The organism is Variovorax boronicumulans (assembly GCF_019352895.1).
Classification (GTDB): domain Bacteria; phylum Pseudomonadota; class Gammaproteobacteria; order Burkholderiales; family Burkholderiaceae_C; genus Variovorax; species Variovorax boronicumulans_A.
Map to the genome: position 1 here is coordinate 1,344,114 of NZ_JAAAFX010000004.1, position 105,162 is coordinate 1,449,275.

Sequence of the window (105,162 nt, forward strand, 5' to 3'; positions counted from 1 at the left end):
CCGGTCATGCGCAGCGTGACGCGCCCCAGCACCCAGGCCGAGCAGGCCGTGATGCCCCAGCCGGCCAGCAGGCCGACCCAGGGCGACCAGCCCCAGTGCGTGGTGAGCGCGGCGGTGGCATAGGCGCCGAGGCCGACGAAGGCGGCCTGGCCGAAGGACAGCATGCCGGCCATGCCGGTGAGCAGCACCACGCTGAGCGCCACCATCGCGTAGATGCCGATGTAGCTGAAGGTGGTGACCCAGGATTCGCGGATCGGCAGCACCGGGATCAGCACCGTCAGCACGACCAGCGGCAGCAGCGCGAGCGCCGTGTTCTTGAGATAGGAATGCTTCACGTCGCGCCTCAATGCGTGTCGTCGCCGTCGCCACCGTGCAGCGTGCGGAACAGCAGCACCGGAATGATCAGCGTGAAGACGATGACTTCCTTCCACGCACTCATCCAGAACGAGGAGAAGGACTCGAGCAGGCCGATCAGCAGCGCGCCCAGCGCGGCGATCGGGTAGCTCACGAAACCGCCGACCACGGCGGCGATGAAGCCCTTCATGCCGATCATCAGGCCCGACGAATAGTTGAGCGTGATGCGCGGCGCGATGAGCAGCCCGCAGATGGCGCCGATCAGCGCGGCCAAGGTGAAGGCCAGCTGGCCCGACCGGACCACGCTGATGCCCATGAGCTGCGCGCCCGTGCGGTTGACCGCGGTGGCGCGCAGCATCTTGCCGCGGATGGTGCGGTTGAAGAAGAAGAACAGCCCCACGGTCAGCAGCACCGCCGCGCCGAGGATGAACAGGCTCTGGCCCGGGATCACCAGGTCTCCGAGCGTGAGCTGGAAGTCGGTGTATGCCTCGGTGCGCGCGCCCTCGGGCCCGAACAGCACCAGGCCCATGCCGATCATCGAGACCTCGACCGCGATCGACAGCATGAAGAAGGTCAGCGGGTCGCTGTCGATCAAAGGCTGGAAGGCCAGGCGGTAGATCATCGGCCCGATCGGCACGATCAGCAGGCAGGCCGCCAGCATGCCCACGGGCACCGGCACGGTGGCGCGGCTCGCGGCCACGGCCAGCGCGCTCAGCACGGCCGGCGCGAGCAGGTACTGGCCGGCCGCGCGCAGCACGGCACGGCCACCCGCGCCGCTGCGCCAGGCGCCGGCCACCTCGAGCAGGAAGCACAGCACGCCCAGGGTCATGACCACGTAGGCGACCAGCGGCGTGCGCTGTTCCTGGATCGCGACCAGCGTCAGCGCGGTGAAGGTGACGAAGCCGCCCAGCGGCACGAAGGGCACGTGGGTGATGCTGAAGACCAGCACCAGTGCGGTCGCGAGCAGCGCATAGATCGCGCCGGTGACGATGCCGTCTTGGGTCAGGAGGATGGCGAGTGAGGTGTCCATGGGGCGTTCGGAAAGCACATTGAAAAGGTCCGGCTCCCCGCCTGCAATCAGGCGCGGCACCGGACCGGCATGGCGCTTACTTGGACAGCAGGACCCAGGCGTTGTTGCGGTACTCGAAGACGCCCGTGGCGCGCTCGTCGTAGCCCACGTGGTCGGTCGGCGACATGTTCACGTAGCCGGTCTGGGTGACCATGCCCTTGACGCGCTCGATCTGGTCGCGGATGGCCGCGCGGAACTCCGGCGTGCCGGGCTTCTGCGTCTTCAGGGCCTCGGGCACGGCGGCTTCGACCAGCTGCGAGGCCATCCAGAGGTTGCCCACGTAGGAGCTGAAGCTGCCCTTGCCGTAGAGCGCCTCGTACTTGTCGATCAGCAGCGCCGAGGCCTTGCGGATCGGGTTCGACGGGTCGAGCTGGTCGGGCTGGAAGCCGGCCGAGGTCACGGCGATGGTGCCTTCCATGTCCTTGCCGCCGAGCTTGTAGACCTCGGGCGCCAGCGCCGCGTAGGTCTGGTAGACGGTGCCCTTGAAGCCGCGCTCGCGCACCGTCTTGTGCGGCAGCGCGGCCGGCGTGCCCGAGGCCGCCACCAGGATCGCGTCGGGCTTGGCGGCCAGTACCTTGGCGGCCTGGGCCAGCACCGTGGTGTCGGCCGGCGCATAGCGCTCGACGGCCACGATCTCCAGCGGGTACTTCGACTTGAGGCGGTTGAGCTCGGCGGTCCAGGTGTCGCCGTAGGCGTCGGAGGTGGCCAGCACGCCCAGGCGCTTGGTGCCCGAGGCGCTGGCGCGCTTGAGCGTGGCGTCGATGGCCAGCGCTTCGTCGAAGGGCGTCTTGAAGGCCCAGCGGCGCTTGTCGTCCACCGGGGTCGTGATGCGCGAGCTGCCGGCCATGCTGACCAGCGGCACCTTCTGCTCGGCCACCACGTCGACCAGCGCGATCGAGGGCGCCGACATCGACGAGCCGATCAGCACGTCGACCTTCTCGTCGGAGATCAGCTTGCGCGCCGCCTTGACCGACTGGTTGGTGTCGGAGGCGTCGTCCATCACGATGTAGCTGACCTTCTGGCCACCCAGCTCGGTCGGCAGCATGGCCACGGCCTTTTTCTGCACCGAGCCCAGCGAGGCGCCGGCGCCGGTCGCCGACACGATCACGCCGACCTTGACCTGCGCCTGCACGGAGGCGGCGCACAACACGAGAAAGCTGCATGCGGCAGCGGAAACCAGACGAGGAATCAAGGGATGTCTCCAGGCGCACAAGCGCACTTTTTGGATGGGGCAAGAGCCTTCGGCGCGCTTGCGGGGCAGCAACCCGATGGCGGCGCCATCGAAATTACCTTAAATTTAATTTAATTAGAATTTGTGCAACTGTCAATCCGGACCCGCCGCGGGCCGTGCTTCGTCCCCCCGCCCGCAGACGAACGCCGACGCCTGGCGGCCCGCCAGGTCAGGCACAAGGATCTGCCCTGGACTCGCGCGGTTCAGGTCTTCGTCGGTGCGGCCCACTGGGGGAGCCAGCGCATCAGGTGTTCGGCGAAGCCTTCGGCCGCCGGTGAAAGGTGGCGGCCGTTGGGGCGGTAGAGGCAGACCGTGCGCACGGTCTCCGGGTCGACCACGCGCCGCATGACCAGGCCGAGCGGGGTCGCCATCACGCCGACATAGGCCGGCGCCAGCGTGGCCGCCAGCCCCTGCGCCGCGAGGCCCAGCGCCGTCGAGACGTTGTCCACGATCTCGACCGGCGTCACGCGTTCGCCTTCCGGCACGTTCACGTGCATCTGCGCCACGCTGCGCTCGTGGTCGCGCCCGGCGGCCACCAGCGGTGTGCCATGCAGGTCCGCCCAGCGCAGCACCTTGCGGCGCGCCAGCGGATGCGTGCGCGCGCACCAGAGCACCCAGAGGCTGTCGAACACGACGTCCCGGCTGGCGTCCGGGCCGACGGGGCGATCCGGCCCCACGGCGAGGTCGACGTCGCCGGCGACCACCGCATCGACCAGCGTGTCGACCGAGACGTCCTTGATGCGGATGATCACCCGCGGCCGCTCGGCCTGGTAGGCCCGGATCGCTGCGGGAATCGCCGCGCTGGCCAGGACCAGCGGCGCCCCCACCCGCACGATGCCGGCGGCCCGGTTGCGCAGGTCCGAGGCCGCGCTTTCGGCGCCCTGCACATGGCGCAGGATGCTCTGCGCCGAACTCAGGAAGTCCATGCCCGCGCTCGACAGGCTCACACGGCGCGTGGTGCGGTCGAACACGCGGAAGCCCAGCAAGGTCTCCAGCTCGGCCACCAGCTGGCTCACGGCCTGGGAGGTCATGCCCAGCAGCTGCGCGGCGCCCGCGAAGCTGTGCTGGTCGGCGACGGCCACGAAGGCCTCGATCTGGCGCAAGGTGAAGCGGGTCAGCGGCATGCATCGATTATCAAGTGGGCGTTGATGATCTGCGGGAAGCCGCGGACAGCGAAATCGATCGCCTCGCGTGCGAACCGACCGCAGGCCGCGCTGTCGCGCACATCCAGGCCGAAGGCGCATGCCGTGTCGTGCCGCGCGCGTGCGACACGGCATGCGCCGGCCCGGGCTCAGCGCCGCAGGTTGCGCTGCTCCGTCGCGGTCAGCTGGCCCAGTTGCGCCGCCGGCAGGTCCATCTGGCCCAGCACCTCGAGCGCCTGGCCAGGGGCGCCTGCGTTGCCGCCGCGCGCGGCCGGTGCCGGCGAACGGGGTGCGCCCTCGGGCGCCTCGCTGCCGAAGCCCAGCACCCGCACCGTGAACACCGAGGGCAGCGCCTGGCGCGCCGCCGCGCGTTCGCGCTGCAGCACCTCCTGCGCCGCGGCCGTGGCCTGCGCGGTCGCGGCGCTGGCGTTGGTCAGCGCGCCGATGTTCACCGCGGCGACCACCGGGATGCCCTTGCTCTCACCCTTGACCTGGATGTTGTCGGCGTTGAGCACCTGCAACGCCGCGATGTTGAGGTTGCCCGCCACCCGCAGGCCGGCATCGCCCGCGTTCACCGTGCCCAGCGGCGCCACCAGGTCGACGTCGCCGTCGCCCACGGTGCCGATGCCGCTGCCGCTCATGTCCGACTTCTCGCGCACCGTGGTGTTGCCGTCCAGGTCGGTCAGCACCTCGGGCGCCGAGGGCACGCGCACGGTCTTCGAGCCGCGGCCCGCGTCGATGTCGCCTACGGTGGACCAGATGATCTGGTCGCTGCCCTGCTGCGTGGCCTCGGGCACGAAGGACAGGATGCGCGAGCGGTTCACCGTCACGTCGTCGTGGGCGAAGATGTCGATGTGGCCCGAGGCCAGCGTGACCAGGCCGTAGCCCTCGGGCACGGTCGCGCCCAGCGCCGCCACCTGCAGCCCGCCGCCCGGCGTCAACACATTGATGTCGCCGCCGGCCATGGTGCGCAGCATCAGCTGGTTGGCCGCCACATCGCCCTTCCAGCCGGTGCCGGGGAACAGGGTCTTGATGGCCTCGTAGCCGCGGTTGTAGCCGCCGTTGCGCGGCAGGCCGCCGGTGCCCGGCTCGTTCTGGTCGCGCCCGGCCTCGCGCAGCTCGAGCAGGTAGACCTGGCGGATGAACTGCTGCTGCGCCGACGCGGGCAGCGTGTTGAAGCGTGCCCAGGCCTCGAGCGGCGCCAGCGTCTCGCCGGTCATGTCGTGCATGTACGAGACCAGGCCGCGCCGCACCGTCTTCTGCAGGCCGCCGGGACGGGTCTCGATGCGGTCGGTCAGGTAGCTGGGCAGCAGCGTGCCGTCGGCACCGCGGGTCGTGAGGTAGGCCGGCATGGCCGCGACCTTCGCGGGGTCGAGATAGGCCGAGGCGAAGGCGCCGTAGCCGGCCGCGGCGTTCATGCCGGCCATCACCGTGATCGACGCGCCGTTGTCGGGCAGGCCGTTGACCTGCGTCAGCGGCACCGGCCGGTTGTTGCTGTCGTAGCGCCGGTTGCCCAGCGTCTGGATCTGCAGGTCGTCGGCATACACGTCGCGGCCGGCCGACAGCACGAGGGCGCCCGCGCCTTCGACCGTGATCAGGCCCGCGCCTGCGCTGGCGTTGCGCACCGAGCGCATCGAGAGGATGTCGTTGCCGGCCTCGAGCAGCGTGCTGTCCTGCGCATGGACGTTGCGCGCGATCAGCCGGATGCCGCGGATGTCGGTGCCGGCCCGGGCCCAGGTCTGCTCGCTGGCCGTCATGTCCAGGCCCAGGATCGAGCCCTTCGCCGCATAGACGCGGCTGGGCTCCCGGTCGTCGGCCAGCGGCAGCAGATCGGGGTTGCGCAGGCCCTGGTAGTAGAGCTCCTGGGTCGCGCCGGTGTAGCTCAGCCCCATGTCGTTGCGCAGCAGCGCATCCAGGTTGACCTGGTGCAGCGCGCCGTTGCCACCCAGCGGCACGAAGGCCGAGGGCATCATGGCCGGCGTGGCGCGTGCCATCACGATCTCGGTGAACGGCTGCTCGGGCGTGCCGGCGTTGGGTCCGTTACGCAGCACCACGTCCTGCTGGGCCAGCAGGCGCAGGTCGCTGCGGGCCGCGGGCATCAGGTACATCGCACCCTCGAGGGCCAGCGAGCCGTTCATCGCGGTCGCCTGCACCATGGCCGGGTAGCGGTTGGCGCCCTTGCCGGCCAGGTTGTTGTCGGGCGTGGTGTTGCTGTAGAGGTCGACGTCTCGGAAGATGTACTCGCCCTGGTTCACCAGCGTCACGTCGCCGCCCGTGGACAGCAGGCGCAGTGCGGTGCGCGCGGTGTAGCCGCTCATGTAGGCGCCGTAGTCGAGCACCAGGCCCGTGGGTCGGTAACCCTCGCCGTAGCGCACCAGCAGCGGGTCGAGCACGGTCTGCACCTTCAGGTCGCCGGCGGTGCGCAGCGTGAGCGTCGCATCGCCGAGCGCCAGCACCGGTGCCAGCGCGTAGGTGGTGGTGACGGTCGGGGCGCCGCTGTCGTGGCGGCGCACGTCCACGCTGCGCCCGGTGGCGGTTTCGCCCGCGCTGATCTCGGCCGCGCCGCGCGCCACGTAGTACTGGCCGCCGCGCAGCGCGCCGGCGGCATCCACCGTCATGGCGCCGCCGTTTCGCATCTCCATCGTCATCGGCGCGCCCACCGACAGGCCGCCGCGCACGCGCGCGGTGGTGGTGAGCGAGACGCCCAGGTCCACCACGTCGCCGCCCGCGCGGACCCGGACGTTGCCACCGCCGAACACGCCCACGCCCTGGCGGAACGCGCCGTGGTCGACCCACCAGCTCGATTGCTCGGGTGCGTGCGGGATCGGCCCGTAGACGCCGTCGATCTCGCCGAAGGTGCCGTCGTTGTACTCGCCGAAGAAGAAGCCGGGGCTGAGGTTGCCCTGGCGGTTGAGCCATTGCGTGTAGCGCTGGTCGGAGGGCGCGGCCGTGATGTTGCCCTGTGCGCCCAGGTCCAGGTTGCCGCCCGCGGTGCCGTAGCGCGCATCGGCGCGCGCGGTCGTGAAGTCGGCCCAGCGGCTCAGGTCCTTGCGGCCCGCGGTGTAGATCACCGAGTCGCGGTGCGCCAGTGTCAGGTCGCGGCCGGCGCGCACTTCGATGTCGCCGGTGCCGGTGCGGATCAGCTTGCCGGCGCCGTTGTCCGGTTCGCCGGCCGCGGCGCTGTTGGCGGTGCCGATCGTGATCGAGCCCTGGCCCGCCGCCAGGCCGGCCAGCGGCCGCAGCGCTAGCCGGTCGGCCGATGCCAGGTCGGCGCCGGCCACCAGCCGCAGGTTCCACGACGCGGCATCCTGCAGCACGCCCGTGCGGTCGGCCGCGTCGAAGCCGTCGCTCAGGTGGCCATGGAGGATCAGGTTGCCCGCGGCGCGCAGGCTCAGCGTGCCCTCGTGCGCGCCGGCGAAGTCCTGGTGCAGGTTCCAGTCGCTGCCCAGCGTGAGGTCGCCCTGGCTCTGGATCTCGATGCCGGCCATCACCTGCATGCCGCTGCCCAGCCGCGCCTGGATCGCCGCGGCGCGGGCCGCGAAGGCGTTGGCCTCGGCGACCGCCACGGCCTTGACCGCCTCGACCGTGTCGGCCGTGTAGCTGGCCGTGCCCTCGAGCACGGCCGAGCGCGCGCCGACCACCTCGACCGCGAGCTGCGTCACCGCGATGTCGTCGTTGCCGGCATTGCGCAGCGCCCGCAGGCGCAGCACGCCGCCATCGGCGCCCGCCACGTCGATGCGCCCGCCGCGCAGCGCGAGCACGCCGCCCGTGGCCTCGAGCGTGACCCGGCCGCTGCCGAGTTCGCCGGTCGCGCCGGCCAGCAGCTGCGCGCCGGACTGCATCGTCAGGCCGTCGCCGCCGACGATGCGGATCGCGCCGCCGTAGGCGCTGCGCGCGTCGATGCGGCCGGTGATGTCGACCCGGCCCTGGTCGGCCACCAGCGCGAAGTCTTCCACCGTGGTGCTGCCGTCGAGCAGCACGTCGCCCTCGCGCACGCGGAACTGCCGCGAACGGTTGAAGCCCGAATCGTTGAGGCGCTGGCTGAAGGCCGCGAAGTCGGGCAGTGCCGCGATGTCGAGCGAGAAGGCGCCGGCCTTGCCGCCGTCGGCGCCGGCCTGCGCCGCGATCTCGCCGTCCAGCCGCACGGTGCCGCCGCCCGACGCTGCCAGGCTCAGCCGGCCCGCGTTGCCGCCGTCCGGGTGCGCGGCCAGGTTCAGGCGGCTGCCGCCTTGCAGCCGGATGTCGCCGCCGATGGCGCCGATCCGGATGCTGCCCGCGTCCGCGTATTCGGCCACGTCGAAGAACTGCTTGGCGAAGCCGCCGACGTCGAGCACCGCGCCCTCGGCCACCACCACGCTGCCGCCGTTGGCCGTGATGTCGATACTGCCGCCCAGCGCCTGCGCGCGGCTCGCGACCCGCACGTTGCGCCCGGCCAGCGAGAGGCTCGCGCCCAGGCTGGCCTGGGCATCGGCCGGGGCCGTGCCCGGTTGCGCAGGCGCCAGCACCTCAAGGTCGCCCTGCGTGCTCACCGTCTGCACCGCGCCGCCGCGGCCGGTCAACAGCGGCGTGCGCAGCGTGAGCGCGTTCGCGCCGCTGTCGATGCCGCCCCGGCCCTCGCCCACGATGCGCTCGCTGCCGCCCAGCGACACCGCGGCGAAGCCCGCGAAGGTCTTCTGGCCCTGGCCCAGCACCAGCTCGCGCGCATCGATGCGCAGGCTGCCGCTGCCGCCGGCGGGCATCGGTGCCGCCGTGCCGCCGCTGTTGGCCAGCGTCACGCGGTCGCCCTGGACCGTGATGTCGCCCGCGCCCGCCGCCACGAAGGCCGCGCCGTCGAAGGTCAGCGAGGCCAGGCCCGCGGCGCCCAGGTCCAGCGAGCGGTAGAAGTCGAAGCTCGAATAGCTGCGCAGCGTGAGCCGCGTCGAATCCGACAGCTGCGCCAGCGAGCCCGCGTCCAGCACCATGCCGCCGCTGCCGCCGCCGAAGCCGATGCGCCCGGCCGCCACCGACAGGTCGGTCGCGCGGATCTGCGCCGAGCCCGCCAGCTCGGTGCTGCGCGTGGCATCGATCAGCAGCGCCGCGCCGCCGTCGATGACCGCGCCCGCGCCGATGCGCACCAGGCCGCCCTCGCCGATGTCGACGTTCTGCCGCACCACGCGCGCCGCTTCGCCGCTCGACAGGCGCAGCAGCGCACCGTGGTCGCGCGCCGGCGTGGTGAGCACGTCGTCCTTGGCATCCCTGGCGTCGATCACGCCGTCGCCGTTGTCGTCGAGCTGACCGTCGGGGTCGGTGTAGACCGCCCGCGTGTGCGGCGTGACGATCAGGTCGCCGCCGCCGGACGTGGCCCGGCCCTTGACCGCCAGCCGGCTGCCCGCGTCGACGCGCACCTGCTCGCTCGCGGCCAGGATGATCTCGGGCCCGTAGAGCGCCGAGCCCGCGTCGTTGCGCACCACGATGTCGCTGGCCGTCACGTCCAGCCGCAGGCCCAGCGCATCGCCGCTGCGCTTGCCGCCCACCAGCAGGCTGCCCGCGCCGAAGCCCGAGAGGCTGGTCGCGTCGATCACCAGGTAGCCGTCGCGCCGCAGGTCGCCCGCGTCCTGGCCGGCGCCGACGATGGCGATCTTCTGGCCCGCGATGTCGACCAGGCCGCCGCGTCCGCCCGCATCGGGCTGCGAGCGCAGCGTGCCGTCGAGCAGCAGCGCCTGCGTGGCCTCGAACAGCACCGCGCCGCCGTCGCGCGCCAGCCGCGGCGTGACCACGTTCTGGCCGGTCAGCCGGTACTGCGTGAGCTTGAAGGCCTCGGACGAGAAGAAGTCGTTGGCGAAGGCTTCGTTGTATTCGGTGTACTTGCGCACCGTGGCACCGGGCAGCACGCGCCAGCCCGAGGCCTGCTCGTCCTGCGTGCCGCCCAGGCTGTCGCCGCGGCGGCCCTGGACCACGAAGCTGCCGTCGGGCAGGCGGGCCGCGCCGGTGGCCACGCCGCGCCAGTCGCGGCCGTTGCCCTGCACCGCGAAGGCGCCGGGCAGCAGCGCATAGCGTGCCGGCAGCAGCGTGTACCAGCCGGCCGCCAGCCCCGGGCCGCCCGCGAGCCAGACGCGCGCACCCGCAGGCACGCCGCTGACCGGTGCGGCGCTGTCGTAGCCGGGAACGATGGCGTACATGCCGGGCACGTTGAGCACGTCGTGCGAGCCGCCGGGGCCGGGCACGAACTCGGCCGCATGCAGGTCGCCGCCACCCGTGATGTCCAGCACCGCGCCCTTGGCGAGGTTCACCTCGGGCGCCTTGAGCGTGATGCGCTTCTCGGGCGGCGCGGTCATCGAGCCGCCCGCGGTGGTGCCGTCGGAGGCCTTGCGCGGGTCGTGCCAGTGCTCGTTGTTGACCAGGTAGCCGTAGGGCACGTCCAGGCCCGCGCCCGACACCGAGCTCAGGCTGCCCTCGCCCAGCGTGAGCTGGCGGCCCGCGACCAGTTCGATCTGGCCGAAGGGCGCGCGCAGCACGCCGTTCTGCGTGATCACCGGCGCCTCCAGGCGCAGCGTGCCGCCGGCCGACAGCGGCGCCGAGCCGGCGTCGCCCAGGCGCTCGACCGTGATCGCATCGCCGGCCTGCACCACGCCGGTCATGCCGGTCGAGGGATAGACCTGGCCCGCGCGCAGCACCAGCGCGCCGTCGACGGCCAGGCGGATGTCGAAGCGGCTGCCGTCCTGGACCTGCGTGGGCAGCTCGCCCGCGAAGCGGATCTCGTCGCCTTCGATCACGGTGCGCGCGAAGCCGCCGATGTGCATGCCCGCGTCGCCCCCCTGCGTGTCGCGGCGGATATCGACCAGCTGGCCCGCGAGCGTGAGCTGGCCGGCGGCCTCGGCACCGGCCGCCGCGGCCGCGGCCACGCCCTCGCTCAGCGCGCCGAACACCAGGTGCGGCGCGCGCAGCCGCGAGCTCGTGCCTTCGTGGCCGACGATCGGTCCGGTGATGGCGATCGAGCGGCCCAGCGAAAGATCGACCTGGTCCAGCCGCACGTTGCCGGTCATCGCGAGGTCGGCGAAGCCGCCGCGCGCGATGCTGCCGGGCCGCACCGTCAGGGCGTAGCGCTGGCCCGGCGTGGCCAGCGCCTCGCGCAGCAGGTCGGAATAGAACAGGTTGTCGCGGAACAGGTCCAGCACTTCGGGCGTGAGGCCGAAGGCGGTGCCGTCGAGCGCCGGCGTCCGGCCCGGCTGCGCGAGCCGGTCGGACAGCACGATCTCCTGCGTGTCCTGGAGGTGCGCGAGCAGCGCGGTCGGGATGACCATCGGCCGGTCGATGTCGTAGCCCCAGCTGCGCAGGCCGGGTGCCCAGTCGTAGTCGAGGCCGCCGGTCCAGTTGCCGCAGACGCCGTCGCCCGGCAGGCCGAAGCAGTCGGGGTCGACCAGGTTCTGCGCGAGCTGTTCGAGCGGCGATCCGCGCGCCGACGTGGGCGCCGCCAGCGTGAGCTGCAGCCGGCCGCCGCGCGCACCGGGGCCGCCGGCCTCGGCCTTGAGCGTGCTCGCGATCAGGCCGGTGCCAGAGATCAGGATGCTGCCGCCGTGGCTGTCGAGCGTCTGCATCGGCGCCGCGCTGCCGCCGAAACGGTTGCCGCTGCGCACACCGTCGATGCGCCCGGTGGCGCCCGACACGTCGACCAGCGCACCCTCTTCCAGCGTCAGCAGAGAAGGGCCCTTGCCGAGGGACACCGTGCCGCCGTCCAGCACCTGGCCAACCCGCGCGCCCGTGGTGTCGGCATGCAGCAGCGGCACGCCGCGCGCCAGCAGCTGCGCACCGGTGCTCAGTGCGACCTGCCGTCCTTCGAGCTCGATGCGACCGGCCGGCGCCTCCAGCGTGCCGTGCACCGTGGTCGCGCCGGCTTCGGTCTTGAGGCGGAGCGTGCCGCCCGCATCGGAACGCACGACCGCACCGCTGCCGACCGTGATGTCACCCGTCCCACCCAGCGCCAGCTGCACCGGACGCCGCGCGAAGCGCTGCTCGGGCGCCAGCACCGCGATGGGTGTCGCCTCGGCCAGGCGCGTGCCGCTGGCCAGGTGGCGGTAGTCGAAGCCGTCCAGCGCCAGGCTGTGCGGCAGCTGCGTGACCTGCGCACCGTCGGGCACGCGGATGTCGCCCAGGCTGTTCACCGACACCACGCCGAAGCCGCGCGCGCCGTACAGGTCGCCCGGCAGCCACAGCACATCGGGCGCGGCCGCGCTGCCGCCGAGCTGCACCGACGCAGCCGTGGTCAGCGCCAGCGTGCCGGCCGAGCCCGCGGCCAGCGCGCGCAGGTCGAGCGCGCCGAGGTCGGCGCCCGCGGCCAGGCCGGTCAGGCCGACCGTCCCCGCGTTGCCCACGCGCAGTGCCGGCAGGCCCTTCTTGCCGGCGTCGACGCGACCACCGCCCGAGACGTCGATCACGGCCTGGGTGGCGATGTCGAGCTTCTCGCCATCGAGCATGACCGTGCCGCCATGGATCGCCCATTGCCGCGGCTGCACGCCGTCGAGCCAGCTGTTGATCCACTGGCCGCCGGTGTCGAGCCGGCCCTGCTCGCCGAGCCGGAGCGTGCCTTTGGCCGCCGTGATGCGGATGTCGCCACCGGCCGCGCGGACGGTGCCGTCGATCGTGACCGTGTTGGTCGAGTTCTCGAACTCGTTGACCAGCAGCGAGGCGCCCGGCGCCAGGTCCAGCACCGCGCCGGCCTGCAGCGTGAAGTCGCGCCGCAGGTGGAACTCGATGGTGCCCATGCCCGAGGCGCTGAGCTCGTCGTCGCGGATGTAGCTGAGCTTGTCCACGCGTCCCGGCAGCGGCGCGGCCACGAAGTCCTCGCCCAGCGACGACCTGGCGCCGAAGTCCGCGGCCAGCCGGTGCGGGTCGTGGCCGATCACCAGCTCGCCCAGCGACCAGGGCCGCTCCTCGACGCTGCCATTGCCGAAGGCCAGCGTGCCACCGGCCTTCTTCGCCGCCTGCTTCTGCTGCCGCTCGCCGACCACCACGTCGCCCGCGTAGCCGCCCTCGAGCACCATGCCCGAGCCCGCGAAGATCTTCACCGTGCCGGCCGCGCGGCCTTCGGTGTAGCCCGACTCGAGCATGTGGCGGCCGATGACCGGGCTCTGCCAGGCGGTGGACACGCCCCAGCGCGAATGGCTCTCCACGTACTGGCCCGCGATGCCGGTGAAGGCCATGTCGGGCATGGCCTTGTCCGCGCCGTAGACCCGGCCGTCGGCGCCGATCAGCTTGGTCGCGGTGTTGAGCCCGTCGGCATAGCGCACCGAGCCGCCCGAGACGTCGAGCAGCGAGCCCTCGCGCGAGATGAAGGCGCCGCCCGCGCGCAGCGTGATGGTGCCGGCGTCGGTCGACAGCTCGGCCAGGTCGGTCTTGCCCACGCCGACCCAGCCCGCCACGTCGGCCAGCGGCGTGCCGACCCAGGCGCCGGGGATGTAGGCGCCGGCGGCGTTCTTCACCCACTCGACGCCGGCCATCGGCCCGTCGGTGAACACGCCGTTGGCGCGCCGGTCGACGATCAGCTTCTTGCCACGCAGCCAGGCGTCGAGCTGCAGCGGCGAATCGCGCAGCTCGTTGATGCGCAGCTCGGCCTCGATGAAGTTGCGCGCCATGTCGACCCGCGCGCCCTGCACGCCCGCCACGCTGACGTAGGCGTCACGGTCCAGGTAGATCCGGCTCGCGTCGCCCAGGTGGCTGGGGCGGAAGTAGCCGAGCTGGATGTTGAGCGGATTGACCGCCGACTCGACCTTGACCGTTCCCGCGGGCGCGATCACGCCCGCCTGGGGCCGGAAGTCGATCAGCTGGCCGTAGAGGCTGATCCAGCCCGGCTGGTAGCGCGTGGCCAGCGCGGTGGTCTCGATCTCGCTGGTGTCGCCGGCGTCGAAGCCCACGCGCGTCACGCTGCCCTCGCCCAGCGTGAGCGTGCCGGCGGCCCAGTTCAGCAGCACGTCGTTGGTGTCGCTGTTCTGCCAGGCATGCGTGCCCAGGCCCCAGGCGCGCAGCAGCACCGAGCCGTTGCGGTTGTTGAGCGCGGTGGTGGCCAGGGCGACGCCGTTCTGGTGCACGTCCATGGCCTGCATCGTGATGTTGCCGCGCTCGGCCTGCACGATGCCGCTGTTGGTGACGTCGTAGCCGACGCTGCTGGCGCGCTCCGCCATCTCCTTGAGCACCACCGCCTTGAGCGCTTCGGTGAAGGCCGGGTTGTAGGGACTGGTGCCGGTGGTGAGCGCGTTGTAGAGGTGCGTCCAGGCGAAGGCCCAGCCCTGCGAGGCCGACACCGCGACGTCGAGCCCGCGCAGCGGGTCGCGGTCGGTGGCGCGCGACGCGTTGAGGTAGACGTTCTCGCCCGCCGCCAGGATCACCTGCCCGTCGGGTGCCGAGATGCGCCCGGCGTTGCTGACCTTGGGCGCGAACAGCATCACCTTGCCGCCGCTGGCCGCCTCCAGCCGCGCGCCGGCCAACACCTGCACCGCGCCCGGCGTCGCACCGGGCACGAAGCGGTCCACGCCGCCCAGCTTGTCGGGCGCGCCGTTCCGGCCGGGCTCGAAGCCCAGGTTGATGTCGGGGCGCACGGCCGTGAAGTCGCCGAACTGCGGAATGCCGAAGGCGTCGCCCTGCCCCTCGTAGGCATCGGGGAAGGACTGCTGGTTGTTGATGCCCAGCTTGAACTGCTTGTCCGACAGCGACAGGCTCGAGGCCACCAGCGAGCGCGTGTTCACCTGGCTGCTGCCATGGAACACGATGCCGTTGCGGTTGACCAGATAGACCGAACCCTCGGCCTGGATCTGGCCCGCGATCTGGCTCGGCTTGCCGCCCGGGTCGTTGATGCGGTTGAGCGCGATCCAGCTGTTCGTGCCGTCCTTGGCGTTGCGGCCCTTGGACTGGTCGAACTTCACCGTGGTGTTCCGGCCCACGTTGAAGCTCTCCCAGTTGAGGATCGCCTTCTCGTCGGTCTGCTCGATGCCCACCACCGTGCGACCGTCCGCGACGCTCTGCACCGGCGCCTTGGCGTTGAGCCAGCCGGCCGTGAGGCTGTTCGTGTCGACCTTCAGGCCGCCGTCGACCAGGCCATCGGGCACCGTGCCCGTTCCGTTCAACGCCGCCAGCCGCGCCGCTTCCTGGGCCGCCTGCTGGGCCGCGATGCCGCGTGCGGCGAGGTTGAGGTTGTCGAGCGAGCGCTGCATCTGCGCGTTGTCGCGCTGCTGCGTGGGGTTCGTGAGGCTCGACACCGGCTGGCCGTTGGGCAGCCGGCCGGTGGCCTGCGCCGTGCCCTGGATCACGTTCTTCTGCGCCATCCAGGCCGCGCCCAGCGCACGCTGCGCATGCGCGCTGCCCACCATGCCGCCGGCGGCCAGTGCCAGCATCAGGGCCTGCACCAGCGGTGTGGGGCGCAAGGCGCTGCGCGCCTGGGAATGTGACGACGTGGCGGCCCCGGTCGGGTGGTGAATGCGCGTATCCATGGTGATGCCCTCGATCCTTCTTCTGTGAACCCGGTGCGCCGCGACGAAATGGCGGCACTCAGGGACTAGACCGGCGGGCCTGCCCGGATCGGCAAGCTTTTCTTTTGAAGATTTCGTGACAGCGCGGCGGCGCCGGCCGTCAACTCAACAACACCAGCCCGCCCGGCAACGAGCGCACGCCCAGACCCAACGAATGCTGGATCTGCGCGATGGCGCGGTCGAGCGCGGCGATCTGGAAGCGACCCGTCACCTGCCTGCCGGCCAGCTGCCGGTCGAGCAGCACCACCTGGCCCGCGCGGTAGCGGTTGATCTCGGCCACCACCTCGCCCAGCGGCGTGTCGACGAAGCGCAGGTAGCCCTCGCGCCAGGCCGAGAGCCGCGACAGCGCGCCGGCATCGACCGCGCGTGCGGGGCCCAGCACGCGCGCGTCGTAGACCAGCTGCTGGCCGTCCGCGAGCATGCGCACACCGGCCGCATGCGCGACCTCGACGCGGCCGGCCAGGCAGCTCACGCAGATGCCCTCGGGCCCGCGGCGCAGCGCGAAGCGTGCATCCGCGGCGCTCACCCGGCCCGGGCCGGCCTCGACCGTGATGCGGCTGCCCGGCCCCTGCAGGTCGACCGCGGCCTCGCCCGCGATCAGCGCGATGCCATCGGGGCGCAGCGCGATGCTGGTGCGGGTGTTGAGCTCCACGCGCACGCCCTCGCCCAGCGCCACGCTGCGGCGCTCGCCGATGCCGGTGCGGTGGTCGGCCTGCAGTTCGCCGATCGACGGCCAGAGCCCCAGCGGCGGGTGCACGATGGCCGCGGCCGCCGCCGCGGTGGCGAAGCCCAGGCCGCCGCCGATGAACCAGCGGCGCGACGGCGAGCGCACGGCCGCGCGCTGCGGCGCGCGCGCGGCCGACAGCGCACCGGCCGCGCCCAGCAGCGCCCAGCCGCGCCGCGCCTCGCTCAGCGCGGCCTGGTGCGCGGGGTCGGCGCGGCACCAACGGCGCAGCGCCTCGCCATCGGCCGGCGTCATCTCGCCGGCCGCGATGCGGTCTATCCACGCGCGGGCCCGGCGCGCGGTGGCGTCGCGCGGTGGCGTGGGGGGAAAGGAGTGAGACAGGGTCATGGTCGGAAGGCCGTCCTCACAAGACGGTTGGCGGGCACCGGATCGGCAAACAACAACTCAGACGTCCTTGTTCGGCCGGCGGGCCATGCAGTACTCGTGGGCGCGCTTGAGCTCGAGCCCGATCAGCCGCGCCGACACGCCGAAGCGCGCCGCCGCGGCCTGGTTCGAGAGCTCGTCCACGCGCACCGCGAGGAAGATCGCGCGGCGCCGCGGCGGCATGCTGTCGATCACGCGCGACAGCGCCTCGATCTCGTCGCGCGCGGCCGCGAGTTCGGCCGGGCCGGGCGCGGGGTCGACGATCTCGTCCATCAGCGCATCGATCTCGTCGGCGCCCATGTAGCGCTTGTCGCGCTCCATGCGGTCGAGCGCCACGTTGGTCGCCATGCGCATCAGGTAGGCGGCCGGGTTGGCGATCGGGCCCAGCGCCTCCTTGCGCTCGTCGAGCCGCACCCAGGTGTCGTGCAGCGCATCGCTGGCCAGGTCGACCGAGCCCAGGCGGAAGCTCAGGCGGCGCTTGAGCTCGTCGTAGCGCTGGGTCAACAGCTCGCGCAGGGCGGACAGGCTCGCTTGGCTCATGGAACGGGCTCAGGGTTGCGCGCAGACCGGCGGCGCGTCCGCGGGCTGTGCGCGCAGCAGCACGACAAAGGGCTGGCGCGGGTCGGCAGGCGCCTGCGCCAGCTCGGCCCGCGCGACGGCCGCGACGATGGCCGCATCGCGCCGCGCATCGCCGGTGGTGTCGAGCAGCCGCGCCTGCGCCACGCGCCCGGTGCCGTCGATGCGCACGCGCAGCGCGAGCCGGTAGCGGCCCAGCGCCAAGTCGTCGCGCGCGCACAGCGCCTGCAGCAGCGCGGCCTGCACGCGCGCGTTGTCCGAGGCCGCGCGGCCCGCGTTCGCCTTGGTCGCCGGGGACGCGGGTGGAGCGGCTTGCGCGGCCGGCATCAGCACGAAGGCATCGGGCGCCACCGCGCGCGCCTGCAGGCCGCTGCCTTCGAGCAACCGGTGCAGCGCCTCGGCCGGCGCGAGGCGGCCGCGCAGCGCAGTACTGCGCCGGCCCTCGACCAGCGCCGAGGCGAAGAAGACCGAGAGGTGGGTGAGCGCGTCGTAGCGTGCGAGCGCTTCGGCCAGCGGCAGCGCGGGCAGATCGAAGGCGGCCTCGGCCACCGGCTCGCCGGCCGTGGCCGCGCCGGCTGGCGGCGCGCCCGCGCCCAGGACCGCCATGCAGCCCGCCAGCAACCAGTTGCGGGCGCACAGCGCCATGCTTGCCATCGGGAGTCGCGCGTCCTGTCGTCCATGCCGATCGATGAATCGCACCGACGCAGAATCGCCCGGCACGCGTGCGCCGCGGATCGTAGGCAGGCGGCATGACCTTTCGGTGACAACGCGGCGGCCGACCGCCTCTCGGCACCGCCGCCTCAGCACTTGGCTTGACCCGCGCGCGCGCAGATCGGCACGAAGAGCCGGGTCGCGCCGCGCTGCACCAGCAGGGCCGCGGCGCCGTCCGCCAGCTCGAGTTCGTTGGCCAGCGTCTCGGCGCTGTCGATGGGCTGGCCGTTGAAGGCCAGGATCAGGTCGCCGGCCTGCACGCCGGCGCGCGAGGCGGCCGCGTTCACGCGCTGCACCAGCAGCCCGCCCTCGACGCGCAGCAACTGCTGCTCGTGTGGCGCCAGCGGCCGCACCGCGAAGCCCAGGCGGGCCGGGGCCGAGGGTGCCGAGGACGCAGCCGGCGCGGCCCGGGGCGCGTCGTAGCCCTCGACCTGCACCTCGATCACGCGCTCGGCACGCTCGCGCCAGACCACCAGCCGCAGCGTGCGGCCGGGCGGCTGTTCGGCGATCAGGCCCAGCGCATCGGCGGCCTGCACCACCTCGCGGCCCTGCACCTGGCGGATCACGTCGCCGGGCCGCAGCCCGCCGCGCTCGGCCGCGCCGCGCGGCGCCACGTCGTTGACCAGCGCACCGGCCGGCCGCGGCAGGCCGAAGGTGTCGGCCAGTGCCTGCCCGACCTCCTGCACCGACACGCCGATGCGCCCGCGCGTGACGCGGCCGGTGGCCAGCAGCTGGTCCTTGATGCGCATCGCGGTGTCGATCGGGATCGCGAAGGACAGGCCCTGGTAGCCGCCGCTGCGGCTGTAGATGCGCGAGTTGATGCCGATCACCTCGCCCTGCAGGTTGAACAGCGGGCCGCCCGAGTTGCCGGGGTTGATCGGCACGTCGGTCTGCAGGAACTGCATCGCGTCGGCGCCGGGCAGCAGCCGGCCCTTGGCGCTCACGATGCCCGCGGTGACCGAGTTGCCGAAGCCGTAGGGCGAGCCGATCGCGACCACGCCGTCGCCGGGCTCGGCGCGCGCCGGGTCGCCGATGCGCACCGTGGGCAGGCCCTGGGCCTCGATGCGCAGCAGCGCGATGTCGGAGGCCGCGTCGAGCCCCACCACCTGCGCCTTGAACTCGCGCCGGTCGGGCAGGGTCACGCGGATCTGCGTGCCGCGCGCGACCACGTGGGCGTTGGTGAGGATCAGCCCGTCGGCCTCGAGGATGAAGCCGGTGCCGAAGCTGCGCGTGTCGGCCGCGGGCTCTGCACCCTGCAACCCGCGGTCGCTGTAGCGCCGCGGCGGCGTGGCGTCGCGCTCGACGCCGATATGCACCACGGCCGGCCCCTGGGCCTTGACCAGCGCCGACAGGCCCGCGACCGGCCAGGGCGCGGCGGCCGGCGCGAGCGTGCACGCGACGCCCAGGCACGCCGCGACCAGCCCCCGGCGCCACCCTTGCATGCGCGCGGCCATGGCGCTCAGGTGGCGGCCGTGAAGCTCAGCGTGAGCTGCAGCACCATGGGCTGGCGCATGTCGCGCGGCGGCGGCTCGCTCAGCGGCTGCGCGGTGAGCAGCGCACGCAGGTCGGCGTCGGCCTGCGCGTCGCCCAGCGAGTCGAAGGCCACGCGCTCGACCCGGCCGTCGGCCGCGACCCAGACCCGCACCACCAGCGGCGGCGGTGGCGGCGCGCCTTCGCGCAGCAGCCGCGCCTGCATCCAGGCATGCAGCCGCTGGACGACGGCGTCGGCCGGATCGCTGAGCGTGGACTGCAGCTGGTTGCCGGCCAGGTTGGCGTAGCTGATCCAGTGCTGCGGCACGGGCGTCTGGGCCCGCACCGGCGCGCCCGTGGCGGCCAGGCCGAGGCCGACCAGCCCGCAGGCGCGCAGCAGGCGGCCCCAGCCGCGGCGCAGGGTCGAGAAAGAGGAGGTAGAGGCGGAGGAAGAGGTCATGGGGCAGTCGTGGAATCGATCGGTCGGGGTCCGCCGCACAGCACGCCGACGGAGAGCGTCGATGCACGTGCGGCCGGCGATTGGTAGGCGCTCAGCTGCGCGCTGGTGCTCTGCGAGAAGGCGATGCCGTGCGCCGCCAGGAAGGGCTTGATGGCCGCCGCCGACACCGCACGCACCTGCGTGGCGCCGGTGAGCGGCGCGGTCGAGGAGGTGCGGCTCAGCACCTGGCCCGACGCATGCGGTGCCGCGGCCACGCGCTCGACCACCACGCCCAGCAGCAGGCCGTCGGCGCCCAGCACCGCCGTGCCGCTGGCGCCGGGCCGCGCGCCCGACAGCAGCTGCAGGCCCTCGGCGCCGGGCACGGTCATCGCGTTGCTGCGCAGCAGCGCGCGGTCGGGCAGCCGCTGCAGCGTCTCGTAGGCTTCGGCGAACACGCCGATGCTGGTCGCGGGCAGCGCATCGGCCTGCGCCAGCGTGGCGCTCAGGTAGGGCTTGAGCGTGCTCTGCAGCACGGCCAGGTCGAGCCCGGCATCGAGCGCGCGCACGCGGGCCTCGGCCACCTGCGCGCCCTTCATCACGAACAGCGACTTGCAGTTGGCCACCGCATGCGCGGCCGTGAGCACCTCGCCCTCTTCGTTGAGGAACACGCCGCTGGCATTGGCCTCGGGCGCGGCCGCCCCGACCGCCGCGGGCATGGCGCAGGCGAGCAGCACCCCTGCCGCCCAGAGGCTGGCGCGCGGCATGGCGCGCGTGGATCGCGGCAGGAAGGAAGGCATGGTGGCGGTCGGTCGTCGGGTGGGTGGGGCGCGCACCGCCTCCTGGCGATGCGCGGCCCTGATCCAAGACGGAACAGCGCGCGCGCCACTGTCGTTTGTCACAAAAACTTCATGAAGAAAGAACGGCGCCACCGATCGATGGCGCCGTTCCTGGCGCCGTCGCTCAGCGCGGCAGCCGGCGCTGCTCCGCTTCGGTCAGCCGTGCGCGCTGCGCCGGGTCGAGCGCGCCCTGGCCCAGCAGCTGGAAGGCGCTGTCCGGGTCGTAGCGCACCGCGCGCTGCAGGCCGCCGGGGCCCGGGCGCGCACCGGTGTCGGCCGGCTCGGCCGGCAGCGCTTCGGTGCCGAAGCCCAGCACCCGCACCGTGAACACCGAAGGCAGCGCCTGGCGCGAGGCCATGCGCTCGCGCTGCAGCACCTCCTGCGCCGCGCCCGCGGCCTGCGAGGCGGCAGCGCTCGCATTGCTCAGCGCGCCCACGTTCACCGCCGCAACCGTCGGGATGCCCACCGACTGCCCCTTGACCTGGATGTTGGCCGCGTTCACCACCTGCAGCGCCGCCAGGTTGACGTTGCCCGACACGCGGATGCCCGCCTCGCCCGCGTCGATGGTGCCCAGCGGCGCGATCAGGTCGATGTCGCCCGCCGGCACTTCCGCGATCGGCGCCAGCGTCGCGATGCCCGCACCCGTGCTCGGCACATCGGAAGACAACGTGACGTTGCCCCAGCTGTCGTAGACCCGCTTGGGCGGCGTGTAGACCACCGTGGTCTTCGAGCCCCGGCCCGCGTTGATGTCGCCCTCGGCCGACCAACCCAGGATGCCGCCACCGAAGGTGGTCATGATCCGGCTCTGGCCCAGCAGGATGCTGCCCAGCGAGTAGATCGCGATGTCGCCCGCACCCTGCGTCAGCACGCCCGAGCTGGCCGGCGGCGCCTCGCCCTCGATGCCGAAGACCTGGCGTCCCCCCGGCGTGAGCAGCTGGATGTCGCCGCCGAACAGCGTGCGCACGTAGCCGCTGCGCACGATGGTCGTGCTGACGCCGTCGGCGATCGTGGTGCGCGTGCCCCGGAACATCGTGATGTCGCCGCGGTCGCCGGCCTCCGTGGCGGGGAACAGCGTGGCGATGGCGTTGCGTCCGCGCAGGTAGCTGCCGAAGCGCGTGCTGTCCGCATCGTTGTACTCGCGCCCGCCCGCCTGCAGTTCGGCGAAGTAGGCCTGGCGCGCGAAGATGCGCTGCTGCGCGGCCGGCAGCGCGTCGAAGAAGACGCGCGCCTCGGCCGCCGTGCCCTGGAAGCCGTAGCCGTTGTCCTTGTCGGCCAGCCATGCGAGCAGCTCGGCCTCGTAGGTCTTGACCACCTTGCCCGGCTGATCCGCCAGCGGCGTGCCGCGCTGCGCGCGGTTGGCCGCGTCGAGGTAGCGCGACAGGAAGCCGCTGTAGTCGGGGCCCTGGGCACCCACGCCGGCCAGCATCGCGATGCGCGCGCCGGGCCGGCTGTCGCCCGGCACCACCGGCCCCAGGCTGGCCACGCCCGCGCGGTCTTCCATCTGGATGTGGCGCCCGGCGCTGATCTCCAGCGTGCCGGGGCCGGCGACGCTGAAGTTGCCGTAGAGGATGTCGCGGCCCGCCGACACCACCGACACGTCGGTCGGATCGTCGTGCGCGAACAGGTTGCCCGAGGTCGTGTAGATGGCGCCGTAGCCATAGCCCGTGCTGATGCCCTGGCCGATGGGCGTGCCGCTGCCGACGATGTCGCGCCCAGCCATCATCCACACCGGCTGCCCGGCCTCGTACCAGGTCTGGCCGGCGCGCGTCAGGTCGTTGGGCGCAAAGACGTTGATCCGCCCCGTGGCCACGCCCACCAGGTCGCCGCTCGCCGCATAGAAGCGCACGGGTTCGCTGCCGTGTTCGCTGCCTGCCGAGACGGTGTTGGCCCCGAGCGCGAACAGCGGCCGGCCGATCTCGACGACGTTGGCGGCACGCGCGAGGTTGCTCACCGCCGTGCCGTCCGCCAGCGTGCCCTGGAAGGCCGGATGGAAGGGCGTGGCCATGGCGCTCTCGGCCGCGCCCGAGGGACTGACGGTGAAGCCGCCGCCGTAGATCGACTCGCTGGCGAGGAACTCCAGCAGGCTGTTGGACGAAGGCGCGAGCACCAGCGCGCCGCCCGCTGTCGTCGTGTTGGCCGTGGCCATGCTGCCGTAGTAGAGGCTGCCGCTGGCCGCGACCGCGCTCAGGATCGACGGGTAGACGTTGCCCATGTCGGTCGCGGGCACGCCGGCGTTGGCCAGCTGCGGCGTCAGGTCGCCACCGGCCGAGAACAGGCGGATGGCGGTGTGGGGCGTCCACAGCGTGAACCAGCCCTCGCCGCTGCCCGCGCCCGCGGCGCTGCTGAAGGGCGTGGGGTTCTGCAGCACGGCCCGGCCAGCGTCGTTGGCGCCCATCACGACCAGGTCGCCGCGGGTGTTGAGCTGGTAGGCCGCATCGCCCGGCACCAGCACGATGCCGCCCTGCGCCACCGCACGCCCGGCCGAGAAGGGATCGAGGGCGCGGCTGTCGCGCTCGGACAGCAGGGAGACGTATTGCGAATAGCGCAGCGACTGGGTGCCGATGGCGCCGGTCTGCAGTTGCACGTCGCCGCGCAGGTTGACGATGGTGCCGTTGAGCAGGCCGTTGGCCTGTATGTCGTTGATCGATTCGAGTGCGAAGGGGTTGAGCGCGCCGCCCACGCGCAGGTTCAGGTCGCCGCCGCCCGTGAGCGCCAAGCTGCCATCGGCCAGCACGCGGCCGGTGCTGCCCACGGCCAGCACCAGGCCGTCGCTGCGCCGGTTGTTGCCTTCGTTGCGGATCTCCGTGCCGCGCTTGGCCACGATGCCCGCGTCGCCGCCCACGTCCACGCGCAGGTCGCCGCCGCCCAGCGTGCCGAAGCCGGTGAAGCCGACCAGCGCGTCGGCGGCGCCGCGCGTCGCGTAGCTGCCGAAGTTGATCCACCAGGCCGTGGCCTGGTCGCTGCCCGCGCCGAGGGTCTGGCCACTGCCCTGGCGCCACAGCCAGTTGGCGGTGTCGGGGCTGGTCACGCCGCCGTCAAGCACGTTGGGGCGACCGAAGCCACCGACGGTGATCGCCTGCACCAGGTCGCCGGTCAGGTTGCCGCCGGCCTGCAGCGTCAGGTTGCCGCCGCCGGCCGGGTACCAGGCGCGCGCCAGGCTGTCGGCGCCGCCGTTGACCAGCTTCTCGTAGCCTTCGTTGCCATCGATCAGCACCGTGCCCTTGCTGCCCACGCCGCGGGGCAGGTTGTAGGGGTCGCCGGCCTGCGTGGCCTGCGACGAGGTGCCGGCCGTGTACACGCCGTACAGCGACTTCATCGCCAGGTCGCCCGCGGCGCGCAACTCGAGGTCGGCGGCGCCGGTGCGCAGCACGCTGAAGCGGGTGCTGCCGGGCAGGTGTTCGTATTCCGTCACCGCGCTGGAGGCGCAATGCGAGGGCGAAGCCGAGCAGTAGTTGGCCGCACTCTGCGTCGGGTCGCCGGTGGCATCGCGCAGCCACTGGTCGTCGATGGGCTGGCCCGCCACGATCTCCGGCAGCCCGATCTCGTCGACCGCGGCCTGCGTCCAGGTGTAGGCGGAGATGGGCGCGCAGTAGGACGGGTTGTCCGCGCACAGCGCCGCGGCGGTCTGGTAGGCGCCCTCGCTGAGTTGCTGGGCGATTTCGTCGGTGATCTTTGCACCTGCCTCGAGGCCCAGGTCATCGGCCGCCTGCTGCGTCCACGCGAACGAGCCCTTGAACGGCAGCGCCTTGGCGAACAGGCCGTAGTGGGTGTCGGCCAGGCGCAGGTCGCCCGCCAGCGGGTGCTGCTGCAGCGTGCGCGCATCGGCCGCGCCGAGGTCGGCGCCCGCCACCAGCTGTAGCGACCACGACTGCGAGCCTTCGGGCAGCATCGCGGCCGCGCCCCAGAGTCGACCCGCGCCGTCCGGGCGCAGGTCGACCGACGTGGCGTCGCCCGGCAGCTTGATGTTCGTCGCCGCGGGCAACAGCGCGCCCACCGGCAGCAGCGTGTTGCCATTCATCACATAGCGCGTGCCGACGCCCGGCAGCAGCACGCCCCTCGGCCAGACCATCGCGGCCAGCGTGGCGTTCGTCGGCAGGCGCATGCCTGCATCCAGGCGCGTGCCCTGGGGCAGCGTCACGGTTTCGCCGACGATGCTGCCGGCCATGTGGAGGACCTTGCCCGAGGCATCGCGCACGTTCGCCGCGAGCACCGTGCCCGCGGCCAGCACCATCGGCGCCGCCAGTTCGCTGGTCACGGGGATCACCATGCCCGCGCCGAAGGCGCGCGACTGGATCGGCAGGTCGAAGTTGAGCGCGGTGCCGCCCTCGAAGGCCGTGCCGTCGCCCAGCACGATGCCGGCGCGCGGTATCACCGTGTCGCCGCCGTAGAAGCTCACGCCCGGCAGCAGCAGCCAGCCCTTGTCGTCCGGCGTGGCGGGCGGCGGCGCGAAGCCGTCGTTGATGCTGCCGAAAATGTCGAGGTTGCCGGCCGCGCGGATGCGCAGCGTGCCGACCTCGCCCGAGCCATAGACGTCGGTCTGCTGCGTGTGCGGGTTCAGGCTCGCATAGCGGTAGCCCGAGAGGTCGAGGTCGCCCGAGACCACGAGGTCTCCGCCGGGGTTGGTCACCGCGTTGCTCACGATCTCGACGCCCGGGCGCAGGTGCAGGGCGTCGGCATAGGCCGCGCTGCGCAGGCCGGCCAGCTTGCCGTTCACCAGGCTGACGAGGCTGTCACGGGCCAGCGCGGCATCGATGAACTTCGTGTTCTCCGCGTGCCTGCCGTCGAGCCAGGCCTGGGTGATCTCCTGGTAGGGCCGGCCGCTGGCGGCCGGGGTGGCGATCAGCGGCGCGTCGTCGTAGCGCTGCATGCCGTTGACCGCGATGGAGCGCGCGCCGCGGATGTCGAGCGCGCCGCGCGCGTCGATCGCGATGTCGCCGTAGACGGCCGCGTCGGGGGTATCCGGCAGGCCGTTGGCGCCCAGGCGCGGGGCCGAGAGCTCCAGCGTGCCGCGTGCCCGGCCGTCGTTCTGGCCCGGCTGCGTGCCCACAGTCGCGGCCGTGCCGTGGCGCAGGTCGATGCGCGCGCCGTCGGCCAGCGTGAGCACGCCCTCGCGCGTGCTCAGGTCGACGATCGCGCGGTTGGGCGAATCGATGATCTTGCCGTAGCTGTCCACGCGCAGCAGCGTGCCGTGCGCATCGAGCACGGCCGTGCCCGCCAGCGTCAGCGCGTGCTTCGCCGCCAGGTGGATCTGGCCCACGCGCGCGCCGCTGGCGTCCACGGTGCCGGTGACCGTGAGGCTGCCGTTGTCGACCGACACGTTGATCTCGCCGGCCTTGAGGCCGTCGCCGATCGTGAGGTCGCCCTGCTTGAGCTGGAAGGTGCGGGCGCCGAACACGCCGCCGTCGTTGAGGCGCTGGTTGAGCGCGGCGAACTGGCTGTCGAGCGTGCCGGCATCGCCCAGGCGCTGGGCGCGGATCTCCACGGCGCCCGCGAGGTAGGGCACCCGCGTGCCGCCCGCGTCGTAGCGGCCGCTGCTGGCGCCGCGAAGCGTGCCCTGCAGATCGACCACGCCGGCCTGTTCGCCCAGTGCCACGACCTTGAGCGTGCCGGCGCGGTTGTTCTGCGCCGAGAGGTCGATCACCGAGCCCTCGGCCTGGCGCACGTTGCCGGCGAGGCTTTCCAGCGTGAGGTCGCCGCCCCAGCTGTACTTGCTGACGTCGTTGAAGTCGATCCTGCGGCCGGCCAGGTCGAGCTGCGCGCGCCCGGTCAAGGTGAGTTCGTTCTGGGCCGTGATCACCAGCTTGCCGGTGGGCAGCGCCAGCGTGCTGTCGATCTGCACATCGCGGCCCGCGAGGCGCAGTTCCGCGCCGAGTGCGGCGTCGGCGACCGGCGTGCGCGCGGGCACGGATGTCGTCACCCGCAGCTCGCCACCGGCGGTGATGCGCTGGATGGAACCGGCCTCGCCGGTCACCAGCGGCGCGTCGATCGTGAGGTTGCCGCCGCTGTAGGCGTAGCCCTTGGCCGCGTCGTAGGCGCCCTGCGACTGGTAGACCGAGAGGCTGCCCTTGTGGTTGGACGTGATGCGATCGCTGGCCTGGAGCCGCACCTCGGCGAAGCCCAGTGCCAGCCGCGCATCGTCGCTGGTGCCCGTGGGCTGCGTGCCGGGGCCGTAGCCGAACTCGATGCGCGCGGCCTCGATGGCCAGCGTGCCGCTGCCGGTGCCCGCGCCGCCCGTGACCGCGATCGCCGGCGCGTCGGGCGCGCCCTTCCAGATCAGGTGCTGGGTGCGGATGGTGGCCACGTCGTTCGCATCGCCCGCGCCGTAGATGGCGGGCGTGCCCAGCACCAGCCGCGCCAGCGAGGATTTGCCGGTGGCCGGGTTGATGGTGTCGAGCGAGGCGCTGCCGAAGAAGCGCATGCCGCCGCTCGCGTTGAGCTCCAGCGTCTCGAGCGCCGGCGCGCCGTATTGCGTGTCGCCGCGCAGCAGCCGGTTCAGCACGCCCTGGTTCAGCGCCAGGCCCGAGGGCAGCACCTGGCGCGCGGCCGCATCGGCCAGCGCCGCGCTGTCGCCGACGTTGATGCCCTGCACCGCCAGCGTGAGGTTGCGCGTGCCGTAGCGCACGGTGTCGTCGAGCACGAAGCGGTCGGGCGTGGACAGCGCGATGGTGCCTTCGGAATACAGCTCGGTCACGCCCACGCAAGGCGAGACGGTGCAGGCGCCGACCTGCAGGCTGCGGTTGCCGTAGGTGTCGACGCTGGCGGGCACCGGCAGCATGGTGAGCACGCCGTTGGACACGGCCACCAGGCTGCCGGCCGAGCCCGCGTAGACGAAGCCGTCCGCCGAGTCGTAGGCGGCACGGCCCTTGCCGAGCGTGTGGATGCCCGCGCCCTGCTCGATCACGAGGTGGCTGGGGATCAAGGCGTTGGCGGCATCGGCCAGCAGGAACACCTCGGGTGCCGACAACAGCGCGCCCTGACGCAACGTGAGCTCGCTGGCGCCGCTGTTGAACATCACGATGCGGCCACCCGGGCCGTAGGTCACGTACTGCAGGCCGCCGAGCATGAGCCTCGATGCGCCCATGCGGTTGAGCGCATCGGCGCTCAACGTCACGCCTGTGAAGCCCGGCGTGGCGGCCGCCCCGGCGCCCACGATCTCGATCCGGCCGCCGCCCGATCCCGCGATGGCGGCCACCGTGCCGCCGTAGCCGCCCTGGGCCGCGTCGAAGCGGCCGATGCCGTCGAACCGGAGCACGTCCTTGCCGGCGCCCGGCGTGAAGTTCAGCAGCAGCGTGCGCGCGTCCGCGGGCGCCATCGCGCGCGGCACGCCCTGGCGCGCGGCGTCGCTCAGGATGAACTGGTTGAACGTGGTCTCGTCGTACTGCGAGTAGCTGCGCAGCACGGCCGCCGGCGTCAGGATGGCCTGGCGGAACAGCGTGTCGCCGATGGCAGTGCGCGCCACGCTCAGCTGCGCGGCGGCCGACCAGGAGCCGTTGCGCATCGCGCTGCTGGCCATGGCCGAACCCTGGCGCGCGGCGCTGCCATTGAGCTCGACGCGGAACGCGCCGGGCAGCAAGGCATAGGTCGAGGGCATCAGCGTGTAGGTGCCCGCGGGCAGGCCCGGCACGCCGGCGCCCAGCGTGATCCGCTGGCCGACCAGCGGATCGACCGCACCGCGCTCGTTCGCGACCGGCGCTTGCGGCGCCTGCACGCCGGGCACGATCGCATAGACCGGGTTCGTCGCCAGGCCCGGCAGGCTGAAGCTGCCGTCGGCCGCGTTGCGCACCAGCGGGTTGTAGCGCGCATCGGTCGAGCCGCCGCGGCCACCGATGAAGCCGGTGCCCGTGAGTTCACCACCGCCCGACAGGTCCAGCACCGCGCCGGCCTGCACATTGGCACGCGCGCCGCCGAGCGTGAGGCCGGCCACCAGCGTCTGGCCGCGCGTGTCGGTGCCGCCCACACCGGTCAGTTCGACCTTCTTGCCGTCGTAGAGGTAGTTGAGGCCGTCGACCGTGCCGCCATAGGGCATCAGCAGGCCGTTGCCGCTGACCGAGCTCAGGCTGCCCGGCAGGAAATCGACGCGCGTCGTGTTCTGGTCGCCGATCAGCAGGTTGCCCAGCGGCACGCGCAGCACGCCGCCCTGCTCGATCACCGCGGAGCCCAGCACCAGCCGGCCGAACACCGCGTAGGGCACCGCCGGCGCGGCCTGGCCGTTGCCTTCGATGCGCAGCACCCGATCGGGCGCGTAGCTGCCGTTCTGCTGCCGGCCGGCATAGATCGAGGCCGAGACGCCGGTGGCCGGGTAGATCTGCGCGGCCCGCAATGTGAGGTCGCCCGGGGTCGAGAGGCCCGTGACCGGCGCGCCGTTCGCGGACGGCGGCTTGTCCGCGAGGAAGCGCAGGTCGCCCTCGCTGACCAGCGTGAGATGGTCGAAGCCCAGCCGCTCGATCAGGGGCCCGGTCGGCGGTGTCGGGTCGCCGGCTGCCGGACTCAGCGGGACGCGGCCGTGGATGCTGCTCATCGCATACTGCGAACGCACGTCGATCAGGCCGGCGCGCACCTCCAGCTGGGCCTTGGAGGGCAGCCAGCCGCCGGTGTCGACGACGCCGATGCGCCCGCGGGTCACGTCCTGAGAGCTGCTCTGCGTGATGCCGGCCAGTCGCACGTAAGGTGCTTCGAGCGTGATGCGCGCATCGCTGCGCGCGCCGGCGGCCAGCACCAGCGCGCCGTAGATCGACAGGCTCTGGCCCAGCCGCAGGCTGGCGTTCTCCTCGAGGCTGATGCTGCCGGCGGTGAACAGCGCCAGCGTGTCGAAGCCGCCCTGCGCAAGGGTGTCCACGCCCAGGCGGCCGTGGCCATAGACCAGTGCCGCATCGGCCGCGCCCGGCGCCAGCCCGGCCGGCAGGTCCGATGGGCCCTGCAGCCCGCCGATCACCAGGTCGCGATGGCCGCGCGCCCCGTTCTCGACCAGCGTGTAGCCCGGGGCGCCGGGGCTCGTGCGCACCTCGGGCGATTCCAGCGCGACCTGCAGCGTGCCGCCGGCCGCGCCCGCGCCGCCGGCATGGGCGCGCAGTTCGCCGTTCAGGTAGAGGCCGTTGTTCGTGGCCAGCGCGATGCGCCCGCCGCGGCTCGCGACCGCGACCGGGCCGGCATCGCCCAGGTCGAGCACGGCCGCGGTGCCCGAGGCATCGAGCAGCGCGCCTTCGCGCACGACGATGAAGCCGTTGGCGGCCGTGGCCGAGCCGTCGCTCTCCTTGATCTCGCCGCCGATCACGATGCTGCCGCCGTCGCGCACGATGCCGTAGCGCCGGCCCTGCGCGTCGAGCGCGGTGGCGGGCGTGGCCGACACGTCGACCACCGCCTGCTCGCCGATCCAGATCGAACGGCTGTGCGCCACGTCCACGGCGCGCTCCTGCTCGATCCGGGTGAGGTCGAGGTTCTTGAGCGCGATGCTGCCGCCATGGGCCTGCAGCGCGCCCTGCAGCGTGAGCTGGCCCACGCTCAGCACCTGTATCGATTGGCCCGCATCGACCGTGACCTGCGCGCCGTGGCCGATCACCGCCGACACCTTCGGCAGGTCGGCTGCCAGCGTCTGCGCCGTGCCCGCCTGCAGACTCAGGCTCGCGCCCGCGCGCTGCTTGAGCACGCCCTTGGCGGCGTCCTCGGTGTAGAGCGGCGGCGTCCAGGCCTGCAGTGCGGCGCCGGCATCGGCGCCGGTCGCGACCTTCTTCGCCTCGGGCGTGACGCGCAGCACCGGCATCGTCACCTCGACCTGCGTGCCCTCGGCCACCGTGAGGCCGCCGTCGCCGATGAGTTCGTAGCGGCCGAAGCCCTTGTCGAAGAAGCTGCCGCCCAGCACCAGCGTGCCGGGCGCTGCAACGCCTGCAGCCTCGCCACCGATGCGGATGCGGCCCGTCTCCAGGCTCAGCGTGCCGCCGCCCGTGGTACCGCTGCCGCGCAGCGCGCCCTCGATCGCCAGCACGCCGTCGGTGCTGCCGCCACCGGCATTGGCCTGCAGCCGGATGTCGCCGCCCTTGCCGCCCTGCTGCGCCTTGCCGTCGGCCAGCAGTGCCGCGCCCGAGGACACGTCGATCGCGCTGCCCTCGGCCAGCCGCACGTCGCCGCTGCTGCGGATCGAGACGCTGCCGCCGTCGCGCCAAGCCATGGCATGCGTGTCGGCCGCATCGCGCCACAGGTTGCTCCACAGGCCGCGCGTGTCCAGCGTCACGCCCTGGGCCACCGCCACGCCCGCGCGCGTGTCTGCGGGCGTCAGGATGCGGGTGGTGTCGTCGATGTAGTTGGTGCTGGCCTGCGTGAGCGTGTCGCCCAGGCGGATGCGGCCGCCGTGCGCCGTGAGGTCGGCGTTCACGTCGACCTTCGGGCCGTAGAGCGTGAGGTCGCCGCCATTGCCCAGCGTCAGTTCCCCCTCCACCGTGATCGAGCCCGTGGCCGCGATGCGCACCGCGCCCAGCGCGAAGCCGTTGAGCAGCGTGGTGTCGAGGTAGAGCGTGTCCCGGCGCGCGGCCGGCAGCGCCGCCGTGAGGTCGAGCCCGGCGGCGATGCGCTCTGCGGTGTCGCCCAGCACCACGTCCTTCGCGCCCGCGGTATCGAGCCGCCGGTGCATCAGGCCGGTGCTCTTGTCGTAGAGCGCCGCATAGCTGCCGACCACCAGCTGCGCGCCGCGCGCCACCGCCTTCTGCGACTGGTTGTAGCCGTCGAGCGCGGCGTTGGGCGCCTGCGTCTGGCGCGGGCCCTGGTAGGTGTCGCCGACGATGCCGCCTTCGAGCACCGCGCTGCGCGTGCCCACCACCAGCAGGCCGGCGTCGCGGCCCACGGTGTAGCCGTTCTCCAGGCGCTGGCGCGCCGCGATCAGCGGGCTGTGGAAGTACTCGGTGGCCTTGTCGCCCCAACGCTCGTGCGTGTCCTCGAAGCCCTTGTAGAGCCCGGTGTAGCGCAGGTCGCCCGGCGCCTTGTTCAATTCATACAGGCGGCCGTCGGCGCCCTTGAGCCAGCTCTGGTTGAGCTTGCCGGTCTGCACGTCCAGCGTGCCGCCGGAGAGGTTGATGGCCGAGCCCGCCTGCGTGACCACCTCGGCGCCGCCGAAGTTCACCACCCCGCCCTGCGCCATCCATTCGCCGACCGTGTGGCCCTGCGTGCCCAGGTAGCCGCCGACTTCCAGCAGGCCGCCGGCCGTGTACCAGCGGTCGTTCTCGTAGCCGTTGGTGCCCTTGGGCACGAAGACCAGGCTGCGGCGGTCGATCCAGACGTCGTTGCTGTTGAGCGCCTTGCCGTCGCGGTTGACCGGCGCATCGCGCTGCTCGTTGCCCTGCACGTTGATCTTGACGTTGTTGCTCTCCATCGTGAGCTGCACGCCCACCGCGCCCGCGACGTCGATCACCGCGCCGTCGCGCACCAGGCTGCGCTTTGCAGCGTTGACCACCACCTGGCCGCCCGTGGCCAGGGTGAGCGAGTCGCGCGCGAAGTCAACGGTGCCGCCGCTCGTGATCTCCACGCGCGAGAGGTCGCGCCGGTCGTTGCCGGCATCGATGATGTTGCCGCCGCCGCCCACCACCGGCGTCACCAGGCCCGCGCGCTGGCTGTCGAGTGCCGAGGCGCCGCTGGTGTCGAGCAGGATCGCCGTGGTGCTGCCCGCGCCCAGGGTCACGGCGCCGGCGGTCCCGATCGCGCCGAGGTGCACGGTGCCGCGCGTGTTGACCGTGGTGCTGGACACCACCACGCCGTCCTGGTGCACCTCGCGGCCGGTCAACGTCACATCGCCCGTGGTCGCCGCGATCAGCCCGGTGTTGACCACCTTGCCGGCCGTGCTGCCCGCGTTGAGCACCACCAGCGCTTCGTTGCCGCGCGTGGTCGAGGCCTGGTTGCCGTCGGTGCCCACGCCCTTGCGGATCGTGAAGCCGTCGCCCGCCGCCAGCAGCGCCTGGCCGCCGGGCGTGGAGATCGCCCCCGCGTTGCGCACCTCGCTGCCCATCAGCAGCACATAGCCGCCGCCCTGCGTGGCCGTCTTCGGCGCCGGGGTCGTGATGCGCGCGCCGGCCTGCACCTCGACCTGGCCCAACGCGTCCTTGAAGTTGGGCGTGTTGCCCGGCGCGTAGATGCCGTTGGCCTTGAAGCCCGCGTCGTCGAGGTGTGCGGCTGCCGCCACCAGGTTGCGCGTGTCGACCTGGCTCGTGCCGCTGAACACGATGCCGTTGCGATTGGCGATCAGCACGGTGCCGTCGCCCTTGATCCGGCCCTGGATCTGCGAAGGCCGCGCGTTCGGATCGTTGACGCGGTTGAGCACGGCCCAGTCGGCCTGCTGCTTGAAGTCGACCGTCGTGTTCTTGCCGACGTTGAAGCTCTCCCAGTTGAGGATCGCCTTGTCGGCGGTCTGCTGGATCGCCACGTTCGTCTTGCCGTCGGCCGTGGTCTGGACCGGCCCGTTGGCATTCAGCCAGCCGGCCGTGAGGCTGTTCGTGTCGACCTTCAGGCCGCCTTCGGCCAGGCCGTCGGGCACGCCGCCACCGGCCGCCAGCGCCGCCGCGCGTGCCGCGGCCTGCGCCGCCTGCTGCGCCGCGATGCCGCGGGCCGCAAGGTTCAGGTTATCGATCGAACGCGCGAGCTGCGCATTGGCCTGCTGCTGCTGCGCCAGCGGGTTGTTGAGCATCGACACCGGCTGCCCGTTGGGCAAACGCCCCGTCGCGGCCGCGCTGTTCTGCGTCACGTTCTTCTGCGCCATCCATGCCGGGCTGAAGGCGCGCTGCGCGTGGGCGCCGCCGGCGAGCAGCAGCACGACGACGGCCGCGGTCACGGGCTTCAGGCGCGGCGAGCGCATGGGCCGGCCGTGCGCGGCATCGCGATCGGGATGAAAGGAGGAGACGGGGCGTGCGGGGCTCTGGCGTGGCGACATGAGGGGACTCGTGAGGACGTCGGTTGGATTCGGGCTGTCCGGCGCTCGCATGCGGGCGCGGAGTGGACGACCTTCCCTAGACGTTGCAGCGCGAAAGACCCGCCAGCAATTCCGAACTTATTTGCGCCGCGCGCTCGCCCTACCCCAGCATCACCAGTCCGGCCGGCAGCCGTGTGACACGCGCGCCGAACAGCACCTCGATCTGCCCGATCGCCTCGTCCAGCGCATCGATGCGGAAATGCCCGCTGAGCCGATGGCGAGCCAGCGCGTTGCTGGTGAGCACCACGCGGCCCGCGCGGTAGCGGTTGATCTCTTCCACCGCCTCCGACAGCGGCGTGTTGCTGAATGCCACCACGCCGCGGCGCCAGGCCAGCGCCTGCGCCACGTCGACCGCCGACACCGCGCCCACGCCGCCGGCCCCCACGTCCACGCGCTCACCGGCCCGCAGCGCCAGGCGCCCCGCTTCGGACAGCACCACCGCCGCGCCTTCGGTGCAGGTGACCACACAGCGCTCGGCCATGCGCCGCACCGCCACGCTGCCCACGCCCGGCAGCACCTGCGCGCCCTCGATGTCCACCGTGAGCGGCAGCGCATCGGGTCCGCGACGCACCGCGATCTCGCCCGCGATCAGCTGGATGCGGCGGCCCTCCTCCGCGCCACCGGCCGGCCGCAGCGACAGGCTGGTGCGGGTGTTGAGCGTGACGTCGAGCGCGTCGGCCAAGGCCACCCGGCTCTGCTCTCCGATGCCGGTGCGGTAGTCGGCCGCGAACTCGCCCCACGAAGGCCACAGGCCCAGCGGCGGCCGCACCGCCGCCACCACCACCGCCGCGCCCACGGCCGACATGCCCGCGCCCAGCAGCCAGCGGCGCCGCGGATCGACGCCGGCCGTCACCGCCACTGCGGCGCCGCGCCGCCGGCGTTCGGGGAACAGCCGGTCGTGCGTGCGCGCGACCGCGGCGATGTCATGCCACTCCTGGCGCGCACGCGCGAAGGCCTCGCGGTGGGCGGCACTGCGCGCGCACCAGTCCGACAGCAGCCGCGCATCGCGGCCACGCGCCTGGCCCGATTGCAGCCGGTGCACCCAGGCGCGCGCCTCCTCGTCGAGGGAGGATGCCGGTTCGCCGGAGGAGTTGAAAGCCATGTTCACGTTCATCGATTGGATACTGGGCGCGCCGCCTTCGACGGAAGGCGCGGGCGATGTCTGCGCGACGCATCACACCCTGGACGAATGGCGCGGCCCGCAACCGCCAAGATTTCTATTTCCTGTTGATCTGCATCTGCTCGGCGCAGAAGGCGTGGGCCAGGTGGATCTCGCGCTCGACGCGCCGCAGCGAGATGTTGTAGCGCTGCGCCAGCTCCTTCTGCGGCGTGCCTTCGACCCGCGAGGCGAACAGCAGTTGGCGGCGCAGTGGCGGCAGGCGGTCCATGGCATGCGCCACGGCCTCGAGCTCGATGCGCGCCGCGGCCGCGTCGGCGGGGTTGGCACCCTTGTCGGGCAGCAGCAGCGCATCCACGTCCTCCATCGACAACAGCTGCCGATCGGCACGGATGCGATCGATCGCCAGGTTGACCGCGGTGCGCAGCAGGAAGCTCTGCGGGCTCTTCACCGGCGCGCCGAGCGCGCGGGTCGAGAGCTTGACGTAGGTGTCGTGCAGCACGTCCTCGGCCATCTCGGTCGAGCCCAGCCGATGCACCAGCTTGCGCTTGAGCATGTCGTAGCGGTCGACGAAGAAGCGCAGCAGCTCGGACGGCATCTCGCTCATGGGGCCTCCGCCGCGCAGTCGCCGGTCTGCGACGGCGGCCGCGGCAGCACCAGCAGCGCGACCGGCGAGGTACCCGGCGCCGGTGCCGCGTCGCCCAGGTCGAGGCCAGTCAGCCGGGACTCGATGCGTGCGTCGCGCGCCGCCTCCCCCGTGGGATGGATGCGCAGGCGCACGATGCGGCCGTCGGCACCGGTCCAGAGGTTCATCGCCAGCCGGTAGGTACCTGGCACAGTGCGCGGATCCGCGCACAGCGCCGACAGGATGCGCGCCTGCAGCCGGCCGCGGTAGCGCAGCAGGGCCGGGTCGGGGGCGGCCTGCGCGGCATCGGCCGGCGCCGCGGCGAGCGCGGGCAGGGGCGCGGCCGCCTCGAGCGACTCGCGCGCCAGCATGAAGCCGGTGGCGGACGTAGGCCGCGCCACCACCCCCGTGCCCTCGAGCAGCCGCTGCAGCGCGGCGGCCGGCGTCATCTGGCCCTGCACCGCGGCGGCGCTCAGGCCGCTGGCGGTGCTGGCTTCATAGAGCAGCGAGGCGCCGGTGAGCCGATGGAAGGCAGTGAGCGCCTCGGCCAGAGGCTGCGCGGCGATGTCGAAGCGCAAGGTGCCGATCGACGACGAAGCCACGGGTCCCACCGATGCGCCCTGCGCAATCGCGCACATGCTCGCCATGGCGGTCACGATGGCCAGCACGCGTCGCATGGCGGCTGGCATGGGGGGGCTTCACGGAAGAGGGTGAGGTGTTGCATGGCGAAGAGGCGCGCAGGCGCGCCCCAAGGCCGTCACTGCGCAGCCGGATGCTGAAGACCGCGGATGACACTGTCATGTCATCCGCGCATTCGACCCGCTGCCGGCCCTCTCAGCGCACCAGCCCGCGCCGCTCGCCCGGCGTGAGCGGCTGCTGCTGCGCCGCGGTCAGCGTGCCCGCGCCCAGCACCTGCACCACGCCGTCGGGGTTGTAGCCCACGCGTTCGGCCGCGCCGCCTTCACGGCCCTGCGGCGGCGCCGCGGGGGCCTCGTTGCCGAAGCCCAGCACCCGCACGGTGAACACCGAGGGCAGCGCCTGGCGCGCCGCTGCCCGTTCGCGCTGCATCACCTCCTGCGCCGCCACCGCGGCCTGGGCGGCGGCGGCGCTGGCGTTGCTCAGCGCGCCCACGTTCACCGACGCCACCACCGGCATGCCGATCGACTGCCCCTTGACCTGGATGTTCTCCGCGTTCACCACCTGCAGTGCCGCCAGGTTCACGTTGCCCGACACGCGGATGCCGGCCTCGCCCGCATCGATGGTGCCCAGCGGCGCGATCAGGTCGACGTCGCCCGGCGGGATCTCCGGGATCGGGTTCAGCGTGGCGATGCCGGCACCGGTGCTGGGCGTGGCCGGCGACAGCGTCACGTTGCCCACGCTGTCGTAGACGCGCCGCTGCGGCGTGGCCACCACCGTGGTCTTGGCGCCGCGCCCGGCGTTGATGTCGCCCTCGGCCGACCAGGCCAGGATGCTGCCGCCGAAGGTGGTGAAGATGCGGCTCTGCCCCATCAGGATGTCGCCCTTCGCGTAGATGTGGATGTCGCCCTCGCCCAGCGTCATCACGCCCGAGCCCGGGCCTGGCACGAAGCCGCCGTCGACACCCACCAGCGTGCGCCCGCCCGGCGTCATGATGCTGATATCGCCGCCGAAGTTGGTGTGGATGCCGGCGTCCAGCACGTCGTAGAAGGACACGCCGTAGCCCGGCCGGTTCAGCGCCACCCACTCCGCGTAGGTCAGGTAGTTCACCCCCGGGCGCGGGCGCGCCTGGCCGGTGCCGTTGTTCACATAGTCGGCGTTGTAGTAGAGCGCGCTGCTGAACATCGTCAGGTCGCCCGCATACGACAGCGCCTGGCCCTGTGCGTCGTGCGAAGGCAGCAGCGTGGCGATGGCTTCGCGCCCGCGCAGGTAGCTGCCGAAGCGCTTGCCGCCCTCGTCGTTGTACTCGCGCCCACCGGCCTTGATCTCGGCGTAATACACGTTGCGCAGGAAGGCGCTGCGTTGCTCGGCCGGCAGCGCGTCGAAGAAGGCGCGCGCATCCATGGTGGCGGCATCGAAGTGCAGGCCCGAACGGTTGGCGCCCGCCTTGCCGAAGCGTTCGTTCAGCCAGTTGACCAGGTGCAGCCGGCTCTCGACCTTGTACTCGCGCGCCAGCGCCCGGCTGGCGGCCGTGTCGCCACCGGCCAGGGCCTGCTCGCGCCGGTGGTCGAGCGTGCCCTGCTGCGCGGCCAGGAAAGCCTCGGCACCGGCCTCGTCGCCGGTGTAGCCGAACTCGCGCGCCAGCCATTGCGACAGCGTGAGCTGCCCGCCGTACACGGTCAGCGCGGTCCCGGGCTGGTCGGCAAAGGGCAGATCGGGATTGGCGAGGTGGGCCGGATCGAGGTAGCGCGCGGCGAACGCATCCCAGTGCGCGCCCGAGCCCAGGCCGGCGGCCACGGCGATGCTGGCGCCGCTGGCGCGGTCGGACGCCACCCCGTCGACGGCCGGGCCCAGGCTCTTGAACTCGCCCTTGTCGGCCAGGTAGATGTTGCGCCCGGCGCTCACGTCCAGCAGGCCGGGGCCGGTGACGTAGAAGCTGCTGTAGCGGATGTCGCGGCCGGCCTGCACCACCGAGACATCGTCGGCGAAGGCGTGCGCGATCAGGTTGCCGCGGCTGTTGCCGGTGGAGTCCTTGACACCCGTGACGGTGTCCGCGCGACCGAGCTGCGTGCCCGAGTCGGTGATGTCGCGCCCGGCGCGCACCGCCACCGGCATCGAGCCTTCATAGCGCGAGCCCTGGGCCCCCGCCGGAAAGCCCAGCAGCACTTCCTGGCCCACGCGCAGGCCGACGATGTCGCCCTCCACCGCGTAGTAGCGCGCCGGCGCCTGGCCCACGCTGGCGTAGGCGGCCGTGGCCGCGCTGCCGAAGGTGAAGAGCGGCGCCACGTTGGCGCGGCCACCCTCCGCGCTGATCCAGGTGTTGCGGCTCGCCACCTCGGCCGCGGTGTTGTGCACCCAGAGCGGGTCCCAACCGTAGGGTCCTCCGCCCGAGTCCGCCACCTGGCCGACGAAGCCGGGCCGGAACACGCTGGACATCGCGGCCGGATCGGCCGTCGAGGCGCTGAACACGAAGCCGCTGCCGAAGATCGAGTCGCGCGCCAGCAGCTGCAGTTCGCCGCGGCCGGTGGCGTTGGCGAACTGCGCATCGGTCGGCGACGGCGCCAGCACCACGCCGAAGGCCACGCGCAGGGGGGTCTGGCCGAAGTTGTTGACCAGCGAGGTGGTGCTCACGCCGTAGTAGAGGCTGCCGTTGGCCGCCGCCGCGCGCAGGATCGACGGGTAGAAATAGCCGTCGCTGTTGGCCGACTGGTTGCGCCCGTCGCCGTTCCAGCGCAGGTCTTCCTGTCCACCGCCTTCGGCCCAGGCCGTGGTGGGGGTGAGGTTCCCGCCCGCGCTCAGCAGGTCGATGGCCGTGGTCGGTGTCCACATCGAGAACCAGGTCCAGCCCAGGTCCGCATGCTGCGTGCCCTGGTAGGAGAACGAGGTCGATTCGAGCATCAGCGTGCGCCCGGGGTCGGCCACGCCGCCCAGCACCAGGTCGCCGCGCGTCTCGATGCGCACCGTGCTGTCGCCCAGCACCAGGATCGGGCCGCCGCCGGCCAGCGCCGCACCGGCCGCGTACGGGTCGCCGGTGCGCGTGTCCACCAGGTTCAGCGCGCCATAGCGCGGCTGCGTGCCGCCGATGGCGCCGGCGTCGATGTGCAGCGCGCCACGCAGGTTGACGAAGGTGCTGTTGAGGTCGTGCTCGTTGCGGCGCCAGGTGGCGTCGGGGTTGAGCGTGCCGCCCAGGCGCAGGTCCAGGTCGCCGCCGCCGGTCTGCACCAGCGTGCCGTCGGCCGTGATGCGGCCGGTGCTGGCCACGGCCAGGTGCAGGCCCTGGCTGCGCGGGTTGTGCGAGGACGCTTCGAGCTGTTGGCCGGACGGGTTGGGCCGCGTGCTGCCGCGCGGATCGATGATGCCGGCGTTGCCACCCGCTTCCACCCGCAGGTTGCCGCCACCCAGCGTGCCCACGCCGGTGAAGCCGACCAGGGACGGGTCGTTGCCGTACAGGTAGGTCCCGTACTCGTCGGGATTGCCGTCGGCGCCGCCGCCCACGTAGGTGCCGAAGTTGATCCACCAGGCCGTGGGCACGGCGCTGGCGCCGCTTTCCACCGAGCCGGTGCCCTGGCGCCAGAGCCAGTTGCCGACCGCTGTGCTGGCGTGCTGCTGGCGCGTGTTGCCGAAGGTGTAGGAGGGCTCGATGTAGGCGGCGTTGTTGCCGATCAGGTCACCCGTGAGATTGCCGCCGGCACGCAGCAGCACGTTGCCGCCGCGCTCGGGGTACCAGGCCGCATAGAGGCTGGCGGCGCCGCCGTCCACCAGGGGTTCGAAGGCCGCGCCTTCGGGCTGCAGGATGGTGCCATCGGCGGCGCGGGCGCGCGCGCGGTCGAAACCGGCGCCCGGCGCGGCCGAGGGCGTGCCGGCCGTGTACACGCCGTAGGGCGTGCGCAGGTCCAGGTCGCCGGCGGCGATCAGGTCCAGATCGCCGGTGCCGGTGCGCAGCACGCTGAACAGCTGCTGGCGCGCCGGCTTCATCACCACCTCGGCGCTCAGGAACTCGACCACCGTGCCGAAGCCGTAGTCGTTGAGTTCCTCGACCTTCTGCCAGATCACCCCATAGTCCTTCAGCACCTGGATGGTGTCGGACTTCAGCAGCGTGCCCGGCTGCCAGTCGAAGCCGTAGTACAGGCTCATCATCTCGAGGAAGCCGGGGTCGACGCCGAGGGGCAGCTGATAGGTCTGGTCGTAGGCGGTGCCCAGGCCGAAGTGGGTATCGGCCAACTGCAGCCGTGCCGTGCTGCCGGGCCGGGTCAGGCGCGAATCGGCAGCGCCCAGGTCGGCGCCGGCCACCAGGCGCAGGTCGCTCGACTGCGAGCCCGGCGCCAGCATGGGTGCCAGCGCCCAGGTGCGGCCCTGCCGGCCCTGCGCGTCGGCGGGACGCAGATCCACCACCGTCGCGCCGTCCGGCAGCACGACGTCGGTTTCCGAGGGCACGATCGCGCCCTTGGCCAGGGTCAGCGGCTGCGCCAGCGTCAGGTCCATCGGCAGCTTCCGGCCGGCCGGCCAGAAGCTGGCCGCCAGCGTCGTGGGCGCCGTGAGGCGGAAGCCCGCATCCAGCCGCAGGCCGGCCGCGAGCACCAACGGCTCGCGCAGCACGGTGCCGGCGGCGTGCAGCAGCGTGCCATCGGCATCGCGCACCGCCGCGGCCAGCACGGTGCCGGCGGGCAGGCTCAGGCTCTGGCCCAGCGGCATGGCCACGGGCAGCACGCTGCCGGCGGGCAGGCTCAGGCCTGCGACGGGCAGGTCGTAGTTGAGCGTGCGGCCGGCCTTGAACACCGTGCCCGCGTCCAGCGTGGCCACGCCCGCATGCGGAATCACCAGGTCGCCGCCGAAGGGCATGCGGCCGGCCGGCAGCACCCAGCCCCTGTCGTCGGGCGTCTCGCCCAATCGCGAGCCATCGAAGCCGTCGCTGATGCTGCCGAAGATCTGCAGGTTGCCGCCCGCGCGCAGCACCAGCGCGCCGGCTTCACCGGAGCCGTGGACGCCGGTCCGCTGCGAATGCGGGTTGACGCTGGCGTAGCGATGGCCCGACAGGTCGATGTCGCCATCCACATGCAGGTCGCCCGTGGTGGCCACTTCGACACCGGGACGCAGGCGGAACTGGTCGCTGTAGGCCCGCAGGCCGGCGAGCCGGCCGTTCATCAACGCGCCGTTGGCCAGCGCGTGGCCGATGAAGGTGGCGCTTTCGCCGTGGCGCGCGTCCAGCCAGGCCTGGTCGATGGCCTGGTAGGGGCGTCCGTCGACCGTGGTCTCGGTGCCCAGGGGCGCGTCTTCGTAGCGCTGGAAGGCGTTGAGCGCGATGGAACGCGCGCCGGTGATGGTCAGCGCGCCGGCGGCGTCGATGTCCACGTCGTGGCCGGTGGCGCCGCCCAGGCGCCGGGCATTGAGCGCCACCGTGCCGTAGCGGGCATCCGCGCCGGCCACGTCGAGCCGCATCGTGGCGCCCGGCGCGAGCAGCAGGCGGCCGTCGCCCGCATCGATCTCGATCACGGCGCGGTTGGGCGCCTCGATCGCCTGGCCGTAGCTGTCGCGGCGCAGCACGCTGGCGCGGGCATCGAGCACGCCCGTGCCGGCCACGGTCAGGCCGTGGTTCGCGGCCAGGCGGATGGTGCCGGCCTGCTCGCCGCTGGCATCGATGCGCCCGTTGACCGTGAGGTGGCCGTTGTCGACCGAGACGTTGATCTCGCGGGCCTTGAGCTCGTCGCCGATCGCCAGGTCGCCCTGGCCGAGGCGGAAGCTGCGGCCGCCGAACACGCCGCCGTCGCTCAGGCGCGCGTTGAGGCCTGCGAAGTCGTCGATGCGCAGGCCATGCACCTCCACCGTGCCGGCTGCGAAAGGCACCTGCGTGCCGCCGGCGTCGTAGCGGCCGCTGGTGCGGCCGTCGATGGCGCCGGCCAGGCCCACCGTGCCCTCGACGGCGATGGCCGTGAGCCGGCCGGCGCGATTCTGCTGGGCCGACAGGTCGATGCGCGACGCGGCGGCCTGCGTCACATTGCCGCTGCGGCTGTCGAGCTTCACTTCGCCGCCCCAGCTGTAGCTGCTGACGTCGAAGAAGTCGATCTTGCGGCCCGCCAGGTCCAGCTGCGCGCCGTCGTCCAGCCGCACATCGTCGCCGGCCGACAGGCCGAGCTTGCCGCTGGGCAGCAGCACGGCGGTGTCGAGCGTGAGCCCTCGGCCTGCATCGAGCGACAGCGTGGCGCCCAGCGCATCGGCCAGCGTGGCGTTGTCGGGCAGCGGCGAGGCGCTGCCGGCCGGCGCCTTGGCCGTGATGGCACCGCCGGCCTTGAGGGTGTTCACCGAGCCGGCGTGGCCGGTCAAAAGCGGTGTCAGCAGGTGCAGGTCGCCACCGCTGTAGTGGCAGGCCTGGGCCGCGTCGTCCCAGTCGCCCTGCGACCGGTACACGGCCAGCGAGCCCTTGTGGTTGGCGGTGATGCGCTCGCTGGCATTCAGGTGCACGCTGTCGAAGCCCAGCACCAGGCGGTCGTGGCTGTTCAGGGTGTCGGCCTGGCTGCGCGGGCCGTAGCCGAATTCGATCTGGCGCGCGTCCACCACGAAGCGGCCGCTGCCGCTGCCGGCGCCGCCGGCCACCACCGTGCCCGGAAGGCTCAGCGCACCGTTCCACACCAGCCTGTCGGTCTCGATGTGCGCCACGTCGCCGGCCGCACCCCAGCCGTAGATCGCGGGCGCACCCAGCACCAGGTTCTGCAGCGCGGAGCGGCCGGTGGCCGCGTCGACGGTGGAGAGCTTCACGCTGCCGAAGAAGTTGACCGCGTCGCGTGCGCTCAGCACCAGGTTTTCCAGTGCGGGTGCGCCGGTGCGGGTGTCGCCCTGCAGCAGCCGGTCCAGCACCTGCTGGTCGAGCGTGAGGCCCGCGGGCAGGATGCCGCCGTCATGGGCGGCCGCCAGCTGCGCCTGCGTGCCGACGTTGATGGCGCCCACGGCCAGCACCAGGTCGCGCGCGCCATAGCGCACCGAATCGTCCAGCAGGAAGGACTGGTCGGTCACCGCGGTGATGGTGCCCTCCGAATACAGGCGGGTCTCGCCGGTGCAGCTGGCACCGGCGGCGCAGGTGCCGATGTGGATGCGGCCCGCGCCAGCGCCCGGCGTGCCGGTGGTCGTGGGCGGCAGCACGTCGAGGCGGCCGTTGCTCAGCGCCAGCACGGAGGCCGGTCCCGGCGCGACGACGTAGCCGTCGGCCGCGCTCCAGGCGGCCGCGCCGCGGCGCAGGGTGTCGATGCCTGCGCCCTGCTCCAGCGTGATGCCGCCGTCCGTGCGGCCGGTCACCAGGAAGACCTGCGGGGCCGACAGCACGGCGCCCGCGCGCAGCACGATCTCGGCAGTGGTGCCGGAGGACGAGCCCAGGCCGACGCGCCAGGCGTCGGCGGTCGAGCCGTAGCCTGCCAGGACGGTGAAGGTGGAGGCCGGCAAGCCGCCGATGGCGATCACGCTGGCGCCGATGCCGTTGAGCAGGTCGGCCTGTACCGAGAGGCCTGCGTAGCCCGTGGTGGGCGCGGCGCCGCCGGCCAGCACCTCGACCTGGGGCGCGAGCAGCGACACCGTGCCGCCGCGCCCTCCCTCGGCTGCGGCGAACTGCACCGTGCCAGGGGCGATCTGCAGCTGCGCGCCCGGCAACAGCGAGAGCACGCGCGCGTCGCGCTCGAGCTGCGGGCGCGGCACGCTGTCGCGCAGGGCCCAGTCCAGGCCGAACTGCGCGTAGCTGGTCTCGTTGTATTGCGCATAGCTGCGCAGCGTGCCGCCCGGCGTCAGCACGGCCTGCGTGCTCAGCGCATCGACGATGCCGGTGTGGGCCACGCCCAGGCGCGCCGCCGTGCTGTACGAGCCATTGCGCATGGCGTGGGTGCCGCCGAAGGCGGCCTGGCTCGGGGCCAGGCCGTTGAGCTCGACGCGGAAGGCGCCGGGCATCAGCGCGTAGCTGGAAGGCAGCAGCGTGTAGGTGCCCGCGGGCAGCCCCGGCACGCCTTCGCCGATGGTGATCTGGCGGCCCACCCCCGGGTCGCCCGCGCCCTTCTCGGCCGCGACCGGCGCGGCCGCGGCTTGCACCCCCGGCACGATGGCGTAGACCGGGTTGGTGGCCAGGCCCGGCAGCACGAAGCGGCCGTTCGCCTGCACCTGCAGCAGCGGGTGCAGGCGCGCGTCGGTGGAACCGCCGCGGCCCGACAGGAAGCCGGCGCCCTGGAGCGCACCGCCGCCGCGCAGGTCGAGCGTGGCGCCGGCCTGCACATCGATGTCGCGCGCCGTCAGGCGCACGCTGCCCAGCAGGTCGCCCAGGCCGTAGTAAGGCACGTCGAGGCCGGCGTAGTTGTAGGTCAGCCCGTCGACCGTGCCGCCATAGGGCATCACCAGCCCGGCCGCGCTCACCGACGTGACGCTGCCCGGCAGCAGTTGCACGGTGGACGGCGGCGTGCCCTGGGCCGCGCCGATGCCCAGCGTGACCGTGCCCAGCGGCGCGCGCACCACGCCCCCCTGCGCCACGTTGGCCGACAGCAGCTGCAGCGAGCCGAACACCGCATAGGGCAGCGCCGCTTCGGGCCCGCCGCTGTGTTCGATGCGCAGGCTGCGCGCCGGGTCGTAGCCGATCTCGAAGCTGCCCCAGTTGGAGAGTGCGCCGCGCTGGCCGGCGATGACCTGCGCGCGGGCGCCAGTGGCCGGGTACAGCTGGCTGGCCGCCAGCACCAGGTCGCCCACGGTGGTGAGCGAGGTGTTGAAGAGCACGCCGCGGCTGGAGGCCAGGAAGCGCAGGTCGCCCTCGCTGCGCAGCGTCACGAGGTCGAAGCCGGCCCGCTGGATCAGCGGATCGGCCGCACGCACCTGGCCGAAGGTGCCGAACTTCACCTCGTCGAGCACGTCGAGCAGCGAGGACTCCACCAGCAGCCGCGAATCCGCGGCCACTTCCACCATGCCGAGGATGCCCGAAGGCTGGGGCAGCGCACGCGGCAGCAGGTTGAAGTCCTTCTGGCTGCGTGTGACCCCGGCCAGGCGCACGTGCGGCGCGGCCAGGCGCACGCTGGCGCCCTCGGCGGACCCTTCGACCAGGCTGATGCTGCCGGACGTGAGGCGCAGGCTCTGGCCCAGCGTCAGGTCGAGCCCGCCTTCGAGCGTGATCATGCCGCCCGACAGCAGGCTCAGGTTGTCGAAGCCACCGGCCTCGATGCGGTCGGCGCCGAGGCGCGCATGGCCGTACATCAGCGCCGCATCGCCCTGGCCGGGCCGCAGGCCGGCCGCCAGCGGCTCGGGCGCCTGCCGGTTCAGCAGCGCGATCTCGCGCGGCACCAGCACGCCGGCGTCGGGGCCGGCACTGTTCACGTAGTTGGGCGTGTCCAGCGCCAGGGCCAGCGTGCCGCCAGCGGCGCCCGCGCCACCCGCGGCCGCGCGCAGTTCGCCGTCGAGGTACAGGCCGTTGAAGCTGCTCAGGTAGAGCAGGCCGCCGTCGGAGGCCACCACGGTGGCGCCCTGCTGCGGCAGGTCGAGCAGGGCCGAGGTGCCGGAGGCGTCCAGCCGCGCGCCGGAGCGCACGACGATGAAGTTGTCGATGCCGTTGGCCAGGGTGGCGTCGGCACGGTAGCGGCCACCGATCTGGATGCTGCCGCCGTTCAGCACCGTGCCATAGCGGTGCCCCAGCACATCGGTGGCGGTGGCGGCCAGCCCGGCCACGTCGAGCACGGCCCGCGAGCCGATCCAGACCGAGCGGTCGTGCGCCTTGACCGAAGCGATGTCGTCGTTGCCATAGCCCAGCGGCTGTACCTCGATGCGGCCGCCGGCGGCATGCAGTGCGCCCTCGATCGTGATCTGGCCATTGCCCGTGAGCGCGATGGCCTGACCCGGATCGACCGTGAGCTTCGCATCCGCACCCACAGCCAGCGTGGGCGCCAGGGCGCTGGCCTGGCGGCCGGCCGTCAGCGCGATGCTGGCGCCGGCGCGCTGCCCCAGGCGGTGCGCCGCCGCGTCTTCGGTGAACAGCGGCGGCTCCCACAGGCCGAGCGCCTGTGCCGGCTCGGCGCCGGTGGCCAGGTCGTAGGCGGCGCGGCGATCGAGCTGCAGCACCGGCATGCGCACGGCCACGTCGGCGCCCTCGGCCACCGCCACGCCGCCCAGGCCCACCACCTCGTAGCGCGAGAAACCCTGGCCGAAGGTGTTCGCCGCCAGGTGCATCAGCGGCGCCACGGACACCGGCTGCGGCAGCACCGTGCCCGCGCGCAACACGGTACCGGCGGCATAGGTGATCTCCTTGGGAGCGAGCGTGCCGGCCTTCATCACGCCGGCCGAGGGCGCAATGCCCATGCCGTCCGGGAAGGCATCGGCCGGCAGCACATAGCTCACCGGGAAGCCGTTCGCGTTGCTGATCGCCATGATCACGGTGCCGGCCGGCACACGCACCGGCTGGTTCCAGGCGTACATGTTGATCTGCTGCCCCCCCATCCGGACGATGGAGTAGGAGTTGCTGCCGGTGGGCACCGGCGCCAGCCAGTCCGCGGCCAGCGTGATCCAGCTGGCGGACTGGTTCAGGTCGATCAGCGGCGAGCCGCCGACCGCCTCGCCCGGCAGCGCGCGGGTTCGCACGAAATGGAAGTCGGCCGGCAGCACCGCGCCTTCGGCCACGGAGAACGCGCCCTGCGTGACCAGGTCGGACAGGGAGGCCTGGCCCGCAGCCAGCGTGCCGTCGCTGCCGGCCACCTGGCCGCCGATGACCACGGCATCGCCGGTCTGCAGGTGCAGCGTGCCGCCGCCCTGCACGCCGTGGCCGCGCAGCTCGCCCTCCAGGCGCAGGTGGCCGGCCTTGCTGCCGCCCGCCGGCAGGCCATCGGCGATCAGCGTGATGCTGCCGCCCTTGCCGCCGCGCGTCTTGCCATCGGCCAGCAGTGCCGCGCCCGAGGACACGTCGAGCAGCGCGCCGGCGCCCACCGTCACGTCGCCGCTGCTGCGCAGCGCGATGCGGCCGCCGTGGACGTAGGGCAGGCCACCGGCATCGCTCGCGTCCTGGCGCAGGTTGGTCCACACGCCGCGCGCATCGAGCGTCACGCCCCCGGCGACGGTGGTGCGCTCGATGACCCCGGCCGGCGTCTGCGCGGCGACGGGGCTGTACAGCCAGCCCAGGCCGGCGCTGGTGATGCGCTCGACCAGGTTGCCCAGCGCGATGCTGCCGCCACGCGCCGTGAGGTCGGCATTCACCTGCACCTCGGTGGCGTGCAGCGCGATGCTGCCGCCCTGCGCCACGCTGACGGCCTCGTCCACCGTCAGGCTGCCGAGGGCGTAGGCATGCAGCGTGTCGAGCCGCTGCGCGCCGAGCCAGGCCGCATCCAGCACGATGCGGCCGGCGCTGGACGGACCGGCGTCGGCGTTGCCGATGACCACCTCGTTCACCACGGCGCCCGGGTTGTCGCGCAGGGTGCGCGTGTCCTTGTCGTAGACCGGCGTGTAGCGGCCCACGATCAGTTGCGCACCACGCGCCGCCGCCGTCTGCGCCTGCGCGTAACCGTCCAGGCCCGCATCGCGGGCGCGCGTCTGCTGCGGACCCTGGTAGACGCCGGTGTCCAGCTGCCCCTGCAACGTGGCCGCCTGCGTCGCCACGATCAGCCGGCCCGCATCCCGGCCCACCGTGTAGCCACTCTCCAGCCGACGCTCCGGTGCGATCAGCGGGCTGGCGAAGTTCTCGGTCACGCCCCAGCGCGCATGCACGGACTCGAAGCCCTGGTACACGCCGGTGTAGCGCAGGTCGCCCGGTGCACGGGAGGCGCTGTAAAGGCGGCCATCGGCGCCCTTGAGGAAGGTCTGTTTGACGTAGCCGGTCTGCACGTCGAGCGAGCCGCCGGCCAGGTTGATCAGGCTGCCCTCGTGGGTGGTCAGCTCGCCGCCGGTGAACTGCACCGTGCCGCCCTGCGCCGCCCATTCGCCGATGCTGTGGCCGGTGATGCCCAGGTAGCCGCCCACTTCGAGCAGCCCGCCCGCGGTGTACCAGCGGTCGGTTTCGTAGCCGTTGGTGCCCGCCGGGACTTTGACGAGGGTGCGCCGGTCGATCCAGATGTTCTTGTTGTTCAGGCTCTTGTCGTCGCGGTTGACGGGCGCGTCGCGCTGCTCGTTGCCCTGCGCATTGACGAGCACGTTGTTGGCTTCCATCGCCACGCGCACGCCCACCGCGCCGGACACGTCGATGGTGGCGCCGCCGGCCAGCGCGGCGCGTGCCGCGTTCACCATCACCTGGCCGCCGGTCGCCAGCGTGAGCGAGTCGGCGCGGAAGTCGACCGCGCCCGCGCTGTCGATCAGCACCAGCGACTGGTCGCGCCGGTGCTGCACGCCGTCGCCGCTCTTGTCGGACTCCTTGATCAGCGCATCGCGCTGCGCATCCAGCGCGGTGGCGGCGGACTCGGACAGCAGCACGGCCGTGAGGCTGCCTTCGCCCAGCTGGACCCGGCCGTCGGTGTCGCCGCCCGCATTGTTCAGGTGCACCGTGCCGCGCACGGTCACCGAGGTGGTGGCCACCGCCACGCCCTGCTGGCGCACATCCTGTCCGGTGAGCGTGATGTCGCCGGTGGCGGCCTGGATCAGGCCGGTGTTGCGGACCAGGCCGGCGGCCGAGCCGTCCTGGCGCAGCGTGCTCACCACGTTGCCGCGCGTGGTCGCGTTCGGGTTGGCCTCGGTGCCCTGACCGCGGCGGATCACGAAGGCATCGCCCGCGGCCAACACGGCCTGCCCTGCGGCGGTGTGGATCTGGCCCGCGTTGTGCACCTCGCGCCCCGCCAGCAGCACATAGCCGCCGCCGTCGGTGACGCTGGTCGGCTGCGCCGTCTGCAGGCGCGCGCCGGCCTCGACCACCACGTCGCCCGTGGCCGCGCCATGGCTGAAGCTGCTGGCGGTGGTCGCGAGGTCGTTGGCCAGGCTGGGGATGAACTTCGTGCCCTGGGCCTCGCTGAACAGCCCCTTCTTGAACTGCGCATCGCTCATGCCGACGGCCGAGGCCACCAGGTTGCGCGTGTCGACCTGGCTCGAGCCGCTGAACACGATGCCGTTGCGGTTGACCACCATCACCGTGCCGTCGGCCTGGATCCGGCCCTGGATCCGAGAAGGCCGCGCCTGCGGATCGTTGACCCGGTTGAGCACCGACCAGCTCGGCTGTTGCTCGAACTTCAGGGTGGTGTCGCGCCCGACGTTGAAGCTCTCCCAGTTGAGCACCGCCTGTGCGCCGGTCTGGGCGATCGTGACCTGCGTCTGGCCGCCGCTGCGGGTCTGCACCGGCGCCTGTGCGTGGGCCCAGCCGGCCGTGAGGCTGTTCGTGTCGACCTGGAGGCCGCCTTCGCCCAGCCCGTCGGGCACGCTCGAGGCGCCGGCCAACGCCGCCGCGCGCGCCGCGGCCTGGGCCGCCTGCTGCGCCGCAATGCTGCGTGCCGCGAGGTTCAGGTTGCCGATCGAACGCTGCAGTTGCGCCTGGGCCTGCTGCTGCTGCGCCAGCGGGTTGGTGAGCGTCGATGCCAACTGTCCGTTGGGCAGCCGCCCCGTGGCGGCGGCCGTGTCCTGCGCCAGGTTCTTCTGCGCCATCCAGGCGGCGCCGAGGGCGCGTTGCGCCTGCGCGGGGCCCGCCGCCCCCATCGCCACGCCGGCCGTGAGCAGGGCCGCCACGGCCCGCATCATCGGGTTGAGCCGCGTGCGCCGCAGCGAGCTTCGCGGGCCCGAAAGGAAGGCCGAGGAAGAGGATGCGCTCCTGTTGCGCGTGACCGCCGTGTTGCGTTGCATGGGTGACCTGTTCGTGTTCAATGGCTGGACCGCGCCACGACGCCCACCGGCCGTGCCGGCGCGGGGTTGTCGTGACCTACGGGAGCTATGACAGAACAGGGGAAACGCGACTGCAGCATGTCACGAAAACTTCACAAAGCAGGTGGGCGTGCCGGCCACGCGGCCGGGCGTCTCGATTCTTCCGATCGGCATGACCCGGCCATGACACGGCGACGCCGATTGCACCCGCGCGGCACACGGTCGCAGTGCTGACACACAAGCCGTCCATGCTGCACGCGGACGCGATCCGTCTGCCCTTCCTCCTTTGCGAACCGACGACGCCGCGAGCGCCTGGCCCCCGAATGAATCCGTCCGAAAAAACGCTGGCACGGCTGTACCGCGACGAGGCGCTGTACCCGGTGTTCCAGCCGATCGTGGACCTGCGCAAGGGCAGCATCTTCGGCCACGAGGCGCTGATCCGCGGCCCGCTGGGCACGCCCTTCCACACGCCGGCCGCGCTGCTGGCACTGGCCGCGGAGGAAGACTGCCTGACCGATTTCGAACTCGCCTGCGTCGACGTCATCCTGCGGCACTGGGGCGGACTCACCGCGCCGGGCCAGCTGTTCCTCAACATGAGTTCCGACGCGCTGTCGGCCGCCATGGACGGCCCCGCGCCGAGCCGCTTCGAGCGCACGCTGGCCCTGCACGGCATCGCGCCACGCACCGTCACCGTCGAGATCACCGAGGAACGCGCCGCCAGCGACATGGGTGCGTTGCGACTGGCCGTCAAGGCCCTGCACAGCACCGGCGCGCGCGTGGCGCTGGACGACTTCGGCGAGGGCCAGTCGAACCTTCGGCTGTGGAGCGAGCTCCGGCCGGACTTCGTGAAGATCGACAAGTTCTTCACCCACGGCATTGCGAGCTCGCCGCAGAACCTCGAGCTGGTGCGCACCATCGTCGGCTTCGGCCACACGCTGGGTACGACTCTGGTCGCCGAGGGCGTGGAAGACACCAAGGACCTGCGGGTGCTGCGCGACCTGGGCATCGACCACGGACAGGGCTACCTGCTGGGCCGCCCGACCCGCGTGCTGCACGAGGCCGCGCCCTCGCCGATCACCGAGGCCATCCGCGACAGCCGCATCGCCGTGATGCCGCATGCGGCGCAGCAGGCGCAGCCCGGCGTGCTGCGCAGCCTGGCGGTGATCCAGGCGCCGACGCTGGGCCCGGCCACGCCCATCGACGAGGTCTCGACGCTGTTCCAGGCCCATCCCGAACTGCATGCGCTGGCAGTGCTCGACGCGGGCCGGCCCGTGGCTTTGATCAACCGGCAGGCGTTCATGAACGACTACGCGCGGCTCTACTTCCGCGAGGTGCATGGGCGCCGGCCCTGCATCGGCTACGCCAACACCAGCCCGCGCGTGGTCGAGCTCGAGGACAACGTCGAGCAGCTGGTGGGCATCCTGATGTCGGAAGACCAGCGCTACCTCAACGACGGCTTCATCGTCACCGAGGACAGGCGCTACCTGGGCCTGGGCACGGGCGAACAGCTGGTGCGCGCCGTGACCGAGGCACGCATCGAGGCCGCGCGCCATGCGAACCCGCTGACCTTCCTGCCCGGCAACATCCCAATCAGCATTCACATCGAACGCCTGCTGGCCAGCCATGCGGGCTTCGCTGCCTGCTATGCAGACCTGAACAACTTCAAGGTCTTCAACGACCACTACGGCTACTGGCGCGGCGACGAGATGATCCGCATGCTCGCGCGGCTGGCCGTGAAGCATGCCGACGCGCACCGCGATTTCGTGGGCCACATCGGCGGCGACGACTTCCTGGTGCTGTTCCAGAGCGAGGACTGGCAGGCCCGCTGCGCGCGCATGATCGAGGACTTCGACCTCGAGGCCCTCGGGCTCTACGACGATGCCGCGCGCGACGCGGGCGGCATCGAGGGCAAGGACCGGCGCGGCACGACGCACTTCTTCCCCTTCACCACGCTGTCGATCGGCGCGGTGCGCATCGCGCCCGGCCGCTTCGCCCATGCCGAGGACGTGGCGGCCGAAGCGGCCATCGCCAAGCACGAGGCCAAGCACGCCAACACCGGCCTCACGGTGCGCGAGCCCGGCGCCATCGCCCCGTCCAGGCCCGGCCGCGCGCCCTATGCGCTGCCCAGCAGCACGATGCCGCCCGGCAGCGTCGTGACGTCGAGCCGGTAGACCTCGCGCACCAGCGCGATCACGTCGTCGAGCCGGTCGATGGAGAAGCTGGCCTGCACACGCTTGCGTCCGATCTCGGTGCTGGTCAGGATCAGCTTGCCCGGCCGGTAGCGGTTGACTTCGGCCACCACCTCGGCCAGCGGCGTCTGGTCGAACACCAGCTGGCGCCGCCGCCAGGCGCTGACGGCCGCCGCATCGGCGGGCCGCGCGACGCCGGGCCGCGCCCTGGCGTAGAGCAGTTGCCGGTCGACATCCACCGCGGTGCTGGCCGCCTCGCCGCGGCGCACGTCGACGCGGCCCGCGAGGCAGGTCACGCAGACCTCGCCGTCGATGAAGCGCACGTTGAAGCGCGCGCGCTGCGCCGTGATCAGGCCATCGCCGGCGCGCACCTGCACCGCGGGCGCGGCGCCGTCCAGGTCGGTACGGATCTCGGCCTCGCCCTCGAGCAACTCCAGCCGCGCCACGCCGCCCTCGGCGGCACGCAGGTCCATGCGCGTGCGGGTGTTGAGCTGCACCACGATGCCCTCTGGCGTGACCCACTCGCGCTGCTCGCCGGTGCCGGTGCGCAGGTCGGCCGCCAGGTCGCCCAGCGCGGGCCACAGGCCCAACGGCGGGCGCACCACCGCCCAGGCGGCCGTGCCCGCCAGGGCGGCGCCCAGGAAGGCGCGCCGCCCGAAGCGGCCGGCATCGCGCTGCGCAGCCCGCGCCACCTCGGCGCGCTGCACGTGCTGCGCCGCCGGCCGCAGGTCCTGCCAGACCGCGCGCGCCTGCACGAAGGCCGACGCATGGTCGCGGCTGCGCTCGCACCAGCGCCTGAAGGCCAGTGCATCGTCGGCGTCGGCCGCGTGCGAGGCCAGCCGCACCACCCATTGCCGGGCCTGGCGCCGGATGGCCTGCTGTTCGGCGCTGTCGTTCACTTCTTCACTCATGAGACTTAGACGGTTTTCCCGCGCCCGGACCGAAGCGCTGGATGAAATCGCGGCCCAGCCGTTCGCAGCAATGCTCGAGGCCGGCGCGCAATTCCTTCTCGATGGTGCGCTCCGACACGCCGAAGCGCCGCGCGATCTCGCGGTGCGGCATCTCGTCGATGCGCGCCGCCACCACGATGGCGCGACGCCGCCGCGGCAGCTCGGCCAGCGCGCGCTCGAGCGCCTCGATCTCGCCGCGCGCCTCGGCGGTGCGGGCCGGGTCGGCCATCTCGTCGGCCATCTCGTAGAGCGCCTCGACGTCGGGCACGCTCAGCAGCCGCGCGCTGCTCTTGCGCTGGTCTTCGGCGATGTTGAGCGCGATGCGGAACAGGTAGGCCGAGGGGTAGCGGATCGCGCCCAGCACGCTCATCGATTCCATGCGCAGGTAGGTCTCGTGCAGCGCGTCGTTGGCCAGGTCTTCAGAGCCCAGGCGCTGGTGCAGGTGGCGCCGGAACTGGTCGTAGCGCGACAGGAACAGCGCGCGCAGCGCAGCCTTGATCGATTCGGGCATGCGGCTCAGCTCCCGTCCGCCAGCGCAGCGCGGCAGACCGCGACCGGGTCGGCGCGCGGGCTCAGCAGCACCGTGACCGGCTGCGCGAGCCCGGGCGGCGGCACGCGGCCGATGGCCAGCCCGCGCAGCTGCGCGAGCAGGACGGTGTCGCGCGCGGCCTCGCCGCTCGGCTCGAGCAGGCTCGCGCGTCGGATGCGTCCCTCGGGCCCGGTCCAGAGCTGCAGCGCAGCGCGGTAGCGGCCGAAGGTGCCGGGCTGCGCCGCGCACAGGGCCCGCGTGATGGCGGACTGGAGCGCGCCCGCGAAGTCGGCGGCGGCGGAAGGCGCGACGCCCCCCAGGCCCGGCGCCGTCGGTGCGGTAGGCGCCTCGGGCATCGGCACCTCCGCCGTCGCCGGCTCGGGCACCAGCGTGAACGCATTGCGCCCGCTGTAGCGCGCATGCAGGCCGGTGCCGGCCAGCAGCAGCCGCAGCGCCTCCTGCGCCGGGAACGCGCCGTGCACCGCCTGTGCGGTGCGGCCCTGCGCCAGCGTGCTGTCGACCAGCACCGAGTGGCCGGTGAGCCCGCCGAAATCCGCGAGCGCCTTCTGCAGCGGCTGGGACGGCAGGTCGAAGTGCAGGCGCGGACCGGCCTCAGCCATGTCGCGCGGCTCCGTCGTGGCCGCGGCCGTGCCGCCCCAGGCGAGCATCCACACCAGGCACCAGGCCTGTGCCCATCGGCAGCCTGGAGCGAGAGAAAGCACCATGGGTTGGAATCATCAGGACGGACACGGGAAGAACGCGCGGGCGACGCTGCGGCAGGGCCTCGGCCCTGCACGTTGGAAGTACGCGGCATGCTAGGCGGCGCGCATGACCGATCCGTGACGCCGCACCGCCTGGCGCCGCGCGACATGCGCATGTCACATGCAGGCGCCAGGCTGGCGGGTTGCGCGCCCTCGCGCGACCGGAGTTCCCATGCCCATCGCCCGCCGCCCGCTGCTGTTCCCGCCTGCCCTCGCCCTTGCCCTCGCCCTGTGCGCGGCGATGGCGCCGGCGCTGGCGGACGAAGCCCAGGACGGCCCGGCCCGCTGCGTCGAGGTGGAAGTCGACGGCGCCCGCGCGCCCGCGTCCTTCGCCTGCCTCAGCGAGCGACTGCGCCCGAGCGCCGCACCCTCGCAGCCCCGCGATGCGACCCTGGGCTCGGAAGCCATCGTGCAGCGGCCCGGCAACCAGTTGGGCGTGTTCAACCGCGCCGCCACCAGCCACCGCATGGGCAACACCTTCGGCACTTCGGTGTATCCGCAGCGGCCGCCGCCGGTGGTGCCGGTGCTGCCCTTCGGGCCGCGGCCTTGACGCCCGGGCAGGCGGCGGGCAAACCGGCACTCACGCCGCCGACAGCCCGCCATCCACCGCGATGGCCTGCCCCGAGATGTGCCTGCCGGCGTCGGAGCACAGCACCACGGAAAGCCCCTTGAGGTCTTCCTCGGTCCCCACGCGGCCCAGCGGGGTCAGCACCGCGATCTCCGCGCTGGCGCGCGCCAGCATGTCGACCGTCAAACGCGAGGGGAAGAAGCCCGGACAGATCGCGTTGACGTTGATGCCGAAGCGGCCCCATTCGACCGCCAGTGCGCGCGTGAAGTTCACCAGCCCCCCCTTGCTCGCGTTGTAGGCCAGGGTCTGCATCTGCAGTGCCGGCGGATTGCCGCGCAGGCCGGCCACCGAGGCGATGTTGAGGATCTTCCCGCAGCGCCGGGGGATCATCCAGCGCCGCCCGACCTCTTGCGTCAGCACGAACACCGCATTGAGGTTGAGGTCCATCAATCGCGTCCAGGCGGCCCGGCCATGGCTTTCGGCGGGTTCGGCCCAGCTCGCGCCAGCGTTGTTGACCAGGATATCGATCGGCCCTTCGACGGCCGCGAGCGATTCGGCGATGCCATCGATGTGCAGCAGGTCGTGCACCCAGAGCCGGACGTCGGTGGCGCCGGCCGCGCGCAGGGCCTGCGCCGCCTCGGCAAGTTCGTCGGCATCCTGTGGCCTGGCGTGCAGCACCACTGCGGCGCCTTGCTCGCACAGGCCCTGGGCGATCTGCAGGCCCAACCCACGCGACGCACCGGTCACCAGCGCCCGGCACCCCTGTAGCGACAACAGCGTCTGGAGGCTCATGGCGCAGCCCCGCGTTCCCCGTCGAGCAGGGCCTTTTTCGACAGCTTGCCGACGGCGGTGCGCGGCAGCTCGGCGCGGAACTCGAGCGCCTGCACCATTTCATGGCGGCCGACGCGGCCCTTCAGGAAGGTCTTGAGTTCGTCGAGGCTGAAGCCCGCTGCCTGTGGCCGCAACTGCACGAAGGCCTTGGGCACCTGGCCCTTGAGCGCATCGGGAATGCCGACCACCAGCGCGTCCTGCACCGCCGGATGCGCATAGAGCGCCTCTTCGATGGCACGCGGGTAGACGTTGTATCCACCGCACAGCATCATGTCCTTGAGCCGGTCGACGATATGGACATAACCGTCCTCGTCGATGCGCGCGATGTCGCCGGTCCGCAGGTAGCCGTCGGCCGTGAAGACACCCTGCAGATGCGGCGCCTGCCCCAGGTAGTGGCGCATCACGTTCGGCCCGCGGATGCACAGTTCGCCGACTGAACCGGCGGCGGCGGGTCGATCGAAATCATCCAGGTCCACGAGCCGGAGATCGACTCCGGGAATCGGCAGGCCGCAGGAACCGATCTTGATCGGGCCCGTGGGTGGCGCGTAGGTGCCCGCCGACGCGGTCTCGGTCATGCCCCAGCCTTCGGTGAGACGCAGGCCAGTCAGTGACTCGAAGGCACGATGGGTCTCGCCCGGCAGCGGTGCGCCGCCCGACAGGCAGAAGCGCAGCGACGACAGATCGGGCCGTGCGCCGGCGCACGCGTCGATCAGCAAGGCGTACATCGTGGGCACGCCCGAGAACATCGTGACCCGCCGCTCGCCGACACAGGCGATCACCGCGGCGGCATCGAATCTCGACTGCAGCAGGATGCTGGCCCCAAGCCGCAGGCCGAACAGAAGATTGGCGGTGAACGCATAGATGTGGAACAGCGGCAGGCACAGCAGCAGGGTCTCGCGTCCATCTTCCAGGATCGCCGGCACGCCGTGCGTGATATGCCAGTACTGCTCACAAGCGGCCGTGAGGTTGCCATGCGTCAGCACGGCCGCCTTGGGCACACCGGTGGTGCCGCCGGTGTATTGCAGCAAGGCCGGCATGTCGGCACCGATGCGTGGCAATGGCGCATGCGGCGCGTCGGTCGCCAGCAGGTGGTCGGACTGCAGCCGGCTCAGGCGCGATGGCGTGCCGACCGGCTCGTCTTCGGCACCGACGTCGACCAGGGTCTGCAATGAAGTGCCCGCCAGCACATCGGCCATGGTCGCCCAAAGCGCGCGCTCGGCCACCAGCACGGATGCACCGCAATCGGCCAGCTTGCCCGCCAGCGTGGCCGGTGCGTCCAGCGGCGACAGCAGCACCAGTGCCGCACCCGCGCGCAGCACGGCCAGTGCGTAGAGCACCTGCTCCGGCCGGTTGCCCATCCACAGCGCCACGACAGCACCGGGTTGGGCCAGCGATTGCGCCACGAGGGTGCGCGCCAGCCGCGTCACCGCATCGTCGAGCTGCCGGTAGCTCCAGCGCTGCGTGCCGCACTCGAGCGCCAGTCGGTCCGGCCATCGATGGGCGGAAGCGCGCAGGAGTTCGGGCACCATCGACGGCGCGATCGTCTGCGCCCACTGCACGCCGGCGGGATAGTGGGGCAGCCAGGGCCGCTCGATCGTCGCCTCTGCTTGCGGCATGCTCACACCGGCCGCCGCATGTTGCAGGTGGTGGGCATCTCGGTCTGTCTGGCCGGCACGGCGAGATCGGTCTTGGTGCCGATGCCGGAGCCCTCGAGGTCGTACTTGACAGTCTTGCCGTCGGCCTTCACGAAGCTCGAGATGTAGAGCGGCATCAGGATCTGATGGTCGTCCCTGCGCATCGTCACTTCACCCGTGTCGCTCTGGAAGCGCATGCCCTCGAGCGCCAGCCCAACCTTGACGGGGTCGGTGGTACCGGCCGTGTTCATGGCCTTCACCAGCATGTCGAGCAGGGTGTTGACGCGCAGGTAATAGAAGTCGACGGCGGCCTTCTGCTTGAAGGCAGTGGCGTAGTTGCGCGCCTTGTCGCCGGCGATGTTGGGATGCCACTCGCTGATCATGCGGACGCGGTCGATGCCCGACTCGCCGATGGCGGTGGGCGCCCCCAGACCGCCCGCATAGTAAGTGTAGAACTTGGTCTTCAGTCCATAGTCCTTGGCCGCCCGCACCAGCAGCGCCAGGTCGTTGCCATAGTTGCCGGTGATCACCGTATCGGCACCCGACGCCGCGATGCGGGCCACATAGGGCGCGAAATCCTTGACCTGTCCGAGCGGGTGCAGGTCATCGCCAACGATCTGCACATCGGGCCGCTTCTTCGCGATCATCTCTTTGGCGGCGCGCGAAACCTGCTTTCCGAACGAATAGTCCTGGCCGATGATGAAGACCTTCTTCACGCTCGTGTCGGCGGCCAGATGCTGTGTGATCGCATCCATCTGCATGTCGCTGTGCGGATAGAAGCGGAAGTGCCAGAAGCTGCAGCCGTTGTTGGTCTGCTCCGGGTCCGCGCCCGCGTAGTTCAGGACCAGGAAGGAACGCGCCGGATCGCGTGCCGCGACCTTGCCGGCGGTGTCGACCAGCGCCGTCACGACGTTGGAACTCGACGAGGCCACGAAGTGGATGCCCTGGCCGATGGCCGCTTGCGCCGCCGACATGCTCTCCTGCGGCGAGCCCTTGCCGTCGAAAGGCACGATCTCGATCTTCTGGCCGCCCAGCACGCCGCCGCGCGCGTTCACGTCCGCCGCCGCCAGCTGGAAGTGCTTGAGTCCGAACTGCCCGAAGTTGGCGAAGGGACCGGACAGCGGATCGATCACCGCGATCCGGATCTGCGCCTGCAGTGCGCCCGAAACGAGGAGGCCGGCGGCCGCCGCGGCGACAGTGCCCCAGCGCTGGATGCTTCGACGATGGCTCATGTTCTGTTGTCTCCTGAGGATGGGAATGGGACTAGGCTCGGGTGTCACCATCGGAGCGAAGCGCACGGCGCAGCACTTTTCCGACGGTGGACTTGGGCAGTTCGGCGAGTTGCTCGAGATGCCGGGGGACCTTGTAGGCGGCCAGATGCGCTCGGCAGTGCCGCTGCAATGCAGCGGTGTCGACGCGGTGGCCCGGCAGCACGGCGTAGTAAAGCTTCACGGCCTCGCCGGTGCGCTCGTCGTCGACCGCCACCACGGCGCATTCGCGCACGCCGTCGAAGGCCTGCGCCACCGCCTCGACCTCGGCCGGATAGACGTTGAAGCCGGACACCAGAATCATGTCTTTCTTGCGGTCGACGATGCGCAGGAAGCCGTGTTCGTCGAAGACGCCGATGTCGCCGGTCTTGAAGAAGCCGTCGGCGCTGAAAGCCTCGGCCGTGGCCGCCGGATTGCGCCAGTAGCCGGCCATCACCTGCGCACCGCGGGCCCAGATCTCGCCGCGCTCCCCCTGCGGCACTTGCGCGCCTTCGGCGTCGCGCAGGCTGATCTCGGTGCCGGGCAAGGGCACGCCCACCGTGTCGGTGAAGTGCGCGATGTGGACCGGGTTGAGGGTCAGGATCGGCGAGGTCTCGGACAGGCCATAACCGAGCTTGATGTGCGCGCCGGTGAAGCGCTTCCAGCGCGCCGAGGTCGACGGCGGAATCGGTGCGCCGCCGCCCCAGCTCACGCGGTGGCGCGAGAAATCGATCTGGTCGAACGCCGGATGCGCCATCAGCCCGACGAACAGCGTGTTGACACCCGTGATGGCAGTGAAGGGACTGCGCTTCAACAGCGCCACGAAGCCATCCATGTCGCGCGCGTTGGCGACGAGCACGTTCGTGGCACCCACCGACAGGTACGACAGCGTGTTCACCATCAGCGCGAAGATGTGATACAGCGGCAAGGCCGTGATCACGGTCTCGCCATCCTGCGACATCGCCGCGCCGGCGAAGGCACGGTACTGGGCGATGTTGGCCAGCAGGTTGCCGTGCGAGAGCATTGCGCCCTTCGACAGGCCGGTCGTGCCGCCGGTGTACTGCAGGAAGGCCAGGTCCTGCGCGGCCAGTTCGGGCGCGGCGAAAGGCAGGCGTGCGCCGCGCTGCAGGCAATCCGCGAAATCGAGCACCTGCACGCCCGTGCACGGTGCTTCGTCCAGCGCGGCACCGAGCGTTTCGAAGGGATCGTCGGCCGCGACGATCACGGTACGGATTGCCGTCGATGCGATCACCTGCAGCAAGGTCGGCAGCGCGCTGCGATGCACCACGATGACCCCGGCATCCGCATCCTTGAGCTGATGCGCCAGCTCCGCCGGCGAGTACATCGGGTTCACGTTGACCTGCGCGGCGCCGGTGCGCAGGATCCCGATCATCCCGATGGGCGACGCCAGCACGTTGGGGCACATCATGGCCACGCGCTCGCCCGGCAGCACGTTCAACTCGCTTTGCAGCAAGGCGGCAAAGCTGCGTGACTGTCGATCCCAATCGGCGTAGCGCAGGCTGCGTTCGCCCTCCTGCAGCGCCACGCGATCAGCAAACTGTGCGGCCGCACGCTCGTACAGCGCGATCAGCGATCGATCCACCAGGGGCGGCAGGGCGTGCGGCACGCCGTCGCCATACGAATCCAACCAGGCCGGGGTCATTGCGCCGGTCCTCCTTGCGGCGACGCGGCCACCAGCTTGCGGCCGAAGCTCTGGCCCGCGAAGAGATCGCAGAAGGCGCCCGGCAACTGCTCGAAGCCCTCGACGATGTCTTCGTGCGCGACCAGCTGGCCAGCCTGCCACCAGTCCCTGATGTGTGCGATGGCCTCGCCGTAGCGCGGCGCGTGGTCGTAGGCCAGCAGGCCCTCGATGCGCAAGCGCTGCGAGATCACATGGCTGGTGTTCCGGATGCCGTGGCGCCGCTCGGGCGCGAGGCTGTAGTCCTCGGTCTGTCCGCACACCACGATGCGACCCCGAAGCTTCATGTGGGGCAAGACGACGTCCACCATCCGGTTGCCGACGTTGTCGAACAGGACGTCGATGCCATCGGGAAAGAGGCGTCCGAGCGCGGTGGAGAGATCGTCGAGCTTGCGGTAGTTGACAGCCTGCGCAAAGCCAGCTGCGGTGGTCAACCACTCGGCCTTGGCATCGCTGCCCGCCAGCCCGACCACATGCGCGCCCCGCAGGCGAGCGATCTGCCCGGCCGCCGCGCCGACCGCGCCTGCGGCCGAGGTGACCAGCACCGTGTCGCCAGCCTTCACGCGCCCTACTTCGCCGATGCCGAAGTAGGCCGTTATGCCCGGTGTTCCGAGCAGGCCCAGCAGGGCGCCGATCGGCATGCCGCCGCGCTCCGGTGCCTTCTTCAACGCGGCCTCAGGAAAGTCGCCGGCCTCGCGCCAGCCCAGCAGGCCGGTGACCAGATCGCCGGCGGCAAAACTGTCGCTGCAGCTCTCCAGCACTTCGGCGATGGCGGCGCCGCCGACCACACCGCCGATCGCCACCGGCTCGACATAGCTGCGAACGCCACCGAGCCGGGCGCGCATGCCGGGATCGGCCGCCCAGTACAGCGCGCGCACGCGCACGGAACCCGGCGGCAGGGGTGGCAGCACCCGCGTCTCGAGGCCGAAGTCCGAGGGCCGGGCCAGGCCTTCGGGGCGCCGCGCCAGCACGATCTCGCGTGTCCGCATGGCGCGCTCCTATTCCGGCAGCCGCATGCGTGCGGCGATGTTGTTCTTCTGGATGTTGGAAGAGCCGCCGACGATCGGCATCACGCAGATGTCGCGCACATGGCGCTCCATGTCGTACTCCTCGGCGCAACCGTAAGCCCCCATCACTCGCTGGCAGGCCAGCACGATGTCGACGGCGGTGTCGCCGACGAACAGCTTGGCCATCGAGGACTCGATGCTCGCGGGCCGGTGTTCGGTGGCGAGCCAGGCTGCGTGATAGAGCATGTGGCGGCAGGCCTGCAGGCGCGTGCGCGCCTCGACCAGGGAGTGCCGTACCGACTGGTGGGCGCAGATCGGCTTGCCGAACTGGCGACGCTCCTGCGCATAGGCCCAGGCCTCGTTGACGGCGGCGGTCGCGATGCCCAGCGCGCTGGCCGTGATCTCGAGCTTCTCGCAATCGAGCGCCGGCCCGGCCAGCATCTTCCAGCCCTGGTTCCAGCCCTCGAGCCCCCCCATGATGTGATCGACCGGCACCTCGACGTTGTCGAAGATCACGTCGGTGGTCTTGGCATAGCGGATGCCGATGTGATCGATGTCGCGGATCGTCACGCCCGGCAACTGCGGTGAGACGAGCACCATCGACAGGTTGCGGTAGCGCGGCGCCTCGGCGTCCGACTTGACCAGACAGACGATCAGGTCGGCGAAGCGCGCGCCGGTGCACCAGCGCTTGGTGCCGTTGAGGATCACGCGTTGGCCGTCCTCGCTCAGGCGCGCGCTGGTCGTGACGCTGGCCAGGTCGCCGCCGACGTCGGGCTCCGACAGACCGTAGGCGAACAGCATTTCGCCGCGCGCGATGCGCGGCAGCCAGTCGCGCTTCTGCGCCTGCGAGCCGTTTTCGCCGACGTTCAGTCCACCGTAGAAGGCGCAATGCGTGAACGCCGCCGCCATCGAGACGCCGTGCTGCGCGAGCTCCTCGATCACCGCGCAGGCGGCAACGATGTCGCGGCCCGCCCCGCCATGCGCTTCGTCGATGGTGAGGCCGCAGACGCCCAGCGCCGCGAGCTTGCGAAACAGCGGCATCGAGAAGGTGCAATCGCGGTCCCACTGGCGCACGCTCTCGCGCGGCATCTCGCGCTCGGCGAAACGACGTACGGTCTCTCGCAACTGGGTGATGTGTTCGGGTTCGGATGTGAAGTACATGGGGGGCAAATTGGTCGGGGGGTGCCGTTCAGCGGCCGTTGAAGCGCGGGCGACGCTTCTCATTGAAGGCGTTGACTGCCTCCTGGTGGTCGGGCAGCAGATTGCTCAGCATCTCGTAGCCCACCGATGCATCCATCAGCTCCACGGCCAGTTTGCGCAGCGGGATGTTGGCCACGGTCTTGGTCCAGCGGATGGCCCAGGTCGCGCCGCTCGCCAGCTTCTCGGCCATCGCGTCGACCCGGGCGTCGAGGTCGGCGTCGTCCACCACGTGGTTGACCAGGCCGAGCTCGCGCGCTTCTTCGGCGGTGAGCATCTGGCCCGTCATGAGCAGTTCCTTGGCCCGCGCGAATCCGATCAGCTGCGGCCAGATCACCGGACCGCCGTCCCCGGCCACGAAGCCCATGCGCACATGGGGATCGCCGATGGACGCAGACCGGCCGGCGATCACGATGTCGCACAGCAGGGCCATGGTGGCGCCCAGCCCTGCCGCCGGGCCGTTGAGGCGGCAGATCAGCGGCTTCTCGAGATCGAGCAGGCTGGTCACGATGCGCTTGCCGTGCGGCGCGATCGCACGGAAACGCTCGGGCACGTCGATCATTCCCTGCATCCACGCCGTGTCGCCGCCCGCGCAGAAGGCGCGGCCCGCGCCGGTCAGCACCACGACGTCGGAACCCGGGTCGTCGTTGGCATCGATGAAGACATGTGCCAGTTCGCGATGCAGGTCGTCATCGATGGCGTTGAGTTGATCGGGCCGGTTCAGGCTGATGCGCAATACACGGCCGGCGCGCGCAAATGCGAGGGCCCGGTAGCGGGACATCCAGTCGTCGCTGCCTGCGGCAGCGGGATCGAGGTTCAGGTTCATGGCGGCAACGGAGAGGCTGGATCGGATGAATGCACTCAAACTGAGGCATCCTCATTTTCTCCATTGTGTGGACTTTGATCGCCCTGGATGGTCAGGATTTGCCCTAGGTGGAAAGGCGGTACAAAGCTGCCATGGCAAAAAAGGCAAAAGAGAAGGCACTGGAAGTGCGGGGCGTGCGCGGCGATCGGCGCGACGACATCATTTCGGCCGCGCGGCGGCTTTTCGCGGCCAAGGGCTACGAGGCGACCACGATGGCGGAGATCGCCGCGTCGCTGGAGCTGGCCGAGGGCACGGTCTATCTCTATTTCGACAACAAGCGGATGCTGGTCACCGCGGTGGCGATCGCCTGGTTCGGCGACATCGTCGACCAGACCGAACGCGAGGCGGAGGCGATCGCCGCACTGCCGGCTCGACTGCAGTTCCTGATCCGCAGCCATCTCGAGATGATCCTGGCCCATCCCTCGATGTACCTGCTGTTCATCCGCGAGGTGCGCGCCAGCCCGACCTACGAATCCTCGGGCGGCCGGGCTCTCAACAGGCGCTACACCGACCTGCTGCGCCCCTGCATCGACGGCGCCAAACCGACACCGGGCCTCGATTTTCCAGTGGCACGCGACATGGTCTACGGCGGCGTCGAGCACGTGGCGTGGTCGGCCATCGTGCGCAAGGAGACCGCGCCCGCGCGCATCCAGCAGTTGTCGGCCGACCTGGCGACCGCCTATGGGCGGGCGCTCGGACTGGCCTGAAGTCCTGCGGTCGGGCGAAGGGGCGCGGTCAGTCCGGCATCAGGGCGATGCGGCCACGCGCGCGTGCACCCGGTCTCAGGCCTTGTCCGCCTTCCCCGCCGCATTGGCGAACTTGCTGAGCAGGCGGTCGACCCTCCAGGGCTGCAGGTCGCGGTCTTCCGCCGCTTCCTTGCGGCGGATGGCGTTGCGCACCACCAGTGAGCCAACGTAGCGGATCGGCTCCGGCGGGAACAACCCCAGCGGCCCCTGGAGCAGCGGGCTGCGTGTCCAGGCGTTGTCTTCATCGAGCACCAGCGACGAGAGGATCTGCCCGCCCATGTAGGTGGGACCCACGCCGTTGCCCGAGTAGCCGAAGCCGTAGAAGATGTGCCGCGCGCCGTTCAGGCGGCCGAAGAAGGGGAAGCCGGTCGCCGAGCGGTCCGAGGGGCCGTTCCAGCTTGCGGTGACGGGCACGCCGCGCAGCGAGGGAAAGAAGTCGTCGAGCGCGCGCTTGAGGTCGGCCTCGTAGGGCGAGCGCTGGTCGAACACCGGCGCGATGCGCCCACCCCAGGCGAAGGTGTTGCCGCCCTTGCCCAGCATCAGCCGGCCGTCGGCGGTGCTGCGGTAGTAGTAGACGAAGGTGCGCGAGTCCAGCACCGACACGCCGTCGGTCAGCCCCATGGCCTGCAGCAGCTCGGGACACTTCTCGGTGATCACCATGTCGCTCGAGACGATGGCGATGCTGCGCTCGAACTGCGGCAGCGCGCGGGCCATCCAGGCGTTCATCGCCAGCACCAGCTTGGGCGCCTCGAGGCTGCCGGCGGGCGTGCGCACCGTGACCGGGTGGCCGCGCGTGAAGTCGAGCATCGGGCTGCGCTCGTAGATGCGGATGCCCATGCGCAGCGCCACGCGCCGCAGGCCGCGCACCAGCTTGCCCGGGTGGACGGTGGCCGCGATGGGCGAGTACACGCCCGCCAGGTTGCGCGCCGAGCCCGAGCGGCGGGCCACCTCTTCGGGCGGCAGGGTGCGGTACGAATGGATCCCGCAGTCCTCCAGCGCCTTCATCACCGGGTCGAGCGTGCCGACCTGGGCCTGCGAGGTGGCGGTGTAGAGCGTGCCGTCCTGCCGCAGCTCGGCATCGATGCCCTGTGCGCGGCAGAAGTCCGCGATGTGCTGCACCGCGGCCTCCGAGGCCTTGACCAGGCGGATGGCCTCGGCCTCGCCGAACAGCCGGCGCAGGGTGAAGAACTTGGCCGACCAGGTCAGCAGGCAGCCGCCGTTGCGCCCGCTCGCGCCGGCGCCGCAGAGGTCGCTCTCGAGGATGGCGATGTCGAGCGCGGGGTTGCGCTGCTTGGCCTGGATGGCGGTCCACAGCCCGGTGAAGCCGCCGCCCACGATGCACACGTCGGCGTGCTGCGCGCCCTGCAGCGCAGGGGCGAGTTCGCCGTCGTTGAACAGGGCCTGTTCGATCCAGAAGGGGCGCATGTCGCGTGCTCTCTCAGGTGGTCAGGGCTTGCGCCGCATCTCGTGGGAAAAGCCGTTCTCGCGCTCGATGACGAAGCCCAGGCGCTGGTAGAGCCCGCGGGCCGGATTGGCTTTCAGCACGCTGAGCGTGAGGTCGGCACCTGCCTGCGTGGCCTGATCGACGACTTCGCCCAGCAAGGCGGCGCCGATGCCGCTGCCCTGGCAGGCCGGCACCAGCTGGATCTGGATGACGACCCACTCCAGCGCGTCGCGCGACACCTTGAGCAGGCCGACCGGCACGCCCTCTTGCAGCAGCAATTCGGCGCACTCGAAGCGGTGCATCAGCCGCGCCATGTGATGGGCATCGTCGATCTCGGCACCCGATGCGACGAGGTGGCCGTTCATCGTCTGCTGGCGCAGCGCGAACAGGAAGGGGATGTCCTGCGGCGTGGCCGGACGGCGCGTAAGCGCGCGCGGCCGCACGGCGCTCACGCCCGCCCCGTGGCCGCGATCGCCATGTGCCGCGCGTAGTGGGCCAGGTCGGGCGTCCTGGCATCGGCGCACTTGGCGCTGTCGTCCCAGCGTCGCAGGCGCACCGCATCGAGCGCATGCGGCAGCGCCTCGAACTGCAGCGCCTGGGCGTCGTCGAACACGCCGCCCTGCAGCACCAGGCTGCGCTGCGAATCGGCCGACAGGGCTTCGAGGTAGCCCGGCTCGCGCGCGCACAGGTAGCGCTTGGCGTCCACGTGCAGCCGTATCGGGTCCAGCGTGGCCGGGCCGAACAGGTGCTTGAGGAAGGCGCGGCTTCGGTACTGGTGCAGGTCGTCCAGCCCCTGCTGCGTGGGTGTGCCTTCCATGCCGTGCAGCAGGTGCCCCAGGTCGTGCAGCAGGCTGGCGGTGATGAGCTCGCTGGACGCGCCGGCCTGCTCGGCCAGGTGCGCGGACTGCAGCGCATGCTGCAGCTGCGTCACGGGTTCGCCGTCGTACTGCGCATGGCCCCTGGCCTCGAACAGGGCGACGATGCCCGCGATGTCGAGCGGTGCGTTGGCTACCACGGCAGCGAATAGGTCTTGGTGTTGGTGAAGCTCTTTATCGCCTCGAGCACGCCTTCCTTGTAGCCCAGGCCCGAGTCCTTGATGCCGCCGAAGGGCGTGAGCTCGAGCCGGTAGCCCGGCACCTCGCGCACGTTGACGCTCCCCACGTTCAGCTCGCGGATGAAGCGCGTGATGTGGTCGAGCCGGTTGGTGCAGACCGAGGACGACAGGCCGTAGGCCGTGCCGTTGGAGATCCGGATCGCGTCCTCGATGGTCTTGAAGCGGATCACCGGCGAGACCGGGCCGAAGGTCTCGTGCTTGGCCACCGTCATCTCGGGGTCGACGCGGTCGAGCACCGTGGGTGAATACGACGCGCCGTTGCGCACGTTGCCGTGCAGCAGGCGCGCGCCCGCGGCGATGGCCTGGTTGACCACGGCCTCGAACTGCTGCGCCGCCGCCTCGTCGATCACCGTGCCCACGTCGGTGGCCGGGTCCATCGGGTCACCGTGCTTGAGCGCGCGGGTCTTCTCGACCAGCAGTTCGACGAAGCGGTCGGCCACGCTCTCCTGCACCAGCATGCGCTTGATCGCGGTGCAGCGCTGGCCCGAGTTCTTGTACGAGCCGCTGGCCGCGAGCGTGGCCGCTTCCTCGATGTCGGCGTCGTCCATCACGATGATCGGATCGTTGCCGCCCAGCTCCAGGATCTGGCGCTTGTAGACCGCCTTGCCCGCGATGTACTTGCCGATCGCCACGCCGCCGGTGAAGGTCACGAGGTCGACGTCGGCGTGCGTGAGCATCTCGTCGGCGATCTCGCGCGGGTCGCCGGTGACCACCGAGAGCATCGGCGGCGGCAGGCCCGCCTCGTAGAGGATGTCGGCCAGCAGGAAGGCCGTGAGCGGCGTCTTCTCGCTGGGCTTGAGCACCATGCGGTTGTTGGTGGCAATCGACGGCGCGACCTTGTGGATCACCTGGTTCAGCGGATGGTTGAAAGGCGTGATCGCGGTGATCACGCCCTGCAGCGGCTCGCGCAGCGTGTAGACCTTGCGGCTCTTGCCGTGGTGCGTGAGGTCGCAGGAGAACACCTGGCCGTCGTCCACCAGCGCCTGGTTGGCGGCGAACAGCAGCACGTCGGACGCGCGGCCCACTTCGTAGAGCGAGTCCTTGCGCGAGAGGCCCGATTCGAGCGTGATCACGCGCGAGATCTCGTCCAGCCGCGAGGCGATGATCTCGCCGGCGCGCATCAGGATCTTGTAGCGCTCGTAGCGCGTGAGGGTGGGCTTGTAGTCGCGCGCGATGCGAAAGGCCAGCCGCAGGTCGTCCAGCGTGGCCTTGGGCACGGTGGCGATCACTTCGCCGGTGTAGGGATAGCAGACCTCGATCGTGCGCTCGCGGTGGATCTTCTCGCCGGCGATGCGCAGCGCTTCGTGGTGGACGGTGCCTGGCTTCAACGTGGCTTGGCTCATGGTGAGGGTGCTCCGGATTACTGCGCGTGGTTCAGGGCGATGTCGAGCGCGTCGAAGTTGCGCAGGCGGCGGTTGGCGGCGATGCCGGTGACGGGCCGGTTGCAGATCAGCGGGACCCGCTGCTCCGACACGCCGCCGTGCGAGCGCAGCGGCACTTCGAGCGCCGACAGGTCGTGCCGGCTGGCCGAGGTGCCGATGACCGTGTGGCGCTCGCTGACCACCACGATGTCGCCGATGCGGTCGGGCGGCAGCTCGAAGCGTTCGGCCGCTTCCTTGCGCGAGAGCACCAGCTCCATGCCGGGCACGCCCCTGATGCGTTCGATCCAGCCGGGCACGCGGGCTTCGTCGGGCGCATAGACCGTGGCGAAGGAGCCCAGCGCACCATGGTGCACCACGTACGGGTCGGTGATCGGCAGGATGACCCGCGCCACCTCCTTGCCGTACCAGCCGTCGAGCACGTCCTGCAGGTAGATCACCTGCGGCGAGCCGTCGGCGTTGTGCTTGTCGTTCATGCCGTGGTCGGCCGTGAGCACGATGGTGGCGCCCATCGCGTCGAGCTGCGCGAGGTAGCCGTCCATCATGGCGTAGAAGGCATTGGCGGCCGGGCTGCCGGGCGCGGCCTTGTGCTGCACGTAGTCGGTGGTCGACAGGTACATCAGGTCGGGGCGGCGCGAGGCCATGAGCTTCACGCCGGCGGCGAACACGAACTCCGACAGCTCCGCGCTGTAGACCGAGGGCACGGGCATGCCGACCAGTTCGACCACGCCCTCGATGCCGTTCTCCTCGATCGTCGCTTGGTCGGCCTTCTCCGAGGAGAAACAGATGCCCTTCATGCGGTGGCCCAGCAGCTTGCGCAGCTTGTCCTTGGCGGTCACCACCGCGAGCTTCGCGCCCGCATCGGCGAAGGCCGCGAGCACCGTGCCGGCGCGCAGGTACTTGGGGTCGTTCATCATCACTTCCTGGCCCAGCTCGCGGTCGAAGAAGTAGTTGCCGCAGATGCCGTGCACTGCCGGCGGCGCGCCGGTCACGATCGACAGGTTGTTGGGGTTGGTGAACGAGGGCACCACGCAGTCGGCCAGCAGGTCGGCGCCGGACGCTCGCATGCGCGCGATGGTCGGCGCCACGCCGGCCGCGATGGCCGCATCCAGGTAGGCGGGCTCGCAGCCGTCGACGCAGACGACCACGACGGGTCGGCTCATCCAGCGATAGCTTCGGGCATTGACTTCCAGCGTCTTCACGGTCATCTCGGATCTCCTTGCGGGTCAGGTTGTCCTGGGGGTTTTCTGCAGATGGGATTCGGGCGTACTGTCGGGGCGGCCCATGGCCTTGTGCATGCGGGCGCGGCTGCCGGCCACATGCCGGCGCAGCACCTGGCCGGCGGCTTCGGGGTCGCGGCTGGCGATGGCGTCGACGATCTCGCGGTGCTCGTCGGCCGACACCCGCAGGCCGCCGCCGGTGTCGAGGGCACGCATGCGGAACAGGTGCAGCTCCTTCACCAGGCGCTTGTAGGTCTCGGTGAGCTTGCGGCTGCCCGCGGTGTCCAGCAGGATGTCGTGGAACTGCAGGTTGAGCTGCGCGTACTGCTCCAGGTCCTGCGCCAGCGCGGCCTCGCGCATCGGCTCGATCATGGCGCGCAGGCGCTCGAGCGCGTCGGGCTGCATGCTGGCGGCCACGCGCCGGCCGATGATCTCTTCCAGCGCCTCGCGCAGTTCGTAGATCTCGTCGGCCTCCTCGAAGGAGATCTCGCGCACGAAGACGCCCCGGTTCTTCTCGTTGCGCACCAGGCCCGCCTCTTCCAGCGCACGCAGCGCCTCGCGGATCGGGCCGCGGCTGGTGTTGAAGCGCTGCGACAGCTCGCTCTCGTTGATGCGGCTGCCCACGGCCAGCTCGCCATTCATGATCAGTCGCTCGATCTCGTCCTGCATGAGCATCGGCAGCGAGCTCGATTGAAGGAAGGCCAGGGCGGAGGTGGAGTTGTGCGTTGCCATGACCTCATTTTGGCTTCGAATTGAAAACTGTCAACAATTTTTTATTGACAGTCCGCAATACACAATCTACATTGCCTTCACCCCGAGCCGACCGTAGACCCGCATCCGCCTTCGGGAGCCCGCCAATCCACCCCCGCCACGGGGGTTCGACAGCCAGCTGAACAGGAGTTGAAGATGACGATGATCCGAAGCGCGCGCCGCCTCACGACGGCCCTCTCCATCGCAGTCACCGCGGCCATCGGCCTCGCCGCGAGCGGTCTTGCGCTGGCCCAGCAGCGCACGCCGCTCCTGGTCTACACGGCGCTCGAGACCGACGCCATGAAGCTCTACAAGGACGCCTTCGAGAAGGCCAACCCCGACATCGAGGTGAAGTGGGTGCGCGACTCGACCGGCATCGTCACCGCCAAGCTGCTGGCCGAGAAGGCCAACCCGCAGGCCGACGTGGTCGCCGGCCTGGCCGCCAGCAGCCTGGCGCTGCTGGCGCAGGAGGGCATGCTGCAGGCCTACGAGCCCAAGGGCTTCGGCGCGCTCAACCCCGCCTATTCCGACACCGCGCGGCCACCGGCCTGGGTCGGCATGGACGTCTGGGCCGCCACCGTCTGCTTCAACCGCGTGGAGGCCAAGAAGCTGGGCCTGCCCAAGCCCGAGAGCTGGCAGGACCTGGCCAAGCCGATCTACAAGGGCGCGATCACCATGCCGCATCCGGCTTCCAGCGGCACCGGCTACCTCGACGTGTCGTATTGGCTGCAGAACATGGGCGAGGCCGAAGGCTGGAAGTACATGGACGCGCTGCACCAGAACGTGGCCCAGTACGTGCACTCGGGCTCCAAGCCCTGCAAGCAGGCGGGCGCGGGCGAATTCCCCATCGGCATCTCCTTCGAGTTCCGCGCGCACCAGGTCAAGAAGTCGGGCGCGCCGGTCGACCTGGTCTTCCCCAAGGAAGGCCTGGGCTGGGACATCGAGGCCACCAGCATCATGAAGACCAGCAAGAAGATGGAACTGGCCAAGCGCTTCGCCGACTGGATGGCCAGCAAGGAGGCCAACCAGATCACTTCCACCTGGTGGGCGGTGGTGGCCTACCCGGGCGTGGCATCGAAGCTCGAGGGCATTCCGGAGAACTACGAGAAGCTGCTGGCCAAGAACGACCTGAACTGGGCCGCCAAGAACCGCGAGCGCATCCTGGCCGAGTGGAGCAAGCGCTACGAAGGCAAGGCCGAACCTAAATGAGTTGAGCGGCGTTCCAGTTTTTCCAACCTGCGACGCCGCGCCCCGCGGCGTTCGTCACACCGAGTGCGAACCATGGACATGACCGCTGGCCACCCTCTCGCCGAAACGCCCCGCGCCGCCGCGCTGGAAATCGTCGGCATCCGCAAGGACTTCGAGACTTTCAGCGCGCTGCGCGACATCCACCTGCGGGTGAACGCGGGCGAGATGCTGTGCTTTCTCGGCCCCTCGGGCTGCGGCAAGACCACGCTGCTGCGCATCATCGCGGGGCTGGAGACCCAGACCGCCGGCCAGATCCTGCAGAACGGCAAGGACGTCTCGTGGCTCCCGCCCGACCGGCGCGACTACGGCATCGTGTTCCAGTCCTATGCGCTGTTTCCCAACCTGAGCATCGCCGACAACGTGGGCTACGGGCTGGTGAATTCACGTGCCCGCAAGGCCGAGATCAAGGCCCGCGTCGACGAACTGCTCACGCTGGTGGGGCTGCCGACCTCGGGCCACAAGTACCCGAGCCAACTCTCGGGCGGGCAGCAGCAGCGCGTGGCCCTGGCCCGCGCGCTCGCCACCCGGCCGGGCCTGCTGCTGCTCGACGAACCGCTGTCGGCGCTCGACGCGATCGAGCGCATCCGCCTGCGCGGCGAGATCCGCCGGCTGCAGAAGCAGGTCGGCATCACCACCATCATGGTCACGCACGACCAGGAAGAGGCGCTGTCGATGGCCGACCGCATCGTGGTCATGAACCATGGCGTGATCGAGCAGGTCGGCACGCCGATGGACATCTACGAGCGGCCGGCCACGCCCTTCGTGGCCGACTTCGTGGGCAAGGTCAACGTGCTGCGCGCGATGGCGCTGGGCCAGCAGCGCTTCAAGGTCGGCGACCTGGAGCTGCAGTGCGACGCCTGCGACGCGGCCTTTGCCCCCGGCGACGCGGTCAACCTCTACCTGCGGCCCGAGGACCGCATGGCCGAGAACCTGCGCGAGGACACGGCCAACCGCATGAACGTGCTGGTGAGCAAGGTCGAGTTCCTGGGCGGGCTGTGCATCGCCGAAGTCACGGCCGACGCACTGCACGGCCAGACGCTGGGCCTGCACTTCTCGCTCAACCAGCTGCACGACCTCGACATCCGCGAGGGCCACACCATCGAGATCGCGCTGCGCGCCAACCGCATCCGCGCCTTCGCCGCGCCGTCGGCACCCGCCGCGCGAGTCCACGCATGAACACGCTGGCACACGCCCCGACCCTGACGCCACGCGCCGCCTTCCGCCGCCCGGGCATGCGCTGGAGCCGCGACGAGATCATCGCGCGCACCGTGCTGCTCGCGGTGATGGCCATGCTGTTCGTGTTCCTGGTCGCGCCGCTGGCGACCATCCTGGCGCACGCGGTGCAGGACAAGGACGGCCGCTTCGTGGGCCTGGCGCACTTCATCACCTACTTCCAGACGCCGAGCCTGCTGCGCGCGGCCTGGAACTCGGTCTGGGTCTCCGCGGCGGTCGTCGCCATCGCGGTGCCGACGGCTTTCGTCTTCGCCTATGCGCTCACACGCAGCTGCATGCCGACCTGGCTCAAGGCGATCTTCCGGCTGATCGCGCTCATTCCGCTGCTGGCGCCCTCGCTGCTGTCGGCCATTTCCTTCGTGCAATGGTTCGGCAACCAGGGCGCGCTCAAGTTCCTGCTGGGCGGCATGTCGATCTACGGTGCCCCCGGCATCATCCTGGCCGAGGTCTACAACACCTTCCCGCATGCGCTGATGATCCTGGTCACGGCGCTGTCGCTGGCCGACGGCCGGCTCTACGAGGCCGCCACCGCACTGCGCACCCGGCCGCTGCGCCAGTTCATGACCATCACGCTGCCGTCATGCAAGTACGGTCTGATCAGCGCATCGACCGTGGTCTTCACCTACGTGGTGAGCGACTTCGGCGCACCCAAGGTGATCGGCGGCAACTTCAACGTGCTGTCGGTCGACGTGTTCAAGCAGGTGGTGGGCCAGCACAACTTCTCGATCGGCGCGGTGGTGGGCATGCTGCTGCTGCTGCCCTCGGTGATCTCGTTCGCCATCGACTGGGTGGTGCGCCGCAAGCTCAAGGCCCAGCTCACGGCCCGTTCGGTGCCCTACAGCCCCAAGCCGCGCAAGGTGGCCGATGCGATGCTGCTGCTGTTCTGCACCGGGGTGTGCGGCCTGCTGCTGGCCACCATCGGCATGGCGGTCTACACCTCGCTGATCACGCTGTGGCCCTACGACCTGTCGCTGACGCTCAAGCACTACCACTTCGTGCTGCTCGAGAGCGACATGGCGGCGGCCTACTTCAACAGCCTGACCGTGGCGGCCATCACGGCCGTGGCTGGCTCGTTCATCGTCTTCGTGGGCGCGTACCTGATCGAGAAGACGCGCAACCTCGGGCTCATGCGCCGCACGATGCACATGATGGCGGTGCTGTCGATGGCCGTGCCCGGGCTGGTGCTGGGCCTGGGCTACGTGATGTTCTTCAACTACCCGGGCAACCCGCTGGGCTTCCTCTACCAGACGATGGCGATCCTGGTGATCTCGATGGTGGTGCACTACTACACCTCCAGCCACCTCACGGCGGTGACGGCGCTCAAGCAGATCGACAACGAGTTCGAGGCCGTCTCCGCCTCGCTCAAGGTGCCGTTCATCAAGACCTTCTTCCGCGTGACGGTGCCGGTGTGCCTGCCCGCCATCCTCGACATCGGCCGCTACTTCTTCGTCGTGTCGATGGCCAGCCTGTCGTGCGCCATCTTCCTCTACACGCCCGACACCATCCTGGCCTCGGTCGCGATCATGCACATGGACGACGCCGGCGACATCGGCCCGGCCGCGGCGCTGGCCAGCCTGATCGTGGTCACCTCGACCGTGGTGTGCATCGTCTACTCGCTGCTCACGCGCGTGCTGCTGTCGCGCACGCAGGCCTGGCGCCAGCTCGGACGCGGCTGAGTCGCTTCCTCCCTTCTCCCCCCCCTCCCCCACCCGTACGGAGACATCACGATGAGTTCCAGCACCAGCCCCATCCTGCTCACGCCGGGCCCGCTCACCACCTCGGACCGCACGCGCCAGGCGATGCTGCGCGACTGGGGCTCGTGGGACGGCGACTTCAACAAGATCACCGCGCGCATCCGCACGCGCGTGCTCGACATCGTGCACGGCCAGGGCACGCACGAGTGCGTGCCCATGCAGGGCAGCGGCACCTTCTCGGTCGAGGCCGCCATCGGCACCCTGGTGCCGCGCGACGGCCATGTGCTGGTGCCGAGCAACGGCGCCTACTGCCAGCGCCTGGCGAAGATCTGCCGGGTGCTGGGCCGAAAGGTCACGACCATCGACTACACCGAGGACCAGCAGGTGCAGGCCGCCGACGTCGACCGCGCCCTGGCCGCTGACCCGGGCATCACGCACGTGGCCGTGGTGCATTGCGAGACCGGGGCCGGCGTGCTCAACCCGCTGCACGACATCGCACAGGTCGTGGCCCGGCATGGGCGCGGCCTGATCGTCGACGCCATGAGCTCCTTCGGCGCGCTCGAGATCGATGCGCGCAAGACGCCCTTCGACGCGGTGATCGCGGCCTCGGGCAAGTGCCTGGAAGGCGTGCCGGGCATGGGCTTCGTGGTCGTTCGGCGGGCCGTGCTCGAGCAGTGCGAAGGCCACTGCCACTCGCTGAGCATGGACCTGTACGAGCAGTGGACGTACATGGAGAAGACCACCCAGTGGCGCTTCACGCCACCGACCCACGTGGTGGCCGCGCTCGACGAGGCCATTGCGCAGTACATCGAGGAAGGCGGCCTCGCGGCGCGCGGCGGCCGCTACGCGCGCAACTGCAAGGCGCTGGTCGACGGCCTGGCCGCGCTTGGCCTGCGCAGCTTCCTGGACCCGGCGATCCAGGCGCCCATCATCGTCACCTTCCACGCGCCGGCCGATGCCAACTACGACTTCAAGACCTTCTACCAGGAGGTCAAGAAGCGCGGCTACATCCTCTACCCGGGCAAGCTGACCCAGGTCGAGACCTTCCGCGTCGGCTGCATGGGCCACTTCGGCGAGGCGGGCATCCCGGGCGCGGTCGAGGCGATCGCGCAGACGCTGGAGGCCATGGGCATCCGGCACGGCGCCGCGACGGTGGCGGCATAGGCCCGCCCCACCCTAGGGCTTCGCCGGCGACGCCTGCGCCAGGAACACGGCCACCAGCGCGTTCGCATGCCCGTGCCCCATCCCATGGTCCGTCTTGAGCAGGTTCACGAGTTCCATGTGCTTGCGTGTCGGCGCCTGCTCGAGCACCGCCATCCAATGGGCGATCGGCTTCGCGTAGGTCTTCTCGATGGAAGGGAAGTAAGAGGCAGGGCCCTTGATCTTGGGTGTCTCCGTCATGGTGTCTCCTTTTTTTCTGGCGGTGGAATCGAAGCATTTGCCGTTCGCGGGCATTGTGCGAGATCCAGCGCCAGCCGCGCTCGAGATTTCGGCGCGTAGGTGCATTGCACCAGGCCGCTCGGCAGGCTTCGGCTCGCCACAAGCGGCAGGCGCGTCATCGCAAGCTCCGGGCCGAAGAGCGGCACGCCCGTGCCCAGGAGCACGGGCGCCCAGGAGATCGTCAGCTCGTCGACGCATCCCGACTGCAGGCCCTGGCGGATGGCCTGGCCACCGTCCAGGTAGACGTTGCGGCTGCCTTGCGTCCAAAGCGTTTGCAGCAGTATTTCCAGGCTGCCGGCATGCGCCTCCTCGCCCTGCGCGCCCTCGAGGCTGCGCTTCGTGAGCACCACGACCCGCTTGCCGTCATAGGGCCAGCCATCGAAGCCCTGCACGGTGTCGTAGGTGTTGCGTCCAAGGACGACGGTATCGGTCTGCGCGCTCAGGCGCGCGTAGCCGGTCAGTTCGGGCGGGTCGTCGAAGGCCGACAACCATGACAGGTCGCCTTGGGCACCGGCGATGAAGCCATCGAGGCTGGCGGCGACGAACACGCGGACATGGGGTCGATGCATTGGAATCTCCAGAATTTCTACAACGTAGAATTCTAGAGATGAAAGCAATTCCCCCGCCACCCGGCATGGCACTCGACCGCCCCAGGACGCGTCTGGAACCCGACCGGATCCTGGTCGCGGCCGCGAAGCTGCTGGAGACCGGCGGCACCGATTTCTCGATGCGCGAACTCGCGCGTGCGCTGGAGGTCGACCCGATGGCGGTCTACCACTACTTTCCCAACAAGACGGCGCTGCTGCAGGCCCTGGCCGACCATCATTTCTCGCGGCTCGGCGAGCTGGAGATCCCCCGGCGCGCGAGGACGCCGCGCACGCGCCTGCGCTTCGTTGCGCAGGCCTATGTGGAACTGGCGGCGGCGGCCCCCATGCTGACCGTCGTCATGGCGCGCGACCCGGGTGTCCGGGCAGGCGTGGCCCACCACTTCGCCAGGCTGTTCGGCAATGCCGTCGAAGGCCTGGCCCTGGGCGCTGCGCACGCCGCGATCGCCGGCGCGGTGCTCGCGGATTACCTGAACGGCTTCGCCATGGCGGGCCTCCCCGCCTCCGACCCCAGCCTGGTCGAGGGCGTGGACTTCCTGTACCGGGGATTGGCCGCGTAGCTCGGCGCATGCGAAGCGTCGAGGCACGCAGCGCCAGCGCACCCTCGTGCCTGCATCACGCCGCGAAGAATCGCGTCACCGTGTGGATCACCAGCCCCACCAGTCCCCCCACCAGCGTCCCGTTGACCCGGATGAACTGCAGGTCCCGCCCGATGTGGCGCTCGAGTTCGAGCGTCATCTCCTGCGCGTTCCACTGCCCCACGCGCTCGACGATGTAGCGCCGGATGTCCTCGCGGTAGCGCTCGATGGCCACGGGCGCGGCGTCGGTGATCTGCTCGTTGATCCAGCGCCGGAAGGGCTCGTCCTGCTGCAGGCGCTGGCCCAGCGAGGCGGCCATGCCGGCGACGCGGCGGCGGATGCTCGAGTCGCCACGCCCCAGGTCGTCGTGCAGCCAGGCCAGCAGCTCGCTCCAGAGGCCGTGCAGGTACTCGCCCAGCGCGGGATGGGCCTGCAGCTCGGCACGGATCTGCTCGCCGCGCGCACGGAACTCGGGGTCGTGCTTGAGCCGCACCACGAAGTCGTCCATGAAGTGGTCGAAGCGCTTGCGCAGAGGGTGCGCGGGCTCGGCGGCGAGCTCGCCCAGCGTGCGCGAAACGGCAGCGACGATCTTGCGCGTGGCGACGCGCGCGGCCACCTGGTCGAGGCCCACGTACTTCAAGGTACGGATCTCGCGTGCGATGGCCTCGGCGATGCGCTCCTGCACCTCTTCGCCTTCCACCACCTTCGCCACCTGCGCCAGCACGTCGTCGAGCAGCGCCTGGTGCTTGCCGTCGGCGGTCACGGCATCGAGCACCTGGCCCAGCAGCCGCGACAGGTCGAGCTGCGCCAGGCCCGCGGCGGCGGCGCGGCCCAGGAAGGCGCGCGCGCGGTCGTCGTCGAAGGCCGTGAGCCCATAGCGCACCGCGGTCACCGCGTGCTCGCCCAGGCGCTCGGCGTTGGCCGGCAGCGCCAGCCATTGCGCGAGCCGCGCCGCGGGATCGAAAGCCTGCAGCTTGGCCAGCACCTGCGGCGTGCTCAGGAAATTGTCGAGGATGAAGCCGGCCAGCTTGGCACCGATGCGGTCCTTGTTGGCCGGGATGATCGCGGTGTGCGGGATGGGCAGGCCCAGCGGCCGGCGGAACAGCGCGACCACCGCGAACCAGTCGGCGATGGCGCCCACCATCGCGGCTTCGGCGAAGGCCGCGACATAGCCCCAGACCGCGCCGCCGGCCGGATGGCGCGTCTCCATGAAGTGCGCCAGGCCGTACAGCAGCGCGGCGCCGCACAGCAGGCCCAGCGCGACGCGTTTCATCGTGACCATGCAGCTCCGCGGGCCGGGGCGCGCGGCATCAGTCGAGGCTCTGCGTGCGCGCCAGCCCCTGCAGGAAGGCCTCGCAACGCGCCAGCTGCTCGAGCGTGACGAACTCGTCGGGCTGGTGCGCCTGGGTGATGCTGCCCGGGCCGCACACGATGGTGGGAATGCCCGCGCCCTTGAAGAGCCCCGCTTCGGTGCCGAAAGCCACCAGCGTGGTGCGGTCCTCGCCCGCGAGCCGCTGGGCGAGCCGCGTGATGGGGTCCTTCGCGGAGCCGAGGAAGCTGGGCACTTCGCAGATGGTCTCGAACTGGAAGCCGGTGTCGGGCGCCACCTTCTTCATCGGTTCCTCGAGGCGGCTCGCGTAGGCGCGGACCTCCTTCTGCATCTGCTGCGCGTCGGCGGTCGGCAGGTTGCGGAATTCGTAGCGGAACTCGGCGTCGCGTGGCACCACGTTGTCGGCGATGCCGCCATGGAACTGGCCCACGCTCGCGGTGCTGAAGGGCACGTCGAAGCCGTCGTAGCGCGGCTCGTGCTGCTCGAAGCCTTCGGCCATGTCGCGCACTTTGCCGACCACCCGCGCGGCCATCTCGATGGCGTTGACCGACTGCGGCGTGAGCGAGGAATGCGCTTCCTTGCCGCGCACGCAGCAGCGGTAGCGGTACACGCCCTTGTGCGCGATGGCAGGCACCATGCTGGTCGGCTCGCCGATGATGCAGGCCACGGGCCGGATGGCCTGCGCCTTCATGTCGGCGATGAGTTCGCGCACGCCGAAGCAGCCCACCTCCTCGTCGTAGCTGAAGGCGAAGTGCACCGCGAAGGGCGAATCGCTTTCGAGGAAGTGCTCGGCGTTGGCCAGCGCCACCGCGATGAAGCCCTTCATGTCGGCCGCGCCGCGCCCGTAGAGCCGCGGACTGCCCAGCGCGGCGAGTTCGGCGACCCGTCCCACGGGCACCGGGCCGCCGCCCTCGACGGGCCAGTGCTGGACCATGGCCGACAGCGGGTCGACGCTCCAGTCCTGGCCGTCCCAGGGCACGGTGTCGGTATGACCCGAGACGATGATGCCGCTGGGCCGGCCCTCGCCCAGGGTGGCGAACAGGTTGGCCTTGGTCCTGTCGGCGTTGTAGGTCAGGCGGCTGCGCACGCCCAGCGCGGCCAGCCGGTCTCGCAAGAAATCGATCAGTTCGAGGTTGCTGTTGGCGCTGACGGTGTTCATGCGCACCAGGGTCTGCGCGGTTTCGAGGCTGCGGGCGGAAAGGATGTGCGGCATGCGGACCATTGTCCGGGAAGACGCCGGCCGGTGCATCGGACATGTCATGGTGCGGGTGTAGGCTGCGCCTCCCAACGTCCACCCGGAGATGCCATGACCTTCCCGTCTTTCGCCCGTGCCGCCTCTTTCCGTCCGGCGCCGCGCCGCGCCGCGCTGTGGGCCCTCGGCGCCACCGCCGCCCTCGCCGCCGCCGGTTGCACCGCCCCGCTGCAGACCGCCGCCCTGCCCACGCTCGACGGCAAGCCGCCGCTGGTGGTGGCCCACCGCGGCGCCTCGGGCTACCTGCCGGAGGAGACGCTCGAGGCCTACGCCCGCGCGATCGAGCTGGGCGCCGACGTGATCGAGATGGACCTGCTGTCGACCAAGGACGGCGTGCTGGTCACGCGGCACGACCCCAACCTGGCGATCAGCACCGATGTGGCGACGCACCCCGAGTTCGCCTCGCGCAAGAAGACCATCCAGGTCGACGGCGAGACGCAGACCGGCTGGTTCATCCACGAGTTCACGCTGGCCGAGTTGCAGACGCTGGGCGCGATCTCGACCGACGCCGAGCGGCCGCAGCAGTTCAACGGCCGCTTCAAGGTGCCCACCTTCCAGGCCGTGATCGACCTGGCCAAGGCCAAGTCGCGCGAGACCGGCCGCACCGTCGCGATCTACCCCGAGACCAAGAACCCGACCTGGTTCCGCAACCTGGGCCTGCCGCTGGAGGACAAGCTGATCGCCACCCTCGAAGCTGCCGGCTGGAACAGCGCCAGCGCACCGGTCTTCGTGCAGTCCTTCGAGCCGGGCAGCCTCAAGTACATGAAGGCCAAGGGCCTGAAGACCAAGCGGATCCAGCTGATCGACGGCGACGGCATCGACCTGCGCACCGGCGTCATGACCTATGCGGTGCCGGTCGACCGCCCCTACGAATGGACGCTGGCCGGCGACAAGCGTAACTTCGACACCATGGTGACGCCGGCCGGCCTGGCCGAGATCGCGACCTACGCCGACGGCATCGGCCCCTGGAAGCGCTACATCCTGAGCATCAAGGGCACGGTCGGCGCCGACGGCAAGGCCCGCGACCTCAACGGCGACGGCAAGGTCAACGACGCCGACGCCACCTCGCTGGCCCCCACCACGCTGGTGGCCGACGCCCACAAGGCCGGCCTGTTCGTCCACCCCTTCACCTTCCGCAACGAGTCGCGCCGGCTCGCGGCCGACTACAAGGGCGACCCGAAGAACGAGTACCTGGCCTACTACCGGCTGGGGGTGGACGGCGTGTTCACCGACTTCACCGATACGGCGCTGGCGGCGCGCGCGACCTGGCTCAAGGAAGCGCAGCGTTAGGGTAAGCCATAGGCACGGTCTTTGCGGGTGAGTCAGACCCCGCCTAGACTGTCTCCTTATGAAACTCATCGATTCGCTCGTTACCCAGGCTGCAGGCATCGCGTCCATCCGACGCGACCTGCATGCCCATCCCGAACTCTGCTTCCAGGAAGTGCGCACGGCCGACGTGGTCGCGGCCAAGCTCACCGAATGGGGCATTCCGATCCACCGCGGGCTCGGCACCACCGGCGTGGTCGGCATCGTGAAGAACGGCACCAGCATCCGGGCCATCGGCCTGCGCGCCGACATGGACGCGCTGCCCGTGACCGAACTCAACACCTTCGAGCACGCGAGCAAGCACCACGGCAAGATGCACGCCTGCGGCCACGACGGCCACACCGCTATGCTGCTGGCCGCGGCGCAGCACCTTTCCAAGCACCGCAACTTCGACGGCACGGTCTACCTGATCTTCCAGCCGGCCGAGGAAGGCGGCGGCGGCGCGCGCGAGATGATCAAGGAAGGGCTGTTCGAACGCTTCCCGATGGACGCCGTGTTCGGCATGCACAACTGGCCCGGCATGAAGGCCGGCCAGTTCGCGGTGAGCCCGGGCCCGGCCATGGCCTCGAGCAACGACTTCAAGATCACCATCCGCGGCAAGGGCGGCCATGCGGCGCTGCCGCACACCGGCATCGACCCGGTGCCGGTGGCCTGCGAGATGGTGCAGGCCTTCCAGACCATCCTCACGCGCAGCAAGAAGCCCACCGAGACCGGCCTGATCTCGGTCACGATGATCCACGCCGGCGAAGCCAACAATGTGATCCCCGACAGCTGCGAGCTGCAGGGCACGGTGCGCACCTTCACGCTCGAGGTGCTCGACCTGATCGAGTCGCGCATGAAGAAGATCGCCGAGCACATCTGCGCGGCGCACGACGCCGAGGTCGATTTCTATTTCCATCGCAACTACCCGCCAACCATCAACACCGAGGCCGAAGCCAACTTCGCGCGCCGGGTGATGGCCGGCATCGTGGGCGCCGAGAACGTGCTGCCGCAGGAAGGCGCGATGACCGCCGAGGACTTCGCCTTCATGCTGCAGGCCAAGCCCGGCGCCTACGCCTTCATCGGCAACGGCGACGGCGCGCACCGCGACATGCACCACGGCGGGGGCCCGTGCACGCTGCACAACGCCAGCTACGACTTCAACGACGACCTGATCCCGCTGGGCGCCACCTGCTGGGTCGAGCTGGCCGAGCAGTTCCTCGCCCAGGGCCAGCCCGGAGCCGCCGCGTGATCGGCGTGACCGAAGCCTTCTCGCCGACCTACGCGCAAGCGCGCCGCAAGTTCCTGCAGGGCTGCGTCACGGCGGGCCTCACGGTCGAGACCCATCCCCATCCGCTGCCCGGCCGCGAGGGCGAGGCGCTGGCGATGGACGTGGCCTACGAAGGCCCGGCCGATGCGGAGAACCTGCTGCTGGTCAGCAGCGCCTGCCACGGCGTCGAAGGCCACTGCGGCAGCGGCGTGCAGGTGTTCGCGCTGCATGACGCCGAGTGGCGCGAAAAGGCCCGCGCGGCCGGCGTCGGCGTGCTCTACGTGCATGCGCTCAACCCGCACGGCTTCTCCTACAGCCGGCGCGTGACGAACGAGAACGTCGACCTCAACCGCAACTTCATGGATTTCACGCAGCCGCTGCCGGTCAACGCCGCCTACGCCGGCCTGCACCCGCTGCTGCTGCCCGAGGAATGGCCGCCGTCGGCGCAGAACCAGGCCGAGCTCGAGGCCTGGATCGGCGAGCACGGCGTGGTCGCCTACCAGGCCGCGGTCTCGGGTGGCCAGTACCAGTTCGACGACGGCGTGTTCTTCGGCGGCACCGCGCCGACCTGGAGCAACCGCACCTTCCGCCAGGTGCTGCAGACGCATGCGCAGAAGGCGCAGCGACTGGCCTGGATCGACCTGCACACCGGCCTGGGGCCGAACGGCATCGGCGAACGCATCTTCGCCTGCCGCGACGATGCCGCCGCCTTTGCGCGCGCCAACGCCTGGTGGGGCGCCGAGACACCGGTCACCTCGATCTACGACGGCTCCTCGACCTCGGCGCTGCTGACCGGCCTGAACTGGGGTGCGATCTACGCGGAATGCCCGCAGGCCGAGTACACCGGCATCGCGCTGGAGTACGGCACGCTGCCCATCCTCGAGATGACCGGCGCGCTGCGCGCCGACCACTGGCTGCACAAGCATCCGGAGGCCGCGCCCGAGCTGGCGGACGCGATCCATGCGCGCATGCGCGAGGCCTTCTACACCGACACCGATGCCTGGAAGGGCCAGATCATCAGCCAGGCACGCCAGGCGATGTTCCAGGCGGTGGACGGGCTCACCGGCGCCAGGGCCGCCTGAGTTCCGCCCGGGTTCAGGCCGCCGCGCGCGCCTCGGCGATCACCAGCAGCCCGTCCATGATGAGCCCGTCGACCAGTTCGAAGGGGCTCACCATCGACGGCGCCATCTTCCAGCCCGCGCCGCCCGTCATGTAGCAGGCGGGCTCGGCGCCGCAGTGCGCCTTCACATGCTGGCGCATGCGCTCGACCGCACCCGCGATCGCATAGGTGCCGCCGCTGGTGAGGGCGTCGCTGGTGTTGGTCGGGAACTCCCGCACATCGCCAGTGGGCACGTGCAGGCCCGCGGTGCCCGACTCGAGCGCGCGCAGCATGATGCCGTGGCCCGGCAGGATCAGGCCGCCGAGGAAGCGGCCGTCGACGTCGATGGCCTCGACCGTGACGGCGGTGCCGATCATCACCACCACCATCGGGCGCGGCGCGCCCTGCGACAGCATGCGGTGGCGCGCGCCGATCATCGCGACCCAGCGGTCGGCACCCAGCCGCGTCGGGTGGTCGTAGCCGTTGACCATGCCGGCCTCAGCCGCGCTCGAGACGACCCAGCGCGCGGCGCAGTCGAAGCGCTCCGTCACCTGCTCCTCGGCACGGCGGCGCACCGCATCGCCGGCCACCGCGCAGCCCAGCATCGCGGTCGGCGAGGCCATGTCGGCCCAGGGGCCCTCGGCCAGGCGCTCGATGTGGTCGAGGAACTCGGCGCCGCTGGCCAGCAGTTCCGCACCGGGGTGTCCAGCCGCATAGAGCGCCCATTTGAGGCGCGTGTTGCCGATGTCGATGGCGAGAAAGGTCATGGCGGGATTATTGCGACTTTGTCGGCCGGGGTTTACCAATGCTTGCACACGCGTCGGCGGCTGACACCGGGAAGGCCGGGGCCGTGCTTAAAGTTGCGGTCCGATTCACCACCACGCGAAGTGAGAACACCATGGGTTTGCTGAGTTTCATCAAGGAAGCGGGCGAGAAGCTGTTCGGCGGTTCGTCGGCACATGCCGCCGAAGCGGGCACCGACCCGAATGCTGCGGCGGCCGCCGCGATCAAGACCTACATCGAGACGCAGAACCTCGGCCTGAGCAACCTGGCCGTGTGCTATTCCGCGGCCACGGGCGTGGTCACGCTGGCCGGCAATGCGCCCTCGCAGGAAGCCAGCGAGAAGGCCGGTCTCGCGGCCGGCAACGTCGCCAACGTGACCAGCGTCGACAACAACCTGGTCGCCCCGGCCGCGCCGCCGGCCCAGTACCACGACGTGGTGCGCGGCGACACGCTGTCGGCGATTTCCAAGAAGTACTACGGCGACGCCAACAAGTACAACGCGATCTTCGAGGCCAACAAGCCCATGCTCAGCAACCCGGACAAGATCTATCCGGGGCAGAAGCTGCGGATTCCAAAAATCTAGTTCTGCTTCCAGGGCAGGCCGTGCTTGCGCCAGCCGCCGACCTGCCCGCGGTGCCCGCTCTCGTCGGGGTTGCCTTCGAAGCCTTCGAGGATGTTGTAGGCCTCGAGGCCCAGTTCGGTGGCGCGCTTCGCGGCAGCGATCGAGCGCACGCCGCTGCGGCATAGCATCACGGCCTTGCCACCGGCGGGCACGGCCGCACGCAGGCCCTCGTCGAAACCGGCATTGAGCGCCATGCCCGGCCATTGCTTCCAGGCCAGCGGCACGGCGCCCGGCACATAGCCCACCCATTCGCGTTCGGCGTCGGTGCGCACATCGATCAGCACCGCTTCGCCGCGCGCCACCCATTGCGCAGCCTGCGCGGGCGTGACGTCGCCGGCATAGCCGTCTGCGGGGCGGAAGGAAGGCGTGGTGTCGGGCATGGAGGTCCTCTTTCTGTCGTGGATGGCCGGCATCGTGCAGGCCGCGCGATTTTCGCGCGTCTGGCAGCCGGGCGTGTGCATCGGCTGCGCGGTGCACGTACCCCACGCGGGGGCTTGATCGGCGAACCGGGCCGCCATCCGCCCCCGCCCGCTACAGTCGGCGCAAGGAGCCTTCATGCGCACATTCGACTTCGATCTCTTCGTCATCGGCGGCGGCAGCGGGGGCGTGCGCGCCGCCCGCATGGCCGCGCAGACCGGTGCCCGCGTCGGCCTGGCCGAGGCGGCTGAATTGGGCGGCACCTGCGTCAACGTGGGCTGCATTCCCAAGAAGCTCTACAGCTACGCGGCCGGCTATGCCGAAGCCTTCGCGGAAAGCGCGGGCTACGGCTGGACGCTGCCCGAGGCGCCGCGCTTCGACTGGGCCCATCTCAAGACGCAGCGCGCCAAGGAGATCGGCCGGCTCAACGGCGTCTATGCCTCGCTGCTGAAGAATTCGGGCGTCACGCTGGTCACCGGCTGGGCGCAGTTGATCGATGCCCACACGGTGGAGGTCGACGGCCAGCGCCGCACCGCCAGGCACCTGCTGGTGGCCACGGGCGGCACGCCCTTCGTGCCCGACTTCCCGGGGCGCGAACACGCCGTGAGCTCCGACGCGATGTTCGACCTCGACCCCTTCCCGAAGCGCCTGCTGGTGGTCGGCGGCGGCTACATCGCCTCCGAGTTCGCATCGATCTTCAACGGCCTGGGTTCCCAGGTCACGCAGCTGCATCGCCGCGCGCACCTGCTCACGGGCTTCGACGACGACGTGCGGCAGTTCGTCGCCCGCGAGATGGGCAAGGCCGGCGTCGACATCCGGCTCAACAGCGAGGTCGCCTCGATCACGCGTGGCGCGCAGGGCCTGACCGTCACGCTCACGCGCGGCCAGCAGATCGAGGCCGACACGGTGCTGTTCGCGACCGGCCGCGTGCCCAACACACAGGGCCTGGGCCTCGAGGCCGCAGGCGTGAAGCTCGACGACAAGGGCGCCATCGCGGTCGATGCGCACTACCGCAGTTCGGTGTCGTCGATCTACGCGGTGGGCGACGTGTCGACCAGCGTGCAGCTCACGCCGGTGGCATTGGCCGAGGCGATGGTGGTGGTCGACGCGCTGTTCGGCAAGGGCCAGCGCCGGATGGACTACGAGTTCATTCCCACGGCCGTGTTCACGCACCCGAACATCGGCACCTGCGGCTACAGCGAGATCGATGCGCGCGCGAAGTTCGGCGAAGTGACGGTGTTCTCCAGCGAGTTCAAGTCGCTGCGCCACACGCTGTCGGGCAGCACCGAGCGCACCTTCATGAAGCTGGTGGTCGACAAGAAGAGCGACCGCGTGGTCGGCCTGCACATGGTGGGTGCCGATGCGGGCGAAGTGGTGCAGGGCTTCGCGGTGGCGATGCGCGCGGGCGCGACCAAGGCGCTGTTCGACAGCACGATCGGCATCCACCCGACCGCTGCGGAAGAGTTCGTGACGATGCGCGAACCCATGCCTGGCTGATCGGCTCGCCTCGAGGGCTCGCCCCAAGAGCCGGTCAGCGAGCTTCGTGTTTTTCTTCGAGCAGCTTCACCAGCACGAACAGCACGCGGTTCGCGGGCGTGGGGACGCCCAGCGCCTCGCCGCGCCGCACGATCAGGCCGTTGAGGTGGTCGATCTCGCTGCGCTTGCCGCGTGCCAGGTCCTGTGCGGTCGATGAATATTGCGAGGGCATGGTCTGCGCGATGGCGCGCACGGCGGCGGCCGTGTCGCCGACCACCTCGATGCCTTCGGCCTTGGCCACCGCCAGGCATTCGGCCACCACGTCGCGCAGCACCTCGGTCACGCCCGCGCCCTGCGCCAGCACACCGTAGGGCCGTTGCGTGATGGCCGACAGGGCGTTGTAGGCGCAGTTCAGGATCAGCTTGGCCCAGAGCGCGCCGCGCACGTTGTCGGAGATCTGCGTGGGCACGCCCGCGCCGACCAGGTGTCCGGCCACTTCAACGCTGCGTCGCGACGGCGCGATCACCAGCTCGCCGCGTCCGTGGTGCTTCACATGGCCCGGCCCGGCCATCTCGGTCGCCACGTAGACCACGGCCGCGGCCACCTCGTTCGACGGCAGCACCGCGCGCACGCGTTCGTCGTTGTCCACGCCGTTCTGCAGCGTGAGCACCAGCGCATCGGGGGCGAGGTGCGGCGCGATCTGCGCGGCGCTCGCTTCGGTGTCGGTGGACTTCACGCAGAACAGCACCAGGTCGGCGCCCTGCACGGCGCTGGCTTCGGTGCTCGCGTCGAGCCGTACCTGTTCGTCGAAGGCCCGGGTCTCCAACCGGAGGCCCTGGGTCCTGACCGCCTCCACATGCGCGGGCCGCCCGATCAGCACCACCGCGTGGCCCGCGCGCGCCAGCATGGCGCCGTAGTAGCAACCGACTGCGCCGGCGCCCATGACTGCAACTTTCATCGCTTCGATTCCTTGGTTGTTCTCTAGACGCAGGGTAGCGAAAAGATGCTACGCCATGCATCGGCATGTGCCCTGTCGGGGTGCATCGCACGTCCGGGTGGCCGGGCGGCATTGCACAATGCCGTCATGCCCTACATGCCTCCCTTCGTCGCTCCCGCCCGCTTCACCGACGCCGCCGCGGCGCTGGCGCAAGTGCAGATGATCTACCAACAGGCGCTGTCCCACCTGCGCGACTCGATGCTGCGCTTCGTGGCCGGCGAAACCATGCCCGGCCGGGTGCGCGCCTGCTATCCCTTCGTGCGGGTCCACACCCACACCGTGTCGCGCCAGAGTCCGCCCACCACGGCCGGCCTGAGCTACGGCTTCGTGGCCGGCCCCGGCCGCTACGAGACCACGCTGACGCGGCCCGACCTGTTCCACCGCTACTACCTCGAGCAGTTCCGGCTGCTGCTGGAAAACCATGGCGTCGAACTCGAGGTCGGCACCGCCACGCAGCCGATCCCGATCCATTTCTCCTTCGCCGAGAACGACCACATCGAAGGCACGATGACCGCCGAGCGGCGCGCGCTGATGCGCGACGTGTTCGACCTGCCCGACCTGGCCGCCATGGACGACGGCATCGCCAATGGCACCTACGAAGCCAAGCCGGGCGAGCCGGAGCCGCTGGCGCTGTTCACCGGCGCGCGCGTCGACTACTCGCTGCACCGGCTGCGCCACTACACCGGCACCGCGCCCGAGTGGTTCCAGAACTTCGTGCTGTTCACCAACTACCAGTTCTACATCGACGAATTCGTGGCGCTCGGGCACAAGGAGATGGCCGACCCCGACAGCCCCTACGTCGCGTTCATCGAGCCGGGCAACGTGACCCACTACCGCAGCGGCTACGACGGCCCCGAGGGCGGCATGGCGCCGCCGCGGCTGCCGCAGATGCCGGCCTACCACCTGGTGCGCGAGGACCGCACCGGCATCACGATGGTCAACATCGGCGTCGGCCCGTCCAACGCCAAGACCATCACCGACCACATCGCGGTGCTGCGCCCGCACGCCTGGATGATGCTGGGCCACTGCGCGGGCCTGCGCAACAGCCAGCAGCTGGGCGACTACGTGCTGGCCCACGCCTATGTGCGCGAGGACCATGTGCTCGACGAGGAGCTGCCGCTGTGGGTGCCGATCCCGGCGCTGGCCGAGATCCAGCTGGCGCTGGAAAAGGCCGTGGCCGACGTCACGCAGCTCGACGGCCCGGCCCTGAAGACCATCATGCGCACCGGCACCGTGGCCAGCACCGACAACCGCAACTGGGAGCTGCTGCCCCAGAACGAGCCGCAGCGCCGCTTCAGCCAGAGCCGCGCGGTGGCGCTGGACATGGAGAGCGCGACCATCGCGGCCAACGGCTTCCGCTTCCGCGTGCCCTACGGCACCCTGCTGTGCGTGAGCGACAAGCCGCTGCACGGCGAGATCAAGCTGCCGGGCATGGCCAACCACTTCTACCGCGAACGCGTGGAACAGCACCTGCGCATCGGCATGAAGGCCATCGAGATCCTGCGCGCCGAAGGCTCGAGCCGGCTGCACAGCCGCAAGCTGCGCAGCTTTGCCGAGGTCGCGTTCCAGTAAGCCGGACGGCGCCAGCCCAGCGCCGTCAAGGCGGAGGGCGCATGAGATATGTCTTTTGACATGCCAGCGTGCGTTATCGTGCTCGAAAATAGAACGGTGATGCCGACCGCATCACGCCTATCATGGCCCCGAAAGTACTGCCGCGCAGCGATGTCGGGATCCTCCCCACATTTCCTCACAGGCCAGTCCCAGTGCCTACCGACATCCTCGAAGCCCTGCGAGCGGCCACCGGCCCTCTTCATTCCGAAGTCGACCAATGCCTGCCGCTGGCGCGCCCCCTGCCCAGCCTGGCGGACTACCGCGCCCACCTGCGGCTGCTCGACGCCTGGATGCACCGGCTCTCCGCCTTTGAACCCGGGCCGCCGCCGCTGGAGGCGCACCGTCGACAGCTCGCGGACGACCTGCGCCTGTGCGACGCGCTGCTGCCCGCCGAACCCTCGCCGCACGAGACCGACGCCGCCCCCCGGAGCCTGCACCGCGACGCCGCCTTCCTCTGGGGCATCGCCTACGTACTCGAAGGCTCACGCCTGGGCGGCCGGGTGCTCTACCGCCAATTGGCCGAGCGCCTGGCACCGCATCCGCTGAACTACCTGCAGGGCGCGGGCGAACAGACCGGCGCGCGCTGGAAGGCCTTCATCGCCGAGCTGCGCGGGCAGCCCTTCGCGCCCGATGCGGTGCGCAGCGCCTGCGACGGCGCCGTGCATGCCTTCGAGCTGCTGCTGCAATGCCATCGCCGCGCGGAGGCCTGCGCGTGAACGCCGACCTGCCGATCAACCTCGACAACTGCGCGCGTGAGCCGATCCACATCCCGGGGCTGATTCAGTCACATGGCGCGTTGCTGGCCTTCTCGACCGGTCGGGTTGCAGTCCACGTCAGCGCCAATGCCGCCGAGTTGCTCGGGCCGACGGCGCCGGTGGCCGGCGAGATCCTGTCGCCGCCGCACCACTTCGCAGGCGATGCCGACGTGCACGCCGCCATCGACGATCTGCTGGCCCTGCCCGCCGACGGCCTGCCCACCAGTTCCGAGGTGCGCGTGAACGGCCAGGTGTTCGACCTGGTGGTGCACGGTTCAGGCGGCCTGGTCATCGCCGAGTTCGAACTCCGCCCGGTCAAGCCCGATGTGATGGCCGACTTCGCACTCAAGGCGCACCGGGCCATGGAACGCATCAAGCGCCAGAACTCGGTCGCCGACCTGATGGCCTTCGCCGTGCGCGCGGTGCGACAGCTCACCGGCTTCGACCGCGTGATGGCCTACCGCTTCCGGCACGACGACAGCGGCGACGTGGTGGCCGAAGACCGCATCGCGTCGCTCGAGCCTTTCCTCGGGCGGCGCTACCCGGCGAGCGACATCCCGGCGCAGGCGCGGCGACTCTACGTCGTCAACACGCTGCGCCTGATCGCCGACGTGCATGCGGCACCGGTGCCGGTGCCACCGGCGCCCGGCGTGGTCGAGGCGCTCGACATGAGCCACTGCGTGCTGCGCAGCGTGTCGCCGATCCACATCGAGTACCTGCAGAACATGGGCGTCGGCGCGTCGATGAGCATCTCGATCGTGGTCAACGGCCAGCTCTGGGGCATGCTGGCCTGCCATCACATGGCGCCGCTGCAGGTTCCGTACTCGGTGCGCATGGCCTGCGACGTGCTCGCGCAGATCCTGGCGGCCAATGTGCAGAGCCTGATGGCGCGCGACCATGCCCGCCGCAGCGCCGAGGCGGCCGACCTGCGCACGCGCCTGATCGAAGCCGCGCTGCATTCCGACGACACCGCCACCGCCCTGGCGGCGATGGCGCCGGACCTGGCCGTCGCCTTCCAGGCCCACGCCGTGCTGATCGCCGAGGAATCGAAGCTGCACATCGAGGGCGAGGTGCCGCACGAGTTCGCGGTGCAACTGATGCATTGGCTCGACGCGGCGCAAACGCCGGTCGGCCAGATGCTGGCGACGCCGTCGCTGCGGCAGCTGGCCCCGGCGCTGGCCGATGCCGCTGGCGTGTGGTGCGGCATGCTCGCGCTGTCCTTCGACCCTGCCGCCCACGGCTGGCTGGTGCTGCTGCGCAAGGAGCAGCCCGAGACCATCCAGTGGGGCGGCCACCCCGAGAAGACCTACCGGATCGGCCCGCTCGGCCCGCGCCTGACGCCGCGGGGCTCCTTCGACGTCTGGCGCGAGACGGTGCGCGACACCTCGGTGCCCTGGGACGCCGACGACATGGCCTTCGGTCGCCGCCTGCTCGACGAACTGCTGCGCGCGCGCTCGGCCCGGATGGCGGAGGTGGCGCGCGGACGCGCAGAGTTGATGGCGATGCTGGGGCACGATCTGCGCGATCCCCTGCAGTCGATCGCGATGGCCGCGCGGCTGCTCGGCAAGGAGGCCGAGGCCCACGGCAGCTCGGGCTCGGGTGGCCGCATGGGACAGCGCATCCAGGCCTCGAGCACGCGCATGGCGCGCATGATCTCGCAGGTGCTCGACATGTCGCGACTGCAGACCGGCGGCGGCCTGGACATTCATCGGACCGAGGTCGACCTCACCGAACTGCTCGACGATCTGCTCGACGAGATGCGCACCGCGCATCCCGGCGTGCAGCTGATCCGGGAAGCGCCGCACACGCTGCTGGCACAGGTCGATGGCGACCGCATGGCGCAGGTCTTCAGCAACCTGATCAGCAACGCGCGCCAGCACGGCGCGCCGGGCGAATCGATCATCGTGCAGCTGAGCCACGAAGCGGGCCAGGCGACGCTCGACGTCAGCAACGTCAGCCCGCCGATCGCGCCCGAGGTGGCGTCGCAGCTGTTCAATGCCTTCAAGCGGCGCGAGCACCACAACCCGCGCAACCGCAACGGCCTGGGGCTGGGGCTGTACATCGCGCAGGCGGTCGTGCGCGCCCACGGCGGCCAGATCGGCTACGCTCATGCCGAGCCCTTCGTCGTGTTCAGCGTGCGTTTTCCGCTGGCCCCGGCCTGAGCCTTTCCCCCCTTCTTTCGACGATCGACGATGAACAGCAGCACCCCAGGCAGCCGCCTGGTCTATTCCACCGACACGGGCCGCGTGTGCCACGATTGCGCCAAGCCGATGACGGCCTGCGTCTGCAAGGCCTTGCGCAAGGCCGTGCCGGCCGGCGACGGCATCGTGCGGGTGTCGCACGAAACCAAGGGCCGCAAGGGCAAGGGCGTGACGCTGGTGCGCGGCGCGCCCCTCGATGCCGAGGCCCTGACCGCGCTCGGCAAGCAGCTCAAGGCCAATTGCGGCTCGGGCGGCACGGTGAAGGACGGCGTGATCGAGATCCAGGGCGACCACCGCGAGACCGTGATCGCCGCGCTGCAGAAGAAGGGCATGACGGTCAAGCGCGCGGGCGGCTGATGCAGCGCCCTTCGCTCTGACGCGCAGCCCTGTTGATGCTAGTATTGATGCGATATAGCATCAAAAAAGGAGCCGTCATGCGCACCACCGTCACCATTGACGACACGCTCTACCAGCAGGCGCTGGAGATGGCCGACCCGAGCATGGACAAGGCCGACCTGTTCCGCGAGGCGATCCAGACCTTCGTCCGCGTGCAGGCCGCCAGGCGCCTGTCGGCCCTGGGTGGCAAGGCGCGCACGATGCCGGACATTCCGCGCCGCCGCGAGGAGCCTGCCACGCGATGAGTGTGCTGGTCGACACCTCCGTCTGGGTGGACCACTTCCGGCATGGCAACGATGCGCTGGTCGCGCTGATGGCGCTGGATCGGGTGCTGACCCATCCCATGGTCGTGCTGGAGCTGGCCTGCGGCACGCCGCCTGCACCGCGCCGCAGAACGCTCGACGACATCGGACTGCTGCGCGCGGCGCGACAGGCCACGCCCGCGGAAGTGCTGGCGTTCGTGGAGCAGGAAAAACTCTATGGCCTCGGCTGTGGCCTGGTGGACCTGAACCTGCTGGCCTCCACGCTGATCACGCCCGATGCCAGGCTCTGGACACTCGATCGCCGGCTGCGCGACCTGGCCGCGCGCTTCGGCGTGGCCCATTCCCTGGAACGGCACTGAACGCCATCCGCCCCAATGAACCCCGAAGACCTGCAACGCCTCGTGACCCTGGAGATGCCCTTCGGCAAGCACAAGGGCATCCTGATCGCCGACCTGCCCGGCAACTACCTGACCTGGTTCGCGCGCGAAGGCTTTCCCAAGGGCGAGATCGGCCGGCTGCTGCAGCTGATGCACGAGATCGACCACAACGGGCTCAAGCCGCTGCTCGATCCGCTGCGCACCCGCCCCCGCGCTCATCGGTAGGCGTCGGCGTAGCGCGCGACCGTCAGGCCGTCGAGGTCGATGTCGGGCGTGCGGCCCGAGATCACGTCGGCCAGCATGCGGCCGGTGCCGGCCGCCATGGTCCAGCCCAGCGTGCCGTGGCCGGTGGCCAGGAACAGGTTGGGCCAGCGCGTGGCGCCGACGATGGGCGTGCCGTCGGGCGTCATGGGGCGCAGCCCGCACCAGAACTCGGCGCGCGACACATCGCCGCCCTGCGGGAACAGGTCGGTCACCACGTGTTCCAGCGTCTGCCGGCGCGCCTCGTGCAGCTTCAGCGTGTAGCCGGCCAGCTCGGCCGTGCCGCCCACGCGGATGCGCTCGCCCAGGCGCGTGACCGCCACCTTGTGCGTCTCGTCCATCACGGTCGACTCGGGCGCACCGGCCGCGTCGGTGATCGGCACGGTGATCGAGTAGCCCTTGACCGGGTACACCGGAATGCGCAGGCCCAGGTCTTTGAGCAGCAGCGGCGAATGGCTGCCCAGCGCCACCAGGTAGGCATCGGCGGCGAGCGTGCCGGCGGCGGTCTGCACGCCGGTGATGGTGCCGCCCGACGATTCGATGCGGCGGATCTGCGTGCCGTAGCGGAACTGCACGCCCAGCCCGGCCGCCAGCGCCGCCAGCCGCTGCGTGAACTGGAAGCAGTCGCCGGTCTCGTCGCCCGGCAGCAGCAGGCCGCCGACGAACTTCTCGCGCACCGCGGCCAGCGCCGGCTCGTGGCGGATGCAGCCCTCGCGGTCGAGCAGTTCGAAGGGCACGCCGTCGCGCCGCAGCACCGCGATGTCGGCCGCGGTGCCGTCGAGCTGGGCCTGGGTGCGGAACAGCTGCAGCGTGCCCTGCATGCGCTGGTCGTACTCGATGCCGGTCTGCGCGCGCAGCTCGCGCAGGCAGTCGCGGCTGTACTCGGCCAGGCGCACCATGCGGCCCTTGTTGAGGTCGTAGCGCGTGGCGGTGCAGTTGCGCAGCATCGCGAAGCCCCAGCGCACCAGCGCCAGGTCGAGCTGCGGCCGGATCACCAGCGGGCGGTGGTGCATCAGCAGCCATTTCACGGCCTTGAGCGGCACGCCCGGCCCGGCCCAGGGCGAGGAATAGCCGGGCGAGACCTCGCCGGCATTGCCGTAGCTGGTCTCCATGCCCGCGGCCGGCTGCCGGTCCACCACCGTGACCTCGTGGCCGGCCAGCGCCAGCTGGTAGGCCGAACTCACGCCGATCACGCCGCTGCCCAGAACAAGAACCTTCATTCCCTGAACTCCCAGTTGCCATGCGCCCGGATGGACGCGCCAGTGTAAGAGCCCGGCCCGGCGCGGGACCCTGACGAATGCGCAGCGAAGATGCGATCATCACGACCCAGGCCGGCCGCTGACCCCATCGGCCGACCTTCATGGAGACGCTTCACGATGATGGCTGTGATCTTCGAAGTCTGGCCCGCAGAAGGCCAGCGCGACACCTACCTGCAGATGGCCGCGGCCCTGCGCGAGGACCTGCTGAAGATGGACGGCTTCCTGTCCATCGACCGCTTCGAGAGCCTCTACGAACCCGGCAAGATGCTGAGCCTGAGCTTCTGGCGCGACGAGGCCTCGCTGGCCGCCTGGCGGGCACTCGATGCCCACCGGCGCGCGCAGGCCGCGGGCCGCAGCCACGTGTTCGGCAACTACCGGCTGCGCATCGCCAGCGTGGTGCGCGACTACGGCATGGACGAACGCGACGAGGCACCGGCCGACAGCCGCAGCGTGCATGGCTGAGGCGACGCTGCCGCACGCGGCCCACCCGGGCGCGCCGCCCCTCTTCCAGGCCGAGCGGCTGCGCAAGCGCTACGGCGAGACCACCGTGGTCGACGACCTGTCCTTCGACATCGCGGCCGGCGAATGCCTGGGCGTGATCGGCCCCAACGGCGCGGGCAAGACCACCACGCTGCGCATGTGCCTGGGCCTGACCGCCCCCGACGGCGGCCGGATCACCTACCAGGGCGAGGACGGCCCGCTGCAGATGCCGCGCGACGCGCTGGCGATCAAGGCGCGGCTCGGCGTGGTGACGCAGTTCGACACCCTCGACCCCGACTTCAGCTGCGCCGAGAACCTGCTGGTCTACGGCCGCTACTTCGGCTTTCGGCGCGCGCAGATCGCACCGCGCATCCCGCAGCTGCTGGAGTTCGCCGCGCTCTCGCACAAGGCCGCGGCCAAGCCCGGCGAACTCTCGGGCGGCATGCGGCGGCGGCTGTCGCTGGCGCGCGCGCTGGTCAACGACCCCCGGCTGCTGCTGCTCGACGAGCCCACCACCGGCCTCGATCCGCAGGCGCGCCACCTGATGTGGGAGCGGCTGCAGGTGCTGCTGCAGCAGGGTAAGTCGATCCTGCTGACCACCCACTTCATGGACGAGGCCGAGCGGCTGTGCTCGCGGCTGCTGGTGCTCGACCACGGCCGCAAGATCGCCGAGGGCCGGCCGCGCGACCTGATCGCCGAGCACCTCGAACCCGACGTGGTCGAGGTCTACGGCAACGGCGCGCTCACGCTGGCCAAGGCGCCCGAACTCCAGGCGCTGGCCGCGCGCATCGAGGTCAGCGGCGAGACCGTGTTCTTCTACACGCAGGACGCGCGTGCGCTGCTGAACGCGTTGACCCGGCACGGCGGGCTGCGCACCTTCCACCGGCCGGCCAACCTCGAGGACCTGTTCCTCAAGCTCACCGGCCGCCAGATCCGCGAGGATGGATAGCCATGTCCGCCACCCCCCTGCCCTTGAACGAAGCCCGCCCCTCCATCTGGCGCCCACCCGCGCTGTCCATGCGCTGGTGGCCGGTGTTTCTGCGCAACCTGCTGGTGTGGCGCAAGCTCGCGATCCCCAGCCTGATCGGCAACATCGCCGAGCCGCTGATCTGGCTGGTGGCCTTCGGCTACGGAATGGGCGCGCTGGTCGGGCAGGTGGAGGTCAATGGCACCAAGGTGCCCTACATCCTGTTCCTCGCGAGCGGCTCGATCTGCATGAGCGCGATGAACGCGGCCTCCTTCGAGGCGCTGTACTCGGCCTTCTCGCGCATGCACGTGCAGAAGACCTGGGACGGCATCATGAACGCGCCGGTCGGGCTCGACGACGTGGTGCTGGCCGAGATGCTGTGGGCCGCTTTCAAGGCCATCTTCACCACCACCGCGATCCTGCTGGTGATGCTGGGCCTGGGCATCAGCCACAGCCCGAAGCTGCTGGTGGCCTGGTGCGTGCTCGCGGGCGCGGGCATCACCTTCTCGTCGATCGCGCTGATCTTCAACGCGCTGGCCAAGGGCTACGACTTCTTCACCTACTACTTCACGCTGTTCATGACGCCGATGATGTTCCTCTCGGGCGTGTTCTTCCCGCTGGAACAGCTGCCCGGCTTCGTGCGCGCGATCGCGGCCTGGCTGCCGCTGACCAACGCGGTGGCGCTGGTGCGGCCGCTGTTCATGGACCAGTGGCCGGCCGATGCGCTGCGGCACGGCCTGGTGCTGGTGGTCTACGGCGTGGCGGCGTTCTGGCTGGCGCTCGCGCTCACGCGCAAGCGCTTCAAGGCTTAGCCGCTTCGGGGCGTGGCCGCGTCAGAACAGCGCCATGCCGCCGTTGATCTCCATCACCTCGCCGGTGATGAAGGACGAACTGTCCGAGCTCAGGAACAGCGCGGCCTTGGCCACGTCTTCCGGCTGGCCTTCGCGGCGCAGCGGCGTGCGCTCGACGCCGGCGGCGCGGCCCTGCGGCGTGTTGAACACGTCGTGGAAGCGCGTGGCGATCAGGCCGGGTGCGATCGCGTTGACGCGGATGCCATCGGGGCCGACCTCCTTGGCCAGCCCGCGCGCATAGGCCAGCAGCGCGCCCTTCGCGGCCCCGTAGTGCGTGGCGGCCGGGCCGCCGCCGTCGTGGCCGGCCAGCGAGGCCATGATCACGATGTTGCCCGTGCGCCGTGGCGTCATGTGCCGCAGCGCGGCGCGGCAGCACAGGAAGGCGCTGGTGAGGTTCAGGTCCATGGCCTGGCGCCAGAACGCGAGCGTGGTGTCGGCGCACTTCACGCGCTGCAGCAGGCCGCCGGCATTGGCGACCAGCACGTCGACGCGACCGAAGCGACCGATGGCGGCCTCGAAGGCGGCATCGACCTGCTGCTCGTCGGTCACGTCCGAGCGCAGGGCCAGCACCCGGTCACCGAACTCCGCCGCCAGGGCCTTGGCCTCGTCCTCGCTGGACCAGTAGGTGAAGACCACGTTGTCGCCGCGCGCGGCGCAGGCGCGCACGATGGCGGCGCCGATGCCCGACGCGCCGCCGGTGACGAGGGTGGTGAGGTTTTCTTGCTGTGGAGTCATGCCTGTTGGTTCCTGGTGGGTTGGTGGCGCACGCCGACGACGGCGGTGGATTCGCGAACGACCAGTTCGGGCACGAAGATCAGTTCGTGCGGCGCCTGGTCGGTGTCTTTCATGCGCTCCAGCACGCGCTCGACCGCGGCGACCGCCATCTCGTGCATGGGCTGGCGCACGGTGCTGAGCCCGGGGCTCAGGTACTGGCCGAGGAACATGTCGTCGATGCCGATCACGGACACGTCCTCCGGCACCCGCCGCCCCGATTGCCGCAGGCCTGCGAGCAGGCCGATGGCCAGCATGTCGTTCATGGCCACGATGCCGGTGGCGCGCACGCCCTGCGCGTGCAGCGCCAGCGCGGCCGTGCGGCCGATCTCGGCCATCTCCATCTCGGACTGGCCGGGTGCCACTTCCTGGGTGTGCACTTCGAAACGCACGCCCGCGCGCTGGCAGGCCTCGCGCGCACCTTCGAGCCGCGCGATGCGGTTGACGGAATGCAGCGGTGCCGAGACATAGGCGATCTGGCGGTGCCCCAGCGACATCAGGTGCTCGGCCGCCATCGCACCGGCGCTGCGGTTGTCCAGGCTGACGTAGTCGATCGGCAGCTCGGCATGCTGGGCCGTGCGGTCGAAGCAGACCGCGGCCAGCCCGTTCTTGATCATCGGCCCCAGGTGTTCCTGGGCCTGCAGCGACGAGCCGAGGATCACGCCCTGGATCCCCTGCGCCATGAAGGCCTGCGCGTACTCGCGTTCGCGGGTGGCGCTGCGCTGCGTGTTGCACAGCAGCACGCCGTAGCCGCGCGCCAGGGCGGCGTCCTCCACCCAGCGCGCCAGCGCGCCGAAGAAGGGGTTGGCGATCGAGGGCACGAGCAGGCCGATCATCGGCATGTGGCCGGTCTTCAGGCGGCGCGCCGACTGGTTGGGCCGGAAGCCCAGCGTCTCGATGACCTGCCGGACGCGCGCCAGCGTGTCGGGCGTCATGCGGGCCTCGCGGCCGTTGAGCACGTTCGAGACGGTGCTGATGGACACGCCCGCCTGACGGGCGACGTCCTCGATGGTGACGGTGGGGTTTTTCAAGAGAATCCGAAGCGGGCGGGCAGCCAGAGGGTGAGGGAGGGCACGAAGGCGATGACCAGCAAGGCCACCAGCAACACGGCCAGGTACTTTGCCATCGGCCGCGCGACGTCGACCATGCGCGTGCCGGTCACCGCACAGGTGGCGAACAGGCCCAGCCCGAGCGGCGGCGCGAACAGGCCGAAGCCCATCGCGATCACCAGCACGATGCCGTAGTGCAGCGGGTGGATGCCCAGCTGCGTGGCGACCGGCGTGAGCAGCGGCCCGAAGATGATCAGCGCCGGCGCGCCTTCGAGCACCGAGCCGAAGACGATCAGCAGCGCGATCGAGATCAGCATGAAGAGCCAGACGCCGTAGGTGTGGCCGGCATTCACCATCGCGGCCGCCAGGTCCTGCGGGATCTGCTCGATGGTCAGCGCATAGGACACGCTGGAGGCCGCCGCGACGATGAAGAGGATCGAACCGGCCAGCGCTGCCGAGTCCACGAACAGCTTGTAGACGCTGCGCCAGCTGAGCTCGCGAAAGGCCAGGCCGCCGACCAGCAGCGCGTACACCACGGCGAAGGCCGACACCTCGGTCGAGGTGGCGATGCCCGAGGTCACGCCCTTGCCGATCATCAAGATCATCAACAGCCCGACCATGGCGCCGCCGATGAGCGTCAGCAGGCGGCGGCGCTGGGGAAAGGCCTGCGCCGGGTCGGCGCGGGTGCCGACGATCACGGCCAGCACGGCCAGGGCCGCGGCGAGGAAAGCGGCCGGCACCAGCCCCGCGATGAACAGGCCGCCGATCGACACGTTGGCCACGAAGCCGAAGATGATCAGGTTGATGCAGGGCGGGATGGTCTCGGCCATCACCGCCGTCGCGGCCAGCAGGCCGGCGGCCTCGTTCTCGTCCTGCTTGCAGCGCCGCACGGCGGGCATCATGATGCCGCCGACCGCCGCCACGTCGGCCAGCTTCGAGCCCGAGATGCCGGAGAAGAAGGCCACCGCGACGATCATGATCAGGTTGATGCCGCCACGCAGACGACCCACGGCGCGCACCAGCAGCTCGATCAGCCGCGACGACATGCCGTTGACCTCCATCACCAGGCCGGCCAGCACGAAGAAGGGAATGGCCAGCAGCACGAAGTGCTCCGCGCCGGCCGCCACCTGCTGCGAATACACCACCATCGGCAGGCTCGGGTTGAGCGTGAAGTAGGTGGCCGAGCTGAAGGCCAGCGCGAAGGCGATCGGCACGCCACCGACCAGGCACAGCACGAAGGACAGCAGCATCCACACGCCGGCGCCCGGCATGGCCGCGGGCGCGAACAGCTGCAGGCCGATCACCGCCAGCACGATCGCCGCCACCGCGATGCCGGGTCCGCGCACTTCGCCCTTCGGCGCCAGCAGCAGGTTGCGCAGCGCGAACACCAGGAACAGCAGGCCGCCGATGACGACCGGCGCCACCAGGATCACCTGCGGCAGGCCGAGCGGCGTGATCTGGCCGCGGCTGGACGCCATCAGCTGCAGGCCGGAGACGCTCATCACCGCGGCCACCAGCAGCACCACCCAGTTGCAGCACTGCAGCGCGAAATCCCTGCCGCGCGCCGGCAGCAGGCCGCGGATGCTGTCGATGCCCATGTGCTGGCCCCTGGCCAGCCCGATGGAGGCGCCGAGGAACACCAGCAGCAGCAACAGGCCGCTGGCCACTTCCTCGGCCCAGTCGAAGGGGTCGTGCAGGAAGTAGCGCCACACGACCGAGCAGAACACCACGAGCACGTCGATGGCGAGCACCAGCGCGGCCACGGCTTCGATCGCCACGCGCAGGCGCGCGGAGGCGCGCTCGATGCGCTCGCGCCCGGACGGCGCCGGGGCGGACACCGCGGAAAAATGGGGTGAGGTCGCCAGCGCCATGACCTCAGCCCTTGGCGCTGCCGATGGCATCGATGATCGGCCGCGTCGCCGGGTACTGCGTGGCGAACTCCGTCCACAGCTTCGACACGTCGCGCGTCAGCGCGGCACGGTCCACCGTCGTCACCGTGACGCCCAGCGCCTTGAGCTGTTCGAAGGCCTTGGCCTCGGTGCTGGCGGCCTGGGCGCGCTGGAACTGCGTGGCGTCGCGCGCGGCCTCGAGGAAAGGCTTCTGCAGCGCGGCCGGGATGCGGTCGAAGGCCCGCTTGCTGATCACCGGCATGACGGGATTGAAGATGTGCTCGGTCAGCATGCAGTGCTTCGCGACCTCGTAGAACTTGCCCGACAGCACGGTCGGCGCGTCCTGCTCGAGGCCGTCGACCACGCCGGTCTGCAGCGCGGTGTAGATCTCGCCGAAGGGAATCGGCGTGGCCACCGCGCCCATGTACTTGAGGGTGGCGACGAAGTTGGGCACCGGCAGCACCCGGATCTTGACGCCGCGCAGCTCGGTCGCCGACTTCATCGGCGCCTTGGTGTAGACGTTGCGCGCGCCCAGGCTGTAGGCATAGCCCAGCACGTTCACCGACGCGCGGTCCATCAACAGCTTCGACAGCGCGGCACCGGCCGGTCCGTCGAGCGACTTGCCCACATGGTCGGCGTTCTGGAACAAATAGCCCATGTCGAGCACGCCGATCTCCGGGACCGCTGTGGCCCAGATCGAGGTCCCGGAAATCATCATGTCGATGGCGCCCAGGCGAACCTGCTGGACGATGTCGGACTCCTTGCCCAGCTGGTTGTTCGGGAAATAGGTCAGCGCCACCTTGTCGCCGGTGGCGGCCTTGAGGTTCTGGGCGAAGCGCTGGTACCAGAGGAAGTGCGAGGAATTGCTGTCGGCCGTGAGCGAGGAACTCATCCGCAGCTGGACCGTCGACTGGGCGCGCGCGAAAGCAGGCACGGCGAGCGCCGCAGCGGCAGCGCAGGCGCGGCCCAGGACGAGGCGTCGGGAAGGCTGGTTCATGGGGTTGTCTCCTGGTGGACGGCGGGCAATGCCGACTCCAACAGAAATCGGTAAATCGTTACACAAGCCGTTTTTGAATCCTAAGCCCGGTCGGTGTAACGTTTTACTGGTGGAAACCATGAGAGCTGTGCCCTGCGCAGGGCCGGGCACGCGATGCCCTCGGGCCGTACGCCAGCGGCAGGCCGGGCGGCCGGCAGCGGCAGTCGATGGAAATTCAGGGGAGGCGTGCCCGCTGCGCTTCGAAGCGAGCCCCGTCAGGCCGAAGGGCTCGGCGCGCTCGCGGCGGCGCCGCTTTCAGACGCGCAGGCTTTTCAGCCGCCGGCCTTGGCCGCAGCGGCCGCGGCCGCCGCGCGCAGCTTGTCCTTCTTGCTCGGGCGCTTGCCCTTGATGCCGCCCGTGCCGGCTTCGGCCTGGGCGTTCGGCACCTCTCGCGGGGCCGGCTCGAAACCCGCGATCCGTTCGCGCGGCACCTGGGCGCCCTGGCGCTTCTCGATCAGGCGGAAATGCGCCTCGTCGTTCTCGGTGATGAAGCTCACGGCCACGCCGCGCTCGCCCGCGCGCCCGGTGCGGCCGATGCGGTGCACATGGTCGACCGCGGAGCGCGGAAGGTCGTAGTTGACCACTGCGGGCAGCTGCACCACGTCGATGCCGCGCGCGGCCAGGTCGGTGGCCACCACCACCTGCACGCGCGAAGCCTTGAAGTCGGCCAGCACCTGGCTGCGCTTGCCCTGGCTCAGCACGCCATGGAAAGGCTCGGCCTCGAGGCCGGTCTTGCGCAACTTGTCGGCCACGATCTCGGCCGCATGCTTGGTCGCGACGAACACCAGCACGCGCGCCCAGCCCTCGTCGCGCACCAGCTTGGCGAGCAACTGGGTGCGGCGCGAGGTGTCGACCTCGATGGCGCGCTGCGCGATGTCGGGCGCGGTGGCCGGCTCGGAGGGCACGTCGATGCGCAGGGGGTCGCGCAGCACCGTCGCGGCCAGCGCCTCGATGGCCGGCGGGAAAGTGGCCGAGAACAGCAGGGTCTGGCGGCGCGCGGGCAGCAGGCCCAGGATGCGCTGCAGTTCGTCGGCAAAGCCCAGGTCGAGCAGCCGGTCGGCCTCATCCAGCACCAGCGTCGACAGCGCGCCCAGGCGCAGGGCGTTGTGGTCCACCAGATCCAGCAGCCGGCCCGGCGTGGCGACCATCACGTCGGCGCCGCCGCGCAGCGCCATCAGCTGGGGGTTGATCGACACGCCGCCGAAAGCCACGCCGATGCGCAAGGTGGTGGGCAAGGCGCGCGCCAGTTCCCGCAGGGTTTCGCCGACCTGGGCGGCGAGTTCGCGCGTGGGCACCAGCACCAGCGCCGGCAGATCGCGCGCCGAACCGTTGCGTTCAGCCAACAGTTTTTGGAGCAAAGGCAGCGCATAGGCGGCCGTCTTGCCCGACCCGGTCTGGGCCGAGGCCAGCAGATCGCGTCCCGCCAGCACGGCCGGGATGGCCGCGCTTTGCACCGGCGTCGGCTCGGCATAGCCCTGGGCGCTGGCAGCCAGCGCGAGAGGAGAAAGAAGGCCCAGGGCGGTGAATGGCATGCGGAAATGGTGTCGTGAACGAGGCCCGAAAAGGGGGCGAAGGGGAAGCCGGAAGCATAGCCAGCCTGTCTCGCCGCCGGTTCCGATGCTTTTTTTTCAGGGTTTACGCGCGAGTCGTAAAAGCTTTTCACCCAAAACGCCAGGAGTGGACGACAATGCTTCAGCGTTTCAGGCGGTCTCCGTCTGCAGCGTGAACCGGTGATCGGTCAGTTTCGCGCCACAGCGCTCTTTCAGTCAGTTGTGATTCTGGGACTCCATCGCTTTGTTATTTTGGTTTGAATTAGGAGTCCCTCCATGGGCAAAAAACTGTACGTAGGCAATCTGTCCTACTCCATCCGCGACAACGATCTGGAACAAGCCTTCGGCGAGTTCGGTGCTGTCACCAGCGCCAAGGTCATGATGGAACGCGAAACGGGCCGCTCCAAGGGTTTCGGTTTCGTCGAAATGGGTTCCGACGCTGAAGCGCTCGCAGCCATCGAAGGCCTGAACGGCCACACCCTCGACGGTCGCGCTCTGACCGTCAACGAAGCTCGCCCGATGGAACCCCGTCCGGCCGGCGGCGGCTTCGGCGGTGGCCGTAGCGGCGGCGGTGGTGGTGGCGGCTACGGCGGTGGTGGTGGCGGCGGCGGTTACGGCGGTGGCGGTGGCCGCAGCGGTGGCGGCGGCGGCGGTGGTTACGGCGGCGGCGGCGGCGGTGGCCGCGGCGGCTACTAAGCCCTCGACCTCACATCCGTGAAAAGAAAAGGCTCCTTCGGGAGCCTTTTTTGCGTCTTCTCGCAGCCATCGAGGCCTGTCCACGAAGACCCGCACGAGGCGCTACGCGTTAGTGCGTAGCGCCTTGGTCAGCCAGCGGTCAGGCGCCGCAAACGACCCTCACGGCTCCAATACAGAGGGTCGAGACAATGGGTATCAAGAGTCAAGCTGACTTCTTTTCAGGGGTCATGTTCACTGCCGTGGGCGCCACTTTCGCGGTCGGCGCCACCACGTACAACATCGGAGACGGCGCCCGCATGGGGCCCGGCTATTTCCCGCTCATGCTGGGCGTGCTGCTGGCCCTGCTGGGGCTGGTGATCATCTTCCAGTCCCTGGTGGTCGAAACCGCGGACGGCGGAAAGATCGGCAAATGGGCCTGGAAGCCGCTGTTCTTCGTGATCGCCGCCAACCTGGCCTTCGGCGTGCTGCTGGGCGGCCTGCCGAGCATCGGCCTGCCCGCCATGGGGCTGATCCTCGCGATCTACGCACTGACCATCATCGCCAGCCTTGCGGGCGAGCATTTCAAGCTGCGCGACGTGCTGGTGCTGGCCACCATCCTCGCCGTCGGCAGCTACGTCGCCTTCATCTGGGCGCTCAAGTTGCAGATCCAGGTCTGGCCCACGTTCATTTCGGGCTGAGAGAAAAAGAAAGAAAAACATCATGGATCTGATTCACAACCTCTCGATCGGCTTCGGCGTCGCGTTCACTTTCACGAACCTGCTGTACTGCCTGATCGGCTGCATCCTGGGCACGCTGATCGGCGTGCTCCCCGGCATCGGCCCGGTCGCGACCATCGCGATGCTGCTGCCCGCCACCTACGCATTGCCGCCCGTGTCGGCGCTGATCATGCTGGCCGGCATCTACTACGGCGCGCAGTACGGTGGCTCGACCACCGCCATCCTGGTCAATCTTCCCGGGGAATCGTCCTCGGTCGTGACCTGCATCGACGGCTACCAGATGGCCCGACAGGGACGCGCGGGCCCCGCGCTCGCGGCGGCCGGCCTGGGCTCCTTCTTCGCCGGCTGCGTGGGCACGCTGATCCTCGCGGCCTTCGCACCGCCCTTGACCGAACTGGCCTTCAAGTTCGGTCCCGCCGAGTACTTCTCGCTGATGGTGCTGGGCCTGATCGGCGCGGTGGTGCTGGCCTCGGGCTCGCTGCTCAAGGCGGTCGCGATGATCGTGCTGGGCCTGCTGCTGGGCATCGTCGGCACCGACGTGAACTCGGGCGTGGCCCGCTTCAGCTTCGACATCCCTGAACTGACCGACGGCATCGGTTTCGTCGTGATCGCCATGGGCGTGTTCGGCTACGGCGAAATCATCGGCAACCTCTCGCAGCCCGACGACGAGCGCGAAGTGTTCACCGCCAACGTCAAGGGCCTGTGGCCCACCAAGGACGACTTCAAGCGCATGACGCCGGCCGTGCTGCGCGGCACGGCACTGGGTTCCGCGTTGGGCATCCTGCCCGGCGGCGGTGCGTTGCTGGCGGCCTTCGCGGCCTACGCGCTCGAGAAGAAGATCAAGATGCAGCCGGGCGAAGTGCCCTTCGGCAAGGGCAACATCCGCGGCGTCGCATCGCCCGAGTCGGCCAACAACGCCGGTGCGCAGACCTCCTTCATCCCGCTGCTGACGCTGGGCATCCCGCCCAACGCCGTGATGGCGCTGATGGTGGGTGCGATGACCATCCACAACATCCAGCCCGGCCCGCAGGTCATGACCAGC

The 105,162-nt window shown here is 70.8% G+C and carries 71 protein-coding genes (1 of these 71 cut by a window edge); 26 read left to right on the plus strand and 45 right to left on the minus strand.

Features of this window, described 5'->3' with window-relative positions; translation table 11 throughout:
- The 16 genes from K0H49_RS07790 to K0H49_RS07865 form a co-directional block, all read right to left on the minus strand.
- Nucleotides 1-335, minus strand: the 5' portion of a protein-coding gene (locus tag K0H49_RS07790; protein ID WP_219210895.1) for a branched-chain amino acid ABC transporter ATP-binding protein/permease. The gene continues 1,462 nt to the left of window position 1, outside the view; 335 of the gene's 1,797 nt are visible here — the first part of the coding sequence; the start codon lies at nt 333-335; its stop codon lies off the left edge, out of view.
- Nucleotides 336-343: 8 nt separating this feature from the next.
- Nucleotides 344-1,384 (minus strand): branched-chain amino acid ABC transporter permease, encoded by a 1,041-nt coding sequence (locus K0H49_RS07795; protein ID WP_219210896.1) that lies wholly within the window; start codon nt 1,382-1,384, stop codon nt 344-346.
- Between the two features lie 76 nt (nt 1,385-1,460).
- A complete protein-coding gene (locus K0H49_RS07800; protein WP_219210898.1) occupies nt 1,461-2,570 on the minus strand; it encodes an ABC transporter substrate-binding protein in 1,110 nt (369 codons plus the stop codon).
- 287 nt (nt 2,571-2,857) lie between these two features.
- Nucleotides 2,858-3,778: a LysR family transcriptional regulator gene (locus K0H49_RS07805; RefSeq protein ID WP_219210900.1), complete on the minus strand. Its 921-nt coding sequence runs from the start codon at nt 3,776-3,778 to the stop codon at nt 2,858-2,860.
- Nucleotides 3,779-3,945: 167 nt separating this feature from the next.
- Complete coding sequence (locus tag K0H49_RS07810; protein ID WP_219210902.1) at nt 3,946-15,252, minus strand: filamentous haemagglutinin family protein; 11,307 nt, start codon at nt 15,250-15,252, stop codon at nt 3,946-3,948.
- A gap of 139 nt (nt 15,253-15,391) precedes the next feature.
- Nucleotides 15,392-16,363: a FecR family protein gene (locus K0H49_RS07815; RefSeq protein ID WP_219210904.1), complete on the minus strand. Its 972-nt coding sequence runs from the start codon at nt 16,361-16,363 to the stop codon at nt 15,392-15,394.
- Nucleotides 16,364-16,420: 57 nt separating this feature from the next.
- Nucleotides 16,421-16,939 carry an RNA polymerase sigma factor gene (locus tag K0H49_RS07820; protein ID WP_219210906.1) on the minus strand — a complete coding sequence of 173 codons (519 nt, stop codon included), beginning with the start codon at nt 16,937-16,939 and terminating at the stop codon, nt 16,421-16,423.
- Nucleotides 16,940-16,948: 9 nt separating this feature from the next.
- A complete protein-coding gene (locus K0H49_RS07825) occupies nt 16,949-17,620 on the minus strand; it encodes an STN domain-containing protein (RefSeq protein WP_219210908.1) in 672 nt (223 codons plus the stop codon).
- Nucleotides 17,621-17,775: 155 nt separating this feature from the next.
- Entirely contained in the window at nt 17,776-19,140 is a 1,365-nt protein-coding gene (locus K0H49_RS07830; RefSeq protein WP_219210910.1) for a trypsin-like peptidase domain-containing protein, read from the minus strand.
- 5 nt (nt 19,141-19,145) lie between these two features.
- Nucleotides 19,146-19,616, minus strand: a complete 471-nt coding sequence (locus tag K0H49_RS07835; protein WP_257624622.1) for a TonB C-terminal domain-containing protein — start codon at nt 19,614-19,616, stop codon at nt 19,146-19,148.
- Nucleotides 19,613-20,392, minus strand: a complete 780-nt coding sequence (locus K0H49_RS07840) for a S1 family peptidase (RefSeq protein ID WP_219210912.1) — start codon at nt 20,390-20,392, stop codon at nt 19,613-19,615. The genes K0H49_RS07835 and K0H49_RS07840 overlap by 4 nt, the downstream gene beginning before the upstream one ends.
- 163 nt (nt 20,393-20,555) lie before the next feature.
- A complete protein-coding gene (locus K0H49_RS07845) occupies nt 20,556-33,335 on the minus strand; it encodes a filamentous hemagglutinin family protein (RefSeq protein WP_257624623.1) in 12,780 nt (4,259 codons plus the stop codon).
- Nucleotides 33,336-33,474: 139 nt separating this feature from the next.
- Complete coding sequence (locus K0H49_RS07850; protein ID WP_219210914.1) at nt 33,475-34,476, minus strand: FecR family protein; 1,002 nt, start codon at nt 34,474-34,476, stop codon at nt 33,475-33,477.
- Nucleotides 34,477-34,591: 115 nt separating this feature from the next.
- Nucleotides 34,592-35,098: an RNA polymerase sigma factor gene (locus tag K0H49_RS07855; RefSeq protein ID WP_219210916.1), complete on the minus strand. Its 507-nt coding sequence runs from the start codon at nt 35,096-35,098 to the stop codon at nt 34,592-34,594.
- Nucleotides 35,095-35,805 (minus strand): STN domain-containing protein, encoded by a 711-nt coding sequence (locus K0H49_RS07860; protein WP_219210919.1) that lies wholly within the window; start codon nt 35,803-35,805, stop codon nt 35,095-35,097. Before K0H49_RS07860 ends, K0H49_RS07855 begins: the two co-directional genes overlap by 4 nt.
- 145 nt (nt 35,806-35,950) lie before the next feature.
- Nucleotides 35,951-49,495, minus strand: coding sequence for a filamentous haemagglutinin family protein (locus K0H49_RS07865; RefSeq protein WP_219210921.1), 13,545 nt, complete (start codon nt 49,493-49,495; stop codon nt 35,951-35,953).
- Between the two features lie 341 nt (nt 49,496-49,836).
- Here K0H49_RS07865 and K0H49_RS07870 point away from each other — a divergent pair, with 341 nt between their 5' ends.
- The gene (locus tag K0H49_RS07870) at nt 49,837-51,684 is read left to right on the plus strand and encodes an EAL domain-containing protein (RefSeq protein WP_219210923.1); all 1,848 of its coding nucleotides are present in this window, start codon (nt 49,837-49,839) and stop codon (nt 51,682-51,684) included.
- On the opposite strand, the gene K0H49_RS07875 is transcribed toward K0H49_RS07870, so the two are convergent.
- From K0H49_RS07875 to K0H49_RS07885, 3 genes are read right to left on the minus strand one after another with little or no spacing between them, the layout of a single operon-like run.
- Entirely contained in the window at nt 51,627-52,613 is a 987-nt protein-coding gene (locus tag K0H49_RS07875; RefSeq protein ID WP_219210925.1) for a FecR family protein, read from the minus strand. The genes K0H49_RS07870 and K0H49_RS07875 overlap by 58 nt on opposite strands.
- On the minus strand, nt 52,606-53,163 hold the full coding sequence (locus K0H49_RS07880) for an RNA polymerase sigma factor (RefSeq protein ID WP_219210927.1): 558 nt from the start codon (nt 53,161-53,163) through the stop codon (nt 52,606-52,608). Before K0H49_RS07880 ends, K0H49_RS07875 begins: the two co-directional genes overlap by 8 nt.
- A 5-nt stretch (nt 53,164-53,168) precedes the next feature.
- The gene (locus tag K0H49_RS07885; RefSeq protein ID WP_219210929.1) at nt 53,169-53,906 is read right to left on the minus strand and encodes an STN domain-containing protein; all 738 of its coding nucleotides are present in this window, start codon (nt 53,904-53,906) and stop codon (nt 53,169-53,171) included.
- Between the two features lie 208 nt (nt 53,907-54,114).
- Between K0H49_RS07885 and K0H49_RS07890 the strand changes: the two genes are divergently transcribed.
- Nucleotides 54,115-54,492: a hypothetical protein gene (locus tag K0H49_RS07890; RefSeq protein ID WP_219210931.1), complete on the plus strand. Its 378-nt coding sequence runs from the start codon at nt 54,115-54,117 to the stop codon at nt 54,490-54,492.
- Between the two features lie 30 nt (nt 54,493-54,522).
- Here the strand turns inward: K0H49_RS07890 and K0H49_RS07895 are convergent, their stop codons facing one another.
- The 7 genes from K0H49_RS07895 to K0H49_RS07925 are packed head-to-tail and all read right to left on the minus strand — an operon-like array spanning nt 54,523 to nt 62,951.
- Nucleotides 54,523-55,302, minus strand: a complete 780-nt coding sequence (locus K0H49_RS07895; protein ID WP_219210933.1) for an SDR family oxidoreductase — start codon at nt 55,300-55,302, stop codon at nt 54,523-54,525.
- Complete coding sequence (locus K0H49_RS07900) at nt 55,299-56,957, minus strand: AMP-binding protein (RefSeq protein ID WP_219210935.1); 1,659 nt, start codon at nt 56,955-56,957, stop codon at nt 55,299-55,301. Before K0H49_RS07900 ends, K0H49_RS07895 begins: the two co-directional genes overlap by 4 nt.
- 2 nt (nt 56,958-56,959) lie before the next feature.
- Entirely contained in the window at nt 56,960-58,207 is a 1,248-nt protein-coding gene (locus K0H49_RS07905) for a branched-chain amino acid ABC transporter substrate-binding protein (protein WP_257624624.1), read from the minus strand.
- Nucleotides 58,208-58,238: 31 nt separating this feature from the next.
- Nucleotides 58,239-59,885 carry an AMP-binding protein gene (locus K0H49_RS07910; RefSeq protein WP_219210936.1) on the minus strand — a complete coding sequence of 549 codons (1,647 nt, stop codon included), beginning with the start codon at nt 59,883-59,885 and terminating at the stop codon, nt 58,239-58,241.
- Nucleotides 59,882-60,910, minus strand: a complete 1,029-nt coding sequence (locus K0H49_RS07915) for a zinc-binding dehydrogenase (protein WP_219210940.1) — start codon at nt 60,908-60,910, stop codon at nt 59,882-59,884. Before K0H49_RS07915 ends, K0H49_RS07910 begins: the two co-directional genes overlap by 4 nt.
- A gap of 9 nt (nt 60,911-60,919) precedes the next feature.
- Entirely contained in the window at nt 60,920-62,089 is a 1,170-nt protein-coding gene (locus K0H49_RS07920; RefSeq protein ID WP_219210942.1) for an acyl-CoA dehydrogenase family protein, read from the minus strand.
- Nucleotides 62,090-62,117: 28 nt separating this feature from the next.
- Complete coding sequence (locus tag K0H49_RS07925; protein ID WP_257624625.1) at nt 62,118-62,951, minus strand: enoyl-CoA hydratase/isomerase family protein; 834 nt, start codon at nt 62,949-62,951, stop codon at nt 62,118-62,120.
- A gap of 131 nt (nt 62,952-63,082) precedes the next feature.
- Between K0H49_RS07925 and K0H49_RS07930 the strand changes: the two genes are divergently transcribed.
- On the plus strand, nt 63,083-63,697 hold the full coding sequence (locus K0H49_RS07930) for a TetR/AcrR family transcriptional regulator (RefSeq protein ID WP_219210944.1): 615 nt from the start codon (nt 63,083-63,085) through the stop codon (nt 63,695-63,697).
- A 75-nt stretch (nt 63,698-63,772) separates the two neighbouring features.
- On the opposite strand, the gene K0H49_RS07935 is transcribed toward K0H49_RS07930, so the two are convergent.
- The 6 genes from K0H49_RS07935 to K0H49_RS07960 are packed head-to-tail and all read right to left on the minus strand — an operon-like array spanning nt 63,773 to nt 69,625.
- Nucleotides 63,773-65,161: an FAD-dependent oxidoreductase gene (locus K0H49_RS07935; RefSeq protein WP_219210946.1), complete on the minus strand. Its 1,389-nt coding sequence runs from the start codon at nt 65,159-65,161 to the stop codon at nt 63,773-63,775.
- A 21-nt stretch (nt 65,162-65,182) separates the two neighbouring features.
- Entirely contained in the window at nt 65,183-65,632 is a 450-nt protein-coding gene (locus K0H49_RS07940; protein ID WP_374122316.1) for a GNAT family N-acetyltransferase, read from the minus strand.
- A complete protein-coding gene (locus K0H49_RS07945; protein ID WP_374122317.1) occupies nt 65,629-66,195 on the minus strand; it encodes a phosphonate degradation HD-domain oxygenase in 567 nt (188 codons plus the stop codon). Before K0H49_RS07945 ends, K0H49_RS07940 begins: the two co-directional genes overlap by 4 nt.
- A complete protein-coding gene (gene phnY / locus K0H49_RS07950; RefSeq protein ID WP_219210948.1) occupies nt 66,189-67,637 on the minus strand; it encodes a phosphonoacetaldehyde dehydrogenase in 1,449 nt (482 codons plus the stop codon). The genes K0H49_RS07945 and phnY overlap by 7 nt, the downstream gene beginning before the upstream one ends.
- A gap of 17 nt (nt 67,638-67,654) precedes the next feature.
- Nucleotides 67,655-68,881 carry a phosphonoacetate hydrolase gene (gene phnA / locus K0H49_RS07955; protein ID WP_219210949.1) on the minus strand — a complete coding sequence of 409 codons (1,227 nt, stop codon included), beginning with the start codon at nt 68,879-68,881 and terminating at the stop codon, nt 67,655-67,657.
- A gap of 18 nt (nt 68,882-68,899) precedes the next feature.
- On the minus strand, nt 68,900-69,625 hold the full coding sequence (locus K0H49_RS07960) for a phosphonate utilization associated transcriptional regulator (protein ID WP_183028085.1): 726 nt from the start codon (nt 69,623-69,625) through the stop codon (nt 68,900-68,902).
- Between the two features lie 174 nt (nt 69,626-69,799).
- On the opposite strand from K0H49_RS07960, the gene K0H49_RS07965 reads away from it, so the two are divergent.
- From K0H49_RS07965 to K0H49_RS07980, 4 genes are all read left to right on the plus strand, one after another.
- On the plus strand, nt 69,800-70,852 hold the full coding sequence (locus K0H49_RS07965) for a putative 2-aminoethylphosphonate ABC transporter substrate-binding protein (RefSeq protein ID WP_219210951.1): 1,053 nt from the start codon (nt 69,800-69,802) through the stop codon (nt 70,850-70,852).
- Nucleotides 70,853-70,924: 72 nt separating this feature from the next.
- On the plus strand, nt 70,925-72,067 hold the full coding sequence (locus tag K0H49_RS07970) for a putative 2-aminoethylphosphonate ABC transporter ATP-binding protein (protein WP_374122318.1): 1,143 nt from the start codon (nt 70,925-70,927) through the stop codon (nt 72,065-72,067).
- Entirely contained in the window at nt 72,064-73,800 is a 1,737-nt protein-coding gene (locus tag K0H49_RS07975; RefSeq protein ID WP_219210953.1) for a putative 2-aminoethylphosphonate ABC transporter permease subunit, read from the plus strand. Before K0H49_RS07970 ends, K0H49_RS07975 begins: the two co-directional genes overlap by 4 nt.
- Nucleotides 73,801-73,851: 51 nt before the next feature.
- Nucleotides 73,852-74,982, plus strand: a complete 1,131-nt coding sequence (locus K0H49_RS07980; protein WP_219210956.1) for a 2-aminoethylphosphonate--pyruvate transaminase — start codon at nt 73,852-73,854, stop codon at nt 74,980-74,982.
- A 12-nt stretch (nt 74,983-74,994) separates the two neighbouring features.
- Here K0H49_RS07980 and K0H49_RS07985 read toward each other — a convergent pair whose 3' ends face one another.
- Together K0H49_RS07985 and K0H49_RS07990 are read right to left on the minus strand one after the other, a co-directional pair.
- On the minus strand, nt 74,995-75,219 hold the full coding sequence (locus K0H49_RS07985) for a DUF4287 domain-containing protein (protein WP_219210958.1): 225 nt from the start codon (nt 75,217-75,219) through the stop codon (nt 74,995-74,997).
- Entirely contained in the window at nt 75,216-75,827 is a 612-nt protein-coding gene (locus K0H49_RS07990; protein WP_219210960.1) for a dihydrofolate reductase family protein, read from the minus strand. Before K0H49_RS07990 ends, K0H49_RS07985 begins: the two co-directional genes overlap by 4 nt.
- A 38-nt stretch (nt 75,828-75,865) precedes the next feature.
- Between K0H49_RS07990 and K0H49_RS07995 the strand changes: the two genes are divergently transcribed.
- On the plus strand, nt 75,866-76,423 hold the full coding sequence (locus K0H49_RS07995) for a TetR/AcrR family transcriptional regulator (RefSeq protein ID WP_219210962.1): 558 nt from the start codon (nt 75,866-75,868) through the stop codon (nt 76,421-76,423).
- Between the two features lie 55 nt (nt 76,424-76,478).
- Here the strand turns inward: K0H49_RS07995 and K0H49_RS08000 are convergent, their stop codons facing one another.
- Both K0H49_RS08000 and K0H49_RS08005 read right to left on the minus strand, forming a co-directional pair.
- Nucleotides 76,479-77,723 (minus strand): DUF445 domain-containing protein, encoded by a 1,245-nt coding sequence (locus tag K0H49_RS08000; RefSeq protein ID WP_257624626.1) that lies wholly within the window; start codon nt 77,721-77,723, stop codon nt 76,479-76,481.
- 28 nt (nt 77,724-77,751) lie between these two features.
- On the minus strand, nt 77,752-78,984 hold the full coding sequence (locus K0H49_RS08005; RefSeq protein ID WP_219210963.1) for a M20/M25/M40 family metallo-hydrolase: 1,233 nt from the start codon (nt 78,982-78,984) through the stop codon (nt 77,752-77,754).
- 93 nt (nt 78,985-79,077) lie between these two features.
- On the opposite strand from K0H49_RS08005, the gene K0H49_RS08010 reads away from it, so the two are divergent.
- Genes K0H49_RS08010 through K0H49_RS08020 form a run of 3 tightly spaced genes read left to right on the plus strand, consistent with a single transcriptional unit; the run spans nt 79,078 to nt 82,680 of the window.
- A complete protein-coding gene (locus K0H49_RS08010) occupies nt 79,078-80,313 on the plus strand; it encodes a glycerophosphodiester phosphodiesterase (RefSeq protein ID WP_219210965.1) in 1,236 nt (411 codons plus the stop codon).
- A gap of 58 nt (nt 80,314-80,371) precedes the next feature.
- A complete protein-coding gene (locus tag K0H49_RS08015; protein ID WP_219210967.1) occupies nt 80,372-81,580 on the plus strand; it encodes a M20 aminoacylase family protein in 1,209 nt (402 codons plus the stop codon).
- On the plus strand, nt 81,577-82,680 hold the full coding sequence (locus tag K0H49_RS08020) for a M14 family metallopeptidase (RefSeq protein WP_219210969.1): 1,104 nt from the start codon (nt 81,577-81,579) through the stop codon (nt 82,678-82,680). Before K0H49_RS08015 ends, K0H49_RS08020 begins: the two co-directional genes overlap by 4 nt.
- Nucleotides 82,681-82,693: 13 nt before the next feature.
- Here K0H49_RS08020 and K0H49_RS08025 read toward each other — a convergent pair whose 3' ends face one another.
- Complete coding sequence (locus K0H49_RS08025) at nt 82,694-83,464, minus strand: type III pantothenate kinase (RefSeq protein ID WP_219210970.1); 771 nt, start codon at nt 83,462-83,464, stop codon at nt 82,694-82,696.
- Nucleotides 83,465-83,595: 131 nt separating this feature from the next.
- On the opposite strand from K0H49_RS08025, the gene lysM reads away from it, so the two are divergent.
- Nucleotides 83,596-84,063, plus strand: a complete 468-nt coding sequence (lysM, locus tag K0H49_RS08030) for a peptidoglycan-binding protein LysM (protein ID WP_219210971.1) — start codon at nt 83,596-83,598, stop codon at nt 84,061-84,063.
- Here the strand turns inward: lysM and K0H49_RS08035 are convergent.
- Nucleotides 84,060-84,482 carry a rhodanese-like domain-containing protein gene (locus tag K0H49_RS08035; protein WP_219210972.1) on the minus strand — a complete coding sequence of 141 codons (423 nt, stop codon included), beginning with the start codon at nt 84,480-84,482 and terminating at the stop codon, nt 84,060-84,062. The two genes, lysM and K0H49_RS08035, sit on opposite strands and share 4 nt — an antisense overlap.
- A 175-nt stretch (nt 84,483-84,657) precedes the next feature.
- Here K0H49_RS08035 and gorA point away from each other — a divergent pair, with 175 nt between their 5' ends.
- Nucleotides 84,658-86,016, plus strand: a complete 1,359-nt coding sequence (gene gorA / locus K0H49_RS08040; RefSeq protein WP_219210973.1) for a glutathione-disulfide reductase — start codon at nt 84,658-84,660, stop codon at nt 86,014-86,016.
- Between the two features lie 34 nt (nt 86,017-86,050).
- On the opposite strand, the gene K0H49_RS08045 is transcribed toward gorA, so the two are convergent.
- Nucleotides 86,051-86,953 (minus strand): ketopantoate reductase family protein, encoded by a 903-nt coding sequence (locus K0H49_RS08045; RefSeq protein WP_219210974.1) that lies wholly within the window; start codon nt 86,951-86,953, stop codon nt 86,051-86,053.
- Nucleotides 86,954-87,079: 126 nt separating this feature from the next.
- On the opposite strand from K0H49_RS08045, the gene K0H49_RS08050 reads away from it, so the two are divergent.
- From K0H49_RS08050 to K0H49_RS08080, 7 genes are all read left to right on the plus strand, one after another.
- Nucleotides 87,080-88,564 (plus strand): AMP nucleosidase, encoded by a 1,485-nt coding sequence (locus tag K0H49_RS08050; RefSeq protein WP_219210975.1) that lies wholly within the window; start codon nt 87,080-87,082, stop codon nt 88,562-88,564.
- Nucleotides 88,565-88,755: 191 nt separating this feature from the next.
- On the plus strand, nt 88,756-89,319 hold the full coding sequence (locus tag K0H49_RS08055) for a biliverdin-producing heme oxygenase (RefSeq protein ID WP_219210976.1): 564 nt from the start codon (nt 88,756-88,758) through the stop codon (nt 89,317-89,319).
- On the plus strand, nt 89,289-91,520 hold the full coding sequence (locus K0H49_RS08060) for an ATP-binding protein (protein ID WP_219210977.1): 2,232 nt from the start codon (nt 89,289-89,291) through the stop codon (nt 91,518-91,520). Before K0H49_RS08055 ends, K0H49_RS08060 begins: the two co-directional genes overlap by 31 nt.
- Before the next feature lie 30 nt (nt 91,521-91,550).
- Complete coding sequence (locus K0H49_RS08065; RefSeq protein ID WP_219210978.1) at nt 91,551-91,916, plus strand: translation initiation factor Sui1; 366 nt, start codon at nt 91,551-91,553, stop codon at nt 91,914-91,916.
- A 77-nt stretch (nt 91,917-91,993) separates the two neighbouring features.
- Nucleotides 91,994-92,200, plus strand: a complete 207-nt coding sequence (locus K0H49_RS08070; protein ID WP_219210981.1) for a type II toxin-antitoxin system VapB family antitoxin — start codon at nt 91,994-91,996, stop codon at nt 92,198-92,200.
- A complete protein-coding gene (locus tag K0H49_RS08075; protein WP_219210982.1) occupies nt 92,197-92,577 on the plus strand; it encodes a type II toxin-antitoxin system VapC family toxin in 381 nt (126 codons plus the stop codon). Before K0H49_RS08070 ends, K0H49_RS08075 begins: the two co-directional genes overlap by 4 nt.
- Nucleotides 92,578-92,592: 15 nt before the next feature.
- Nucleotides 92,593-92,820, plus strand: a complete 228-nt coding sequence (locus K0H49_RS08080) for a DUF3820 family protein (protein WP_219210984.1) — start codon at nt 92,593-92,595, stop codon at nt 92,818-92,820.
- Here the strand turns inward: K0H49_RS08080 and K0H49_RS08085 are convergent.
- Complete coding sequence (locus K0H49_RS08085) at nt 92,811-94,076, minus strand: D-amino acid dehydrogenase (RefSeq protein ID WP_219210986.1); 1,266 nt, start codon at nt 94,074-94,076, stop codon at nt 92,811-92,813. The two genes, K0H49_RS08080 and K0H49_RS08085, sit on opposite strands and share 10 nt — an antisense overlap.
- A 156-nt stretch (nt 94,077-94,232) precedes the next feature.
- Here K0H49_RS08085 and K0H49_RS08090 point away from each other — a divergent pair, with 156 nt between their 5' ends.
- The 3 genes from K0H49_RS08090 to K0H49_RS08100 are packed head-to-tail and all read left to right on the plus strand — an operon-like array spanning nt 94,233 to nt 96,374.
- Entirely contained in the window at nt 94,233-94,577 is a 345-nt protein-coding gene (locus K0H49_RS08090) for an antibiotic biosynthesis monooxygenase family protein (protein ID WP_219210988.1), read from the plus strand.
- Nucleotides 94,570-95,544 carry an ATP-binding cassette domain-containing protein gene (locus K0H49_RS08095; RefSeq protein ID WP_219210990.1) on the plus strand — a complete coding sequence of 325 codons (975 nt, stop codon included), beginning with the start codon at nt 94,570-94,572 and terminating at the stop codon, nt 95,542-95,544. The genes K0H49_RS08090 and K0H49_RS08095 overlap by 8 nt, the downstream gene beginning before the upstream one ends.
- A gap of 2 nt (nt 95,545-95,546) precedes the next feature.
- Nucleotides 95,547-96,374 (plus strand): ABC transporter permease, encoded by an 828-nt coding sequence (locus K0H49_RS08100; RefSeq protein ID WP_219210992.1) that lies wholly within the window; start codon nt 95,547-95,549, stop codon nt 96,372-96,374.
- 21 nt (nt 96,375-96,395) lie between these two features.
- On the opposite strand, the gene K0H49_RS08105 is transcribed toward K0H49_RS08100, so the two are convergent.
- The 5 genes from K0H49_RS08105 to K0H49_RS08125 all read right to left on the minus strand — a co-directional run bounded on the left by K0H49_RS08105 (nt 96,396) and on the right by K0H49_RS08125 (nt 102,690).
- Complete coding sequence (locus K0H49_RS08105) at nt 96,396-97,148, minus strand: SDR family NAD(P)-dependent oxidoreductase (protein WP_219210994.1); 753 nt, start codon at nt 97,146-97,148, stop codon at nt 96,396-96,398.
- Nucleotides 97,145-98,215, minus strand: a complete 1,071-nt coding sequence (locus K0H49_RS08110; protein ID WP_219210996.1) for a LacI family DNA-binding transcriptional regulator — start codon at nt 98,213-98,215, stop codon at nt 97,145-97,147. Before K0H49_RS08110 ends, K0H49_RS08105 begins: the two co-directional genes overlap by 4 nt.
- On the minus strand, nt 98,212-100,104 hold the full coding sequence (locus tag K0H49_RS08115) for a TRAP transporter large permease (RefSeq protein WP_219210998.1): 1,893 nt from the start codon (nt 100,102-100,104) through the stop codon (nt 98,212-98,214). Before K0H49_RS08115 ends, K0H49_RS08110 begins: the two co-directional genes overlap by 4 nt.
- 4 nt (nt 100,105-100,108) lie before the next feature.
- Nucleotides 100,109-101,119 carry a TRAP transporter substrate-binding protein gene (locus K0H49_RS08120; protein ID WP_219210999.1) on the minus strand — a complete coding sequence of 337 codons (1,011 nt, stop codon included), beginning with the start codon at nt 101,117-101,119 and terminating at the stop codon, nt 100,109-100,111.
- Between the two features lie 311 nt (nt 101,120-101,430).
- Nucleotides 101,431-102,690, minus strand: a complete 1,260-nt coding sequence (locus tag K0H49_RS08125; RefSeq protein WP_219211001.1) for a DEAD/DEAH box helicase — start codon at nt 102,688-102,690, stop codon at nt 101,431-101,433.
- Nucleotides 102,691-102,984: 294 nt separating this feature from the next.
- On the opposite strand from K0H49_RS08125, the gene K0H49_RS08130 reads away from it, so the two are divergent.
- The 3 genes from K0H49_RS08130 to K0H49_RS08140 form a co-directional block, all read left to right on the plus strand.
- Nucleotides 102,985-103,404, plus strand: a complete 420-nt coding sequence (locus K0H49_RS08130) for an RNA recognition motif domain-containing protein (RefSeq protein ID WP_219211003.1) — start codon at nt 102,985-102,987, stop codon at nt 103,402-103,404.
- 188 nt (nt 103,405-103,592) lie between these two features.
- Nucleotides 103,593-104,081 carry a tripartite tricarboxylate transporter TctB family protein gene (locus K0H49_RS08135; protein WP_219211005.1) on the plus strand — a complete coding sequence of 163 codons (489 nt, stop codon included), beginning with the start codon at nt 103,593-103,595 and terminating at the stop codon, nt 104,079-104,081.
- Nucleotides 104,082-104,103: 22 nt separating this feature from the next.
- Nucleotides 104,104-105,162 (plus strand): tripartite tricarboxylate transporter permease (locus tag K0H49_RS08140; RefSeq protein WP_257624627.1); only part of this gene is annotated, 1,059 nt, incomplete at its 3' end.

Coding starts and splice junctions, on each gene's coding strand:
- K0H49_RS07840 (WP_219210912.1), bottom strand. CDS start 20,392: ATGCCTTCCTTCCTGCCGCGATCCACGCGCGCCATGCCGCGCGCCAGC.
- K0H49_RS08065 (WP_219210978.1), top strand. CDS start 91,551: ATGAACAGCAGCACCCCAGGCAGCCGCCTGGTCTATTCCACCGACACG.
- K0H49_RS07865 (WP_219210921.1), bottom strand. CDS start 49,495: ATGCAACGCAACACGGCGGTCACGCGCAACAGGAGCGCATCCTCTTCC.
- phnA (WP_219210949.1), bottom strand. CDS start 68,881: ATGACCGTGAAGACGCTGGAAGTCAATGCCCGAAGCTATCGCTGGATG.
- K0H49_RS07965 (WP_219210951.1), top strand. CDS start 69,800: ATGACGATGATCCGAAGCGCGCGCCGCCTCACGACGGCCCTCTCCATC.
- K0H49_RS07920 (WP_219210942.1), bottom strand. CDS start 62,089: ATGTACTTCACATCCGAACCCGAACACATCACCCAGTTGCGAGAGACC.
- K0H49_RS07980 (WP_219210956.1), top strand. CDS start 73,852: ATGAGTTCCAGCACCAGCCCCATCCTGCTCACGCCGGGCCCGCTCACC.
- K0H49_RS07850 (WP_219210914.1), bottom strand. CDS start 34,476: ATGGCTTTCAACTCCTCCGGCGAACCGGCATCCTCCCTCGACGAGGAG.
- K0H49_RS08080 (WP_219210984.1), top strand. CDS start 92,593: ATGAACCCCGAAGACCTGCAACGCCTCGTGACCCTGGAGATGCCCTTC.
- K0H49_RS07995 (WP_219210962.1), top strand. CDS start 75,866: ATGAAAGCAATTCCCCCGCCACCCGGCATGGCACTCGACCGCCCCAGG.
- K0H49_RS08060 (WP_219210977.1), top strand. CDS start 89,289: ATGCCATCGCCGCGCGGAGGCCTGCGCGTGAACGCCGACCTGCCGATC.
- K0H49_RS07815 (WP_219210904.1), bottom strand. CDS start 16,363: ATGACCCTGTCTCACTCCTTTCCCCCCACGCCACCGCGCGACGCCACC.
- K0H49_RS08095 (WP_219210990.1), top strand. CDS start 94,570: ATGGCTGAGGCGACGCTGCCGCACGCGGCCCACCCGGGCGCGCCGCCC.
- K0H49_RS08085 (WP_219210986.1), bottom strand. CDS start 94,076: ATGAAGGTTCTTGTTCTGGGCAGCGGCGTGATCGGCGTGAGTTCGGCC.
- K0H49_RS07975 (WP_219210953.1), top strand. CDS start 72,064: ATGAACACGCTGGCACACGCCCCGACCCTGACGCCACGCGCCGCCTTC.
- K0H49_RS08100 (WP_219210992.1), top strand. CDS start 95,547: ATGTCCGCCACCCCCCTGCCCTTGAACGAAGCCCGCCCCTCCATCTGG.
- K0H49_RS08050 (WP_219210975.1), top strand. CDS start 87,080: ATGCCCTACATGCCTCCCTTCGTCGCTCCCGCCCGCTTCACCGACGCC.
- K0H49_RS07990 (WP_219210960.1), bottom strand. CDS start 75,827: ATGCATCGACCCCATGTCCGCGTGTTCGTCGCCGCCAGCCTCGATGGC.
- K0H49_RS08025 (WP_219210970.1), bottom strand. CDS start 83,464: ATGACCTTTCTCGCCATCGACATCGGCAACACGCGCCTCAAATGGGCG.
- K0H49_RS08005 (WP_219210963.1), bottom strand. CDS start 78,984: ATGCCGCACATCCTTTCCGCCCGCAGCCTCGAAACCGCGCAGACCCTG.
- K0H49_RS07880 (WP_219210927.1), bottom strand. CDS start 53,163: ATGCCCGAATCGATCAAGGCTGCGCTGCGCGCGCTGTTCCTGTCGCGC.
- K0H49_RS07910 (WP_219210936.1), bottom strand. CDS start 59,885: ATGACCCCGGCCTGGTTGGATTCGTATGGCGACGGCGTGCCGCACGCC.
- K0H49_RS07900 (WP_219210935.1), bottom strand. CDS start 56,957: ATGCCGCAAGCAGAGGCGACGATCGAGCGGCCCTGGCTGCCCCACTAT.
- K0H49_RS07825 (WP_219210908.1), bottom strand. CDS start 17,620: ATGGCGCTGTGCGCCCGCAACTGGTTGCTGGCGGGCTGCATGGCGGTC.
- K0H49_RS08125 (WP_219211001.1), bottom strand. CDS start 102,690: ATGCCATTCACCGCCCTGGGCCTTCTTTCTCCTCTCGCGCTGGCTGCC.
- K0H49_RS07960 (WP_183028085.1), bottom strand. CDS start 69,625: ATGGCAACGCACAACTCCACCTCCGCCCTGGCCTTCCTTCAATCGAGC.
- K0H49_RS07915 (WP_219210940.1), bottom strand. CDS start 60,910: ATGCGGACACGCGAGATCGTGCTGGCGCGGCGCCCCGAAGGCCTGGCC.
- K0H49_RS08120 (WP_219210999.1), bottom strand. CDS start 101,119: ATGAACCAGCCTTCCCGACGCCTCGTCCTGGGCCGCGCCTGCGCTGCC.
- K0H49_RS08010 (WP_219210965.1), top strand. CDS start 79,078: ATGACCTTCCCGTCTTTCGCCCGTGCCGCCTCTTTCCGTCCGGCGCCG.
- K0H49_RS07835 (WP_257624622.1), bottom strand. CDS start 19,616: ATGACCTCTTCCTCCGCCTCTACCTCCTCTTTCTCGACCCTGCGCCGC.
- K0H49_RS08000 (WP_257624626.1), bottom strand. CDS start 77,723: ATGGTCACGATGAAACGCGTCGCGCTGGGCCTGCTGTGCGGCGCCGCG.
- K0H49_RS07895 (WP_219210933.1), bottom strand. CDS start 55,302: ATGAGCCTCCAGACGCTGTTGTCGCTACAGGGGTGCCGGGCGCTGGTG.
- K0H49_RS07890 (WP_219210931.1), top strand. CDS start 54,115: ATGCCCATCGCCCGCCGCCCGCTGCTGTTCCCGCCTGCCCTCGCCCTT.
- K0H49_RS07930 (WP_219210944.1), top strand. CDS start 63,083: ATGGCAAAAAAGGCAAAAGAGAAGGCACTGGAAGTGCGGGGCGTGCGC.
- lysM (WP_219210971.1), top strand. CDS start 83,596: ATGGGTTTGCTGAGTTTCATCAAGGAAGCGGGCGAGAAGCTGTTCGGC.
- K0H49_RS07820 (WP_219210906.1), bottom strand. CDS start 16,939: ATGAGCCAAGCGAGCCTGTCCGCCCTGCGCGAGCTGTTGACCCAGCGC.
- gorA (WP_219210973.1), top strand. CDS start 84,658: ATGCGCACATTCGACTTCGATCTCTTCGTCATCGGCGGCGGCAGCGGG.
- K0H49_RS08070 (WP_219210981.1), top strand. CDS start 91,994: ATGCGCACCACCGTCACCATTGACGACACGCTCTACCAGCAGGCGCTG.
- K0H49_RS07905 (WP_257624624.1), bottom strand. CDS start 58,207: ATGAGCCATCGTCGAAGCATCCAGCGCTGGGGCACTGTCGCCGCGGCG.
- K0H49_RS07855 (WP_219210916.1), bottom strand. CDS start 35,098: ATGAGCGAGATGCCGTCCGAGCTGCTGCGCTTCTTCGTCGACCGCTAC.
- K0H49_RS08135 (WP_219211005.1), top strand. CDS start 103,593: ATGGGTATCAAGAGTCAAGCTGACTTCTTTTCAGGGGTCATGTTCACT.
- K0H49_RS08075 (WP_219210982.1), top strand. CDS start 92,197: ATGAGTGTGCTGGTCGACACCTCCGTCTGGGTGGACCACTTCCGGCAT.
- K0H49_RS08035 (WP_219210972.1), bottom strand. CDS start 84,482: ATGCCCGACACCACGCCTTCCTTCCGCCCCGCAGACGGCTATGCCGGC.
- K0H49_RS07845 (WP_257624623.1), bottom strand. CDS start 33,335: ATGTCGCCACGCCAGAGCCCCGCACGCCCCGTCTCCTCCTTTCATCCC.
- K0H49_RS07805 (WP_219210900.1), bottom strand. CDS start 3,778: ATGCCGCTGACCCGCTTCACCTTGCGCCAGATCGAGGCCTTCGTGGCC.
- K0H49_RS07970 (WP_374122318.1), top strand. CDS start 70,925: ATGGACATGACCGCTGGCCACCCTCTCGCCGAAACGCCCCGCGCCGCC.
- K0H49_RS07870 (WP_219210923.1), top strand. CDS start 49,837: ATGAATCCGTCCGAAAAAACGCTGGCACGGCTGTACCGCGACGAGGCG.
- K0H49_RS08115 (WP_219210998.1), bottom strand. CDS start 100,104: ATGGCGCTGGCGACCTCACCCCATTTTTCCGCGGTGTCCGCCCCGGCG.
- K0H49_RS07795 (WP_219210896.1), bottom strand. CDS start 1,384: ATGGACACCTCACTCGCCATCCTCCTGACCCAAGACGGCATCGTCACC.
- K0H49_RS08015 (WP_219210967.1), top strand. CDS start 80,372: ATGAAACTCATCGATTCGCTCGTTACCCAGGCTGCAGGCATCGCGTCC.
- K0H49_RS07985 (WP_219210958.1), bottom strand. CDS start 75,219: ATGACGGAGACACCCAAGATCAAGGGCCCTGCCTCTTACTTCCCTTCC.
- K0H49_RS07875 (WP_219210925.1), bottom strand. CDS start 52,613: ATGAGTGAAGAAGTGAACGACAGCGCCGAACAGCAGGCCATCCGGCGC.
- K0H49_RS08090 (WP_219210988.1), top strand. CDS start 94,233: ATGATGGCTGTGATCTTCGAAGTCTGGCCCGCAGAAGGCCAGCGCGAC.
- K0H49_RS07860 (WP_219210919.1), bottom strand. CDS start 35,805: ATGCCAGCCGCCATGCGACGCGTGCTGGCCATCGTGACCGCCATGGCG.
- K0H49_RS07925 (WP_257624625.1), bottom strand. CDS start 62,951: ATGAACCTGAACCTCGATCCCGCTGCCGCAGGCAGCGACGACTGGATG.
- K0H49_RS08105 (WP_219210994.1), bottom strand. CDS start 97,148: ATGACTCCACAGCAAGAAAACCTCACCACCCTCGTCACCGGCGGCGCG.
- K0H49_RS07935 (WP_219210946.1), bottom strand. CDS start 65,161: ATGCGCCCCTTCTGGATCGAACAGGCCCTGTTCAACGACGGCGAACTC.
- K0H49_RS08045 (WP_219210974.1), bottom strand. CDS start 86,953: ATGAAAGTTGCAGTCATGGGCGCCGGCGCAGTCGGTTGCTACTACGGC.
- K0H49_RS08130 (WP_219211003.1), top strand. CDS start 102,985: ATGGGCAAAAAACTGTACGTAGGCAATCTGTCCTACTCCATCCGCGAC.
- K0H49_RS07885 (WP_219210929.1), bottom strand. CDS start 53,906: ATGGTGCTTTCTCTCGCTCCAGGCTGCCGATGGGCACAGGCCTGGTGC.
- K0H49_RS07810 (WP_219210902.1), bottom strand. CDS start 15,252: ATGGATACGCGCATTCACCACCCGACCGGGGCCGCCACGTCGTCACAT.
- phnY (WP_219210948.1), bottom strand. CDS start 67,637: ATGAGCCAAGCCACGTTGAAGCCAGGCACCGTCCACCACGAAGCGCTG.
- K0H49_RS07830 (WP_219210910.1), bottom strand. CDS start 19,140: ATGGCCGCGCGCATGCAAGGGTGGCGCCGGGGGCTGGTCGCGGCGTGC.